General features: G+C 58.5%; 104 protein-coding genes and 1 pseudogene (2 of these 105 cut by a window edge). 40 read left to right on the plus strand and 65 right to left on the minus strand.

Annotation, left to right across the window (positions count from 1 at the left end; genetic code table 11):
- On the plus strand, nucleotides 1-726 hold the 3' portion of the coding sequence (locus CKW23_RS17835) for a LysR family transcriptional regulator (protein WP_095068073.1). 228 nt of this gene lie to the left of the window's left edge; the window shows 726 of its 954 coding nt (coding positions 229-954); its start codon lies off the left edge, out of view; it ends in the stop codon at nucleotides 724-726.
- Here the strand turns inward: CKW23_RS17835 and CKW23_RS17840 are convergent.
- The 3 genes from CKW23_RS17840 to CKW23_RS17850 form a co-directional block, all read right to left on the minus strand.
- Nucleotides 677-898, minus strand: coding sequence for a PA3496 family putative envelope integrity protein (locus CKW23_RS17840; protein WP_095068074.1), 222 nt, complete (start codon nucleotides 896-898; stop codon nucleotides 677-679). The two genes, CKW23_RS17835 and CKW23_RS17840, sit on opposite strands and share 50 nt — an antisense overlap.
- Nucleotides 899-992: 94 nt before the next feature.
- On the minus strand, nucleotides 993-1,859 hold the full coding sequence (hexR, locus tag CKW23_RS17845; RefSeq protein ID WP_025262576.1) for a transcriptional regulator HexR: 867 nt from the start codon (nucleotides 1,857-1,859) through the stop codon (nucleotides 993-995).
- 167 nt (nucleotides 1,860-2,026) lie between these two features.
- On the minus strand, nucleotides 2,027-4,522 hold the full coding sequence (locus CKW23_RS17850; RefSeq protein ID WP_025262577.1) for a bifunctional diguanylate cyclase/phosphodiesterase: 2,496 nt from the start codon (nucleotides 4,520-4,522) through the stop codon (nucleotides 2,027-2,029).
- 235 nt (nucleotides 4,523-4,757) lie between these two features.
- On the opposite strand from CKW23_RS17850, the gene uvrD reads away from it, so the two are divergent.
- The 3 genes from uvrD to CKW23_RS17865 all read left to right on the plus strand — a co-directional run bounded on the left by uvrD (nucleotide 4,758) and on the right by CKW23_RS17865 (nucleotide 8,625).
- Complete coding sequence (gene uvrD, locus CKW23_RS17855; protein ID WP_025262578.1) at nucleotides 4,758-6,941, plus strand: DNA helicase II; 2,184 nt, start codon at nucleotides 4,758-4,760, stop codon at nucleotides 6,939-6,941.
- 206 nt (nucleotides 6,942-7,147) lie between these two features.
- Entirely contained in the window at nucleotides 7,148-7,990 is an 843-nt protein-coding gene (locus CKW23_RS17860; RefSeq protein ID WP_095068075.1) for a Tim44 domain-containing protein, read from the plus strand.
- Between the two features lie 227 nt (nucleotides 7,991-8,217).
- A complete protein-coding gene (locus CKW23_RS17865) occupies nucleotides 8,218-8,625 on the plus strand; it encodes an SMI1/KNR4 family protein (protein ID WP_025262580.1) in 408 nt (135 codons plus the stop codon).
- A gap of 28 nt (nucleotides 8,626-8,653) precedes the next feature.
- Here the strand turns inward: CKW23_RS17865 and CKW23_RS17870 are convergent, their stop codons facing one another.
- On the minus strand, nucleotides 8,654-10,420 hold the full coding sequence (locus CKW23_RS17870) for a cation:proton antiporter (RefSeq protein WP_025262581.1): 1,767 nt from the start codon (nucleotides 10,418-10,420) through the stop codon (nucleotides 8,654-8,656).
- 309 nt (nucleotides 10,421-10,729) lie between these two features.
- Here CKW23_RS17870 and CKW23_RS17875 point away from each other — a divergent pair, with 309 nt between their 5' ends.
- Complete coding sequence (locus CKW23_RS17875; protein ID WP_025262582.1) at nucleotides 10,730-11,215, plus strand: acyl-CoA thioesterase; 486 nt, start codon at nucleotides 10,730-10,732, stop codon at nucleotides 11,213-11,215.
- A gap of 54 nt (nucleotides 11,216-11,269) precedes the next feature.
- Here the strand turns inward: CKW23_RS17875 and pdxY are convergent, their stop codons facing one another.
- Nucleotides 11,270-12,136, minus strand: coding sequence for a pyridoxal kinase PdxY (pdxY, locus tag CKW23_RS17880; RefSeq protein WP_025262583.1), 867 nt, complete (start codon nucleotides 12,134-12,136; stop codon nucleotides 11,270-11,272).
- A 114-nt stretch (nucleotides 12,137-12,250) separates the two neighbouring features.
- Between pdxY and CKW23_RS17885 the strand changes: the two genes are divergently transcribed.
- Nucleotides 12,251-12,643 carry a DUF3301 domain-containing protein gene (locus CKW23_RS17885; RefSeq protein ID WP_025262584.1) on the plus strand — a complete coding sequence of 131 codons (393 nt, stop codon included), beginning with the start codon at nucleotides 12,251-12,253 and terminating at the stop codon, nucleotides 12,641-12,643.
- On the opposite strand, the gene CKW23_RS17890 is transcribed toward CKW23_RS17885, so the two are convergent.
- Nucleotides 12,625-13,599: a GTP-binding protein gene (locus tag CKW23_RS17890; protein ID WP_095068076.1), complete on the minus strand. Its 975-nt coding sequence runs from the start codon at nucleotides 13,597-13,599 to the stop codon at nucleotides 12,625-12,627. The genes CKW23_RS17885 and CKW23_RS17890 overlap by 19 nt on opposite strands.
- Before the next feature lie 54 nt (nucleotides 13,600-13,653).
- Here CKW23_RS17890 and CKW23_RS17895 point away from each other — a divergent pair, with 54 nt between their 5' ends.
- The gene (locus tag CKW23_RS17895; RefSeq protein WP_095068077.1) at nucleotides 13,654-14,028 is read left to right on the plus strand and encodes an NADH:ubiquinone oxidoreductase; all 375 of its coding nucleotides are present in this window, start codon (nucleotides 13,654-13,656) and stop codon (nucleotides 14,026-14,028) included.
- Here the strand turns inward: CKW23_RS17895 and CKW23_RS17900 are convergent.
- Together CKW23_RS17900 and zigA are read right to left on the minus strand one after the other, a co-directional pair.
- Nucleotides 14,025-14,675 (minus strand): DUF1826 domain-containing protein, encoded by a 651-nt coding sequence (locus CKW23_RS17900; RefSeq protein WP_095068078.1) that lies wholly within the window; start codon nucleotides 14,673-14,675, stop codon nucleotides 14,025-14,027. The genes CKW23_RS17895 and CKW23_RS17900 overlap by 4 nt on opposite strands.
- The gene (zigA, locus tag CKW23_RS17905; protein ID WP_095068079.1) at nucleotides 14,675-15,883 is read right to left on the minus strand and encodes a zinc metallochaperone GTPase ZigA; all 1,209 of its coding nucleotides are present in this window, start codon (nucleotides 15,881-15,883) and stop codon (nucleotides 14,675-14,677) included. The genes CKW23_RS17900 and zigA overlap by 1 nt, the downstream gene beginning before the upstream one ends.
- Nucleotides 15,884-16,036: 153 nt before the next feature.
- Between zigA and CKW23_RS17910 the strand changes: the two genes are divergently transcribed.
- Nucleotides 16,037-16,429, plus strand: a complete 393-nt coding sequence (locus tag CKW23_RS17910) for a glutamine synthetase (RefSeq protein WP_095068080.1) — start codon at nucleotides 16,037-16,039, stop codon at nucleotides 16,427-16,429.
- 6 nt (nucleotides 16,430-16,435) lie between these two features.
- On the opposite strand, the gene CKW23_RS17915 is transcribed toward CKW23_RS17910, so the two are convergent.
- Both CKW23_RS17915 and CKW23_RS17920 read right to left on the minus strand, forming a co-directional pair.
- Entirely contained in the window at nucleotides 16,436-17,665 is a 1,230-nt protein-coding gene (locus CKW23_RS17915; RefSeq protein ID WP_025262590.1) for an N-acetylmuramoyl-L-alanine amidase, read from the minus strand.
- 186 nt (nucleotides 17,666-17,851) lie between these two features.
- Nucleotides 17,852-18,373 carry a DUF3617 domain-containing protein gene (locus CKW23_RS17920; protein WP_025262591.1) on the minus strand — a complete coding sequence of 174 codons (522 nt, stop codon included), beginning with the start codon at nucleotides 18,371-18,373 and terminating at the stop codon, nucleotides 17,852-17,854.
- A 158-nt stretch (nucleotides 18,374-18,531) separates the two neighbouring features.
- Here CKW23_RS17920 and cls point away from each other — a divergent pair, with 158 nt between their 5' ends.
- Nucleotides 18,532-19,971 (plus strand): cardiolipin synthase, encoded by a 1,440-nt coding sequence (gene cls / locus CKW23_RS17925; protein ID WP_095068081.1) that lies wholly within the window; start codon nucleotides 18,532-18,534, stop codon nucleotides 19,969-19,971.
- A gap of 2 nt (nucleotides 19,972-19,973) precedes the next feature.
- Here cls and cfaB read toward each other — a convergent pair whose 3' ends face one another.
- The 6 genes from cfaB to CKW23_RS17955 form a co-directional block, all read right to left on the minus strand.
- A complete protein-coding gene (gene cfaB, locus CKW23_RS17930; protein ID WP_025262593.1) occupies nucleotides 19,974-21,158 on the minus strand; it encodes a C17 cyclopropane fatty acid synthase CfaB in 1,185 nt (394 codons plus the stop codon).
- A 199-nt stretch (nucleotides 21,159-21,357) separates the two neighbouring features.
- Nucleotides 21,358-23,271 (minus strand): cation-translocating P-type ATPase, encoded by a 1,914-nt coding sequence (locus CKW23_RS17935; protein WP_025262594.1) that lies wholly within the window; start codon nucleotides 23,269-23,271, stop codon nucleotides 21,358-21,360.
- Nucleotides 23,268-24,305: a protease modulator HflK gene (gene hflK, locus CKW23_RS17940; protein WP_025262595.1), complete on the minus strand. Its 1,038-nt coding sequence runs from the start codon at nucleotides 24,303-24,305 to the stop codon at nucleotides 23,268-23,270. Before hflK (CKW23_RS17940) ends, CKW23_RS17935 begins: the two co-directional genes overlap by 4 nt.
- Nucleotides 24,302-25,327, minus strand: coding sequence for a protease modulator HflC (hflC, locus tag CKW23_RS17945; RefSeq protein ID WP_025262596.1), 1,026 nt, complete (start codon nucleotides 25,325-25,327; stop codon nucleotides 24,302-24,304). The genes hflK (CKW23_RS17940) and hflC overlap by 4 nt, the downstream gene beginning before the upstream one ends.
- Before the next feature lie 11 nt (nucleotides 25,328-25,338).
- A complete protein-coding gene (gene hflK, locus CKW23_RS17950) occupies nucleotides 25,339-27,288 on the minus strand; it encodes a protease modulator HflK (protein WP_095068082.1) in 1,950 nt (649 codons plus the stop codon).
- A gap of 95 nt (nucleotides 27,289-27,383) precedes the next feature.
- On the minus strand, nucleotides 27,384-28,001 hold the full coding sequence (locus CKW23_RS17955) for a TetR/AcrR family transcriptional regulator (RefSeq protein ID WP_038400113.1): 618 nt from the start codon (nucleotides 27,999-28,001) through the stop codon (nucleotides 27,384-27,386).
- A 267-nt stretch (nucleotides 28,002-28,268) separates the two neighbouring features.
- Between CKW23_RS17955 and CKW23_RS17960 the strand changes: the two genes are divergently transcribed.
- From CKW23_RS17960 to CKW23_RS17980, 5 genes are all read left to right on the plus strand, one after another.
- Complete coding sequence (locus CKW23_RS17960) at nucleotides 28,269-29,015, plus strand: YkgJ family cysteine cluster protein (RefSeq protein ID WP_025262599.1); 747 nt, start codon at nucleotides 28,269-28,271, stop codon at nucleotides 29,013-29,015.
- Between the two features lie 84 nt (nucleotides 29,016-29,099).
- A complete protein-coding gene (locus tag CKW23_RS26280) occupies nucleotides 29,100-29,348 on the plus strand; it encodes a hypothetical protein (protein WP_143498973.1) in 249 nt (82 codons plus the stop codon).
- A gap of 77 nt (nucleotides 29,349-29,425) precedes the next feature.
- Nucleotides 29,426-31,045: a glucan biosynthesis protein D gene (locus CKW23_RS17970; RefSeq protein WP_025262601.1), complete on the plus strand. Its 1,620-nt coding sequence runs from the start codon at nucleotides 29,426-29,428 to the stop codon at nucleotides 31,043-31,045.
- 277 nt (nucleotides 31,046-31,322) lie between these two features.
- Complete coding sequence (locus CKW23_RS17975) at nucleotides 31,323-32,630, plus strand: hypothetical protein (protein WP_095068084.1); 1,308 nt, start codon at nucleotides 31,323-31,325, stop codon at nucleotides 32,628-32,630.
- A gap of 9 nt (nucleotides 32,631-32,639) precedes the next feature.
- The gene (locus CKW23_RS17980; protein WP_095068085.1) at nucleotides 32,640-33,926 is read left to right on the plus strand and encodes a hypothetical protein; all 1,287 of its coding nucleotides are present in this window, start codon (nucleotides 32,640-32,642) and stop codon (nucleotides 33,924-33,926) included.
- On the opposite strand, the gene CKW23_RS17985 is transcribed toward CKW23_RS17980, so the two are convergent.
- The 27 genes from CKW23_RS17985 to rpmH form a co-directional block, all read right to left on the minus strand.
- Nucleotides 33,920-34,573: a response regulator transcription factor gene (locus tag CKW23_RS17985; RefSeq protein WP_025262604.1), complete on the minus strand. Its 654-nt coding sequence runs from the start codon at nucleotides 34,571-34,573 to the stop codon at nucleotides 33,920-33,922. The two genes, CKW23_RS17980 and CKW23_RS17985, sit on opposite strands and share 7 nt — an antisense overlap.
- Complete coding sequence (locus CKW23_RS17990; protein ID WP_095068086.1) at nucleotides 34,573-35,637, minus strand: sensor histidine kinase; 1,065 nt, start codon at nucleotides 35,635-35,637, stop codon at nucleotides 34,573-34,575. Before CKW23_RS17990 ends, CKW23_RS17985 begins: the two co-directional genes overlap by 1 nt.
- Before the next feature lie 54 nt (nucleotides 35,638-35,691).
- A complete protein-coding gene (locus CKW23_RS17995) occupies nucleotides 35,692-36,993 on the minus strand; it encodes an AAA-associated domain-containing protein (protein WP_025262606.1) in 1,302 nt (433 codons plus the stop codon).
- Nucleotides 36,994-37,005: 12 nt separating this feature from the next.
- Nucleotides 37,006-38,760, minus strand: a complete 1,755-nt coding sequence (locus tag CKW23_RS18000; protein WP_095068087.1) for an ABC transporter permease subunit — start codon at nucleotides 38,758-38,760, stop codon at nucleotides 37,006-37,008.
- 265 nt (nucleotides 38,761-39,025) lie between these two features.
- Entirely contained in the window at nucleotides 39,026-40,948 is a 1,923-nt protein-coding gene (locus CKW23_RS18005; RefSeq protein WP_025262608.1) for a methyl-accepting chemotaxis protein, read from the minus strand.
- 277 nt (nucleotides 40,949-41,225) lie between these two features.
- A complete protein-coding gene (locus CKW23_RS18010; RefSeq protein ID WP_025262609.1) occupies nucleotides 41,226-42,902 on the minus strand; it encodes a sensor domain-containing diguanylate cyclase in 1,677 nt (558 codons plus the stop codon).
- A 589-nt stretch (nucleotides 42,903-43,491) separates the two neighbouring features.
- Nucleotides 43,492-45,327, minus strand: coding sequence for a glutamine--fructose-6-phosphate transaminase (isomerizing) (gene glmS, locus CKW23_RS18015; RefSeq protein WP_025262610.1), 1,836 nt, complete (start codon nucleotides 45,325-45,327; stop codon nucleotides 43,492-43,494).
- 9 nt (nucleotides 45,328-45,336) lie between these two features.
- Nucleotides 45,337-46,104 (minus strand): DeoR/GlpR family DNA-binding transcription regulator, encoded by a 768-nt coding sequence (locus tag CKW23_RS18020; protein WP_095068088.1) that lies wholly within the window; start codon nucleotides 46,102-46,104, stop codon nucleotides 45,337-45,339.
- 133 nt (nucleotides 46,105-46,237) lie between these two features.
- A complete protein-coding gene (gene glmU, locus CKW23_RS18025; protein ID WP_025262612.1) occupies nucleotides 46,238-47,605 on the minus strand; it encodes a bifunctional UDP-N-acetylglucosamine diphosphorylase/glucosamine-1-phosphate N-acetyltransferase GlmU in 1,368 nt (455 codons plus the stop codon).
- A 109-nt stretch (nucleotides 47,606-47,714) separates the two neighbouring features.
- A complete protein-coding gene (locus CKW23_RS18030; protein ID WP_025262613.1) occupies nucleotides 47,715-48,140 on the minus strand; it encodes a F0F1 ATP synthase subunit epsilon in 426 nt (141 codons plus the stop codon).
- A 44-nt stretch (nucleotides 48,141-48,184) separates the two neighbouring features.
- Nucleotides 48,185-49,561, minus strand: coding sequence for a F0F1 ATP synthase subunit beta (gene atpD, locus CKW23_RS18035; protein ID WP_025262614.1), 1,377 nt, complete (start codon nucleotides 49,559-49,561; stop codon nucleotides 48,185-48,187).
- 27 nt (nucleotides 49,562-49,588) lie between these two features.
- The gene (gene atpG / locus CKW23_RS18040) at nucleotides 49,589-50,449 is read right to left on the minus strand and encodes a F0F1 ATP synthase subunit gamma (RefSeq protein ID WP_025262615.1); all 861 of its coding nucleotides are present in this window, start codon (nucleotides 50,447-50,449) and stop codon (nucleotides 49,589-49,591) included.
- A 50-nt stretch (nucleotides 50,450-50,499) separates the two neighbouring features.
- The gene (gene atpA / locus CKW23_RS18045) at nucleotides 50,500-52,044 is read right to left on the minus strand and encodes a F0F1 ATP synthase subunit alpha (protein WP_025262616.1); all 1,545 of its coding nucleotides are present in this window, start codon (nucleotides 52,042-52,044) and stop codon (nucleotides 50,500-50,502) included.
- A gap of 21 nt (nucleotides 52,045-52,065) precedes the next feature.
- Entirely contained in the window at nucleotides 52,066-52,602 is a 537-nt protein-coding gene (locus CKW23_RS18050; protein WP_025262617.1) for a F0F1 ATP synthase subunit delta, read from the minus strand.
- 12 nt (nucleotides 52,603-52,614) lie between these two features.
- On the minus strand, nucleotides 52,615-53,085 hold the full coding sequence (locus tag CKW23_RS18055; protein WP_025262618.1) for a F0F1 ATP synthase subunit B: 471 nt from the start codon (nucleotides 53,083-53,085) through the stop codon (nucleotides 52,615-52,617).
- A 57-nt stretch (nucleotides 53,086-53,142) separates the two neighbouring features.
- Entirely contained in the window at nucleotides 53,143-53,400 is a 258-nt protein-coding gene (atpE, locus tag CKW23_RS18060) for a F0F1 ATP synthase subunit C (RefSeq protein ID WP_002555987.1), read from the minus strand.
- Between the two features lie 153 nt (nucleotides 53,401-53,553).
- Nucleotides 53,554-54,423, minus strand: a complete 870-nt coding sequence (atpB, locus tag CKW23_RS18065; protein ID WP_025262619.1) for a F0F1 ATP synthase subunit A — start codon at nucleotides 54,421-54,423, stop codon at nucleotides 53,554-53,556.
- Nucleotides 54,424-54,439: 16 nt separating this feature from the next.
- Nucleotides 54,440-54,847 (minus strand): F0F1 ATP synthase subunit I, encoded by a 408-nt coding sequence (locus tag CKW23_RS18070; RefSeq protein WP_025262620.1) that lies wholly within the window; start codon nucleotides 54,845-54,847, stop codon nucleotides 54,440-54,442.
- A 146-nt stretch (nucleotides 54,848-54,993) separates the two neighbouring features.
- Nucleotides 54,994-55,866 carry a ParB/RepB/Spo0J family partition protein gene (locus tag CKW23_RS18075; protein ID WP_025262621.1) on the minus strand — a complete coding sequence of 291 codons (873 nt, stop codon included), beginning with the start codon at nucleotides 55,864-55,866 and terminating at the stop codon, nucleotides 54,994-54,996.
- A gap of 9 nt (nucleotides 55,867-55,875) precedes the next feature.
- Complete coding sequence (locus CKW23_RS18080; RefSeq protein WP_025262622.1) at nucleotides 55,876-56,667, minus strand: ParA family protein; 792 nt, start codon at nucleotides 56,665-56,667, stop codon at nucleotides 55,876-55,878.
- 18 nt (nucleotides 56,668-56,685) lie between these two features.
- Entirely contained in the window at nucleotides 56,686-57,330 is a 645-nt protein-coding gene (gene rsmG, locus CKW23_RS18085) for a 16S rRNA (guanine(527)-N(7))-methyltransferase RsmG (RefSeq protein ID WP_025262623.1), read from the minus strand.
- Nucleotides 57,327-59,219 (minus strand): tRNA uridine-5-carboxymethylaminomethyl(34) synthesis enzyme MnmG, encoded by a 1,893-nt coding sequence (gene mnmG, locus CKW23_RS18090; protein ID WP_025262624.1) that lies wholly within the window; start codon nucleotides 59,217-59,219, stop codon nucleotides 57,327-57,329. The genes rsmG and mnmG overlap by 4 nt, the downstream gene beginning before the upstream one ends.
- A gap of 583 nt (nucleotides 59,220-59,802) precedes the next feature.
- Nucleotides 59,803-61,173 (minus strand): tRNA uridine-5-carboxymethylaminomethyl(34) synthesis GTPase MnmE, encoded by a 1,371-nt coding sequence (gene mnmE / locus CKW23_RS18095; RefSeq protein ID WP_095068089.1) that lies wholly within the window; start codon nucleotides 61,171-61,173, stop codon nucleotides 59,803-59,805.
- Nucleotides 61,174-61,251: 78 nt separating this feature from the next.
- Nucleotides 61,252-62,937: a membrane protein insertase YidC gene (gene yidC / locus CKW23_RS18100; protein WP_025257770.1), complete on the minus strand. Its 1,686-nt coding sequence runs from the start codon at nucleotides 62,935-62,937 to the stop codon at nucleotides 61,252-61,254.
- A gap of 2 nt (nucleotides 62,938-62,939) precedes the next feature.
- Nucleotides 62,940-63,185: a membrane protein insertion efficiency factor YidD gene (gene yidD / locus CKW23_RS18105; protein WP_038399718.1), complete on the minus strand. Its 246-nt coding sequence runs from the start codon at nucleotides 63,183-63,185 to the stop codon at nucleotides 62,940-62,942.
- Nucleotides 63,178-63,579, minus strand: coding sequence for a ribonuclease P protein component (gene rnpA / locus CKW23_RS18110; protein ID WP_025257771.1), 402 nt, complete (start codon nucleotides 63,577-63,579; stop codon nucleotides 63,178-63,180). Before rnpA ends, yidD begins: the two co-directional genes overlap by 8 nt.
- Before the next feature lie 16 nt (nucleotides 63,580-63,595).
- Nucleotides 63,596-63,730, minus strand: a complete 135-nt coding sequence (gene rpmH, locus CKW23_RS18115) for a 50S ribosomal protein L34 (RefSeq protein ID WP_002551315.1) — start codon at nucleotides 63,728-63,730, stop codon at nucleotides 63,596-63,598.
- A gap of 585 nt (nucleotides 63,731-64,315) precedes the next feature.
- On the opposite strand from rpmH, the gene dnaA reads away from it, so the two are divergent.
- The 7 genes and pseudogenes from dnaA to CKW23_RS18150 all read left to right on the plus strand — a co-directional run bounded on the left by dnaA (nucleotide 64,316) and on the right by CKW23_RS18150 (nucleotide 72,043).
- Entirely contained in the window at nucleotides 64,316-65,845 is a 1,530-nt protein-coding gene (dnaA, locus tag CKW23_RS18120) for a chromosomal replication initiator protein DnaA (protein WP_025257772.1), read from the plus strand.
- A 38-nt stretch (nucleotides 65,846-65,883) separates the two neighbouring features.
- Nucleotides 65,884-66,987, plus strand: a complete 1,104-nt coding sequence (dnaN, locus tag CKW23_RS18125) for a DNA polymerase III subunit beta (protein ID WP_025257773.1) — start codon at nucleotides 65,884-65,886, stop codon at nucleotides 66,985-66,987.
- A 22-nt stretch (nucleotides 66,988-67,009) separates the two neighbouring features.
- Nucleotides 67,010-68,113 (plus strand): DNA replication/repair protein RecF, encoded by a 1,104-nt coding sequence (gene recF / locus CKW23_RS18130; RefSeq protein ID WP_025257774.1) that lies wholly within the window; start codon nucleotides 67,010-67,012, stop codon nucleotides 68,111-68,113.
- Nucleotides 68,114-68,117: 4 nt separating this feature from the next.
- Nucleotides 68,118-70,535, plus strand: a complete 2,418-nt coding sequence (gene gyrB, locus CKW23_RS18135) for a DNA topoisomerase (ATP-hydrolyzing) subunit B (protein WP_095068090.1) — start codon at nucleotides 68,118-68,120, stop codon at nucleotides 70,533-70,535.
- A gap of 542 nt (nucleotides 70,536-71,077) precedes the next feature.
- The gene (locus tag CKW23_RS18140; protein WP_371856575.1) at nucleotides 71,078-71,536 is read left to right on the plus strand and encodes a GNAT family N-acetyltransferase; all 459 of its coding nucleotides are present in this window, start codon (nucleotides 71,078-71,080) and stop codon (nucleotides 71,534-71,536) included.
- A pseudogene (locus CKW23_RS27000) lies at nucleotides 71,488-71,685 on the plus strand (hypothetical protein); the annotation flags it as partial. The gene CKW23_RS18140 and the pseudogene CKW23_RS27000, both read left to right, overlap by 49 nt.
- 73 nt (nucleotides 71,686-71,758) lie before the next feature.
- Nucleotides 71,759-72,043, plus strand: coding sequence for a hypothetical protein (locus tag CKW23_RS18150; protein WP_371856576.1), 285 nt, complete (start codon nucleotides 71,759-71,761; stop codon nucleotides 72,041-72,043).
- A gap of 212 nt (nucleotides 72,044-72,255) precedes the next feature.
- On the opposite strand, the gene CKW23_RS18155 is transcribed toward CKW23_RS18150, so the two are convergent.
- Genes CKW23_RS18155 through glyQ form a run of 4 tightly spaced genes read right to left on the minus strand, consistent with a single transcriptional unit; the run spans nucleotide 72,256 to nucleotide 76,641 of the window.
- Nucleotides 72,256-73,026 carry a 1-acyl-sn-glycerol-3-phosphate acyltransferase gene (locus CKW23_RS18155; protein WP_025257778.1) on the minus strand — a complete coding sequence of 257 codons (771 nt, stop codon included), beginning with the start codon at nucleotides 73,024-73,026 and terminating at the stop codon, nucleotides 72,256-72,258.
- 60 nt (nucleotides 73,027-73,086) lie between these two features.
- Nucleotides 73,087-73,632: a D-glycero-beta-D-manno-heptose 1,7-bisphosphate 7-phosphatase gene (gmhB, locus tag CKW23_RS18160; RefSeq protein WP_025257779.1), complete on the minus strand. Its 546-nt coding sequence runs from the start codon at nucleotides 73,630-73,632 to the stop codon at nucleotides 73,087-73,089.
- A 10-nt stretch (nucleotides 73,633-73,642) separates the two neighbouring features.
- Nucleotides 73,643-75,697: a glycine--tRNA ligase subunit beta gene (gene glyS / locus CKW23_RS18165; RefSeq protein WP_025257780.1), complete on the minus strand. Its 2,055-nt coding sequence runs from the start codon at nucleotides 75,695-75,697 to the stop codon at nucleotides 73,643-73,645.
- Nucleotides 75,694-76,641 (minus strand): glycine--tRNA ligase subunit alpha, encoded by a 948-nt coding sequence (gene glyQ / locus CKW23_RS18170; protein WP_025257781.1) that lies wholly within the window; start codon nucleotides 76,639-76,641, stop codon nucleotides 75,694-75,696. The genes glyS and glyQ overlap by 4 nt, the downstream gene beginning before the upstream one ends.
- Nucleotides 76,642-76,720: 79 nt before the next feature.
- Between glyQ and CKW23_RS18175 the strand changes: the two genes are divergently transcribed.
- Both CKW23_RS18175 and CKW23_RS18180 read left to right on the plus strand, forming a co-directional pair.
- Nucleotides 76,721-77,272 carry a DNA-3-methyladenine glycosylase I gene (locus tag CKW23_RS18175; RefSeq protein WP_025257782.1) on the plus strand — a complete coding sequence of 184 codons (552 nt, stop codon included), beginning with the start codon at nucleotides 76,721-76,723 and terminating at the stop codon, nucleotides 77,270-77,272.
- Nucleotides 77,273-77,310: 38 nt separating this feature from the next.
- Complete coding sequence (locus tag CKW23_RS18180) at nucleotides 77,311-78,198, plus strand: lysophospholipid acyltransferase (protein ID WP_025257783.1); 888 nt, start codon at nucleotides 77,311-77,313, stop codon at nucleotides 78,196-78,198.
- A gap of 35 nt (nucleotides 78,199-78,233) precedes the next feature.
- Here the strand turns inward: CKW23_RS18180 and trkA are convergent, their stop codons facing one another.
- The 4 genes from trkA to def are packed head-to-tail and all read right to left on the minus strand — an operon-like array spanning nucleotide 78,234 to nucleotide 82,447.
- On the minus strand, nucleotides 78,234-79,607 hold the full coding sequence (gene trkA / locus CKW23_RS18185; RefSeq protein ID WP_025257784.1) for a Trk system potassium transporter TrkA: 1,374 nt from the start codon (nucleotides 79,605-79,607) through the stop codon (nucleotides 78,234-78,236).
- Between the two features lie 14 nt (nucleotides 79,608-79,621).
- A complete protein-coding gene (rsmB, locus tag CKW23_RS18190; protein WP_025257785.1) occupies nucleotides 79,622-80,944 on the minus strand; it encodes a 16S rRNA (cytosine(967)-C(5))-methyltransferase RsmB in 1,323 nt (440 codons plus the stop codon).
- The gene (fmt, locus tag CKW23_RS18195) at nucleotides 80,941-81,885 is read right to left on the minus strand and encodes a methionyl-tRNA formyltransferase (RefSeq protein WP_025257786.1); all 945 of its coding nucleotides are present in this window, start codon (nucleotides 81,883-81,885) and stop codon (nucleotides 80,941-80,943) included. Before fmt ends, rsmB begins: the two co-directional genes overlap by 4 nt.
- A 55-nt stretch (nucleotides 81,886-81,940) precedes the next feature.
- The gene (gene def / locus CKW23_RS18200) at nucleotides 81,941-82,447 is read right to left on the minus strand and encodes a peptide deformylase (protein WP_025257787.1); all 507 of its coding nucleotides are present in this window, start codon (nucleotides 82,445-82,447) and stop codon (nucleotides 81,941-81,943) included.
- Between the two features lie 129 nt (nucleotides 82,448-82,576).
- Between def and CKW23_RS18205 the strand changes: the two genes are divergently transcribed.
- The 3 genes from CKW23_RS18205 (at nucleotide 82,577) to CKW23_RS18215 (ending at nucleotide 85,437) form a co-directional block, all read left to right on the plus strand.
- Nucleotides 82,577-83,602: a LysM peptidoglycan-binding domain-containing protein gene (locus tag CKW23_RS18205; RefSeq protein ID WP_025257788.1), complete on the plus strand. Its 1,026-nt coding sequence runs from the start codon at nucleotides 82,577-82,579 to the stop codon at nucleotides 83,600-83,602.
- A 123-nt stretch (nucleotides 83,603-83,725) separates the two neighbouring features.
- Complete coding sequence (gene dprA, locus CKW23_RS18210) at nucleotides 83,726-84,841, plus strand: DNA-processing protein DprA (RefSeq protein WP_025257789.1); 1,116 nt, start codon at nucleotides 83,726-83,728, stop codon at nucleotides 84,839-84,841.
- Nucleotides 84,842-84,879: 38 nt separating this feature from the next.
- Nucleotides 84,880-85,437, plus strand: coding sequence for an L-threonylcarbamoyladenylate synthase (locus tag CKW23_RS18215; RefSeq protein ID WP_025257790.1), 558 nt, complete (start codon nucleotides 84,880-84,882; stop codon nucleotides 85,435-85,437).
- On the opposite strand, the gene CKW23_RS18220 is transcribed toward CKW23_RS18215, so the two are convergent.
- The gene (locus CKW23_RS18220; RefSeq protein ID WP_025257791.1) at nucleotides 85,434-86,411 is read right to left on the minus strand and encodes an NADPH:quinone reductase; all 978 of its coding nucleotides are present in this window, start codon (nucleotides 86,409-86,411) and stop codon (nucleotides 85,434-85,436) included. The genes CKW23_RS18215 and CKW23_RS18220 overlap by 4 nt on opposite strands.
- A gap of 169 nt (nucleotides 86,412-86,580) precedes the next feature.
- Here CKW23_RS18220 and hemF point away from each other — a divergent pair, with 169 nt between their 5' ends.
- Both hemF and aroE read left to right on the plus strand, forming a co-directional pair.
- Nucleotides 86,581-87,492 (plus strand): oxygen-dependent coproporphyrinogen oxidase, encoded by a 912-nt coding sequence (hemF, locus tag CKW23_RS18225; RefSeq protein ID WP_025257792.1) that lies wholly within the window; start codon nucleotides 86,581-86,583, stop codon nucleotides 87,490-87,492.
- A 96-nt stretch (nucleotides 87,493-87,588) separates the two neighbouring features.
- Nucleotides 87,589-88,413, plus strand: a complete 825-nt coding sequence (gene aroE / locus CKW23_RS18230) for a shikimate dehydrogenase (protein ID WP_025257793.1) — start codon at nucleotides 87,589-87,591, stop codon at nucleotides 88,411-88,413.
- Here the strand turns inward: aroE and CKW23_RS18235 are convergent.
- The 4 genes from CKW23_RS18235 to CKW23_RS18250 form a co-directional block, all read right to left on the minus strand.
- Nucleotides 88,410-89,978, minus strand: a complete 1,569-nt coding sequence (locus CKW23_RS18235; protein WP_025257794.1) for a SulP family inorganic anion transporter — start codon at nucleotides 89,976-89,978, stop codon at nucleotides 88,410-88,412. The genes aroE and CKW23_RS18235 overlap by 4 nt on opposite strands.
- A gap of 162 nt (nucleotides 89,979-90,140) precedes the next feature.
- Nucleotides 90,141-90,605: an inhibitor of vertebrate lysozyme family protein gene (locus CKW23_RS18240; protein WP_095068091.1), complete on the minus strand. Its 465-nt coding sequence runs from the start codon at nucleotides 90,603-90,605 to the stop codon at nucleotides 90,141-90,143.
- 3 nt (nucleotides 90,606-90,608) lie between these two features.
- A complete protein-coding gene (locus tag CKW23_RS18245; protein ID WP_025257796.1) occupies nucleotides 90,609-90,773 on the minus strand; it encodes a DUF1328 domain-containing protein in 165 nt (54 codons plus the stop codon).
- Between the two features lie 58 nt (nucleotides 90,774-90,831).
- Nucleotides 90,832-91,116: a hypothetical protein gene (locus CKW23_RS18250; RefSeq protein WP_025257797.1), complete on the minus strand. Its 285-nt coding sequence runs from the start codon at nucleotides 91,114-91,116 to the stop codon at nucleotides 90,832-90,834.
- Between the two features lie 422 nt (nucleotides 91,117-91,538).
- Here CKW23_RS18250 and algB point away from each other — a divergent pair, with 422 nt between their 5' ends.
- On the plus strand, nucleotides 91,539-92,885 hold the full coding sequence (algB, locus tag CKW23_RS18255) for a sigma-54-dependent response regulator transcription factor AlgB (RefSeq protein ID WP_025257798.1): 1,347 nt from the start codon (nucleotides 91,539-91,541) through the stop codon (nucleotides 92,883-92,885).
- Between the two features lie 10 nt (nucleotides 92,886-92,895).
- Nucleotides 92,896-94,683: a KinB sensor domain-containing domain gene (locus CKW23_RS18260; protein WP_025257799.1), complete on the plus strand. Its 1,788-nt coding sequence runs from the start codon at nucleotides 92,896-92,898 to the stop codon at nucleotides 94,681-94,683.
- 56 nt (nucleotides 94,684-94,739) lie between these two features.
- Here the strand turns inward: CKW23_RS18260 and CKW23_RS18265 are convergent, their stop codons facing one another.
- The 6 genes from CKW23_RS18265 to CKW23_RS18290 form a co-directional block, all read right to left on the minus strand.
- Complete coding sequence (locus CKW23_RS18265; RefSeq protein WP_025257800.1) at nucleotides 94,740-96,359, minus strand: EAL domain-containing protein; 1,620 nt, start codon at nucleotides 96,357-96,359, stop codon at nucleotides 94,740-94,742.
- 85 nt (nucleotides 96,360-96,444) lie between these two features.
- Nucleotides 96,445-97,224 (minus strand): N-acetylmuramoyl-L-alanine amidase, encoded by a 780-nt coding sequence (locus tag CKW23_RS18270; protein ID WP_095068092.1) that lies wholly within the window; start codon nucleotides 97,222-97,224, stop codon nucleotides 96,445-96,447.
- Nucleotides 97,225-97,320: 96 nt separating this feature from the next.
- Entirely contained in the window at nucleotides 97,321-99,336 is a 2,016-nt protein-coding gene (locus CKW23_RS18275) for a GGDEF domain-containing protein (RefSeq protein ID WP_095068093.1), read from the minus strand.
- Nucleotides 99,333-100,208, minus strand: coding sequence for an endonuclease/exonuclease/phosphatase family protein (locus tag CKW23_RS18280; protein WP_025257803.1), 876 nt, complete (start codon nucleotides 100,206-100,208; stop codon nucleotides 99,333-99,335). The genes CKW23_RS18275 and CKW23_RS18280 overlap by 4 nt, the downstream gene beginning before the upstream one ends.
- A gap of 12 nt (nucleotides 100,209-100,220) precedes the next feature.
- Nucleotides 100,221-100,865, minus strand: a complete 645-nt coding sequence (locus tag CKW23_RS18285; protein WP_025257804.1) for a thiol:disulfide interchange protein DsbA/DsbL — start codon at nucleotides 100,863-100,865, stop codon at nucleotides 100,221-100,223.
- A gap of 185 nt (nucleotides 100,866-101,050) precedes the next feature.
- Nucleotides 101,051-101,665, minus strand: coding sequence for a cytochrome c (locus tag CKW23_RS18290; protein ID WP_025257805.1), 615 nt, complete (start codon nucleotides 101,663-101,665; stop codon nucleotides 101,051-101,053).
- A 346-nt stretch (nucleotides 101,666-102,011) separates the two neighbouring features.
- Between CKW23_RS18290 and yihA the strand changes: the two genes are divergently transcribed.
- Nucleotides 102,012-102,650 (plus strand): ribosome biogenesis GTP-binding protein YihA/YsxC, encoded by a 639-nt coding sequence (gene yihA, locus CKW23_RS18295; RefSeq protein ID WP_025257806.1) that lies wholly within the window; start codon nucleotides 102,012-102,014, stop codon nucleotides 102,648-102,650.
- A gap of 206 nt (nucleotides 102,651-102,856) precedes the next feature.
- Here the strand turns inward: yihA and polA are convergent, their stop codons facing one another.
- On the minus strand, nucleotides 102,857-105,619 hold the full coding sequence (polA, locus tag CKW23_RS18300; RefSeq protein ID WP_095068094.1) for a DNA polymerase I: 2,763 nt from the start codon (nucleotides 105,617-105,619) through the stop codon (nucleotides 102,857-102,859).
- Between the two features lie 74 nt (nucleotides 105,620-105,693).
- Between polA and CKW23_RS18305 the strand changes: the two genes are divergently transcribed.
- Together CKW23_RS18305 and CKW23_RS18310 are read left to right on the plus strand one after the other, a co-directional pair.
- On the plus strand, nucleotides 105,694-105,978 hold the full coding sequence (locus CKW23_RS18305) for a DUF2782 domain-containing protein (RefSeq protein WP_025257808.1): 285 nt from the start codon (nucleotides 105,694-105,696) through the stop codon (nucleotides 105,976-105,978).
- A gap of 37 nt (nucleotides 105,979-106,015) precedes the next feature.
- Nucleotides 106,016-106,966 (plus strand): homoserine kinase, encoded by a 951-nt coding sequence (locus CKW23_RS18310; protein WP_025257809.1) that lies wholly within the window; start codon nucleotides 106,016-106,018, stop codon nucleotides 106,964-106,966.
- A gap of 64 nt (nucleotides 106,967-107,030) precedes the next feature.
- Here CKW23_RS18310 and znuA read toward each other — a convergent pair whose 3' ends face one another.
- Nucleotides 107,031-107,966, minus strand: coding sequence for a zinc ABC transporter substrate-binding protein ZnuA (znuA, locus tag CKW23_RS18315; protein ID WP_025257810.1), 936 nt, complete (start codon nucleotides 107,964-107,966; stop codon nucleotides 107,031-107,033).
- A 67-nt stretch (nucleotides 107,967-108,033) separates the two neighbouring features.
- On the opposite strand from znuA, the gene CKW23_RS18320 reads away from it, so the two are divergent.
- Genes CKW23_RS18320 through CKW23_RS18335 form a run of 4 tightly spaced genes read left to right on the plus strand, consistent with a single transcriptional unit; the run spans nucleotide 108,034 to nucleotide 110,858 of the window.
- A complete protein-coding gene (locus tag CKW23_RS18320) occupies nucleotides 108,034-108,516 on the plus strand; it encodes a Fur family transcriptional regulator (RefSeq protein ID WP_025257811.1) in 483 nt (160 codons plus the stop codon).
- Nucleotides 108,516-109,313: a zinc ABC transporter ATP-binding protein ZnuC gene (gene znuC, locus CKW23_RS18325; RefSeq protein ID WP_025257812.1), complete on the plus strand. Its 798-nt coding sequence runs from the start codon at nucleotides 108,516-108,518 to the stop codon at nucleotides 109,311-109,313. The genes CKW23_RS18320 and znuC overlap by 1 nt, the downstream gene beginning before the upstream one ends.
- The gene (gene znuB, locus CKW23_RS18330) at nucleotides 109,306-110,094 is read left to right on the plus strand and encodes a zinc ABC transporter permease subunit ZnuB (protein ID WP_025257813.1); all 789 of its coding nucleotides are present in this window, start codon (nucleotides 109,306-109,308) and stop codon (nucleotides 110,092-110,094) included. The genes znuC and znuB overlap by 8 nt, the downstream gene beginning before the upstream one ends.
- Before the next feature lie 38 nt (nucleotides 110,095-110,132).
- Nucleotides 110,133-110,858, plus strand: coding sequence for a PA5502 family lipoprotein (locus tag CKW23_RS18335; RefSeq protein WP_095068095.1), 726 nt, complete (start codon nucleotides 110,133-110,135; stop codon nucleotides 110,856-110,858).
- Between the two features lie 46 nt (nucleotides 110,859-110,904).
- Here CKW23_RS18335 and katE read toward each other — a convergent pair whose 3' ends face one another.
- On the minus strand, nucleotides 110,905-113,088 hold the full coding sequence (gene katE / locus CKW23_RS18340) for a catalase HPII (protein WP_074569065.1): 2,184 nt from the start codon (nucleotides 113,086-113,088) through the stop codon (nucleotides 110,905-110,907).
- Nucleotides 113,089-113,363: 275 nt separating this feature from the next.
- Between katE and CKW23_RS18345 the strand changes: the two genes are divergently transcribed.
- The 3 genes in view from CKW23_RS18345 to CKW23_RS18355 are tightly spaced (at most 54 nt apart) and all read left to right on the plus strand, a layout consistent with a single transcriptional unit that may run on beyond the window.
- Nucleotides 113,364-114,371, plus strand: coding sequence for a methionine ABC transporter ATP-binding protein (locus tag CKW23_RS18345; RefSeq protein WP_025257816.1), 1,008 nt, complete (start codon nucleotides 113,364-113,366; stop codon nucleotides 114,369-114,371).
- Entirely contained in the window at nucleotides 114,371-115,045 is a 675-nt protein-coding gene (locus CKW23_RS18350) for a methionine ABC transporter permease (protein WP_025257817.1), read from the plus strand. The genes CKW23_RS18345 and CKW23_RS18350 overlap by 1 nt, the downstream gene beginning before the upstream one ends.
- A 54-nt stretch (nucleotides 115,046-115,099) precedes the next feature.
- Nucleotides 115,100-115,343: the start of a MetQ/NlpA family ABC transporter substrate-binding protein gene (locus CKW23_RS18355; protein ID WP_025257818.1), read on the plus strand. It continues 530 nt past the right edge of the window; only the first 244 of its 774 coding nucleotides appear in the window; its start codon is at nucleotides 115,100-115,102; its stop codon lies beyond the right edge, outside the window.

Genomic DNA, 115,343 nt, shown 5'->3' on the forward strand with positions numbered 1-115,343 from the left:
GACATCTTCGGCCGCCTGGAAAGCCTGGATATGCAGCTTTCCGACATGCAGGGCTCATTGCAGGGCCAGTTGAAACTGGCCATCGAGTCGAGCTGCAAATATTTCATCCCGCACGTGTTCGCAGCCTTCAAGCGCCAGCACCCGGAAGTCATCCTCAACCTGACCGTGGTCAACCGCGCCATGGTCATCCGGCGCCTGTCGGACAACCGCGACGATCTGGTGGTGATGTCCATGGTGCCTCAGGACATGGGCCTGGAGTTCCTGCCTTTTCTCAACAACCCGATTGTCGCCGTCGCACCGGCGAACCATCCGCTGTGTGATCGGGAACAACTGAGCCTGAAAGACCTGGAGCCCTGGCCGCTGCTGATTCGCGAATCAGGGTCAGGGACACGAAGAGCCTGTGAGGAGTACTTCAAGGAAAAGCGCGTGCATTTCACCCAGACACAGGAAGTGTCATCCAGCGAAGCACAACGCGAATGCGTGGTCGCCGGGCTCGGGCTGGCGCTGCTGACCCGTCACGCCGTCAGCATGGAACTCGCCACCGGCGCCCTCAAGGAACTGCCAGTGGCCGAGTTACCGCTTTACCGAAGCTGGTGCGTGGTACAAGCCAGGGATAAACGCCTGTCTCCCGTCGCTCACGCCTTCCTTGCGTTCATCCGCACCGAACGTGCGCAGATCAGCCAGCTTGTCGAACGCTTCGACGGGCGTCCTCGGACGGCTGGTTAGCATGCCAGTGGTTGCCGGTCATGCTGTCCATGTAATCGCAGAGGTCCTGATTGAGCTGCCGCGCTTCGCAGTAGCTTTCAATCGCGCGACGAAACTCCATTCGGCGCTGGTCTTCCTGTTGACGACGAGTCTTGACGGTGCTGTTGGGTAAGTCATCGTAATGCCGAGCCATGTCCTGTCTCCCAATACGTTGCGGGAGTACAGAGTGGCGCGAGGGCATGACGATCAGGCGGCGAATGCGTGACAAGTTGATGAAGGTTCGACCCTCAATCCTCGTGGGCCTTCACCGACTTGGGCGAGAGTCGCAGGCTGCGCAGACTGCGTTTGACGCTCTTGAGGTGGTTGACCAGGCTCGGACCGCGAGCCATGGCGACGCCCATTGCCAGCACATCGATCACCACCAGATGCGCGATGCGCGAAGTCAGCGGGGTGTAGATTTCGGTGTCTTCGTGTACATCGATGGCCAGATTGACCGACGACAGCTCGGCCAGAGGTGTCTGGCTCGGGCATAGCGTGATGAGTGTGGCGCCGCTTTCGCGAACCAGGTTCGCCGAAATCAGCAGATCCTTGGAGCGACCGGACTGGGAAATGCACACCGCGACGTCGGTTGGCTTCAAGGTCACTGCCGACATTGCCTGCATGTGCGGGTCCGAGTAGGCCGCAGCGCTCAGCAACAGGCGAAAGAACTTGTGCTGGGCATCGGCCGCCACCGCACCCGACGCACCGAAACCATAGAACTCCACACGATTGGCGCCCGCCATGGCGGTCACGGCCAGTTGCAAGGCATGGGGATCGAGGTTTTCACGCACTTCCATCAAGGTGTGCAGCGTGGTGTCGAAAATCTTCAGGCTGTAATCGGCAACCGAATCGTCTTCGTGAATCGCGAACTGGCCGAAACTCGCTCCGGCGGCAAGGCTCTGCGCCAGCTTGAGCTTGAGGTCCTGAAAGCCCGTGCAACCGATGGCGCGACAGAAGCGCACGATGGTCGGCTCACTGATCCCGACGCTATGGGCCAGGTCAGCCATGGAACTGTGCATCACGGCCGCAGGGTCAAGCAGCACATGGTCGGCTACCTTGAGCTCCGACTTGCGCAGCAGATTACGTGACTGGGCGATGTGTTGCAGCAGATTCAAGAGGCAGACTCGTTAATGATGCGGTGGGCGGGTTGTAGCTTTCTTGTAGTTATACTACATGACCTGCGAGCCGCCCAGTTAAACGAGCCCTGAACGTCATACACAAGCCATTGAATGATAAATCTTCCTTTTTTGTGGGAATAATCCTACATTTTGGAACGCTGCCACTATTGCCGGGCCAGGCTCAACATGCCCTCCATCATTGACGCTTCGAGCGGTCGACTGATCAGATAGCCCTGAACTTCATCGCAACCCTGCGCCTTCAGAAACTCCAGTTGTTTCTCGTTTTCCACACCCTCGGCCACGACCTTGAGCCCCAGGCTGTGAGCCATGGCTATGATCGCCTGGGTGATTGCCGCATCTTCCGTGCCGTCATCGAGGCCACGAATAAACGCCTGATCAATCTTTACGTAGTCCACCGGGAAGCGTTTGAGATAACTCAATGAAGAGTAGCCGGTGCCAAAGTCGTCGATGGCCAGTTTGACGCCCAGCTCACGCAACTGCTGAAAGGTCGCGATGATGTGTTCGACACTGTCGAGCAACTGGCTTTCGGTCAGCTCCAACTCCAGCAAATGCGGCGCCAGCCCCGTCTCGTCCAGGACCTGCCGCACCAGACTGACCAGCTTGCCCTGGCGCAACTGGTGCACTGACAGATTGACCGAAACCCGGATCGGCTCAAAGCCCTGACGCTGCCACTCACAAGCCTGCCAGCAGGCCTGGCGCAGCACGAACTCGCCGATATCGGCAATCAGGCCGGTTTCTTCGGCCAGACCAATGAACTCGCCCGGCGGCACCATGCCCCGTGTCGGATGACGCCAGCGCACCAGTGCTTCGGCCGCATCCAGACGACCATTTTCCAACAGCATCTTGGGTTGATAGAACACTTGTAGCTGGTGATCTTCAATGGCTTTGCGCAGCTGGATTTCCAGTTGCAGGCGCTCCAGGGTGCTGGCCCGCAGGCTTTCGGTGAAGAACTGGAAATTGTTGCCGCCCAGATGCTTGGCATGCCGCATCGCCATATTGGCCTGACTCACCAGTGCCGAGACTTCACGGGCAGAGTCCGGCAGCAGGCTGATACCCACCGAAGCACTGATCACCAGTTCGTTACCCGCCACCGACAGAGGCGTACGCAGCTTGCTCAGCAAGCGGCTGGTGACACGCGCCAGACTGGAAAGGTTGGCATAGGCATCGAACAGCACGGCAAATTCATCGCCGGACAGACGCGCAATGGTGTCCGCCTCCGGCATGGCGCTGATCAGGCGGCGGGCAACATGCTTGAGCAACTGATCGGCGACTTCATGGCCCAGGCTCTCGTTGAGCAGCTTGAAACGATCCAGATTGATATGCAGCAGCGCCAGGCTTCTTCCGCCCTGACGCACCCGCTGATTCGCTTCGCGCAGGCGCTCCTTGAATTGCGAGCGATTGGCCAGACCGGTCAACTCATCGAAATGCGTGAGGTAGCGCATACGCTCTTCAGATTCGCGGTTGGCCGAAAGATCCGTAAAGAAGCCGACAATATGGCTGACATTGCCGGCAATATCGCGCACGACAGTCATTTGCAGCCATTGCGGATACAACTCGCCGTTCTTGCGCGCCTCAACCAGCTCGCCCTGCCAGCTTCCGGTCTGCTCCAGGGCATGGTGAATGGCCTGGAAGTGACGACGCGCATCGCGACTGCTGGCGATATCCATGACCTGACGCCCCACTACATCCTCAGGCGTGTAACCCGTGAGCCGGGAAAAAGCCTGATTGATGGTGAGAATCCGGTACTGCGGGTCGAAAATCATGATGCTTTCGCTGACCGCATCGAAAACCTTCTCGGCCAGACGCGGCGGGCTTTTGCTCAAGGCCAGATTGGCGGCCTCAAGCTCCAGGGTACGCTGCGCAACACGCTCCTCAAGACCGGCCTGAGCCTCGCGCAGACTGTGCTCGGCCTGACGACGCTGCTCGACCTCCCGGCCCAGAATTTCATTGAGTTCATCGCCCTTGGCCCGGGCCTGCTGCAAATGCTCGATCAGGGCCTGGTTCTGAAAACGCTGCAACAGGCTGCGCAGTATCAGGCGATTGATCTGCCAGGCCACCACAATCAGGGCAAACAACAGAATCAGACCCAGCCAGCCCCAGCCACGCAAAGGCACGTCGCCCCCCATAAACAGATAGACGATGGGAGGTAACAGACACGACAGGCTGAAGGTGAGAAACGCCGTGAGGCTGACGGCATAGGCCACGCTGGCGCACAGCGTTGCGCCGCCAATCATGCCGAACACCCAGGCCTGCTGCTCGAAACTGGTCACGGGCACCAGGGCCATGGCCGCACAGGCCAGAGTCAGACCGCTGACCACCGCGCCGAGCAGAAACATTCGCCGCCAGACCGGTTGCGCCTGACGTTCGGGAGATGCCGCCCGGAACGCTGCAACCTGAATGACACGCAAGCCCACAAGCACCGCCAGCCAGACCAGCCAGATACTGACCAGCACGTAGCGTTCAGGACTCCAGAGCAGCCATGCGCAGACCAGACCACTGATGAACATGAACAGGGTCGGCAGCAATGAACCCTGATAAAGCATGCGCGTGCGCTCAACCCTCAACCGGGTCGCGAACTTCTTGCGAATGGCCCGCCGGCTGGTGTCAGAAGCATCGTGGGCACTGAAGCTGAAAGGCATGGCGGGGTTCTTGTATTTGATAAGACCTTGGCATGTGCCGAGCATACACAAGCGCTGGGCTAGACCAAACTGCCGCCATCATAAAACGGTGACTTTCAGCGCTGTTCTGCACAACTTCGACACAGGGGACGCCATTCGCCGTCGCACATGACCGATCGTCAGCATCGACGACTTTTTTATTACCCATGACAAAGCATGGTTTGCCCGCCATGGCGCAGCACCCTAGAATGCGGCGATGCGCGATGATCTCTCTCTCCTTTTGAATTCCCTCAACGATGCCCAGCGTCAGGCCGTAGCTGCCTCTCTGGGTCGTCAGTTGGTCCTGGCCGGCGCTGGTTCCGGTAAAACCCGTGTGCTGGTGCATCGCATCGCATGGCTGATGCAGGTCGAGCAAGCCTCCCCGCATTCGGTCCTGTCGGTGACGTTCACCAACAAGGCCGCCGCCGAGATGCGTCATCGCATCGAGCAACTGATGGGCATCAGCCCGGCAGGCATGTGGGTCGGCACCTTCCACGGGCTGGCGCATCGCCTGCTGCGTGCACACTGGCAGGAAGCGGGGCTGGTACAGACGTTCCAGATTCTGGACAGCGACGACCAGCAACGTCTGGTCAAGCGCGTGATCCGCGAACTGGGGCTGGACGAACAGCGCTGGCCTGCACGTCAGGCCCAGTGGTTCATCAACGGCCAGAAAGACGAAGGCCTGCGCCCCAAACATATCCAGGCCGGCGGCGATCTGTTCCTGGCCACCATGAAGTCGATCTACGAAGCCTATGAAATCGCCTGCCAGCGCGCCGGCGTCATCGACTTCTCCGAACTGCTGCTGCGTGCGCTGGACCTGTGGCGCGATCATCCCGGCCTGCTGGCGCACTACCAGCGGCGCTTCCGCCATGTGCTGGTGGACGAATTCCAGGACACCAACGCCGTGCAGTACGCCTGGTTGCGACTGCTGGCCCAGGGCGGCGACAGCCTGATGGTGGTGGGCGATGACGACCAGTCCATTTATGGCTGGCGTGGCGCGAAGATCGAGAACATTCATCAGTACTCGTCGGACTTCCCGGATACCGAAGTCATCCGTCTGGAGCAGAACTACCGCTCGACGGCAAGCATTCTCAAGGCTGCCAACGGCCTGATCGTCAATAACAGCGGTCGCCTGGGCAAAGAGCTGTGGACCGACGTGGGCGATGGCGATCTGATCAACCTGTATGCCGCCTTCAACGAACACGACGAAGCGCGCTACGTGGTCGAAACCATCGAAAGCGCCTTGAAGACCGGCCTGTCGCGTAACGACATTGCCATTCTGTATCGCTCCAACGCCCAGTCGCGGGTGCTGGAAGAAGCCTTGCTGCGCGAGCGCATTCCTTACCGCATCTACGGCGGCCAGCGATTCTTCGAGCGCGCCGAGATCAAGAACGCCATGGCGTATCTGCGCCTGCTGGAAGGCCGTGGCAACGATGCCGCGCTGGAGCGGGTCATCAACGTTCCCGCACGGGGCATTGGCGAGAAGACGGTCGAGGCGATTCGCGAGCATGCCCGCCATACCGACATCTCCATGTGGGAAGCGATGCGTCAGTTGGTGGCCAACAAGGGCCTGACCGGCCGCGCTGCCGGTGCCTTGAACGTGTTCATGGAACTTATCGAAAACCTCTCGGCCAAGGTCATGGAAATGCCCTTGCACCTGATGACCCAGACCGTCATCGAGCAATCGGGGCTGATCACTTATCACCAGCAGGAAAAAGGTGAAAAAGGTCAGGCACGGGTGGAAAACCTTGAGGAACTGGTCAGCGCTGCGCGCAACTTCGAGAACAATGAAGACGATGAAGAACTGACCCCGCTGGCAGCTTTCCTCGGCCATGCGTCGCTGGAAGCTGGCGACACGCAGGCTCAGGAGCACGAAGACAGCATTCAGCTCATGACCCTGCACAGCGCCAAGGGCCTGGAATTCCCTTACGTGTTTCTGGTGGGCATGGAAGAAGGGCTGTTCCCGCACAAGATGAGCCTGGAAGAGCCCGGCCGTCTGGAAGAAGAACGCCGTCTGGCTTACGTCGGTATCACCCGCGCCATGCAGCAACTGGTGATGACTTACGCCGAAACCCGTCGCCTGTATGGCAGCGAAACCTACAACAAGGTGTCGCGCTTCGTTCGCGAGATTCCGCCGACGCTGATCCAGGAAGTGCGCCTGTCCAATAGCGTCAGTCGTCCTTTCGGTGGCACCCAGAAAGTCAGCAACAGCAGCCTGTTCACGGGCACCGGCATCCCCGAAACCCAGTTCACGCTGGGCCAGCACGTACAGCACGCCGTATTCGGTGAAGGCGTGATCCTGAATTTCGAGGGCTCCGGCGCCCAGGCCAGGGTGCAGGTCAACTTCTCCGAAGGCAGCAAGTGGCTGATGATGGGCTATGCGAAGCTGGTCCCGATCTGATCCCACCCAGTAGCGAATTCATTCGCGAATGAATTCGCTACTGGGGCGTGGAAGAAAATTCCTACAGCACTTTATTTCACCGCCTACCGCCCAAATAGACAGGTCTTACGGACCTCATGCAAAAGTCCGAAACATTAACGCACTAGCCATCGACTGCCCTCCTGTGCAACATGGCGCGCATGCATTCATACAACGGGAATACCCTTATGCAACGTTTTCTAAGCATGGCTCTGGCGCTGTGCATCGGGCTCACCATGAGTCTGGATGTGAACGCCGCACGTTTTGGTGGTGGCAAGAGCATGGGCTCGGCACCGTCGCACCAGGCACGCCAGGCCGCTCCAGCCACTCCGGCTGCTGCTCCTAACGCTGCCGGTCGTCCGGCTGCCGCTGCCAGTGGCGCTTCACGCTGGTTGGGCCCATTGGCCGGTATCGCTGCCGGTGGCCTGCTGGCTGCAATGTTCATGGGTGACGGCTTCAACGGCCTGCAGATCTTCGACATCCTGATCATGGGCCTTATCGCCTTCCTGATCTTCCGCTTCATTGCGCGTCGTCGTCAGCAGCAACAGCCGAAAATGGCCGGTGCCGGTGCTCCTTACCAGCGTGAAACCAGCCAGCCCGCGCAAAACTCGATCTTCGGTGGCGCGTCGTCAGCTCCTGCGGCTCCGGTCATCAACGCTCCGGCCTGGTTCAACGAAGAGCGCTTCCTGGAAGCCGCCCGCAGCCACTTCCAGTCGCTGCAGCAGCACTGGGATGCGAACGAAATGGACAAGATCGCCGAGTTCGTGACGCCACAGATGCTGCAATTCCTGAAAAAGGAACGTGCCGATCTGGGCGACGGTTTCCAGTCGACCTACATCGACAACCTGAGCGTCCAGCTGGAAGGTGTGGATGATCGCGCTGACAAAACCATCGCGACCCTGACCTTCTCCGGCGTCTCCAAGACTTCGCGCTTTGACCAGGGCGAAGTGTTCAGCGAAAGCTGGAACATGGAACGCGCCCAGGGCGACAACCAACCCTGGCTGGTTGCCGGTATTCGCCAGAACGGCTGATCCCCAGGCACATCCAGCAGCACATAACCCCGGACTTGTTCCGGGGTTTTTTATTTTTGTTCGCCTGCAGCTAACAAATGCAAGTCTGAAAGGTCCGACGCTTGATGCGAATTGAAAGCAGGCAGACCAGGATTTTTCGTACAGAGCCTATCCGATCGGGTAGTTATTTTGAGAAAAGCTTTAGGCTACTGTATAACCCGCGCCATCAAGCTTAGAGGACCCATGTCGTGGAAGAAGTCATCGAACAATTGCGTGAACAAAACGAGCCGGTTCCGGTTCCCCTCGAACTGCCTGACGAGGACCAACTCGTCGAGATCGAGGAACAGCTGTTTATCAATATCCCTTACGTCTTCAAAGAATTTCTTCTGACCGTCAGCGACGTCGTGTATGGCAGCCTTGAGCCAGTCACCGTTACCGATCCTCAGTCACACACCTATCTGCCGGATGTCGCCGCAACTGCGTGGGACTTGGGTGTGCCTCGTGAACTGATCCCTATCTGTCAGGACGGCGATGACTATTACTGCGTCGAAGAAGATGGCACCGTCGTGCTGTGGTCCGGCGAAGAAGAGTTGGTGACCGAAGAGAACTGGGAATCTGTCTGGCACTGGGCACGGGACGTCTGGCTGGAAAGCTGAGACACCCCACACACAGGTATCGCCGGGCTCAATGCCCGGACGACTCCTGATTGTTGTTGCCCAGGGTTTCCAGCAGGGCAATCTGCATCCGCGTATGCACGCGGATGAACCAGCGCCACAGCAATGCTGCAACCACCGCCGCAATCAGCACGATCACCAGTAACAACTCGCTTGTCGGCAGAATGCTCGCCGACAGAGCGGCCAGCAGAATGAAGATCACCACCAGCGACAGCAGCGGAATCACCTCAGCCACCACCTTGCGGACCCGCACGGTATGCCTCCCGGCCATTTCAGGCTTCACGCCCATCTCCGCCAACAGCATCGACAGCGCCTTGAGCTTGCGGTACGCCGCAATCAGGAAAGGTAGCGACAGCAGTAATGCTGCCCCGCAGATCCAGGCCTTCTGCTGACCCACATCGCTGACCCACTCACTCATGTAAGCGCCGATACGCCCGGCGAAATAGCCACCGCTGAAGAAGATCGCTATCACCAGCGCCAGGTTGACCCCGACTTGCAGCAGTATCCGCCGGATCATCGACGCCAGCACAGCGCCCTGCCCTTGAGGCTGGATGCTGCGCAGCCATTCGCCGTACATGTTGAACACCCGCGCCACGCGACGGGGCACGATGGACGCCAGTTGCAGCGACAGCGGGTCGGCAGCGCGAATCAGGTAGGGAGTCAGCAGCGTGGTAATGGCCGAAACCGCCACCGCCACGGGGTAGAGAAAATCGCTGGTGACCTGCAAGGTCATGCCCAGCGCCGCGATGATGAAGGAAAACTCGCCAATCTGTGAAAGCCCCATGCCGACGCGCAGCGAGGTACGCCCATCGTTACCGGCAATGAATGCCCCGAGCCCGCAGGACAGCATCTTGCCCAGTACAACGGCGACGGTAATCAGCGCGATGGGCCAGGCATATTCCAGAAGGACTTTCGGGTCGATCATCAAGCCAATGGCGACGAAGAAGATGGCGCTGAACATGTCACGAATGGGCTCGATAAGCCGCTCAATCTTCACCAACTGGCGAGATTCGGCCATGATCGCGCCAATCAGGAATGCACCCAGCACCATGCTGTATTCCAGCTTCACCACCAGCAGGCAGAAACCGAAACACAGGCCCAGCACAGTCACCAGCAGCATTTCGTTGCTTTCAAACTTCGCGACGTAAGACAGCAGTCGCGGCACCAGCAGAATGCCGATTACCAGAGCCACGATCATGAACAAGGACAGTTTACCGACCGTGGAAAAGACCTCACCGGAACTCACCGAGCCACTGACCGCGATCCCCGACAGCAGGGCTATGATGCCGATACCCAGAATGTCTTCGACGATCAGCACCCCGAAAATCAGCTGGGCAAAGTGCTGGTTCTTCATCTTCAGGTCATTGAGCGCCTTGACGATGATGGTGGTCGAGGAAATCGCCAGGATTGCGCCCAGGAACAGCGAGTCCATGGTTTTCCAGCCAAAGAACTGGCCGATTTCGTAGCCGATCCAGATCATCAGGGCAATTTCGAGAAAGGCCGCGATGAACGCCGTGGCTCCGACCTTGAACAGCTTGCGCAGGCTGAACTCCAGCCCCAGGCAGAACATCAGGAAGATCACCCCAAGCTCTGCGAGGGTCTTGATGGTGTCTTCGTCATGGATCAGCCCGACTGGCGGCGTATGCGGACCAATGATGAAGCCTGCAACGATATAGCCCAGCACCACCGGCTGCTTGAGGCGATGGAAGAGAATGGTCACCACACCCGCCACCAGCATGATCACTGCCAAATCCTGGATAAAATTGACGGCATGCATGGGTGTGGCTCCTTATTGATAAATGATGCCTGAAGCTCCCGAATAGCCAGCGAAGCTGAAAAGTCGGAAGTTGCATCAATAAAACGCTACTAAAAGCGTAAGAAAAAACCCGATCCACGGGTTTTGGGAGAGTAACACTGCACCCGTCGAGAGAAAGCCGGTGCAATATATGGAAACAGATAGACCTCAAGCGTGACGGCATTCACTCCGCCAGCGTCCCGATAACTGTCTGTTGCAGGTAGTTGAACCACCCTCGTGAGCGCCAGCATAAGGCGCCACTCATGATGACCTTGACCGTGTGAGTACGCTATGGAACCCGGAAACGCCCAGCTGTCGATGACTGTATTGATGACCCCGGACATGGCCAACTTCTCTGGCAATGTGCATGGCGGTACGTTGCTCAAGTACCTGGATGAAGTCGCTTACGCCTGCGCCAGCCGGTATGCCGGTCGCTATGTGGTGACGCTGTCCGTGGACCAGGTGATTTTCCGCGAGCCGGTTCACGTCGGTGAGCTGGTGACCTTCCTGGCCTCGGTGAACTACACCGGCAATACTTCGATGGAGGTCGGGATCAAGGTCGTGACCGAGAACATCCGCGAGCGCTCGGTGCGCCACAGCAACAGTTGCTTCTTCACCATGGTCGCGGTGGACGACAACCGCAAGCCAGCCAGCGTCCCGCCGCTGGAGCCTGAAACGGCTGAAGGCAAACGCCGCTTCATCCAGGCCCAGCAACGCCGCCAGATTCGCCAGGAGCTGGAAAAGCGTTATCAGGAAATCAAGGAAGAATCCCTGTAATACGTTGTTCGCGAATGAATTCGATCGGTAGGAGCGAATTCATTCGCGAAAACATTACAACCGTACCGCCTCAAACCGCACCCGCGGATGGGCAATCCGGTCCTGCGCCCGTACCAGCTCCAGCTCATAGCTGCCACAGGCCTGGGTTTCCAGCAGCACTTCATGCACCGCCGCAGCCGTGAACTCGAAAGCAGCGACCAGATCGTCCCCCAACAATACACGCGCCAGGAACAACCCGGACGTCAGATCACCCACGCCCACCGGCTGACGCGGAAAGGCCAGCAGCGGACGGCGCAAGTGCCAACTGGCATCGGCGGTCACCAGCAGCATTTCAAAACCGTCGGCCGCCTTGCCGGGGTAATCCAGGTGTTTGACCACCACAGCCTTGGGACCTCGTGCCAGCAACGCTCGGGCCATGGCCAGGCAATCGAGCAGGGATTCAGGCTTGCGACCGGAAAAGCTGTCCAGTTCCAGCTGGTTCGGGCACATGAAGTCCGCCACTGCCGCCGCTTCTTCCAGCAGGAAATCGCTGACCTCAGCCGGGACGATGCAACCTTTCTCGGGATGCCCCATCACCGGGTCGCACAAGTACAGCGCCTTGGGGTTGGCCGACTTGATACGCGCCACACCCGTCAGAATCGCCCGCCCCTGCGCCGCGCTGCCCAAGTAACCGGAAAGCACGGCATCGCAGTTACCCAACTCACCAATCGCCGCAATACCTTCGATCAGTGCCGGGATCTGCTGCGGAGCCAGCACTTCGCCGGCCCATTGCTTGTATTGGGTGTGGTTGGAGAACTGGACCGTGTTGAGCGGCCAGACATTGACCCCGATACGCTGCATGGGGAACACCGCTGCGCCATTGCCTGCGTGGCCGAATACCACGTGAGACTGAATGGCGAGCAAGTGGGGTGTACGTTTCATGGGAAGATCCTGAACACGATGCAAATGCAGTAATAAGAAATTTAAGTCGCGCAGTATGGCTGTAAATCACTTTGGGCAGTTAAGCTGAAGACTCCTGCGTAGGAGCACTCTGCCATGCTGACCCTGGGAAACATTTTCGTGCTGATGCTGTTCGCAAGTGCGGCAGCCTGGTTGTGGCATGCCCACGGTCTGCGCGAGCGGGCGCTGGAGCGCGTCAAACAGCATTGCGCCCGACTCGATCTGGAACTGCTGGACGGCAATGTCGCCCTGCGCCGCCTGGCCTTTGTCCGCGATGCGCAAGGCCACAGGCGTCTGGCACGCATCTATGGCTTCGAGTTCACGGTTACCGGCGAACAGCGTCATCCGGGCACTATCACCATGTTCGGTGCCCATTCGGCGCAGATCGAACTCGCACCCTACCCGTTTGAAATTAAAACGCCACCACCTAGCGCCGAAATCATCGAAATGAACAAGTGGCGCGAGACTCATCAGCAACGCAAGCAGTGAGCCAATTGCGCCTTTAGCGTTGCGCTGTCCTGTGGTGTCTGGAAGATCAGTTCCAGACGCGAATCCTGACGCCACTCGCTGCCTTGCCATTCAAGGCGCGAGCCCTCCAGCCCATTGGCTGAAAACCAGCCTTCGGGGCTGTGGATAACCATCTTCGCACGCCGCCAGGCGAGGCTTTCCAGCCACTGGGTCAGCTTCTCCAGGTCAAATTGCCGGGAAGGATGCCAGCGCCAACCGATACTCCAGCCCTCCGCACTCTCCTGACTCAGGCAGATCGGCTCCTTCGGATCAGTCCACACGGCAGGCAGTGGCCCGAGACTTCGGGGCAGAACGAGGTTATCCACAGCGCGGTTATCCACAGCACTTAGCTGCGCAAAGCCCGGCAAGTGAGCCAATTCGAGCTGCCCTTGCTCGACCCAGACCAGCGAATGTTCCGGCAATGCCTCGACCAGCCGCTGACGAGACGCTTGGTCGACAGTCTGTGCCTTGTTCATCACCACCAGCCCCGCCTCCGCCAGCGCGTTCTGCTGAGTGGCCGGTAGCGACTGGCCTGCCGCCATGCCGATGGCGTCCAGCACCATCACGCCAGGCTGAACACTGAGCACGCCCAGCCAGGGTGCCTGTCGCAACTGGGCCATGAGTTGCAGCGGGTGACCAAGGCCTGAAGGCTCGATGAACAATCGGTCGGGCCGCGCCTTGCGCAGCAGTCGCCCAAGACCGATCTGAAACGGCACGCCGTTGACGCAACACAGGCAGCCGCCAGCCACTTCGCCAAGTGCGATACCATCGGCGTCCACGCTCAGGAGCGCAGCATCCAGACCGATCTGGCCGAACTCGTTGATCAGCACCGCCCAGCGCTCATCGGCCGGTTTCTGGCTCAGCAGGTGCTTGATCAGGCTGGTCTTGCCGGCGCCCAGCGGGCCACCGATCACATGGGTCGGGATGTTCTGCAGCATCTGGAGTCGCTTCTGAGAGTGTCGTTTGCAAACAATGATGAAGGAAAGCTGACAATGCGAGCCCTGGGGCTGCCCGTTCGATTGGCGTTGATGCTGCTGGCAATGACATCCGGCAAGGTATGGGCCCAGGCGTGTCTGGTGCACAGCCAGGCTGAGAGGTTAGACGTCAAAGTCTGTCAGGAAAACCTGAATATCCCGAAAGACCTCTTTCGCGACGGCTTCTGCAAACCGCAGCTGGCAGGCCAGAAAACAGAAGTGACCTTCTCGGAAAGCTGCCCGGCCGGCGCCTTTGGCATCTGCAGCAACGCACAGGTCGCCAATATGCCCTATCACGAGAATATCCACTATTACGGCATCGCCAGCGACGCGCTTTACCTCAAGCCGTTTTGCGAGGGGCAAAGCAAAGGTAAATGGCTGACGCCTGATTAAGCCAGCCAGTCCAGCGTCAGAATCAGGCGACGCTCGTTGCGCTCCAGTTGCGGCGAACGATGCACCAGTCCCAGCCCTTCGTTACCGCTCCAGCGCTCGCCCTTGAGCAAGGCCACTGCGCCGCAATCGATCTGCTGGATTCGATCAGGGTCCTGCGGTTCCGCTTCAGGGCTGCCAAGTTGCTTGCGGTCAATGGCGTTTTCCTTGAGCCACTGGCTGCCGATCCCGGCATAAGTAGTGACCAGCCGCACCGGCACATGATCGACGTGAAAGCGCGGGCACATGGCCTTGTCCAGCGCACGCAGGCGCAGACCGACGCACTCGGCGCCCAGCAGGCACGCATAGGCGCTGACCAGCCACGCCACGTCCGCGATGAATCCGTCATAACCCTGCAGGTCGGCATAGCCCGAGGCCAGACCTTGCAGATTGGGTTCGACATCGCCGCCCTGCACGTCCAGGGTCATGGACTCCGCCAACGGCTCGTTCAAGGACAACAGCAAGGCGCCGAAGTCCTCGATATGCGCAGGCAACTGACGCTGCCAGACCGACAGGTTGACGCCGTCCTCCAGCACCTGCCCCAGCACTTCGGGGGTATTGCCCTGCACCTGACGGGCGCGGGGCTGGAACTTCAAGACCGGAGCAAGCATCAGGCGGCCTCCTCGGCGTGCCAGTCGCCGAACGGGTCGGGCAGCAAGCGCCAGCTTTCCGCACCCATGGCCAGTTCGTCATCGGTGAGCAGGCAGGCATCCAGCTCAGCCGTGAGCTGGGCGAAATCGAGGTTTTGCCCGATGAAAACCAGTTCCTGGCGGCAATCACCGGTTTCAGGCGACCAGTTGTCCATGATCGACGTAATGTTCTCCTGATCCTGAGGCCAGTGTGCGCGACTCACGAAGCGCCACCAGCGGCCCGCAAAGCCGTGGCGCATCAGGCCGCCAGCCTGGGACCAACTGCCGGCATCCTTGTATTTGCTCGCCAGCCAGAAGAAGCCCTTGGAGCGCAGCAACTTGCCGTTGGTCCATGGCCGGTCGATGAAGCTGAAGAAGCGCTCCGGATGGAAAGGCCGACGCGCCCGGTAGGCCGTGGAAGCGATGCCGTATTCCTCGGTTTCAGGAACATGCTCGCCGCGCATTTCCTTGAGCCAGCCAGGCGCCTGGGAGGCACGCTCGAAGTCGAAACGGCCCGTGTTGAGGATGGTCGACAGCGGCACCTGGCCCATGACCATCGGCACGATCTCGGCATGGGCATTGAGGCGCTTGAGGATGGCCATCAGTTCTTCGCGTTCGCTGGAGCTGATCAGGTCGATCTTGCTGAGCAGGATCACATCCGCAAACTCGATCTGCTCGATCAGCAGGTCGGTAATCGAGCGGTCATCGTCTTCGCCCAGGGTTTCACCCCGGGTCGCCAGGCTTTCGGAAGCCTGATAATCGAGCATGAAGTTGACGCCATCGACCACAGTCACCATGGTGTCCAGGCGCGCCATGTCCGCCAGGCTATTGCCCGCTTCATCGCGGAAGGTAAAGGTTTCGGCCACCGGCAGGGGTTCGGAAATGCCCGTGGATTCGATCAGCAGGTAATCGAAGCGCCCATCCTGAGCCAGACGGCTGACTTCTTCGAGCAGGTCTTCGCGCAAGGTGCAGCAGATGCAGCCGTTGCTCATCTCGATCAGCTTCTCTTCAGCCCGGTTCAGGCTGACATCGCGCTGGACTTCGCCGCCATCGATGTTGATCTCGCTCATATCGTTGACGATAACGGCGACCCGCAGATTCTCGCGATTGCGCAGCACATGATTGAGAAGGGTACTTTTCCCGGCTCCAAGAAAACCGGACAGAACGGTAACAGGCAAACGATTCGACATCAGGATTCTCGGGCCAGGTTGCAAGGCTTGCACCTTGTTGATGTAGGCTGCACCGGGTCTGTTATCGACACCTTGGCAGCCAGCTCTAATCACCCGACAATGTTATAGTATAACGATGCAAAATTGCCAACCCGTTCGACAAAGGGCGTCTGCGTGAAACACATTTCAAAAGGCTTGTTCACGTTACTGATATTGATCAGCGCGCAAACCCTGGCGGCAGGCCCGCGGCCACCCAGCGTGGATATGGCGACCTGCACCCGCAGCGCGACCCTGCTGGCGTGCAGCGATGCGCAAGGCAATGGCTACAGCGTTGCCACAGCGGGTTCGACCACGTATTTGCGGGGCTATGAAGTCATAGGCAAGAAGCGCTGGGCGCAGACCAACAGCCGGTTCGATCAGTTGACCTTCTTCACCGGCCTGGCCTCCAACGGCGATGCCTGGATCGGCACCATCCAGCGCGTCGGCTGGACCACCATCACCCGGGTGTCCAGTTCCGACGGCACACGCAGCAAGATCACGTGCAGCCGCCTGAGTGGCTGCCACTGAGCCGCATCAGGCCTGGGCCTGTTTCTTCTGTTCCTGAACCCAGGCCATGTGGGAATCCAGCGGCGGGTTGCGCTGGAAGTAACGCTGCAAGCCTTCGAACAAACCGTCGGCCACGGCCTGCTGATGGCGCGCCGTGACCAACCGCTGACTGTCGCGACTGTTGGAGATGAAACCGGTTTCCACCAGGATCGACGGCACATCCGGTGACTTGAGCACCGCGAACCCGGCCTGTTCCACGCGCTTCTGATGCAGCGTGGTAATGCCTTCCAGACTGCCCAGTACGGTATGGCCCAGTTGTAGGCTGGCGGCGATGGTGGCGTTCATCGACATGTCGAGAATGACGCCAGCCAGCATCGGGTCCTTGTCCTTGAGGTTAAGCAGCGAAGTAGCGCCCAGCAGGTCGGCACCGTTTTCACGCTGGGCCATGAAGCGCGCCGTCGCCGATGTCGCGCCGCCTTCGGACAGAGCGAACACCGAAGCGCCGGAAGCCGTGAGACGCGGCGCAGCATCGGCATGCACCGAGATAAACATGTCGGCCTTGGATTTGTGGGCAAACTCCACGCGCTTGCGCAGAGGCACAAAGAAGTCATCGTTGCGCACCAGCCGCACATCGAAGCCTTTTTCACGCTTCAGACGCTTGGCCAGCAATTGGGCGATGGACAGTACAACGTCTTTCTCCCGCTCGCCTCGGGAACCGACAGCGCCAGGGTCCTTGCCGCCATGCCCGGCATCGACCACCACCATGATGTCACGCTTCGGGTGAGCCTTATCCGTGGCCTGGGCCTGAACCGGAGGCGGCGGCGCGACAGCAGCCATCTGCACCGGCGCGCTGGCGGTGGAACTCAGGTCCAGCACCAGGCGATGGCCCTGCCCGCCTTCCGGCCCGAGCAGAAAGCTGTTGAGCTGCACAGGAGCAGTGAGGTCCAGCACGATGCGCGTGTCGTCGCAATGGCCGTAATGTCCGGAACGGATCGACTTGATCACCGTACGATCCAGCGCCAGTTGACTGAAATCACCGGTCAGCCGAGAGCCACTGACATCGATGATCAAACGGTCAGGCGCAACCAGGGTGAATGTCTTGTATTGCACTGGCCCGCTCAGGTCGAGCACCAGCCTCAGCTTGTCATCGCTACGCCATAGCCGTGCATTGCGGATCTGCGTGGCACTGGCCCCAAAAGGCAAGGCCAGCGCAGCGCTGGCCAGAAGCATGTTGAGCAGGATTTGACGTCGGTGCATGGCAGGTCTCACGAAACAAGGCGAGCATCCCGGCTCATGAAGTATCACCGCAACAATAGTAATAACATAACACCATGTTACAAGTGAAACTTGAAGCCTTACATGAAGATTGGCACCGACGAGAATCCTCTAATTACGGGCAGTAAGTACATGACCGAAAAGAAAAATGTTCCACGTGGAACGTCATCAGCTCCGTGGAGCGACTGCACCGCACTGCGGCCCTAGCCAGACGGCACGAGTATCCATGCTGCCGTTCTGTTGCTGGCCGGTAGCATTGAAGGTGCCGACCACCTTGGTGGTGAACTCGCGATTACTGAGAAACTGTGCCTGCCCGGTGCCTTGAGCCTTGGGACAACTGAACTGGAAGTTCCAGGTCTGGCCGTTGCGAGCAGTGATCTTCTGCGAACAGCCGGATTTAGGATCGGTCAGGGGAATATCGTCCGACTTGACCTGTGCTTCGGTCAGGCAGAACCGTACGCCTTGCCCACCCAGCGTGACGCCTTGCTTCTGCATCATCTGTTCCATCATGGCGCGCTGCTCAGGCGGCAGGTTCTTCAATTGGCCCAGCATCAGTTGCAGATCCGGCAGCGCCTGACCATCGACTTGCATGTTGCTGGAGGTCAGCTCCCACAAGCCCGGTTGCAGCATCTGTGCATGAGCCACGGGGGCTGCCAGACAAAACATCAACGCCAACGCGCGTTTGTTCATTTAAAAATCCTCGTAAGAACATTGCCCAGACAAGCCTGAGCGGGCCGACGCATCTTAGACGACAGAAGCGTTGACCAGTTGCACCGCGATTAAAATAGCGACAATCCCGAGCGGCTGTGGTCTGTTATAGGCGCAAAAGTGAGGAGCATTGTTTACGTATGGATTTCCATAGCCCGTACTTCTTCGGCTACGTCCTGGCGTTCATTCATCTGGTGGGCGCAGTTGCCGCCATCCATGCATTGCTGACCGTGCGCACCGCGCAAGGCGCGATTGCCTGGGCGATGCCGCTGTTCTTCATTCCTTACTTCACCCTGATCCCTTATCTGGTCTTCGGACGCAGTTCGTTCGATGCCTATATCAAGGCCCGCCGTGACGCCAACAGCGAAATGCGCAACGCTATCACCAACCTGAATTGGCGGCCCTGGATCGAGGAGGCCGTGGCCGCACGGCGTTCGGACGCTTATGCCTCGCTGCGCGCTATGCCCAAACTTGGGCGCATGCCGGCTCTGGCCAATAACGAAGTCAAATTGCTGATCAATGGCCAGGCCAGTTTCGATGCCATGTTCGCCGCCATCGAGCAGGCCCGGCAGACGATCCTCGTACAGTTTTTCATCATTCATGACGACGAACTCGGCCGCCGTCTGCAAACCCTGCTGCTGAAAAAGGCCGCCGAGGGTGTGGCGATTTTCGTGCTCTATGATCGGATAGGCAGCCATGCCCTGCCCGCTTCCTACAGCGAAAAGCTGCGCGCAGGCAGTGTGCAGATCAAGGCCTTTGCCACCCATGGCGGCTGGCTCAATCGCTTCCAGATCAACTTCCGCAACCACCGCAAGATAGTCGTGGTCGATGGGCTGAAAGGCTATCTGGGCGGGCACAACGTCGGTGATGAATACCTGGGCCTCAAGCCGCCACTCTCACCCTGGCGCGATACTCATGTGCAGGTGATCGGCCCGGTGGTGGCCTGCCTGCAAGAGTCATTCGCCGAAGACTGGTTCTGGGCCACCCGTGAATTACCCCCCATGAACCTCCCTGAATCCTTTCCCGAACAGGGCGTGCTGTGCCAATTGCTGGCCAGCGGCCCGGCTGATGCGCAGGAAACCTGTTCGCTGTTCTTTGTCGAAGCCATCCACGCGGCAACCGAGCGTGTATGGATCACCAGCCCTTATTTCATCCCCGACGAAGCCGTGACGGCAGCCTTGCATCTGGCGGTGTTGCGCGGTGTCGATGTCAGGCTGCTGCTGCCGTCGCGTCCCGATCATTACGTGGTGTACGCCGCCTCCACCCTCTTCGCCTTCGATGCCGTGCGGGCTGGCGTGCGGGTGTTCCGCTACAAGCCGGGCTTCCTGCATCAGAAAGTGGTGTTGGTGGATAACGAAATCACCGCCATCGGCAGCGCCAACCTCGACAACCGTTCGTTCCGGCTGAATTTCGAGCTGATGCTGCTGACGGTCGATACGAATTTCGCTCGTGAGGTTGAAGCCATGCTGACGGACGACTTCAACCTGAGCCACGAGATCTCCCTTGAGGAAAGCCGCGAAACACGCCACCTGCACCAGTTGGGCATGCGCGTGGCCAGGTTGATCTCGCCAATCCTTTAGCCTCAGCGATAAATGTCTTCACGGGTCAGCGGCAAGCTATGCCCCCCATGGGCAAAGGGTTTGACCGCCAGAATCTGGTGCAGATTGATCCATCCTCTGGCGAAGGCATAGGAACAACCAGCCAGATACAGCCGCCAGATACGCAAGGTGTGTTCGGGCACCAGCGCAGCGGCTTCGCTCAGGCGCGCCTCAAGGCGAGCGCTCCAGTGCTCCAGGGTGCGGGCGTAATGCAGGCGCAGGCTTTCGACATCGACGATTTCCAGCCCCGCGTCACTGATATGCGCGCTGATCATCGCCAAATGAGGCAGCTCGCCATTGGGGAACACGTAACGGTCGATGAACTCCCCGGCACCACGCCCCACCGGACGGCCATCGGTATGCAGGGCGGTAATACCGTGGTTCATCACCAGCCCGCCCTCCTTCACTGCACCCGAAAGACACTGGGTATAGAGCGGCAGGTTGCCGTGACCCACATGCTCGAACATGCCCACACTGACCACCTTGTCGAAGCGCTGGTCCTGAGGCAGATCGCGGTAATCGAGTAATTGCAGCTCGACCCTGTCCTGCAGACCCTCGGCGTTGACTCGCTCACGGGAGAGCGCCAACTGTTCCTGGCTCAAGGTGATACCGAACACCTTGACCCCATACTCCCGGGCCGCAAAACGCGACAGACCGCCCCAACCACAGCCCACATCCAGCAGGTACTCGCCGGGCTTGAGACGCAGCTTGCGGCACAGATGCTGGAATTTGTCCTGCTGCGCCTGCTCCAGCGTCTCCCTGCCGGTCTTGAAGTAGGCGCAGGAATAGACCATCTCCTGATCGAGCCAGAGCTGGTAAAAGCTGTTGGACAGGTCATAGTGATAGGCAATCGATGCCGCATCGGTGGCCTTGTCGTGCCGGGTTCGCACGGGAGAGCTGGCGTCTTCATTTTCCAGCAAGGCGCGGGTCAGCTCGTCGCAGACCCTGATGACTTCACTGATGGAGCCTTCCAGCTCCAGCCGCCCCTCTACAAAGGCGCTGCCCAGCAGGCCGAGACTTGGGTGGCTGAAATCGGACACCAGTTGCGGGTCCTTGACGACAATCGTGACACTGGGCGCAGGCCCCAGATCCAGCTCATGGCCGTCCCAGAGCTTGAGGCGCAATGGCAGGTGGAGATTCTGCAAGGCCGATGGAAGTTGCACGTTCATATCAATTGCCCCCCTATCCAGAAGCTGGAAAAGGGCAGTCCAGGCGGTTCAACCGCAACCGAGGCTATTGGCAGGGAAAAAATTACAGGGAACGGCCTTGTGCCCAATGATTCGAGCCAAACGTGCAGCCTTTCATGGATCACCCTAGTCTTGAATGACCATCAATTTGTAACGGAGTTCTTCAAGCTTGAGCGCCGTCTTACAATTTTAGTAAGGGCTCCTGAAAACGCAGCAACCGCCCGGCATTGCCCAGTACCAGCAAGGTGCTGAGGTTATGCAGCACCGCGGCCAGCATGGCGCCCGCTACACCCAGCAAACCGAAGGCTGCCAGTGCAACGATAGCCAATGTCCAGCCCAGGCCAATGACCACGTTCACTTGCAAGGTCTGACGACATAGACGGCTCAGGCGCACGCAAGTGCCAAGGCGACGCAAGTCGCTGCCGATCAGCACGATATCCGCCGAAGCCAGGGCGATATCGGCGCCACCTGCGCCCATGGCGACGCCGACGACACCGGCCTTCAAGGCCAGCGAATCGTTGATTCCGTCACCCACCACCATGGGCCTGAAGCCCTGGGCAATTTCACCTTTGACCCGGTTGAGCTTGTCTTCTGGCAGGGCCTGAGCCTGGACATCGACGATCCCCACTTCCCGCGCCAGCGTGTCAGCCACGGTCTGGCGATCACCAGTCAGCAACAATTGCCGTCCCAGGCCCAGCTCACGCAATTCGCCCAGCGCTTTATTTGCCTCGGGCTTGAGCGTGTCGGACAACAGCAACCAGGCCTGAAAGACGCCGTCCAGCGCCAGCCCGGCCAGCGGGCCGTCATGCTCGGGCACCGCTGGCGTGGCAATGCCCAGTTGCTCGAACAACTCGGGACGCCCCAATGCCGCTTCGCCATGGGCAGTCGAAGCCACCACTCCCAGCCCCTGGCGCTCGCGAATATCGCTGAGCGGCAGCAGTTGATCTTTATCCACAAGCCCGGCCAGTGCGCGACTGACCGGATGGCTGCTGGCCGACCCGAGGCTCGCGGCCAGTGGCAACAGGTCTGCATGCCCTGCGCTGTCCTGTATCGATTGCAGGCGCAAGGTGCCAAACGTCAGGGTGCCGGTTTTATCCACAACCAGAGAAGTCAGGTCCGCCAGCTCTTCGAGAAATGCCGAACTGCGGATCAGAATCCCGTGACGGGCAGCCACGGCAATCCCGGCAATCGCCGTGGCCGGAGCCGAAAGCACCAGCGCACACGGACAGGCAGCGACCAGCACGGCCAGCATCGCCTGTGCATCCTGAGTGATGAACCAGGTCAGCGCAGCAATCAACAGAACCAGCACCATGTAACTGCCGGCATAGCGCTCCAGCAGACGAGTGATGGGCGGCTTGGAACGCTCGGCGTTCTGCATCAACGCGATGACCTTACCCAGCGTGGACTGGTCGCCGGTGCGCGTCACTTCAATGCGCAGCAGGCCATCCAGGTTGATCGCCCCGCCGTAGACTTCCATGCCCGCCTGAGCCTCCAGCGGTACGGACTCACCGGTAATGGAGGAAGTATCGAGGCTGGCCTGACCGGAAAGCACCCGGCCATCGGCTGGAACCCGATCACCAGCCCGTACCTCGACCTGATCGCCCGCCTGCAGCGTCGAGTTATCCACTTCATGCACGCAGCCATCGGCCTTGATCAGTCGCGCGTGGCTGCGGGTCAACTGGCCAAGCGCCTGAATGGCTTCCTGGGAACCGATGACGCTACGCTCTTCCAGCACATGCCCGAAAATCATGATGATCGGCAGCAACGCCGCCGTCATGAGGTCGCCTGTAGCCCATGCGCCCAGCATCGCCAGAGCAATCAACTGGTCGGTAATCCCGTGCAGGCTCGGGTGCCGCAAACTGTGCCAGCCAGCACTGATCACCGGGATCGCCACCAGCAGCGAGGCCGCACCCAGCAGCAACTGGCTGACGCCGGTCTGCTCAGGCGCAATCAAACGCCAGATCAGGCCCAGCCCCAATAAGCCCAAAGCCAGCATGGCCAGGGTCAACTGACGGGCCGCGCTACGTTGCTCCGCCCCGCTCAGCAGGCTGGTCGCTTCGGGTCTGGCGTGGGTGTGAACGGCTTCGCCACTCATTGTTCGGCTCCCTGAATGATCAGGCGGGAATCGTCTTTGGGATTGACCGTCGTGACCGATCCGGCCTGTCCGAGAATTTTCGGCACGCGCTCGCGATAAAGGCGCTGCAACAGACCCGGATCATTACGATTCTGGACTGACTGCGAGAGGCTGGCCACGGTCGCGGTATCTGTCTGGGCCTTGGCCAGTCGCTCCGACGCCTGGGCGTGGGCGACCTGCAAGGTTCGGTCGGACTGCTGATTGGCAGCCTGGGTGAGTTTTTCTGCCTCGTTACGGGCATTGGCCACGGCCTGATCCGCCTGCTGGCTGGCGGTCAGCACAGCGTTGAACGCATTGACGGCGGCCTTGGGCAGACTGGACTGTACATCCACCCGCGCCACTTCTATGCCCACGCCCGAACCTGTCGCAGCCAGTTCGGCCAGACGCTGGTTGATACCGCGCACCAGATCGCCACGCAGACGCTCGCGCCGCTCAGCTGCCTGGCTGTCGACCCCGATCAGTTCGGGACGGGCAACCAGAATGGTGTCCAGGTCACGCCCCGCCGTCAGCGTCACGGCACTGCGATTGACCAGCCGGTCCAGGGCAGGCAGCACATGTTCGCCCTGCAGGACGAAGGCGTACGGGTCGATCACCTTGTAGAACACCGTCACGTCCAGTTGCACGACACCCGCATCGCCGGTCAGCAGAAAGCCCGAGCCCGCCAGGGCATCACTCATGGGCACAGCAAAGGTGGCAACCTCATCGGCCTTCTGGGCCTGAGGCGAACGCAGCAGGGTTTCCACCCGGCGCTCGATCACCCGATCCGCCGAAGGCAGCAGAACCACACGCTCCAGCGGCTGCGGCCAGGCAATCAGCAAACCGGCGTTTTGTATCCGTTCCAGTTCACCGAAACGCATGACCACGGCGCGGTTCTGGGGATCGATCTGCCGCACGTTGGAGGTCACCCAGCCCAATGCCGCCAGCAGCGTCACCCCATACAACCCCAGAAACGCCAGGCGGCTGGCCTGCAACCATGGGCTTGAAGGCTCGCTCATGGTTGCGATCCGCTCTTGGCGTCCAGCGTGGGCGGCCCGTCCACCAAGACCCGGAACGGCGCAGCGTCAGTGCGCAGGATCAGCCTGGAGCCCGGCGTCACCACCGTGCCCAGGGTGTCGAGGGAACGCAGCAGGTTGTAGAGCTGCGGCGAACCCGCATAGGCGCGGCCATAGATCTCGGCGGCTTCGACCCGCGACTGTGCTTCGATATCCGCGGCCTTGACCGTGGCATCGGCTTCGACAATCCGCGCATCACGCTCGGCGGCCGAACGGATCTGTGCGGCTTCGCGCTTGCCGGCAGCCGTGCGTTCGGTGGCGATGGTTTCACGCTCGGCGCGCATCCGGTCGACCGTGGCATTGAGCGTCACCGATGGCAAGGTCAGGCGCTCGACACCTACCTGCAGGACTTTCACGCCATAGGTGGAAAGCAACTGCTGCTCGATCTGCTGGCGCAACTGGTTCTCGAAGCCGGTGATGTTCACCTTGCTGGCATCGGTATTGACCAGACTCGACAGGTCGAAACTGCTGGCCGTGGTTTCCAGCGCAGAACCCACGAAAGTACGGATCTGCCGGGCGGCCTCATCGGGCTGGTTCTGTACGGCGCGCATGAAACGCTGCACGTTGTCCCCGTCGCCCTGCACCTGCCACGCCACATAGGCCTGAACGATGATCCGCAGGCCATCACGAGTCCCCACGTCCTGCAAACCGCTGGAGGTGGTACGCAAGCGAAGGTCCACAGGAATCGTCGTCTCGAACGGCGCAGGCCAGCGCCAGCTCAGGCCCGGCTCCAGCAAGACGCGGGACGGATTGCCGAAACGGGTAATCACCGTCGCCTCACCGGAGCGAACCTGCACCAGACTCGCCGCCGCCAGAGCAAAGACGATCAGCAGACCCGCCAGGCCCATGCGCAGCCAGGCGCGCTTCCCCGGCACCGCAGCTTCGTCGTGGTGATGGTGATGATGCCCGGCATGGGCATGGTCGCTGTGGTCGTGATGATCATGGTGATGATGGAACAGACTCAAGGGACGACTCCTTACTGAACGGCTTTACGCGGCGCCGTTGGGTCTGCCGGTGGGGTGAAGGTGCGAAGGTCGATGGTCGGCGCACTGTTGCCGCCCAGACGGTGATCGAGAACCAGCAATCTGGCGTTGCTCAGGCCATGACTGAGCTGGGTCAGGTATTGCTCCAGCAGAAAAGCTTGCCCGGCCTTGGCGTAGGCCTGGCGCTCGGCACTGAAACGCAGGTCTGCGCCTTGTGCCGTGGCCAGCACTTCACGGGCATTGGCGCTGGCCTGGTCATGGGCGACGCTGGCATTGAGTTGCGCCTGACTGGCTTGCGCACTGGCCGCGCCGCGCTCTCGGGCGATCAAGGCCTGGGCACCGATCTGCGCAGCCTGCACGGCATGGTAGGCATTGGCGGCACCGGCTGGCGGATGGATGGCCTCCACCACCGTGGCGAGGATTTCCACACCGCTGTCCAGACGCTGCAGATCCGCCTGCACCGCCTTGCCAATGTCTTCGGCCAGCCCTGTGCGTTGTTCACCGAGCAATTCATCCAGCGTGCGGGAAGCAAAATCATGAACCAGCACACGGCTGGCGGTGCTGCGAATCAGGGTCGGTACATCGGCGCTATTGTAGGTCGCGGCCAGCGCGGCGGCATCGCTCAGGCCGATGCGATAGACAAAGCGCACATCCATGTTCACCACCTGGAAGCTCTGCTTGTCCCCTGCACTGCTGGCGATGACCTGAGATTTTTCATTGATGTGGCTGGCGTCCCACAGGCGATTGGCGCTGGCAGGCGGCGGACCTTCGGCGGGGTCCAGAAGCTGCTCCACGGCACTGGCTTCGGAAACGCTGGTGGCCATCTCGTGAACCACACCGTTTTCCACCGCAAGCACCTTGCCGAACGGCCAGGGCAACCCGACATGCAGGCCCGGCCCGAACACCTCGGCAGGCTTGCCGAAACGCTCATAGATCCCGCGCCCCTGCATCGGGATTTCATGCACACCGGTCAGCGCCCAGCCCAGAGCGGCAACCACCGCCAATACCGGCAGAAAAGCGCGTCGTATGTAACTCAGCGCCCAGATCTGACGCAGGTCGATACCGAAGCGGTTATGCAGTTCATGCTGCAACACCAGCAACGGGCGCGGCGGCCAGCGCAGCAGGTCTGCCATGAGACTGCTGGCCATCAGGCGAGGCTCAAGACGCTCATTGCGTGGGGTGAAGAACGACAGCGCAGCGCGCAACAGGAATTCGATGGCCACCAAGGTCGGCAGAATGCCGATCAGTACCGCCAGCCGTGGCGGCCAGATACGATCGACACTGGCGAAGAACAGACACAGCGCACCCAGCAGCAAGACCCCGATCACCATGCGGGTCAGTTGCGCCAGTTGCCCGGCTTCGGGCCATTGGGCACGTTGTTCGTGACTGAACTGCCGCTCCAGCACCAGCAAACCGAAAGCCATCAGCAGCATGAGGCTGCCTGCCAGATTGGCGACAGAAGACAGTTCGGTGCCGGGCAAGCTCAGGTTCCAGACCAGACGAATGCAGATCAGCGCCAGCAGCGACCAGCCCGCGAGCCACAAGGCCGACGCGCCCAGTTGGGCAAGCAAGGATTGGCCTGCATCGCTGAAGCGGGTCAGCAGGCGCTCATACCAGCCGCTTTCGTCGATCTGCGGCAACATCTGGCTCTGTTCCAGCGGCGCGACTGTGCCCATGACGCCAGCACGCCAGCGGGCCACCGACAGAGCCGATTGCAGACCCGCCGCCAGCAGCAAAAAGGCCGCCGCGCTGTTGACCAGCACCGCCATCCACAAGGAGCTTGGGGAAAAAAGATCGATGAACAGCGCCAGCACCAGCCCGGTAATGCCCGCACCGACAACCAGATACCTGAGCCGACTCAGGCGCCGGGCCTGCTGTGCAGCCAGTTGAAAGCGCGGCAGCCCTTCGAGGTCAGCGTGCCCTACATCCAGATCAACCCGCATCGCTACCCCGGAATCTGACTAATGCCGTGAATGATAGCGTTACGATATAACGCTTATCGTGAAACTTTCGTCAGGTGATTCCGCGTCTCTGGCCGCTATCTCTCTGAAGGAGATGGCCAGACAGACATGGCCACATCCACGATCTCAAACAGCCTCTGCCGATCCGCTCCGTCGCGTGCCAGTGCCGCCAATCCCTGAAGGGTTGCCATGAAAAACCCGGCCAGAACCGAAGCGTCAGTGCCAGGAGGAAGTTCACCTTTCTGGATACCGTCCCTGATCGTTGAGACGAGGTCATCTTCCATGCCACGGCGAATTGCAGCCAGATGTTCGCGAACATCAGCAGCCGACTCCGAACAACTGACCGCAGCCGTGGCGAGCAGGCACCCGGAAGAGTCGGCATTGGTCGTAAACATCTCTATCGCATGCCGCAATGAACTCAGCACGCTTTCACGCACGGTTGCGTTCGCAGCCAGCGCCTTCCTGGAAGCCATTCCCTTTTTTAGATACAGATCCACAGCCTCCAGGAAAAGCTGTTTCTTGTCTCCGAAGGCGGCATAGATGCTTGGAGCCGTAACCCCCATTGCTTTCGTCAGCGTGGCCATGGACGTGGACTCATAGCCATGTTCCCAGAAAGCAAACATCGCCTTTTCAAGTACGACATCGCGGTCAAAAGAAAGCGGACGTCCCGATTTTTTAGATTCGACTGTTTTCATAATGATCGCTACGAAATGTTTGACAGCGTCTGCGCGGCCGGGATAAAAGCTTTTCGTAATGAACGTTACGAAATATAGGCTTGAAAAAGTATGTCACATAAATGGTTACAAGTTGGCCCGTAAACAGGCAACCCGTCCTGACGTCGAGCGTGGAATCCGATCAGGTCTATAGCTCACACCCCAAAACAAAATGACGGTCTGGCTCAAGCTTCCAGCCTGAGCACAGGCTCGTCCGTGCCAATGCATCTGTAGCTCCAGGTATGGAACATGCAAAGCAATGTAATCCGATATAACTGCGTGGGTTGCGGGATCTGCTGTAAAGGTCGTCTTGTGCCCTTGACGCTGAACGAAGCCGAGCAATGGCTGGCTCGCGGACACGATGTAGCGGTGATACTGGAGGCTTTCAACGAGCTGACCTGGCCAGCCGACTCAAGACAATACGCCCACAGCGCTGGCCGGTCGGTCGCGGTCAACGATGCCCAGAGCAGCATTCGCGTTATTGCTGTGTTCGCTGGCAATGCCCTTGAGCAATGCCCGAATCTGCGGGCGGACAACCTGTGCGGCATCTATGAAGAACGCCCGCTGGTCTGCCGGATTTACCCGATGGAAATCAATCCATTCATCGAGGTCAGCAAGGACAACAAGATCTGTCCGCCCGAGTCTTGGGAAAGCGGCGACATTCTGTGCACCGATGGCGTAGCCAATCCCGAACTTCAGGCGCTGGTCAACCGGTCCAGACAGGCCGACATCGTTGATGCAGCAACCAAGATAGCCGTCTGCGCGCAACTGGGCATCAAGGTGGCCAGTTGGAAGGAGGATGCATTCGCCGTCTATTTCCCGGAGCGTTTGCAACTGATGGATGCGATACGCAGCAGCAAGGAGGCCGCCGTGGAGGACTGGAGCGAAAACTGGAAAGTACGGGCCGACGATCCGCAACTGCGTGAGCGCCTGCTTGCACACCATGTCCCGCTGGCCGCCCCCGATGATTGTGACTATATCTTTCACAAACTGTAGCAGGGCAACGACAAAAGCATCTGGCATTCAAGCCTGTGAACACCCCCCGATTAACGGGTTGGAGTGCCCGACAGGCATGGCAAAATGATTGCTGAATATTGCATGGCAAATGGCTTCCCGACGTCCCGCACACTCACCTTCCTGAACGCTCATCCGCACCCGACTCGTCTGAAAGCCTTGTGCCAAGCGGTCACCAGCCATCCCGGTGTTGCCGAAGCGTCCCTGAAATCCCTCGCCACTCGCCCCTCTCAGTCCCTGTTCATTGACGATGAGCGGCATTTTTTTGCACCTATTTTGGAACAGCATCTCGTCTTTGTTATCTGTTGTGGGTAGTTTGCGTTCGGCAAGGAGTCGTTGGCGCGCCATTTTCTTGTGCAGGACGCACAGAATTACTCAGAGGCTTCACTTTTATGAATCGCAGGAATCTCCTTAAAGCTTCCATGGCGTTGGCCGCCTACAGCAGCTTGCCGGCCTCGGGGCTTTTTGCTGCGCGAGCACTTGCCGCTGCTGCGGACGGCGAGATAGAGCATTTCGATTTCCCGACATTGCAGGCTCACGCAAAACAACTGGCCGGCAAGGCCTATGTCAGCACCAAGCAGGTGCTGCCGCCGGTACTGGCGGACATGACGCCGTTGCAGTTCAACGCCATCCGCTACGACGCCGCGCACTCCTTGTGGAACGACGTCAAAGGCCAACTGGACGTGCAGTTCTTCCACGTCGGCATGGGCTTCAAGACCCCCGTGCGTATGTACAGCCTCGACGCCAAGACCAAACAGGCGCGGGAAGTGCATTTCCGTCACGAGCTGTTCAACTACGAGAACAGCGGCATCGACAAGAACCTGGTCAAGGGTGACCTGGGCTTTGCCGGGTTCAAGCTGTTCAAGGCCCCGCAAATTGCCGTCAACGATATCGTGTCGTTCCTGGGTGCCAGCTACTTCCGCGCAGTGGACGGCAACAATCAGTACGGCCTGTCGGCACGCGGTCTGGCCATCGACACCTACGCCAAGCGTCAGGAAGAGTTTCCAGACTTCACCAAGTTCTGGTTCGAGACGCCGGACAAGAACGCTACCCGTTTCGTGGTCTACGCCCTGCTGGACTCGCCGAGCGCCACCGGTGCGTATCGCTTCGACATCGATTGCCAATCCGGTCAGGTGGTGATGGAAGTCGACGCACACATCAATGCGCGGGCCGACATCGAGCAACTGGGCATCACGCCGATGACCAGCATGTTCAGTTGTGGCACCCACGAGCGCCGCATGTGCGACTCGATTCACCCACAACTGCACGACTCCGACCGGCTGGCCATGTGGCGCGGTAACGGCGAGTGGATCTGCCGTCCGCTGAACAACCCGGCCAAACTGCAGTTCAACGCCTTCTCTGATAAAGATCCGAAGGGCTTCGGCCTTGTGCAGTACGACCACAACTTTGCCAGCTATCAGGACACCGTGGTCTGGTACCACCGTCGCCCGAGCCTGTGGGTCGAGCCGACCACGGCATGGGGTGAGGGCGAAATCAGTCTGCTGGAGATCCCGACCACCGGCGAAACGATGGATAACATCGTGGTGTTCTGGACCCCCAAGGCCAAGGTCAAGGCGGGCGAGTCACTCAACTACGGTTACAAGCTGTTCTGGAGCCCTCTGCCACCGGTCAGCACTCCGCTGGCTCAGGTCAATGCGACCCGTTCGGGCATGGGCGGCTTCACCGAAGGCTGGGCTCCCGGCGAGCACTACCCGAAATACTGGGCACGCCGTTTTGCTGTGGACTTCCACGGCGGCGGTCTGGACCGCCTGCCAGAAGGCACAGGCATCGAGCCGGTGCTGAAGGTTTCCCACGGCAAGGTTCAGGACTTCAACATCCTGGTACTGCCTGACATCAAGGGTTACCGCATCACCTTCGACTGGCTGCCTGACAGCGACTCGGTAGAGCCGGTGGAAATGCGCATGTTCATCCGCACCGGGGATCGCACCCTGAGCGAGACCTGGCTGTACCAGTACTTCCCGCCTGCTCCGGACAGACGCAAGTACCCATAACCCTGCAGGACCGGATTCATCCGCAAACGTGATTGCTGATGGTAAAGAGGCTGTGAATGTAACGGCCTCCTCCTGGATAAATCCGGTCCTGCAACACCTTTAAAGTTGACAGCTCCGTGAACTGCGTCTGATATATCCCTTGTCACGCCGTTGCGAGCATTCGCTCCAGACCTGCTCTTCCCTCCTTCAGTTCTTCCCTTATCGACCCGCCTGTCGCGGTCGAGGGCGGTAGCTTTGCCCATCCGAAATTCCTGACGCTCTTCAGAAGGCCGACATCATGGAGTTGAACCCTGCGGACAAGACGGCCGAGAAGCCGTCGATCCTGTCATTCGATAAATCGACCGTCGTCGTGTGGGTGGTCATCGGCCTGATCCTGGTCGAAACCTTTTCCGGCGTGCTGCGCTTCTACTTCGACAAGGCAGGCATCAGCCCGCTGCTCTATGTGCCCAAGATGGCATGCGTCCTGTTGTTTGCCCTGGAGTTGCGCACTTTCAGGGCCGGAAGGCTGTTCTGGGCGTGCATGTTGCTGTGGGTGTTTTTCGCGATGCTGGCGATGCTGCATGGCGCCAGCCTGTTCAATATTGCCTTCAGCCTGTTCGCCTTGAGCCCGCTGTTTTTCGGGCTGGTGTGCAGCGAATACCTGTTCCGGCGCAGAAAACTGCTCGCCTGGGCTGTCGGCTTTTGCCTGCTGGCGTCACTGGCGGGCCTGGCGCTGGACAAGTACACCTTCGTACCCTGGAAAGGCTACACCTACAGCGTGGGTGAAACGCAGCTCAGCGCCAACATGTCATGGAGTGCGGACGATGAAGACCGGATTGCCGGTTTCGCCCGGATGTCGAGCCTGCTGTCGATCCTCATCGCCCTCTACAGCCTGTACCTGCTGATGTTCATCCGTTCGCGGCCGCTCATCATGCTGCTGAGCGCAGTGGCGCTCTACGGAATCGTGCTGACCACCAGCAAGGCGCCCGCCGTCGCCTTCGTGCTGACCCTCGGCCTGCTGCTGATCCAGCGGATGACCTGGCCCTCCAGGCTGGCCTGCATCCTGGCGGTCATGGCCGGCCTGTTGCTGCCGACGCTTGGGCTTTTGCATGACTTCGATGCCCGGACAGTCAGCAGCGGCGGCAGCTCGCTGGCGTCGCTGTATGACCGACTGAACAACACCTGGCCCAACATCGTCGACGCCATGACTCTGGCCGGCTGGGGCATGACCGGAGCGGGGTTCGGAATGGTCGGCAGTACGCTGACGATGTTTCCGGTTCCGGGCGCCGACATCTTCATGACCATCGACAGCAGCGTCGTCTACCTGTGGGTGATGCTGGGGATTAGCGGGCTGTTGCTGTATGCGCTGCAGATTCCCCTGTTCTTCGCCCTGATCAACGAGCAAAGCCCGTTGAGCCGCATGTTGCTGGCGATCGGTTTCTGTTGCTGCCTGATCAGCTGGACCACGGATATCTTCGAGGTGACGGTAGCCAATCTGTTCATCGGTCTGGCCGTGGGCCATGTGCTATTCGCCCGGCGTGAAGAGGATATGCAGGCGAACGGCCCGGCGCACATGCAGATCAACACCCTGCCCGCTCCGCAATGAGGCCACGACATGAGAACCCTTGCATGGCTGCTGCTTGGCTGCCTGGCCGGTCACGCATCGGCCCAGGAAGAGCCGGTCTTTCTGACGGGGATCGGCACCCATCTGATGAATTTCGATCACCCGTTGAGGCAACCGCTCAATCTCGCCGGGCAGGCAGGCTTCAATGCGGTCAGGGACGATATCTTCTGGTCCACCGCCGAGCCCAGCCCCAATCAGTGGCGCATCATTCCGCAATGGCGTAATTACCTGAACATGGCCAGTGATCTGAACCTCAACAGAACGGCCATTCTGGGTTACAGCACCTCGTTTCATGGCAACGCCAAACCCCGCACGCCCGAGGTGACAGCGGCGTTCCTGAAGTATGTCGATTACGTCAGCCGGCAACTGGGCAACAAGGTGAGTTTCTACGAGGTGTGGAACGAGTGGGATCTGGACGGGCCGAAGGACCGCAAACTCAGCCTGGACTATGCCGATCTGGTCACCAGCACCGTCCCGGTGATTCGCAAGAACACCCGCGACGTCAACGGCCCACCCGCGAAGATCCTGGCGGGTGCAATTACCCGCGATGGCATGAATGGCGGCTTCGCGAACGGCCTGATCGAAAGCGGCGTGCTGGATCTGGTGGACGGCCTGTCCCTGCATCCTTACGCCCATTGTTCCGCCACCAACGGCAACACACCGGAAGCCTGGGTGCGATGGATGACCCGCTACGAGCAGGACATCCGCACCCGCGTGGGCCGTGCCGTGCCGCTCTATCTCACGGAAATGGGCTGGCCCAGCCATCAGGGTCCTTGCGGCAAGAGTGAGGTCACCCAGGCCGTCTACATGGCGCGGATCTTTTTCCTGGCGCGCACGATCCCCAATGTCAAAGGCCTGTGGTGGTACGACCTGTTCAATGACGGGCCAAACCGCTACGACCAGGAGCATAACTTCGGGGTGCTGAATGAAGACCTGTCGCCCAAGCCCGCCTACGCCATGATGCAGGCCATTGCGCCGATCATCAGCAGTTACACCTACGATGCCCAGGCCAGCACCCTGAGCGACAGCACTTACCTGCTGTACTTCGACAAGGGCGATGAGCGGGTTGTGGTGGCCTGGGCCATCGGCCAGCCAACGGATAAGCAGATCATCAGCGAACGGCCCATGAGCGGACCGGTGAGGCTGACCGATACCATCAACCCCGAACAGGGCCGCATCGACAGCAAGCAGTCATGGCAGTGTCAGGCCGGCCGCTGCTCGACCTCGGTCAGGCTGACCAACTTCCCCAAGATCATCAGCCTGAGCAGCAGTCACTGATCCAGCGGCGCGCCTGATGACTGAAGGCGCTCGGCAAACTTGACCAGATCCGCCAGAGAGTCGGCCTGCATCTTGCGCATGACCGAGCCACGCCGGACCTTGACCGTTATTTCGCTCACGTTGAGCCGGTCCGCAATCTGCTTGTTCAACAGGCCGCTGACCACAAGCTCCATCACCTGCTGCTCCCCCGCATTCAGGCTTGCATGACGCCGCTGCAACTCGGTTTCCACGGCACGGACCTGACGTCTTGCCCGATCCCGCACCAGACCCTGCTGGATCGCATCCAGCAAATCCTGCTCACGAAAAGGTTTGGTCAGAAACTCCAGAGCACCCGCCTTCATCGCCCGCACCGACATCGGGATATCGCCATGCCCGGTGATGAAAATCACCGGCAGCCCGAGCCCCCACTTCACCATCTCGCTCTGAAAATCCAGGCCGCTCATGCCCGGCATCCGCACGTCCAGAATCAGGCAACCGGGTGCATCGGGTCGCGGGCTGTCGAGGAACTCCCGGGTTGAGCCGAACAGCATGGCGCGCAGCCCGACCGAGGCCAGCAAGTCCTCCAGAGACGAACGCACCGACTGATCGTCGTCGACCACGTAAATGATCGGCTCTTCGTCCTGCGGGGCCGGAACGATTGTTTTCATCAACTCTCCATCTTTGCGGTAGGCAGGGTGAAATGAAACGTCGCGCCGCCCTGCTCGCCGGGTGTCACCCAGATGCGGCCGCCATGGGCTTCGATAATGGAACGGCTGATCGCCAGGCCAATCCCCATCCCCTGCTCCTTGGTCGTGTAGAAGGCATCGAAAATCCGTTCGAGATGTTCCGCCGGGACGCCGATGCCGTTATCGGATACCGAAAACCGGACATCCGAGCCTGCGCGCCAGTCCACCACCACCTGCAATTGCCCCTGACCCGGCTCATGGCCGCTCATGGCGTCCATCGCATTGAGCATCATGTTCAGCAGCACCTGCTGGATCTGCACACGATCAGCCAGCAACGGCGGCAAGCCATCGGGAATTTCCACCGTCAGGGTAACGCCCTGCTGGTTCATTTCACTATGGGCGAGGGAAACGATTTCGGCGACGGCATCGGCCACGCTCACCCATTCCTTGTGGGTCGAGGCCGGTTTTGCCAGTGCCCGCACATGCACGATCACATCGCTGGCCCGGTTGGCGTCGCCGATCATGCGCTCGATGGCCTGCCGGGCCTTGGGCAGGTTCGCCGGCTCATTCGCCAGCCAGCGCAAACCGGCATTGCCACTGGTGACAATCGCCGCCAGCGGCTGGTTGACCTCATGAGCGATGGACGCCGTCAGTTCGCCCAGCATGTTGACCCGCGCAATCTGCGCCAACTGGGTACGCGCCTCGTGAGCCGTGCGAATCGCCGCTGCCAGGCGCAACGCCAGATAGGTGGTCATGGCAATGGCCAGAAGGCTGATGCCGCAGTTGATCAGCCCCGATTCACTGGAGCGGGAGGTGGTCAATTCGTAGCTGATGACGGTGAGTCCCATGCAACCCAGCGCGACGGCGATCACGCCACCTACCGGCATGAAACGCGCCGCCAGCAGCACCACGGCAATCTGGAAAACCCCGACCGCAATTTCCAGATCCGTCAGCGTATCGGCAATCGCAATGGCCACCGCCAGCGCGAGCAATGCGGCCAGTCGAACGGCCATTGCCGCCTTGCCAAAGGTTTTCGACTCACGCATTGCCTGGGTCTCGCTGGTTGATGAAGGCTGAATATGCCAGTTTTCGTGGAGCGCTTATGAGGGATTGTCGAGGCTGAACTGATCCAGCACTTCATCATAGGCAAAAAGCTCGGCATAGCGGCCCCACTGGGTAACGCTGCGCAAGGTCTGCATTGCATCGCTTTCAGACATGAAGTCTTCCAGCTGGTCCCGGAAGCGCCGCGCCGGTGCCGTATGGGTGGCGCGATCATCCAGCACGCGACGGATATGCGCCACCAGCGGTACGAAACTCAGCAGATGGTGGGCGAACAGCTGTTTGCGCTCATCGATATCGGCCAGGGCATAGCGACGCGCCGACGGCAGCAGGCGGATATCGCCACCCTTGAGTTCGGCAAAGCGCAGCAATTGCAGGACTTCGGCAATCGGGAACAGCTCGTCGGCGTTGTAGTGCAGCGCGCTGGCCAGCTCCGGCAAGTCCGCCGTGGCGCCATAAGGCGGCGCATGAATTGCCTCGATCAACCCGGTCAGCGCGTTGATGGAAACCTGCGGCAGCACCATGCCCAGTCCGGTCCCCGGAAAGACGCCCTGACGCAGTTCGCCAGCGTCACTGTCCTGAGTCATGAGCACGTAGATCTCTTCCACCAGAGCCCTGAACAGTGGGTCCTGACGGTTGCGCGGCTGCGGCAGATCGACCTTGATCTCGCTGACCACCCGACCGGGGTTGGAGGAGAACAGCAGGATGCGATCACACATCAGCACCGCTTCGGCGATGTTGTGGGTCACCATCAGGATCGACTTGATGGGCATCCGGCCTTCGGACCACATGTCCAGCAGATCGGTGCGCAGGGTTTCGGCGGTCAGCACGTCGAGGGCAGAAAACGGCTCGTCCATCAACAGCACGTCAGGGTCGATCACCAGGGCGCGAGCCATGCCCACACGCTGGCGCATGCCGCCCGACAACTCCTTGGGATAAGCACTCTCGAAACCGTCCAGGCCAATCAGGTCAATGGCCGCCAGAGCGCGCTTGCGGCGCAGCTCTGCAGGCACTCGCTGCGCTTCCAGGCCGACTTCCACATTCTCCAGCACCGTCAGCCACGGGAACAGCGCAAAGCTCTGGAAAACCATGCTCACGGTGGGTGCCCGCCCTTGCGGCCCGGCGGGGAAACTCACTTCGCCAGCGGTGGGCACCACCAGGCCAGCAATGGAGCGCAGCAGCGTGGACTTGCCCGAACCCGAGCGGCCCAGCAGGCCGATGATCTCGTTTTCGTTGAGCTTGAGCGTCACGTTATCCAGCACCAGCCTTTCTTTGCTGGCTTTGCCGTAGACATGCCGAACATCGCGGACATCCACCAGGCAGCGCTTTTCGATAGTCATCATGCTTTCCACTCCTCAGACCAGACTCAAACGGCGCTCGGCAAACCCGTAAAGCGGGCGCCAGAGCAGACGGTTGAAGGCAATTACGAACACCGACATCACGACGATGCCCAAGGCAACCCGGGCGAAATCACCCGCCTGAGTGGCACTGGCGATATACGAGCCCAGCCCGGTTGCCTGCAGGGACTTGTCACCCCAGGACACCGCCTCGGCCACGATGCTGGCGTTCCACGAACCGCCTGAAGCGGTGAGCGCGCCGGTAATGTAGTAAGGGAAAATCCCCGGCAAAGCCACGCGCCGCCACCATTGCCAGCCGCGCATGTTGAAGATCCCGGCCACTTCCCGCAGGTCGGTCGGCAAGGCGCTGGCCCCGGCGATCACGTTGAACAGGATGTACCACTGGGTCCCCAGCACCATCAGCGGCGAGAGCCAGATATCCGGGTTCAGCTTCAGCCCGACAATGGCGATGACCGCGAACGGGAACAGCACGTTGGCCGGAAACGCCGCGAGAAACTGCGCAACCGGTTGCAGCCGTTCAGCCCACACAGGACGCAAGCCGATCCACACACCGATCGGCACCCAGATCAGGCTGGCAATGACAATCAGCAGAATCACACGCAACATGGTCACCAACCCGAGGCCAAAAGCGTTCGCCACATCGTCCAGCCCCAGTGTCTGGCTGATGAAATGCATCAGCCAGACACTCGCGGCCACACAACCGGCCAGCACCAGGACCAGCCAGAGGCTGTCAGCCAGGCGGTTCACTCTGGGCGTGACCGCGGTCTTGCGCGAACGCCCCAAAACCGACCAGTTCACGGCCATCAATACACGCCAGGGCGCTGTAAACGCTGCACAGACAGCAGGCACCAGGCGCGAACGCCCCAACAGGCTGTACATCCATGAGCGCGGACGTTTTTGCGAGGCGGTCTGCTCGAAACGAAACTTGTCGGCCCAGGCCACCACCGGCCGAAACAGCAACTGGTCGTAGCACAGGATCACCAACGCCATGGCCCCCACCGCCCAGGCCACAGCAGCGGGGTCCTTATGGGCAATAGCCAGTGCCAGCCAGGAACCGATGCCTGGCAGGTTAATCTGGGTATCACCCACAGAAATCGCTTCGCAGGCCACCACGAAAAACCAGCCGCCAGACATCGACATCATCATGTTCCACACCAGCCCCGGCATGGCGAATGGCAACTCCAGCCGGAAAAACCTGAGCAACGGCGAAAAACCGAACTGGCGACTGACTTCATTCAAATCGCTCGGCACCGTGCGCAGCGACTGATAGAAACTGAACGCCATGTTCCAGGCCTGACTGGTAAAAATGGCAAAGATGGCCGCAAACTCTGCACCCAATTGCCGACCGGGAAACATGCCCATGAAGAAGGTCACGGTAAATGCCATAAACCCCAGAACCGGAACGGACTGTAATATGTCCAGCGCCGGAATAATGATCATCTCGGCCTTGCGACTCTTGGCCGCCAGAGTGGCCACGACAAACGTGAAGATCAACGAAGCCGCCAGCGCCGCAAACATGCGCAGTGTGGTGCGCAAGGCATACTCCGGCAACTGCGCCGTATCGAGCACCATGGGCGAACTGTCCAGTACCATCAGGGGTTGCGCCATCTGATGGACGCCGTGAAACACCAGCATTGCGATCACTGCCAGAAGCAGCACACAGATAAAGTCGGCCAGACCGGACACATGATTGCGCGTCGATCCGTACTTGAGAGGTGGCCGTTTTTTACCGGATTCAAAGACAGAGTTCATGGCTCACCTCGAACAATTGCGTACAAACAAGGGCGGCAAAGTTCAAAGAACTGGCCGTGAGCATTGAGCGGAGAGTTATAAGTTAAACCACCGTGCTCTCTTGATGAGCAAGGTTATAGAAGTGCGGGAAATACGTGAAACCTGCAAAAGTAGCCAATTAACAGACTTATATATAAGTTGCGTATACCAACGTATATGAGAGGGGGTTCTTCGCGAATACATTCGCTCCTACCGTAGGAGCGAATGTATTCGCGAAGGGTTTAAATTAAACGCGGAAATGGCTCACCATCATCTGCAACTGGTTGCCCAGTCGCGCCAGTTCGACGCTGGAGGCAGCAGTTTCTTCGCTGGCTTCGGCCGTCTGTTCGGACACATCGCGAACGTTCAGGATGCTGCGGCTGATTTCGTCGGCCACCGAACTCTGTTGTTCGGCTGCGGCGGCGATCTGCTGGTTCATGGCCTGGATGTTGGAAACCGTACGCGTGATGCTTTCCAGAGAAGTACCCGCCTTGCGGGTCAGGGCGACACTGCTGTCGGTCAGGCTGCGGCTGCCGAGCATGATATCGGAGACCTGACGAGTACCGTTCTGCAATGCGGCAACCAGGCTTTCGATTTCCTCGGTCGATTGCTGGGTACGCTGGGCCAGCCCCCGCACTTCATCGGCCACCACCGCAAAGCCACGCCCAGCCTCACCGGCACGAGCCGCTTCGATTGCGGCGTTGAGCGCCAGCAGGTTGGTCTGTTCGGCCACGGCCTTGATCACGTCCATGACCTTGCCGATCTTGTTGCTTTCCTGCTCCAGTACCGTCATGGCATCGCTGGAACGCAAGACTTCGTTGGCCAGCTTTTCGATCTGGTGAATGGCTTCGCCCACCACCTTGTCGCCTTCGCGAGCTTCCTTGTCCGCTGTGGAAGCTGCCACCGAAGCCTGCTCGGCATTGCGCGCCACTTCATGCACAGTGGCAGACATCTCATGCATGGCAGTGGCCACCTGATCGGTCTCGACTTTCTGGCTGTTGACCCCGGCACTGGTCTGTTCGGTCACCGCTGAAAGCTCTTCGGCAGCGCTGGCAATCTGGGTAACGCCATCACGAATCCCGGTAATCAGCTCACGCAACGTGGCGCCCATGCGCTGGATACCTTGTTGCAGCACGCCCAGCTCGTCGCGACGTGTGATCACCACGGTGTGGCTCAGATCACCCGAAGCAATACGGTTCACGACTTCCAGGGTTTCCTGCAATGGGCGGGTGATCTGGCGAGTGATGATGATGGCCGCAAACACGCCCAGCAGCAGAGCAATCAGCGTACCGATGAGCTGGAGGTTACGCGCCTGGGAAGTATCCTGTTCAGCCAGGGTTTTCTGCAGGGCAGTGAGTTCAGAGCCCACCTTGAAGATCGCATCCCCAAGACCCGTCATTTCCTTGCGCGTGGCATTGATGGAACTGTCCGCATCCTTGAAGCCCTGTACAGAGGCCTTGTAAGCACGCAGAGCCGTTTCCAACTGGACAATCTTGTCGGCCTGGGTCGTATTGAATGCGGCCTTGAGCCTGTCGAGGCCCTGGATGGAGGCGTCTATTTGCTGGAGTGCCGTCTGCTCGGTCTTTTCCGTAGTATTGCCGGTATAGCCACGCACTTCGTAACGCGCCAGTTGCACGTCCATGCGGGCACTGGCAATCAGTTGCAACTGATCGGAACGCGCGGGATCGGAAGAGTCCAGCTTCATGACCGACTCATTGATCGCCGAAAGAAGCTCATTCGCCCGCGTAGCATTGGCGCCCATTTCAGCACGCACAGTGACACTGTTGCGATAGGCCGTGCGCATCTGGGTCAGCAGCTTTTCGTATGCATTGAGCTGATCGCCCAAGCGTTCCAGAAGCTGTGCATTCGCCGGAGAATCGAAGTTATTGCGTATGGATTGTCGGGTGCTCTTGAAGCTTTCCAACTGAGTCTGGACATTCTGGGCAGCAGTATCGTCGCCATCGGCAAGCATGTACTGCAACCGTGCCACACGCAGTACTGTCAGCTTGTTACCCAGTTCAGTGATATCGCCGATTCTGTCGGTGCGGTAAATCAGTCTGTCCAGACTGTTCCAGCCGACAAGGGCCAGTAACGCGGTAAAAACCAGAACCAGGCCAAATCCCAGGGCCAGTTTCATGTTGACGCTGATATTCGCAAAACTGCTGTTCATAAACTCTCCGTGATGTTCTTCGATGCGGCCATGCAAAAGCTGAAGATTTTATTTTTTTAGGCAGCAGACTCGCGCACACGCATATCGGCCCAACGGGCCTGAAACTTGATCAAAAAGTCAAAATCAGGACTAAAAATTTTCTGGAATGCAGACGTGGCAAGGCCTGCTTCAGGAAAGCCGAGGATTTCAGGAGGTAAAAAAATGGCTAGCGCCTAGGCGCTGAGGATAAAGTTATCCACAGCGCTCGGTCGGATGATCAACACATTGCGTGCCGACGTCATGTGGATAACTGCAGATCACTCATGCTGACATTGCAGACAACCCGGTTCCTGCCCGACAGCTTCGCCTGATAGAGCTGCTGATCGGCACGTTTGATAAGCGCTGTCGAATTGGCATCGCTTGACTCGGCCAGACCGATGCCGATGCTGACGGTCACCTGCCCGACCAGAGAAAAGTCGGCATCGGCAATGGTGGCGCGGATCTTCTCGGCCACGATTTCCGGGCTGCGCAGGTTGTCGAACTCCGGCAACAACACTGCGAATTCCTCACCGCCGTAACGGGCAACGAAATCGGTGGAACGGGTGTTCTGCTCGATGAGTTGAGCCAGTTGGTAGAGCACCTCATCGCCAATGGCATGACCATAGGTGTCATTGATGCGCTTGAAGTGGTCGGCATCGATGAACAGCAAGGCGAACGGGCGTCCGGTGCGTTCAAAGCGCTGACTGCATTCGATCAGTTTTTCATCGAACATGCGCCGGTTATACACACCCGTCAGCGCATCGTGAGTGGCCAGCTTCAACAGTTCGGCATTGGCCTCGGTGAGTGCCGCTGTTCGTTGTGCAACCGTGACTTCCAGTGAGCTGTTGGCATCATGCAGTTCGCGTTCCTTGCCCAGCAGCGATTGCGTCATGTTCTGTATCGACTGGCCGAGCTGAGCGATTTCCAATACAGGGTGGCTCAGCGGGAAGCTCACGCCGGGCTGCTGGTCCTGCACCAGCCTGGCGGACTTGGCCAATTGCTCGATTGGACGGCTGAGGTACAACGCCAGATAGTAGGCCGCCAGACCAAATGCGAGGGCGGCAATGACGCCCAGCCCCAGCAAACGGTAAAAAAGGCTATGCGCAGGTTGCAGCGCCTGATCAAGTGGCTGGCGAACCGCGACGTACCAGGCCAGCCCTGAAATCGTAGGGGTCGGCACTTTCACAACGCTGCTCAGAAAACCATCACCCACGAACCATCCCGGCGGTGGTGACTGAAGCAACTCTGGATGTTTTTCACCCACACGTTGCTGTGGATAAAGAACATCGCCCGCCTGATCGACGATCAGCACTTCGGTATTGGCCAGCATGCCTTCGCGCAGAACGGCCGCTTCAACAATCCTGGCCATCCAGCTCCAGTGAGCATGCGCACTCAGCACGCCAATGACAGTGCCCTCGGCATTGCGGATGGGCGTTGCGAAATCAATGAAGCGCACAGGTTCGCCACTGGGATTGGGCAACAACTTGGCTAGCAGGACAGCCTCATGAGGATCGCCGGTGTAGGAGCCTTGCAAACCCGCCTTGAACCACGGACGTTCCTTGACCGACTGATTGACCAGCACACCATTCACCGCCTGCCGCACACGTCCGTCCGTATCGGCAACCCCCATCCAGGCATATTCGGAATGGGACTGGCTGCGCAGCTCCATCGACCGAAGGATGGCCGGATCGTCCAGATTGCCGCTCATCACATGGCTTTCCTGACTGAGCAGGTGCATTTCCAGTTGCCGCTCATAGAGCTGCGCACCCAGCAATGCGGCGGCCGACTTGGCGGTACTTAATGACGTATTGGCACTCGCCTGCTTCATCTGTTCGGTAGCAATATGCCCAACATAGAAGCCGACACTCAAGAGCGTAAACAACGACAAGCCCGCACACCATAAGGTCAGGTGGCTACGGAGACTGGCTTTGATCATGAGCGGGCATCTGATTGTGAGGGTAGTGGCACTTTATGCCGAATATGACGGGCCAAGAGCAAGGAAAAAATGCGGTCTGAGGGATGGATGCAACTATGACCCAGGGGCTTGTAGGGGAGGATAAGGCACAACCATGAAATCATTGACGACGTCAGCGACCTGACGGGCAGCCAGGCCAACACTACGAGGAAAGATGATCAGTCGATGCGTCGACCTTGCCCGGGCTTCAGCAGGCAGGTTCCTGACAACGAGCAGCGGCACTGGTAGTTGAACCGCACTGCCAGTACGCTTTCACCATGCCCTCTATTGGTGGGTCAATTTCGTTCATGAATCTACGTACATATACTCATGGGATGATGCGCAAATACGCCAAAAACAAAAAAGGTAACAGTACCGGCTGAGGTTGCGGAGATTGCACCATTAACAACGGCTGCGGAAAACTCAGAACTTGCTTCGAGGAAAATCGGTTGGTGGGACCGTATTGCGAGTTTTTTCAAAAGAAGTAGCAGGAGCCGGGAGTGACTGACCCCACCGGCTCCGGGACATTTTTAATTCTCTAAAAACACCACCAAACTCCCCTGTGGATAACTCACTCCACAGTAACGGATTTGGCCAGATTCCGAGGCTGATCCACGTCCGTACCCTTCAACACCGCCACGTAGTAAGAGAGCAACTGCAACGGGATGGTGTAGAGAATCGGGGCCAGGGCGTCGATGATGTGTGGCATGGCGATGACGTGGGTACCTTCGCCGTTTTTCATGCCGGCTTGTTCATCAGCGAATACCACCAGTTCACCGCCGCGTGCGCGGACTTCCTGGAGGTTGGATTTGAGTTTTTCCAGCAGTTCGTTGTTGGGTGCAACGGTGACCACCGGCATGTCGTTATCCACAAGCGCCAGCGGGCCGTGCTTGAGTTCGCCGGCCGGGTAGGCTTCGGCGTGGATGTACGAGATTTCCTTGAGCTTGAGTGCTCCCTCCATCGCTACCGGGAATTGCGCGCCACGGCCCAGGAACAGGGTGTGGTGTTTCTCGGCGAACAGCTCGGCGACTTTCTCGACGGTGCTGTCCATGGCCAGCGCTTCACCCAGACGGGTCGGCAGACGGCGCAGTTCTTCGACCAGTTCGGCTTCGACACCTTCATCCAGTGTGCCTTTGACCTGCCCAAGGGACAGGGTCAGCAACAGCAGGGCAACCAGTTGGGTGGTGAAGGCCTTGGTGGACGCAACACCGATTTCAGGACCGGCCTGGGTCAGCAGGGTCAGGTCCGACTCGCGCACCAGGGAGCTGATGCCGACGTTGCAGATGGCCAGGCTTGCCAGGAAGCCAAGTTCCTTGGCATTGCGCAGTGCAGCCAGGGTGTCGGCGGTTTCGCCGGACTGGGAGATGGAGACGAACAGGGTGTCCGGCTGGACCACGACCTTGCGATAGCGGAACTCACTGGCCACTTCGACCTGGCAAGGGATACCGGCCAGACCTTCGAGCCAGTAACGCGCAACCATGCCAGCGTGATAGCTGGTGCCACAGGCTACGATCTGCACATTGCGAACCTTGGCGAAGAGTTCAGCAGCTTGCGGGCCAAAAGCGTGGACCAGCACTTGTTGCTGACCCAGGCGACCTTCAAGCGTGCGCTGCACAACCTTGGGTTGCTCGTGGATTTCCTTGAGCATGAAGTGACGGTATTCGCCTTTGTCGGCTGCTTCGGCACCTTCGTGGTATTGCACGGTTTCGCGAACCACCGGCAGACCATCCACAGACCAGATCTGCACGCTGTCGCGACGGATCTCTGCGATATCGCCTTCTTCCAGGTACACGAAGCGGTCGGTCACCTGACGCAGTGCCAACTGGTCCGATGCCAGGAAGTTTTCACCAAGACCCAGGCCAATCACCAACGGGCTGCCACTGCGTGCGGCCAGCAGGCGATCCGGTTGTTTGGCGCTGATGACTGCCAGGCCGTAGGCACCGTGCAATTCCTTGACCGCTGCTTTCAGGGCATTGGCCAGATCCGGAGTGTCCTTGAGTTTGTGGTGCAGCAGGTGGACGATGACTTCGGTGTCGGTATCGGAAGCGAATACGTAACCCAGGCCTTTGAGACGCTCGCGCAGGGCTTCGTGGTTTTCGATGATGCCGTTGTGGACAACTGCCAGTTCATCAGCCGAAAAGTGCGGATGTGCATTGCGCTCGCATGGTGCGCCGTGGGTGGCCCAACGGGTGTGAGCGATACCCAGACGACCGGCCAGAGGCTCGCCTGCCAACGCCTGCTCCAGTTCGCTGACCTTGCCCGAACGACGACGACGCTCAAGGCTGCCTTCATTGCTGAAAACCGCTACACCGGCGCTGTCATAGCCACGGTATTCAAGACGTTTGAGCCCTTCCAGCAGAATGGCTGTGATACTACGTTCAGCAACGGCGCCGACAATTCCACACATGGTTCTCTCCTAGCTGACAGCGGCACAAATCAGGGTAATGCCGCGGGCTTTTATCTGTTCGCGTGCCTCATCGGGCAGGCGCTCATCTGTGATAAGGGTATGGATACTGCTCCAGGGCAGTTCCAGGTTGGGAATCTTGCGACCGACTTTGTCGGCTTCGACCATGACCACCACTTCCCGGGCGACTTCAGCCATGACCCGGCTCAGTCCCAGCAACTCATTGAAGGTGGTGGTACCGCGAATCAGATCGATGCCGTCGGCACCAATGAACAACTGATCGAAGTCGTAGGAGCGCAGAACCTGCTCGGCTACCTGTCCCTGGAAGGATTCGGAGTGCGGGTCCCAGGTTCCACCGGTCATCAACAGCACCGGCTCATGCTCAAGCTCGGCCAGGGCGCGAGCTACATGCAGGGAGTTGGTCATCACCACCAGGCCCGGTTGGGCACCGAGTTCGGGGATCAGCGCAGCGGTGGTGCTGCCACTGTCCACAATGATGCGGGCATGTTCGCGAATTCGCGTCACTGCCGCCCGGGCAATGGCCTGCTTGTATCGAGAAACAGGCTGGCTGCTTTCGGCAATCAATTCATGGGGCAAGGTGACTGCGCCACCGTAACGGCGTAGCAGCAAGCCATTGCTTTCGAGAGCGGCCAGATCCTTTCGAATCGTAACTTCCGAAGTTTCAAAGCGCTGGGCCAGATCATCGACACTGACTTCGCCCTGCTCATTGAGCAAGGCGAGAATATTATGGCGACGTTGAGGCGTATTACGTTTCGACATTTTGGCTTTAAGTTTCGATTCAAAAGATAACGAAAGCAATAAAACCTTATTATCGGAACCGGGTCAAGCCGTAGGAGCGAATTCATTCGCGAATGAAGAGGTTTCGCGAGTAAATGCGCTCCTGTGGATAACCTTATGGCTTCTTGACCTTCACCGGGCGCTTCCAGCCTTCGATGTTGCGCTGGCGTGCACGAGCAACGCCCAACTGTTCGGCAGGAATGTTCTGGTTGATGGTGGAACCCGCTGCAGTGGTGGCTCCTGAAGAGATATCCACAGGTGCAACCAGCGAGTTGTTGGAGCCGATGAAGACGTCCTCACCCAGGATGGTCTTGTGCTTGTTGGCACCATCGTAGTTGCAGGTGATGGTCCCGGCACCGATGTTGGTGCGCGCACCGATCTCGGCATCGCCCAGATAAGTCAGGTGGCCGGCTTTTGCGCCATCGCCAAGGTGAGCATTCTTGAGTTCGACAAAGTTACCCACATGGGCCTTGGCCCCCAGAACACTGCCAGGACGCAGGCGAGCGAATGGACCCGCGTCACTGCCCTCGCCCAGAATCGCGCCTTCGATGTGGCTGTTGGCCTTGAGCACGACACCTTTGCGCAGGGTGCTGTCCTTGATGACGCAGTTCGGGCCAATAACCACGTCATCTTCAATAATTACGCGACCTTCAAGAATCACGTTGATATCGATCAGCACATCGCGGCCAACCGTCACCTCGCCACGCACGTCGAAACGTGCCGGGTCACGCAGGGTCACACCGGCAGCCATCACACGACGGGCTTCACGCAACTGATAGTGACGCTCCAGTTCCGCCAATTGCTTGCGGTCATTGGCGCCCTGCACTTCCATTGCGTCGTGAGGCTGTTCGGTGGCAACCACCAGGCCGTCACTGACTGCCATGGCGATGACGTCCGTCAGGTAATACTCGCCCTGGGCGTTGTTATTGGACAGACGCCCGAGCCAGTCGGCCAGACGCTTGCCAGGCACTGCAAGAATGCCGGTATTGCCTTCGTTGATCGCCTTCTGGGCTTCGCTGGCATCCTTGTGCTCGACAATGGCACAGACCCGGTTCTCGGCGTCGCGAACGATGCGGCCATAGCCTGTCGGATCGTCCAGCGTCACAGTCAGCAGGCCCAACTGCTGCGGGGTGACCAGTGCCAGCAGACGCTGCAGGGTCTGAACCTCGATCAGCGGTACATCACCGTAAAGAATCAGCACGGTATCAGCGCTCAGGTGCGGTACTGCCTGGGCAACTGCGTGGCCTGTCCCCAGTTGCTTGTCCTGCATGACGAAATTCAAGTCATCCGCTGCCAGGCGTTCGCGTACGGCATCGGCGCCATGACCGATCACCACATGAATGCCATTTGGGGATAACTGTCGTGCGCTGTGGATAACATGACCAAGCATGGAGTTACCTGCAACAGGGTGCAGGACTTTAGGCAAGGCCGAACGCATCCGGGTACCTTGGCCAGCGGCAAGAATAACGATATCGAGAGACATGAGGACTACCAACTGAGCGGCAACCAGCCCGGAACGGACTGATTCGGAAAAAAGAAAAAGGGTAGCCGAGGCTACCCTTTTACTCAATCGCGCATTAAAGCCAGCAGGGTTAGCCGCCGAACTTCTTGCGAATTTGCTGAACGGTGCGCAGCTGAGCTGCAGCCTCGGCCAGACGAGCAGTTGCAGATCCGTAATCGAAGTCCGCGCCTTTTTCGTTCAGGGCCTTCTCGGCAGCCTTGACGGCGGCCTGAGCAGAAGCTTCGTCCAGGTCGGCAGCACGTTGCACAGTATCGGCAAGCACCTTGACCATGTTCGGCTGAACCTCGAGGAAACCACCAGAGATGTAGAACACCTCGGCTTCCCCACCCTGCTTGATCAAGCGGATCGGGCCCGGGACCAGATTGGTGATCAGAGGCGCGTGGCCTGGAGCGATACCGAGATCACCCAGGTTACCGTGCGCAATCACCATCTCGACCAGACCGGAGAAGATTTCCCCTTCCGCGCTGACGATGTCGCAATGGACTGTCATAGCCATTTGCTTGCCTCAACCTGATTAGCGCCCGTTGCCGGGCGCCGGGATTACAGTTTCTTGGCTTTCTCGATCGCTTCTTCGATGCCGCCGACCATGTAGAACGCTTGTTCTGGCAGGTGGTCGTAGTCACCGTTGAGGATGCCTTTGAAGCCAGCAATGGTGTCTTTCAGGGAAACGTATTTACCCGATGCACCCGTGAAGACTTCAGCCACGAAGAACGGCTGCGACAGGAAGCGCTGGATCTTACGAGCACGGTTTACCAACTGCTTGTCGGTTTCCGACAGCTCGTCCATACCCAGGATCGCGATGATGTCTTTCAGCTCTTTGTAACGCTGCAACACGTACTGAACGCCGCGAGCGGTGTCGTAGTGTTCCTGGCCGATGACGTTCGGGTCCAGCTGGCGCGAAGTCGAATCCAGTGGATCTACCGCTGGGTAGATACCCAGGGAGGCGATGTCACGGGACAGTACGACCGTTGCGTCCAAGTGGGCGAACGTGGTCGCTGGCGACGGGTCGGTCAAGTCGTCCGCTGGTACGTATACCGCCTGGATCGAGGTGATCGAACCGTTTTTGGTGGAAGTGATGCGCTCTTGCAGAGTACCCATCTCTTCAGCCAGGGTCGGTTGGTAACCTACTGCGGAAGGCATACGGCCCAGCAGTGCGGATACTTCGGTACCGGCCAGGGTGTAACGATAGATGTTGTCGACGAACAGCAGAACGTCGTTACCTTCGTCACGGAACTTCTCGGCCATGGTCAGGCCGGTCAGAGCAACGCGCAGACGGTTTCCCGGTGGCTCGTTCATCTGACCGTAAACCAGTGCCACTTTGTCCAGAACGTTGGAGTCCTTCATCTCGTGGTAGAAGTCGTTACCCTCACGAGTACGCTCACCCACACCGGCGAACACGGAATAACCGCTGTGCTCGATGGCGATGTTACGGATCAGTTCCATCATGTTTACGGTTTTGCCTACACCGGCACCACCGAACAGACCGACTTTACCGCCCTTGGCGAACGGGCAAACCAGGTCGATAACCTTGATGCCTGTTTCCAGCAGATCGTTGCCACCCGCCTGTTCAGCGAAGGACGGCGCAGGACGGTGAATGCCCCAACGCTCTTCTTCACCGATAGGACCGGCTTCGTCGATCGGGTTGCCCAGGACGTCCATGATCCGGCCCAGAGTCGCTTTACCGACCGGTACGGAAATGGCTGCGCCGCTGTCATTGACGTTCAGACCGCGCTTCAAGCCTTCGGTCGAACCCATTGCAATGGTACGAACCACGCCGTCGCCCAGCTGCTGCTGAACTTCAAGAGTGGTTTCCGCGCCTTGTACACTCAGCGCGTTGTAGATACTCGGTACGCTATCGCGTGGGAATTCCACGTCGATCACGGCGCCGATGATTTGAACGATACGTCCGCTACTCATTAGCTGGTTCCTCTAATATTTGAACCGTTAAACCGCGGCAGCGCCGCCGACGATTTCCGAGATCTCTTGGGTGATCGCTGCCTGACGCGCCTTGTTGTAGATCAGCTGCAAATCGCTGATCAAATCACCGGCGTTGTCTGTGGCGTTCTTCATCGCGATCATCCGCGCAGCTTGTTCAGCAGCGTTGTTCTCGACCACCGCCTGGTACACCTGCGACTCAACGTAGCGAACCATCAAGCCGTCAAGCAGCTCTTTGGCATCGGGTTCGTAGAGATAGTCCCAGTGGTGCTTGAGTTTCTGATCCGGGGTTGCCACCAGCGGAATCAATTGCTCCACCGTTGGCTGCTGGGTCATGGTGTTGATGAACTTGTTGGATACCACGGACAGGCGATCAATTCGACCATCCAGGTAGGCATCCAGCATCACCTTGACGCTGCCGATCAGGTCATTGATCGACGGCTCTTCGCCCAGGTGGCTGATCGCAGCGACGACGTTACCGCCGAAGTTGCGGAAAAATGCCGCACCTTTGCTGCCGACCACGCACAGATCGATCTCTACGCCGTTTTCACGGTTTACCGCCATGTCCTTGACCAAAGCCTTGAACAGGTTGGTGTTCAGGCCACCGCACAAACCACGGTCACTGCTCACTACGACATAACCGACACGCTTTACTTCGCGCTCGATCATGAACGGGTGGCGATACTCCGGGTTGGCGTTGGCAAGATGACCAATCACCTGACGGATGCGCTCCGCGTAAGGACGGCTAGCAGCCATGCGCGACTGAGCCTTGCGCATTTTGCTGACCGCCACTTTTTCCATGGCGCTGGTGATCTTTTGCGTGCTTTTGATGCTCGCAATCTTGCTGCGAATCTCTTTTGCGCCTGCCATGTAACACCTATCAGGTTAGCAAGCGGGAACCTCTCGGCTCCCGCTGCGGCTTACCAGGTTTGGGTGGCCTTGAACTTCTCGATACCGGCTTTGAGGCCAGAGTCGATTTCGTCATTGAAGTCACCCTTCACGTTGATCTTCGCCATCAAGTCGGCGTGATCGCGGTTGAAGTAAGCAATCAGAGCCTGCTCGAAGCTGCCGATTTTTGGAATCTCGATGTCCACCAGGAAGCCACGTTCAGCGGCATACAGGGACAACGACATATCAGCGATGGACATCGGCGCGTATTGCTTCTGCTTCATCAGCTCGGTAACGCGCTGACCATGCTCAAGCTGCTTGCGGGTCGCTTCGTCCAGGTCAGAAGCGAACTGGGCGAATGCCGCCAGTTCACGGTACTGAGCCAGAGCGGTACGGATACCACCGGAAAGCTTCTTGATGATCTTGGTCTGTGCGGCACCACCTACACGGGATACCGAAACACCGGCGTTCACTGCCGGACGGATGCCGGAGTTGAACATGGCCGATTCCAGGAAGATCTGACCGTCGGTGATGGAAATCACGTTGGTCGGAACGAACGCGGAAACGTCGCCAGCCTGGGTTTCGATGATCGGCAGTGCAGTCAGGGAACCGGTTTTGCCGGTCACTGCGCCGTTGGTGAACTTCTCTACGTACTCTTCGGAAACACGCGATGCGCGCTCCAGCAGACGGGAGTGGAGATAGAACACGTCACCTGGGTAGGCTTCACGGCCTGGTGGACGGCGCAGCAGCAGGGAAATCTGGCGGTAAGCCACTGCTTGCTTGGACAGATCGTCATAAACGATCAGCGCGTCTTCACCGCGGTCACGGAAGTACTCGCCCATGGTGCAACCCGAGTACGGTGCAAGGAATTGCAGCGCAGCGGATTCGGAAGCACTTGCAGCAACGATGATGGTGTTAGCCAGTGCACCGTTTTCTTCGAGCTTGCGAACAACGTTGGCGATGGTCGATTGCTTCTGACCAACTGCAACGTAGACGCAGAAGATGCCGCTGTTTTTCTGGTTGATGATCGCGTCGATTGCCATGGCGGTTTTACCGATCTGGCGGTCACCGATGATCAGCTCACGCTGGCCACGGCCGACTGGAATCATTGCGTCGACGGCCTTGTAGCCAGTTTGCACTGGCTGGTCGACCGACTTACGCCAGATCACGCCTGGAGCAACTTTCTCGACCGCATCGGTCTCGGTGTTGTTCAGCGGACCTTTACCGTCAACAGGGTTGCCCAGTGCGTCGACAACGCGACCCAGCAGTTCCTTACCAACCGGAACTTCGAGGATGCGGCCGGTGCACTTGGCGCTCATGCCTTCAGCCAGAGTCGTGTAGGCGCCCAGTACAACGGCACCGACAGAGTCTTGCTCAAGGTTCAGCGCCATACCGAAGACGCCGCCCGGAAACTCGATCATTTCGCCGTACATTACGTCGGCAAGACCGTGAATCCGCACGATACCGTCAGACACGCTGACGACGGTGCCTTCGTTGCGGGCTTGGGAGGTTACATCGAGCTTCTCGATGCGACCCTTGATGATTTCACTTATTTCGGAAGGATTGAGTTGCTGCATTGCTCTGCTGCCCCTTCAAACTCAAGATTTCAATGCTTCGGCTAGTTGCGCGATCTTGCCGCGAACTGAGCCATCGATAACCAGGTCGCCGGCGCGGATAACGACACCACCGATAAGGGTGGCATCCTCCGCAGCATGCAGGCGCACTTCCCGGCCGAGCCGTGCACTGAGAACCTTGGCGAGTTTGTCTTGCTGTTCTTGGTTCAATGCAAAAGCACTGGTGACATCCACATCGACCGATTTTTCCTGCTCGGCCTTGTACAGGTCGAACAGTTCGGCGATCTCCGGCAGAAGCGGGAGACGGTCGTTTTCAGCAACGACGTGGATGAAATTCTGTGCCTTGGCATCGAACTTGTCGCCACACACTTCAATAAAAGTGGTGGCCTTTTGTGCGCTCGTCAGTCGCGGGGCCTTGAGCAGGCTCTGCATGGTGTCGTCTTGCGACACCGCAGCAGCCAGGCCGAGCATGGCTGACCAATTGGCCAGTTGCTGGTGGGCCTGCGCGTGCTCGAAGGCCGCCTTAGCGTAAGGTCGGGCCAACGTGGTCAGTTCTGCCATGATCGCCCTCGCTTAAATTTCAGCTGCCAGTTTGTTAACCAGCTCCGCGTGCGCGTTTTGATCGATTGTGGCACCCAGGATCTTCTCGGCGCCATTGACTGCCAGGCTACCCAACTGGGCGCGCAGAGCGTCTTTGACACTGTTCAGTTCCTGCTCGATCTCGGCCTGAGCCTGAGCCTTCACACGGTCAGCTTCAACGCGAGCCTGTTCACGGGCTTCGTCGACAATCTGTGTACCGCGTTTCTTGGCTTGCTCAATGATCTCGGCTGCTTGAGCTTTAGCTTCGCGCAGTTGTTGACCCACTTTGTCTTGGGCCAGCTCCAGGTCGCGAGCTGCTCGTGTAGCAGCGTCCAGTCCATCCGCGATCTTCTTCTGACGTTCGTGCAAAGCCGCGATGACCGGAGGCCACACGAACTTCATGCAGAACAGCACAAAGATGAAGAACGCAACGGACTGGCCAATCAGGGTTGCATTAATATTCACGCCAACACCTCGCTCGTTCGTTGTCCATCACACCAATCAACTCGAAAATTCGAGCGATTAGCCAGCGAGCTGACCAACGAAGGGGTTCGCGAAGGTGAAGAACAGAGCGATACCAACACCGATCATGGTAACGGCGTCGAGCAGACCCGCAACGATGAACATTTTAACTTGCAGCATTGGAACCATTTCTGGCTGACGCGCTGCGCCTTCCAGGAACTTACCGCCCAACAGGCCGAAACCGATTGCAGTACCCAGTGCGCCCAGGCCGATCAACAGTGCAACAGCGATAGCGGTTAGACCAACTACAGTTTCCATCTTTCCTCCCGACTTTTACGTCGTATTGGTTAGGTTTTCTTAGATTAAAGCGGTAAAGCAAAATCGTTTGTTACATCAGCCCTTGCGGTTTCCCGCTTGCGGCTCCCTCTCACCAATGGCAAGAGGGTCATCAGATGCGCCGGATGGCGAATCTTAATGGTTATCTTCGTGAGCCATCGACAGGTAAACGATGGTCAGCATCATGAAGATGAACGCTTGCAGGGTGATGATCAGGATGTGGAAGACAGCCCACGCCCATTGCAGAACCACACCCAGGCCACTGAGCCAGAGCAGGCCGCTGCCGAACATGACCGCGATCAGGATGAATACCAGCTCGCCAGCGTACATGTTGCCGAACAGACGCAGTGCCAGCGAAATCGGCTTGGCTACCAGTGTCACGAATTCAAGCAGGAAGTTCACCGGAATCAGCAGAGCCTGAACGAAGATGTTCTTGCTGCCGAACGGGTGAAGGGTCAGTTCGCCGATGAAACCACCGATGCCCTTGACCTTGATGCTGTAGAAAATGATCAGTGCGAAGACCGACAGAGCCATGCCCAGGGTGGCATTCGGGTCAGTGGTCGGAACAGCACGGAAAGGAATGTGCTCGTCGCCCGAGATCAGCATCGCCAACTGAGGAATCCAGTCAACCGGAACCAGGTCGACGGCGTTCATCAGAAATACCCAGACGAAAATGGTCAGGGCCAGGGGAGCGATCACCGCGCTACGGCCGTGAAAGCTGTCCCGCACGCTGCCATCGACGAACTCGATCAGAACTTCGACGAAGTTCTGCAGAGCGCCAGGCTGGCCGGAAGTTACCTTCTTGGCCGCCATACGGAAGATAAGAACGAAAATCAGGCCCAGTGCGACCGACCAGCCGAGAGTATCGACGTGGAAAGCCCAAAAGCCCATTTCCTTTGCTTCTGCTGCGGTATGGGCAAAGCCCCAGCTGCCGTTGGGTAGCTGACCGAATGTCAGGTTCTGCAAGTGGTGCTGGATATAGCCCGAAGCTGTTTGCTCTGCCATTTTTGCCTCAAACGCCCTAAGGTCTCGAAAGTCTTGTTCTCATTAGCAGGGGAGCGAACCAGTTGACCACCTGGATCAACATGAACACGCCGAATACAGCCAGCGGCGCCAATGGCTTCACACCTGCGAACGTCAATGCAAAAAGCACTGCCGTCAAAATCAGTTTGCCTGCCTCGCCGGCATAAAATGACCGGACGATTGCTTGCGCTGCTCTGGCCCCGGAAAACCGGAAAGCCTTGTGAGCAAAGTACAAATTGGGCAGCCACGCTATCAGGCCACCGCACAGCCCTGAATATCCCGCTACGACTCCATTCCACTGCATGAGCGCCAGAGCGGCCAGCAGCAGGACAATCAATTGAGCCAGCAATACCGGAAAAACCGCCAGCCGATGGAACGGCAAGCGGTCTGGCATGCGTGATTCCATCGCAACTGCTCCTTGAATGTCGGTCGCCACAAGCAATAACTTGGCATAATTTGTGCCGACAAAATGCGCGCAGAGTATAGGGGCGGTTAAGCCCCTATTCAACCGTAAGGTAGTGATTTCCGACTATACGCTACAGAGCAATTGTTTCAGCGAATGTGGGCGAGCACACCTTGCAACTCATCCAGCGAGTTGTAACGGATGACTAATTGCCCTTTTCCCTTCTGCCCATGACGAATCTGGACTGCAGAGCCCAGCCGCTCGGCGAGACGCTGTTCCAGCCGACTGATATCGGGGTCAGTCTTTACTGCCTCGACAGGAGCCGGCTTGCCACTGAGCCACTGCCTGACAAGGGCTTCGGTCTGACGCACAGTAAGGCCACGTGCGACAACATGTCGCGCACCTTCGACCTGCCTTTCTTCAGGCAAACCGAGCAATGCACGGGCATGACCCATTTCCAGGTCACCGTGGGACAGCATGGTCTTGATGACCTCAGGCAACGCAATCAGACGCAACAGGTTGGCCACGCTGACGCGCGACTTGCCCACCGCATCGGCGACCTGCTGCTGAGTCAGCTGGAACTCCTGCTGCAAGCGCTGCAACGCCATCGCTTCTTCAATGGGGTTCAGATCTTCGCGCTGGATGTTCTCGATCAGCGCCATGGCGATGGCGTTTTCATCCGAGACTTCGCGGACCATGGCCGGAATTGTCTCTACGCCCGCCTGCTGGCTGGCACGCCAGCGACGCTCACCGGCGATGATTTCATAGCGGTTGTCGCCAATCGGACGGATCACGATCGGCTGCATGACGCCCTGGGACTTGATCGACAGGGCAAGTTCTTCCAGCGCCTGGGGATCCATATCGCGGCGCGGCTGGTACTTGCCACGCTGGATGAGATCCAGAGGGACATGCTGCAGCTCACGCTGATCGATCTTGACGGCCTGTTCTTCCAGCGAACTGACGGTTGGACTGCTCAGAAGTGCGTCCAACCCACGTCCGAGACCTCGTTTCTTGACGGCCATGGGAATTCCTTAGGTTGGCTGCGCGGCTTTCGAGCTGCGACGTTGACGACGTACCAGTTCACCCGCCAGGGCCAGGTAAGCCAGCGCACCGCGAGAAGCCTTGTCATAGGCCAGCACCGGCATGCCGAAGCTCGGCGCCTCGGCGAGCCTGATGTTGCGCGGGATGACCGTGTCGTAGAGCTGATCGCCGAAATGTTCCTTGAGCTGCGCGGAAACATCGTTGATCAGGCTCAGGCGCGGGTCGTACATCGTGCGCAGCAACCCTTCGATTTTCAGTTGAGGGTTGAGCAGTTCTGCGATGCGCTTGATGTTATCCACAAGGTCGCTGAGACCTTCCAGCGCAAAGTACTCGCACTGCATGGGGATAATGACCCCATCGGAGGCCACCAGGGCATTGAGGGTCAGCATCGACAGCGACGGCGGGCAGTCGATGAGAATGTAATCGTAGTTTTCCCGGATCGGCGCCAGCGCATTGCGCAAGCGGCTTTCCTTCATCTGCATTTCCAGCAACACCACTTCGGCAGCCGTAAGGTCACGGTTGGCCGGCAGCAGTTGATAACCGCCATGTTCGGAAAACTGTATCGCCTCGGCCAGATCGCATTCACCGATCAGCAAGTCGTAAACCGAGTTTTCCAGGGTGTGTTTATCCACACCGCTGCCCATGGTCGCGTTGCCCTGAGGGTCGAGATCGATCAACAGCACGCGGCGCTTGGTTGCAACCAGTGACGCTGCGAGGTTGATACAGGTGGTGGTTTTACCCACACCACCTTTCTGGTTCGCTATCGCGAATACCTTAGCCATTCTTGCTTGTGTTCCCAGTCATGCCGTGCGGCGCAGTATCAGCAGATGGCGTTGGCCTTGGCAACCTGGAACGGTCAAGGCTTGTGCGCTATCGAGATGAAAGTCTGCCGGCAATGCTACCAGTTCATCGGTCGGATGCAGCCCTTTCATTGCCAGCCAACGTGTATCGGTGTCGCCCATGTGGCGAGTCCACCCGGTAAAGTCTTCCAGACTGCTGAACGCCCGGGAAACAATCCCCGTGAACGGTGCATCTGGCTGATAAGCTTCTGCACGGCTGTGGATAACTTCGAGGTTGTCGAGTTTCAGCTCAAGTTTGACCTGAGTCTGGAACCGGGTTTTCTTGCCATTGCTGTCCAGAAGCGAAACCTTCATCTCTGGAAACATGATAGCCAAGGGAATGCCGGGCATTCCGCCACCGCTACCAACGTCCAGCCAGCGTGGTCCTTCGATGAAGGGTACGACGCTCAGGCTGTCGAGCAAATGCCGCGAAACCATCTCGTCCGGATTGCGTACAGCCGTCAGGTTGTAGGCTTTGTTCCACTTTATCAACAGCTCGAGGTAAGCCAGCAACTGGCCATGCTGTTTTTCACTCAGATCCACACCCAGTTCCCGGGCTCCTGTGGATAATTCCTGAGCATGCTGCGCAGTCACCATAGAACTCAAGCGCTTTGCTCCAACTGACGGCCCGCGCCGCGTTTTTTCAAGTGAATCATCAACAGGGAAATCGCCGCCGGCGTTACACCAGGAATACGCGATGCCTGTCCCAGGGTCTCGGGACGAGTTATCCCCAGCTTGCCTTGAATCTCTTTCGACAGACCGGAAATCGTCGTGTAATCGATGTCTTCCGGCAGTTTTGTATCTTCGCTGGCCCGCAGACGGGCAATTTCATCCTGCTGACGCTCGATGTAACCGGCGTATTTGGTCTTGATCTCGACCTGCTCGGTGACTTGAGGGTCGCTGCAACCCTGACCGGTAAGGGAAATCAGGCTCGCATAATCGACTTCCGGACGAGTCAGCAGGTTGAGCAGATTGTATTCGTGGGTCAGCGGCGTGCCGAAATGGGCAGCAATCGCATCGCCCTGCTCTGTGCCAGGACGGACCCAGGTACTTTTCAGGCGCTGTTCTTCCAGCGCGATATTTTCACGCTTGGTGCAGAACGCTGCCCAGCGGGCATCGTCGATCAGACCCAGTTCGCGACCTTTTTCCGTCAGACGCAAATCGGCGTTGTCTTCACGCAGGATCAGACGGTATTCGGCACGGGATGTGAACATCCGGTACGGCTCTTGTGTGCCGAGGGTAATCAGGTCGTCAACCAGCACGCCGATGTACGCTTCATCACGGCGTGGGCACCAGCTTTCCTTGCCCTGTGCACGAAGCGCAGCGTTGGTTCCGGCCAGCAGACCTTGTGCACCGGCCTCTTCGTAGCCAGTGGTGCCGTTGATCTGGCCTGCGAAAAACAAACCGCCGATGACTTTGGTTTCCAGGCTGTACTTCAGGTCGCGAGGATCGAAGTAATCGTATTCGATGGCGTAGCCAGGGCGAACGATGTGCGCGTTCTCCATGCCACGAATCGAGCGAACGATCTGCAGTTGCACGTCGAATGGCAGCGAAGTCGAAATACCGTTCGGATAAAGCTCGTGGGTAGTCAGACCTTCAGGCTCGATGAAGACCTGGTGGCTTTCCTTGTCGGCAAAACGGTGGATCTTGTCTTCGATCGAAGGACAGTAGCGCGGGCCGATACCTTCGATGACACCGGAATACATCGGTGAACGATCAAGGTTGGAGGCAATGATTTCGTGGGTCCGGGCGTTGGTATGCGTAATCCAGCAACTGACTTGCTCTGGATGCTGCTCCTTTGAACCCAGGAACGACATGACCGGGATAGGCGTATCGCCCGGTTGTTCTGTCATCACTGAGAAATCCACAGAACGGCCATCGATGCGTGGCGGTGTTCCGGTTTTCAGTCGACCGACGCGCAGCGGCAGTTCACGTAACCGTTTTGCCAGGGCAATCGAAGGCGGATCTCCAGCGCGACCACCGGAATAGTTCTGCATACCGATGTGGATAAGTCCGCCCAGGAAGGTACCTGTGGTCAAAACCACGGAGTCGGCCATGAAACGCAAGCCCATTTGCGTGACGACACCGCGAACCTGGTCCTGTTCGACGATCAGGTCGTCACAGGATTGTTGAAATATCCACAGGTTCGGCTGGTTTTCGAGAATTTCGCGAATGGCTGCCTTGTACAGAACACGGTCTGCCTGGGCACGTGTCGCTCGTACTGCTGGCCCTTTGCGGCTGTTCAATACACGGAACTGGATGCCGCCTTTATCGGTAGCCATTGCCATCGCACCGCCAAGGGCGTCGATTTCCTTGACCAGATGACTTTTGCCAATACCGCCAATAGCAGGGTTACAGCTCATCTGACCGAGCGTTTCCACGTTGTGCGTCAGCAATAGGGTTTTGACACCCATGCGTGCCGACGCAAGTGCGGCCTCGGTACCGGCATGACCGCCACCGATGACGATCACTTCAAAACGGGAAGGGAAATCCACCACGCACCTCGTGCCTGTTGTCGATGGGAAATTGGGATAGCTGACAAGTATAGGGAATACACCCACCTGAAAGAAACCCGTTGCACAAAATTTAACCAGCTGTGGAAAACTGGCGAATAAAGAAATTAAAAAGGAAAGAAATCTTATAAAACCTTGTTTTTATGTTTATTCTTACTGAGCAACCTTTCTGTGGATAAGGTTCTACAGGCTATATAAATCAATATGTACAGCGATTCAAAAGTCTGTGTTCATGTGCCATTGAGGCCTTTGGATAACCGTCTTGAGCCTGTGGATTAAATGACCACTTGTCCACAGACGGGTTTATCTTCAGCTTTCGACCCCAGTTATCAACTGAGCTCAGAAGCAGTTATTCACAGGGCTTAATTCAGATAAATTGCTTCCGGAAGGGACAATTCACAGGCTGAGGGCACACAGGATTGTGTTGTCTGAGCGACTGGCGGTAGCGAGGGAGGCACAGCAAGGCTTCCCTTTGTGGGTAAGAGAGGCTGATCGAGGGCTTTGTTGTGAGGTCTGAGATGCAAGCCCGGCATTGCACCGGGCTGTTCGAGCCGTGTGTGCGGAATTATTTACCGATGCAGAAGCTTGAGAAGATCCTGCCAAGCAGATCGTCCGAGCTGAAGGCTCCGGTAATTTCACCCAGCGCCTGCTGAGCTTGACGCAGGTCTTCGGCCAATAGCTCGCCTGCGCCCGCCAGTGTCAGTTGTGCGCGGCCATGTTCCAGGAAGTCACTGGCATGGCGCAGCGCTTCAAGATGGCGTCGACGTGCGCTGAAGCTGCTTTCAGAGGTCTGTTCATAACCCATGCAGGCTTTGAGGTGTTCACGCAGCAGTTCCAGGCCTTCTCCACCGGCCTTGGCGCTCAGGCTGATCGTGACATGGCCATCGGCACTGGTTTCCAGGCCAATCAGGTCGCCGCTGAGATCGGCTTTGTTACGGATCAGCGTAACCTTGGCTGGATCAGGACGTTGTTCCAGGAATTCAGGCCACAGGGCGAAAGGATCGGATGCCTCCGGCGCAGTCGCGTCGACGACCAGCAAGATGCGGTCTGCCTCGCCAATGGCCTTGAGAGCACGTTGTACACCGATGATCTCTACCTGATCGTCGGTATCGCGCAGGCCTGCTGTATCCACGACATGCAGCGGCATGCCGTCTATGTGGATATGTTCGCGCAGCACATCCCGTGTGGTGCCGGCAATCTCGGTGACGATCGCGGCCTCTCGACCTGCCAAGGCGTTGAGCAGGCTGGATTTACCGGCATTGGGGCGGCCGGCAATCACCACGGTCATGCCGTCACGCAGCAATGCACCCTGCCCTGCTTCGCGCAGCACTGTGGATAACTCGTCACGCACGTCATCGAGCATGCTCAGCACGTGGCCATCGGCAAGGAAGTCGATTTCTTCCTCGGGAAAGTCGATGGCCGCCTCCACATAGATCCGCAGGCTGATCAGCTTTTCGGTCAAGTTATCCACACGATGGGAAAAAACACCCTGCAAGGAGCGCAGCGCATTACGTGCAGCCTGTGCAGAACTGGCTTCGATCAGGTCCGCAATGGCTTCGGCCTGGGCCAGATCCAGCTTGTCGTTAAGGAAAGCACGCTCGCTGAATTCTCCCGGCCGCGCCAGACGACTGCCCAGCTGCAGGCAGCGCTGCAGCAACATATCCAGAACAATGGGACCGCCGTGGCCCTGAAGCTCCAGGACATCTTCACCGGTAAAGGAATTGGGCCCTGGAAAATAAAGCGCGATTCCTTCGTCGATGACCTGCCCTGTTTCATCCTCGAAAGGACCGTAATGGGCAAATCGTGGTTTTGGCGTGCGTCCAATGATTGCCTGGGCAGACTTGCTCGCCAAAGGCCCGGATATACGCACGATGCCAACACCACCGCGACCTTGAGCGGTGGCGATGGCGGCGATGGTTTCACGAGGGACGTTCATGGTCCGGCTCCTGGGCAACTGACAGATAGCAAAACGCCCCACGAGGGGGCGCTTTGTAAAACGTGTTCACAGGTTAGATCAGGCAGCAGCTTTGTTGGTAGCCGCTTCGATCTTGCGAGTGATGTAGGCCTGCTGTGCAATCGACAGGGTGTTGTTCACAACCCAGTACAGAACCAGACCGGCAGGGAACCACAGGAAGAAGAACGTGAAGATGATTGGCATCATTTTCATGACCTTGGCCTGCATCGGATCCGGCGGAGTCGGGTTCAGACGCTGCTGGATGAACATGGTCGCGCCCATGATGATCGGCAGGATAAAGAACGGGTCTTTGATCGACAGGTCGGTTATCCACAGCATCCATGGAGCCTGACGCATTTCCACGCTTTCCAGGAGTACCCAGTACAGCGCAAGGAAAACCGGCATCTGGACAAGAATTGGCAAGCATCCACCCAGCGGGTTGATCTTTTCTTTCTTGTACAGCTCCATCATTGCCTGGGACATCTTCTGACGATCATCGCCAAACTGTTCTTTCAGCGCGGTCAGCTTCGGACCTACGGCACGCATGCGCGCCATGGATTTGTAGCTGGCAGCCGACAGAGGGAAGAACAGGCCTTTGATCAGCATGGTCAGGAAGATGATCGACCAGCCCCAGTTACCCACAATGGCGTGGATATGTTGCAGCAGCCAGAAGATCGGCTGGGCAATGAACCACAGGATGCCGTAATCGACAGTCAGTTCCAGGCCTGGGGATAACTCTTTGAGTACCGCCTGGCTTTTCGGACCTGCATACAACGTAGCGCTGGTTTCACCTTTGCCACCGGCAGCAACCGACAGGGTCGGGCCAGTGAAGCCGATGATGTAGTTGCCCTGGCTGTCTTTACGTGTCTGAACAGCGTTGCTGTCGCCATGGCTTGGAATCCAGGCCGTCACGAAGTAATGCTGGAGCCATGCAACCCAGCCACCCTGGACTGTTTCTTTCAGCGGAGCCTTGTCGATATCTTTCATCGACACTTTTTTGTACGGCTCTGCAGCTGTCCACAAGGCAGCACCCAGGTAGGTGGCAGTGCCAGTGGCAGTGGTCGAAGACGGATCGGAACTGGCATCGCGCTTCAGTTGTGCAAACAGATTGCCCGCCCATGGCTGAGCACTCTGGTTATCCACAACGTAGGTGACAACAACATCGTACAGGCCACGTTTGAAGGTGAAACGCTTGATGTAATTGACGCCGTTATCAGCGAATTTCAGCTCGACGACCAGATCGTTCTGGCCATCGTTCAGTTGATAAGTCTTCTGTGGAGACGAATAAACCGGACGACCGGCAGCACGTGCATCAGGTCCGTTGGTACCGGTCAGGCCACTTTGTGCCAGAAAAGTACGCTCGCCACCATTGTCGAACAGCTGGAATGGAACATCCGGGCGGTCCTGACGACGTGGATACAGGGGAAGACGAAGTTGAACCACGTCACCACCTACCGGATCGATCGCCAGATCGAGCACGTCGGTCTTGACCTGAATCAGGTCCTTGCTCGGTGCGACTGGCGTTTCCAGAGGCGCTGCGACATTGGTCGCTGTAGCACTTGGAACATCGGCATTTGCAGAACCATTAGTACCAGCAGCCGTATCCGGTATAGCCGGTGCGGTTGTGCTGGCTGCAACATTCTGGGTCGGCATGGCAGCCTGGCCGTAGTCTTGGTTCCATTTCAGAACCCCGACGTAGGTCACGATTGCCAGGGCGACGATCAGGATCGTGCGTTTAATATCCATGATTACTCGGCCATCGAAGAAGAACGGGAGGTGGGGACAGGTGGAACCGGGTCATAACCACCGGGATTCCACGGATGACAGCGGCCCAAACGACGAAGTGTCAGCCAGCCGCCGCGTAAAAGGCCATGATTATCGATGGCTTCATACGCATAGCAGGAGCAACTGGGGTAGAAACGACAGTGACTGGCCATCAGCGGGCTAATGGCATAGCGGTAAAACTGGATCGGAACGAGTGCCAGTTTACGCATCTGGACTGTCTACCCCTGCAGTTTCGGGTTTTGCTTCTGGAGTGGGTCGGCTACGCGCCAGACGTTTCCAGAGCTTGCCGAAATGCTGAATCAATTCCGGGTTTTCTATGTCACCCAGACCCTTACGCGCGACGATCACGATATCCCAACCGACCAGATTATCCTGGTGTTGGCGAAATGATTCGCGCATGAGGCGTTTCAAGCGGTTTCGCTCAACGGAGAGTTTTACGCTCTTTTTACCTATTACCAGCCCTAGACGGGGATGATCAAGGTCGTTGTTGCGAGCAAGGAGCAGGAGATTTTTCCCCGGAACCTTGCCGGTAGGGGAGTCAAAGACTGCCTTGAAATGCCGGGGAGTCAGCAAACGCTTTTCCCGACTGAAGTCTCGACTCACCACCAGTGCCGATTTATCAAACTGCCAGACGCTTACGGCCTTTGGCGCGACGACGCGACAGGACTGCACGGCCGTTCTTGGTGGCCATACGGGCACGGAAACCGTGGGTGCGGGCGCGCTTGATTGTGCTGGGTTGGAAAGTACGTTTCATGGCGTGTTACCTGGTTCGTCCACTACGGGCCGGAATGGCCCCCGTTTTAAGAGACCGGGGATTCTAGAGAAAGCAAGCGTGCAGGTCAATTTCCAACCAGCTTTTCCTTTATCTACTTCCTTACAGCTCATTACGTATTCCTCACCCGGTTCGAGGGTTGCCTGAGAGAAATCAGTTATAGAAATAAAAAGAAGGAATATTTAAAGCTTTTCTGTAGAGCTTATAAAGACTAGGGGCGACGCTATCTGTGGATAACTACTCCAAAGCCTCTAAAATCAATGTGTACAGAAGATCAAAAGACTGTCGAGAAACGGTGTCCTGCCTGTGCGGTGACCTCGGAAAAGCTGTGTATGGAATGCCTTGTTATCCACAGGCTGGTTATCCACAGAGTTTCACCGTGACTTATGCAATGAGCTGAAGCCGGTTTATCCACAGGGCTTATCCCGCTACCGTCTGTCGCCTTTTCAACGAATAAAAGCCGGGTTTCTCCTTGTTTGTGAGCAACCTACATGTGGATAAGTCGGCGTCTGATCGTTACAATGGCGTATGTTTTTGCCTCACCGGCTTTCGACTTAGGGGATATCCGTGTCAGTGGAACTTTGGCAGCAGTGCGTGGAGCTTTTGCGCGATGAGCTGCCTGCCCAGCAATTCAACACCTGGATCCGTCCGCTACAGGTCGAAGCCGAAGGCGACGAGTTGCGTGTATATGCGCCGAACCGTTTCGTTCTCGATTGGGTTAACGAAAAGTATCTGAGCCGTCTGCTTGAGCTTCTGGGCGAGCACGGCCAGGGAATGGCGCCTGCCCTTTCCTTATTAATAGGCAGCAAGCGCAGCTCGGCTCCGCGTGCGGCACCCAATGCCCCATTGGCTGCTGCCGCTTCGCAAGCGTTGTCAGCCAATAACGTCAGCAGCGTTTCAACACCTGTTGCCGCTCCAGTGGTGGCTGCTCCTGCGCCGGCTCCTGCAGTTCAGAACGCCGAGACTCATGACGAGCCTTCGCGTGACAGTTTCGATCCGATGGCGGGCGCCAGTTCGCAGCAGGCTCCGGCGCGGGCCGAGCAGCGTACTGTCCAGGTTGAAGGTGCGCTCAAGCACACCAGTTACCTGAACCGTACGTTCACCTTTGAAAACTTCGTCGAAGGTAAATCCAACCAGCTGGCCCGTGCTGCGGCCTGGCAGGTTGCGGATAATCCCAAGCATGGCTACAACCCGCTCTTCCTTTATGGTGGCGTCGGTCTGGGTAAGACTCACTTGATGCATGCCGTGGGCAACCACCTGCTCAAGAAGAACCCGAATGCGAAGGTTGTCTATCTGCACTCGGAGCGTTTCGTGGCCGACATGGTCAAGGCGCTGCAACTGAACGCGATCAACGAATTCAAGCGTTTCTATCGCTCGGTCGATGCCTTACTGATCGATGACATTCAGTTCTTCGCCCGTAAGGAGCGTTCCCAGGAAGAGTTTTTCCACACCTTCAACGCACTGCTCGAAGGCGGACAGCAGGTCATTCTCACCAGTGACCGCTACCCCAAAGAGATCGAAGGCCTGGAAGAGCGTCTGAAATCCAGGTTTGGCTGGGGGCTTACTGTGGCCGTCGAGCCGCCGGAGCTGGAAACCCGCGTTGCGATCCTGATGAAGAAAGCCGATCAGGCCAAGGTCGAATTACCTCATGACGCTGCATTCTTCATTGCGCAGCGCATTCGCTCCAACGTCCGTGAACTCGAAGGCGCACTCAAGCGTGTCATCGCTCACTCGCACTTCATGGGCCGGGATATCACGATCGAACTGATTCGTGAGTCTCTGAAAGATTTGTTGGCGTTGCAGGACAAACTCGTGAGTGTGGATAACATTCAGCGTACTGTCGCCGAGTATTACAAGATCAAAATCTCCGACCTGTTGTCCAAGCGTCGCTCCCGTTCTGTTGCCCGTCCACGTCAGGTGGCGATGGCGCTTTCCAAAGAGCTGACGAACCACAGTCTTCCGGAAATTGGCGATGTATTCGGCGGTCGTGACCATACGACCGTTTTGCATGCATGCCGCAAGATCAACGAACTCAAGGAATCCGACGCGGATATCCGCGAGGACTACAAGAACCTGCTGCGGACTCTGACTACATGATGACGCCAGTGCAGCTTATCAAGGCAAGGGACTAGACCATGCATTTCACCATTCAACGCGAAGCCCTGTTGAAACCTCTGCAATTGGTCGCCGGCGTTGTTGAACGCCGTCAGACCCTGCCGGTGCTATCCAATGTGCTGATGGTCGTCGAAGGCCAGCAACTTTCCCTGACAGGTACCGACCTGGAAGTGGAGCTGGTCGGTCGTGTCCAACTCGAAGAGCCAGCCGAGCCCGGGGAAATCACTGTTCCTGCGCGCAAGCTGATGGATATCTGCAAAAGCCTGCCGAACGACGTGCTGATCGACATCAAGGTCGATGACTCCAAAGTGGTGGTCAAGGCCGGTCGTAGCCGCTTCACTTTGTCCACATTGCCTGCCAACGACTTCCCTACTGTAGAAGAAGGTCCTGGCTCGCTGACGTTCGACCTGGTGCAGAGCAAGCTTCGCCGCCTGATCGAGCGCACCAGTTTTGCGATGGCCCAACAGGATGTCCGTTACTACCTTAATGGCATGCTGCTTGAAGTCAGCGCTGGCATTTTGCGTGCTGTCGCCACCGACGGTCACCGTCTTGCCATGTGCTCCATGTCTGCACAGATCGAACAAGCCGACCGCCACCAAGTGATCGTGCCTCGTAAAGGTATTCTGGAAATGGCGCGTCTGCTCACCGAGCAGGACGGCATTGTCAGCATCGTATTGGGTCAGCACCACATTCGTGCCACGACCGGCGAGTTCACCTTTACCTCCAAACTGGTAGACGGCAAATTCCCGGACTACGAGCGCGTCCTGCCAAAAGGTGGTGACAAGCTGGTATTGGGCGATCGCCAGGCATTGCGTGAGGCGTTCAGCCGTACTGCAATTCTGTCGAACGAAAAATACCGTGGCATCCGTCTGCAACTGGCCAACGGTCAATTGAAGATTCAGGCCAACAACCCTGAGCAGGAAGAAGCGGAAGAAGAGATCAGCGTAGAGTACAGCGGTGACTCCCTGGAAATCGGTTTCAACGTGAGCTACTTGCTCGACGTGCTGGGCGTGATGACTACAGAACAAGTGCGCTTGATTCTGTCCGACTCCAACAGCAGCGCCCTGGTACAAGAATCGGATAACGATGATTCCGCCTACGTTGTCATGCCGATGCGTCTGTAACCTCATGTTCAGCGCTATCTAGATGTCTCTTAGCCGCATCTCGGTCACTGGGGTGCGCAATCTGCACCCGGTGACCTTTTCCCCCTCCCCGCGTATCAACATTCTTTACGGTGCCAACGGAAGTGGCAAAACCAGCGTGCTGGAAGCCATTCACTTGCTGGGCATTGCACGCTCGTTTCGCAGCAGTCGCCTTCTTCCAGTCATTCAATATGAACAGCCAGCCTGCACTGTCTTTGGTCAGGTTCAACTGGCTGAGAGTGGCCAAAGCAATCTGGGAATTTCCCGGGACAGACAAGGCGAGTTTCAGATTCGCATTGATGGGCAAAATGCACGCAGTGCTGCTCAACTGGCCGAGATACTTCCACTGCAACTGATCAACCCCGACAGTTTTCGCTTGCTGGAAGGCGCACCGAAAATACGCCGACAGTTTCTGGACTGGGGAGTGTTCCACGTGGAACCTCGTTTCATGTCCACCTGGCAGCGGCTCCAGAAGGCCCTGCGGCAGCGGAACTCATGGCTGCGGCATGGTACACTTGACGCCGCTTCGCAAGCGGCATGGGATCGGGAACTGTGCCTGGCCAGTGATGAAATCGATGAGTTTCGTCGCACTTATATCAAGGCCCTGAAACCCGTCTTTGAACAAACTTTGAGCGAACTTGTTGAGCTTGAAGGTTTGACCCTGAGCTACTACCGAGGCTGGGATAAGGAAAAAGAGCTGAGCACTGTGCTCGCTTCATCCTTGCATCGTGATCAGCAAATGGGCCATACACAGGCCGGACCACAACGAGCTGATTTGCGTCTTAGATTGGGCGCACACAATGCTGCGGATATATTGTCCCGCGGTCAGCAGAAATTAGTGGTCTGTGCATTGCGCATCGCTCAAGGGCATCTGGTTAGCCAGGCTCGCCGCGGCCAATGTATTTACCTGGTGGACGACTTGCCTTCCGAACTGGACGACAACCACCGCCGCGCACTTTGTCGCTTGCTGGAAGAATTACGCTGCCAGGTATTTATTACCTGTGTAGATCAAGAATTTTTGAGGGAAGGCTGGCAGACGGAAACGCCAGTTGCTTTGTTCCACGTGGAACAAGGCCGTATCACCCAGACCCACGACCATCGGGAGTGATTGCATGAGCGAAAATCAAACGTACGACTCGTCCAGCATTAAAGTGCTGAAAGGACTTGATGCCGTACGCAAGCGTCCCGGAATGTACATCGGTGATACAGACGATGGCAGCGGTCTGCACCATATGGTGTTCGAGGTGGTTGATAACTCGATCGACGAAGCTTTGGCTGGCCACTGCGACGACATCAGCATCACCATCCATCCAGACGAATCCATTACCGTACGCGACAACGGCCGCGGTATTCCGGTAGACGTCCACAAAGAAGAAGGCGTTTCGGCTGCAGAGGTCATCATGACCGTGCTCCACGCCGGCGGTAAGTTCGATGACAACTCCTACAAGGTTTCCGGCGGTCTGCACGGTGTAGGTGTTTCTGTAGTTAACGCCCTCTCGGAAGTCCTGCAACTGACTGTACGTCGCAGCGGCAAGATCTGGGAGCAAACCTACGTTCACGGTGTTCCACAGGAACCCATGAAAATCGTGGGTGAGAGCGATAGCACCGGTACGCAGATCCACTTCAAACCCTCCGCCGAAACCTTCAAGAACATCCATTTCAGTTGGGACATCCTGGCCAAGCGGATTCGTGAACTGTCATTCCTGAACTCCGGCGTTGGTATCTTCCTGAAGGACGAACGCAGCGGTAAGGAAGAACTCTTCAAGTACGAAGGTGGCCTGCGCGCTTTTGTTGAGTACCTGAACACCAACAAGACTGCGGTCAACCAGGTGTTCCACTTCAACGTCCAGCGTGACGATGGTGTGGGTGTAGAGATCGCCTTGCAGTGGAACGACAGCTTCAACGAGAACCTGTTGTGCTTCACCAACAACATTCCGCAGCGTGACGGCGGTACGCACCTTGTTGGTTTCCGTTCTGCGCTGACCCGTAACCTGAACAACTACATCGAACAGGAAGGTCTGGCCAAGAAGCACAAAGTTGCCACGACCGGTGACGATGCGCGTGAAGGTCTGACTGCGATCATTTCGGTCAAGGTGCCGGATCCGAAGTTCAGCTCCCAGACCAAAGACAAGCTGGTTTCGTCTGAAGTCAAAACCGCAGTCGAACAAGAGATGGGTAAATACTTCTCTGACTTCCTGCTGGAAAACCCGAACGAAGCCAAGGCCGTCGTGGGCAAGATGCTCGATGCTGCACGCGCTCGTGAAGCTGCGCGCAAGGCACGTGAAATGACTCGCCGTAAAGGCGCGCTGGATATCGCGGGTCTGCCGGGCAAGCTCGCTGACTGCCAGGAAAAAGACCCTGCCCTTTCCGAACTCTACCTCGTGGAAGGGGACTCTGCTGGCGGTTCAGCCAAGCAGGGGCGTAATCGTAAAACCCAGGCAATCCTGCCGCTCAAGGGCAAGATCCTCAACGTCGAAAAAGCTCGTTTCGACAAGATGATCTCCTCCCAGGAAGTGGGCACTTTGATCACCGCCCTGGGCTGTGGCATCGGCCGCGAAGAGTACAACATCGACAAACTGCGTTATCACAACATCATCATCATGACCGATGCTGACGTCGACGGTTCGCACATCCGTACCCTGCTGCTGACGTTCTTCTTCCGTCAGTTGCCGGAGCTGGTCGAGCGTGGCTACATCTATATCGCTCAGCCACCGCTGTACAAGGTCAAGAAAGGCAAGCAAGAGCAGTACATCAAAGACGACGAGGCCATGGAAGAATACATGACCCAGTCGGCTCTGGAAGACGCCAGCCTGCACCTGAACGACTCGGCTCCTGGTATCTCCGGCGAATCTCTGGAGCGCCTGGTCAACGACTTCCGCATGGTCATGAAGACCCTCAAGCGCCTGTCGCGTCTGTATCCTCAGGAACTGACCGAGCACTTCGTTTACCTGCCACCTGTCACGCTCGAACAACTGTCTGACCATGCCGGCATGCAAGCCTGGCTGGCCAAGTTCGATGAGCGTCTGCGTGCGGGTGAGAAGTCGGGTCTGGTGTACAAGGCCAGCCTGCGTGAAGACCGTGAACGTAACGTATGGCTGCCAGAGGTTGAACTGATCTCTCACGGCCTGTCGAACTACGTCACCTTCAACCGCGACTTCTTCGGCAGCAACGACTACAAGACCGTCACTGCCCTGGGCGCACAAATCAGCTCCCTGTTGGAAGAAGGCGCCTACGTGCAACGTGGCGAGCGCAAGAAGCCAGTCACCGAGTTCAAGGACGCCCTTGCCTGGCTGATGGCCGAAAGCACCAAGCGCCACACCATCCAGCGCTATAAAGGTCTGGGCGAAATGAACCCGGATCAGCTCTGGGAAACCACCATGGACCCAAGCGTGCGCCGCATGCTGAAAGTCACGATCGAAGACGCAATCGCAGCCGACCAGATCTTCAACACCCTCATGGGTGATGCGGTTGAGCCTCGTCGCGACTTCATCGAGAGCAATGCGTTGGCGGTTTCCAACCTGGATTTCTAAGGTTGTTGTAGCTGCAAGTGGACGTGTTTTTATCGTCCTGTAAAAAACCCAGCCGAGTGCTGGGTTTTTTTATGACCTACATTTGATTGTGCGCTTGCTCATCGAGCATACCTGGCAGTGTGATCTTTATCTTACGGCCTCAAACTGTTCCAATGCCGCCATCATCACAATTAGCGAAATGGCAATTCCGATACCCATTGTCCAGTCGGATTCCGGGCGTGTGGAAAATCAGGTGTTTTTGGACGGGTACTTTCCAGGCGTGATAAGTTTTACCACAGGCCAGCCGATGGGTTAAAAAAGGCACGGAAAACGATCTCAAACAGTGCTTCCATCATGCCAGACGATCTTTGAGACTCTAAAAATTAGCGTTGTTATTACGCTATCGGTTTCCTGCAGAATACCGCCAACTCCATATCCGTAGTGGCTGATTAAGCCCTGGTAAGTTGACGAATTAACCGTGACTATCTGCACAGCGTGAGCCGTTGCTGCTGCCGTATCCGTGAATGCCTACCTTAGAAACCCATTTGCCCTAGGTGATTCGATTGACCACTTATTCATGCCTGCTGAAGACGCCCTCTGTTCAGACTTACCAAGCGCTTCGTATTGGCTCTGGCCTCAGTGCAAAGACCGAAGAGGCATCGGTACGGGGCTTACCCAATACTCTCTTTGCTGTGCAGATACTTCATGGGGCACTCCCGGTTGGGATGGGACGAGTCATTGGTGACGGGGGATGTTTCTTTCAAGTGGTGGACATTGCCGTCCTTAGGGAACACCAAGGCAAGGGTTTAGGGAAACGAATCATGGCCGAAATTATGAAATACATCGAGGCCACTGTTCCTGAAAGTGGTTATGTCAGTCTCATTGCGGATGGTCAAGCACAAGACCTCTATGCGCAGTTCGGTTTCGTACACACCGCACCTCGTTCTGTTGGGATGGCATACAAAAGACCCCTGCCGAACGTTTACATCGGGAGCACTCAGATAAAGCAGACGTTCGAGTGATCGATTTGGTCGACACAGGAAACTCCGCTTTCTTGAGGATGTGGAACAAGCGACAGGCTGGGTATAAAGCGATGGGCTATCAACTGATAGATAAGCAGCCACCAAGAAATTGCTTTAGCGGATTTTATGGAAAACGGGGCTGTGGCTGAGCTACTGATCAGTAGCAAGCTCATACTGGCGAGTTAAAAAAATAGGCATAATCGGCTTTTCTTAAAACTTTCTGTGCTCAGTAAAGAAAAACGAGCCCTGGAAGTTGAGCTTCGTGAAGAGACTGTCTTCCTTGAGAATTACGACAAGATTGTCAGAGCTGTTGATGAGCGCTATGACGTACGTGGCAGTGATTTATCCAACCTGGTAATGATGTACCTGACGCAAAAAGGCACAGTTTCAAACCATCGTCGCAAGCAGTACAGGCATATGGTTCAGGAGGAGGTTTTTGATTATATCGAGCAGGTGACGCAGAACCTGCTTGGGGAGCAGCGGCAGGAGAATCAATCGTCTCATTAAGACGACAGCCTTTTTCGTCCTTGTCGATTCAGAGGTGAGTCAGAACCTGCGCCCACTAAAAAGCCGACCCTCAAGGTCGGCTTTCTATCTACCCGCAAAACTTATGCACGTTTTCAGCTCACTAATGAGCTTCAGAAATAAGCAGCTAAATTAATGACTTAGGCGCTTTTTTCGATGATTTCGCAAAAATGGTGCACAGGTTATCCACAAAATCAGACTTCGACTTTCTCGCTGCTCGAGACAGGTGCAACGTCTGAACCCAGGGACTTCTGAGTCGCTTCGTTCCAGGCCTGTACGCGGTCGTTGAGGGCTGCAATAGCGCGGGGGCCGGAGCCTTCGGCGTACATGGGTTCACCAATGACGACCTGGATAGTGCCTGGCTTTTTCGCCCAGCCTTCCTTCGGCCAGTACTTGCCGGCGTTGTGTGCCACAGGCAGTACAGGCAGTTCAGCGTTGACGGCCAGGGCGGTGCCGCCACGGGAGAACTTGCCGACCTGACCGAACGGGACGCGGGTGCCTTCCGGGAAGATCAGTACCCAGATACCGTCCTTTAGCAATTCGTCGCCCTTCTTGGCGATTTGCTTGAGAGCAGCCTTGGGGTTGTCGCGGTCAATCGCGATAGGACGCAGCATGGCCATTGCCCAACCGAAGAACGGTACATAGAGCAGCTCACGCTTGAGGACCTGGCTCAGGGGCTCGAAGTAGGCCGAGAGGAAGAAGGTTTCCCAGGTGCTCTGGTGGTTGGAAATGATCACGCAAGGTGTCTTTGGAACGTTGTGCGCGCCGGTCACTTCCACGTGGATATTCAGGAATACGCGGGTCAGCCAGATAGCACAGCGGCACCAGTAGACATTGATAAACCGGTAGCGGGCTTTGAAGGGCAGAAAAGGCGCGATGAAGAAACTCAATGTGCACCACAGCAGTGAGCTGGTGCCTAGCAACAGGTAAAAGAAAAAGGTCCTGATTGCCTGGATGATCGACATAGTTGCTTTTACCGTACGGGCAGGTGCCCGCTCATTCAGCGTACCGTTGAACCTGAGGGCTTACAGCGAGACGCTATTGTGGATAAGTTCTGCGGCAACTGCCGCCAGATCGTCAAAAATCAAAGTGCCGGCCGGCACTGTACCGTCCATTGTCCTGCGGCCTTTACCGGTCATTACCAGAACAGGTTGTGCATCGACGGCCAAAGCGGCTTGCAGGTCACCCTTGCTGTCGCCCACGAACCATAAACCTTTCAGGTCTGTTGCGTAATGATTGGCGATGGTCTGCAGCATGCCAGGCTTTGGCTTGCGGCAGTCACAACCTTGATCCGGCCCATGTGGGCAATAAACGATCAAGCCAACCTCGCCACCCTGCCCTGCTACCAGCTCGCGCAAGCGCGCATGCATGGCATCCAGAGTAGCCAAGTCGTAATAACCTCGGGCAATGCCCGACTGGTTGGTGGCAATCGCCACCGTCCAGCCGACCTTGCTCAATGCTGCGATGGCCTCGATCGAGCCAGGAATGGGAATCCACTCCTCCACCGACTTTATATAAGCGTCGGAGTCATGGTTGACGACTCCGTCCCGATCGAGAATCAGCAGCTTCACTCTCTATTCCTCAACCCAGCAGCGAGATATCGGCAACGCCCAGGAACAGGCCGCGCAGACGTGCCAGCAATGCATAACGGTTGGCGCGCACGTTGGCGTCGTCAGCGTTGACCATCACTGCCTCGAAGAACGCATCCACAGGCTCGCGCAGAGTTGCCAGGCGTGCCAGGGATTCGCTGTACTGACGCTCGGCAGCCATTGGCTGGACCGCGTGGTCGGCCTGTTGAATGGCCGAGTACAGGGAGAACTCGTTGGCGTTGTCGAAGTACTTGGGCTCGACGGTCTGGGCGATGTTGCCCTCGGCCTTGCTCAGCAGGTTCGATACGCGTTTGTTCACCGCGGCCAGCGCAGCAGCCTGTGGCAGCTTGCGGAATGCCTGTACGGCCTGGACCCGCTGATCGAAGTCCAGCGCAGAACCTGGCTGCAAGGCACGAACCGACAGGTAAACCGCAACCTCGACGCCTTCGTCTTCATAACGCGCACGCAGGCGGTCGAAGATGAATTCCAGCACCTGGTCGGACAGGCCGGCAGCCTTGACCTTGGCACCGAACTGGCTGACCGCGAACTTGACGGTCTCGATCAGGTCCAGATCCAGCTTCTTGTCGATCAGGATGCGCAGGATACCCAGCGCAGCACGACGCAGTGCATACGGGTCTTTGCTGCCGGTTGGCAGCATGCCGATGCCGAAGATGCCGACCAGTGTGTCGAGCTTGTCGGCAATGGCCACGGCCGCGCCGGTCAAGGTGGTAGGCAGTTCTGCACCCGCACCGCGAGGCATGTACTGCTCGTTGAGCGCCAGAGCAACGTCTTGCGCCTCACCGTCAGCCTTGGCGTAGTAGAAACCGGCAATGCCCTGCATTTCCGGGAACTCGCCAACCATCTCGGTCGCCAGGTCGCACTTGGACAGAATGCCGGCACGTGCCGCACGCTGGGCGTCGCCGCCAATGCGTGGGGCGATGAACGCTGCCAGCTTGGAAACGCGCTCAGCCTTGTCGAAGACGCTGCCCAACTGAGCCTGGAACACGACGTTCTTCAGGCGATCGTTGAAGGTTTCCAGCTTCTGCTTCTTGTCCTGCTTGAAGAAGAACTCGGCATCGGTCAGACGCGGGCGAACCACCTTCTCGTTACCGGCGATGATCTGTGCCGGATCCTTGCTCTCGATGTTGGCAACCGTGATGAAGCGCGGCAGCAACTTGCCTTCGCTGTCCAGAAGGCAGAAATACTTCTGGTTGTCCTGCATGGTGGTGATCAAAGCTTCCTGAGGCACTTCGAGGAAGCGCTCTTCAAACGAGCAGACCAGTGGCACCGGCCACTCGACCAGACCCGCCACTTCGTCCAGCAGGCTTGGCGGCACGATGGCTGTGCCTTCCTGCTGGGCAGCCAGTTCATCAACGCGCTTGCTGATGATCTGGCGACGTTCGTTGAAGTCGGCCAGTACATGAGCGGCTCGCAGGTCGCTGAGGTAGCTGGCTGGCGAGGAAATACGCACGTCTTGCGGATGATGGAAGCGGTGACCGCGAGAATGACGGCCTGCGCTCTGGGCCAGGATCGTGCAGTCGATCACCTGGTCGCCTAGCAGCATGACCAGCCATTGGGTCGGACGCACGAATTCTTCCTTGCGGGCACCCCAACGCATGCGTTTGGCGATTGGCAGGTCGTTCAGCGAGTCTTCGACAATGGTCGGCAGCAGTGAGGCTGTCGGTTTGCCTATGATGCTCTGGCTGTAACGCAGCTTGGGACCACTCTGATCGATTTCGCTCAGATCGACGCCGCATTTCTTGGCGAAGCCCAGTGCTGCCTGAGTCGGGTTGCCGTCAGCATCGAAAGCGGCCTGACGAGGCGGACCGTCCAGATTGACGCTGCGATCCGGTTGTTGCGTGGCCAGGCCGGTCACCAGTACCGCCAGACGGCGTGGCGCGGCGTAAACCTGCTTGGCGCTGTAGGTCAGGCCAGCGCTCTGCAGGCCTTTTTCGATACCGGCCAGAAATGCATCGCCCAAGGCACTGAGGGTCTTGGGTGGCAGTTCTTCGGTGCCCAGTTCGACCAGAAAATCTTGAGCACTCATTGTGCAGCCTCCAGCTTAGCCAACACTTCATCGCGTAGATCGGGCGGCGCCATCGGGAAGCCAAGCTTGGCCCGGGCTTGCAGGTAGCTCTGGGCGACAGAGCGGGCCAGCGTGCGCACGCGCAGGATGTACTGCTGACGCGCAGTCACGGAAATAGCCCGGCGCGCATCCAGAAGGTTGAAGGTGTGCGAAGCCTTGAGGACCATTTCATAGCTTGGCAATGGCAGCTCAAGCTCGATCAGGCGTGCAGCTTCGCTTTCATAGAAGTCGAACAGCTCGAACAGTTTTTCGACGTTGGCGTGTTCAAAGTTGTAGGTCGATTGCTCCACTTCGTTCTGGTGGAACACATCGCCGTAAGTCACCTTGCCGAACGGACCGTCAGCCCAGACCAGGTCGTAGACCGAGTCCACGCCCTGCTGGTACATGGCCAGACGCTCCAGGCCGTAGGTGATTTCGCCGGTCACCGGGTAGCACTCGATGCCACCGACCTGCTGGAAGTAGGTGAACTGCGAGACTTCCATGCCGTTGAGCCAGATTTCCCAGCCCAGACCCCAGGCGCCCAGGGTTGGCGATTCCCAGTTGTCTTCGACGAAACGGACGTCATGCACCAGCGGGTCGAGGCCGATGTGCTTGAGCGAGCCCAGGTACAGTTCCTGGAAGTTGTCCGGGTTAGGCTTCAGGATCACCTGAAACTGATAGTAATGCTGCAGGCGGTTGGGGTTTTCGCCGTAACGGCCGTCAGTCGGGCGACGGCTTGGCTGTACGTAAGCGGCGTTCCAGGTTTCCGGGCCTACGGCGCGCAGAAATGTGGCGGTGTGGAAAGTGCCGGCGCCTACTTCCATATCGTAGGGCTGAAGTACCACGCAACCTTGTTCTGCCCAGTATTGCTGGAGGGCGAGGATCAAGTCTTGGAAGGTACGCACGGCTGGCGTAGGCTGGCTCACAAAATTCACCTGTGCTGGGCTGCGATTTAAAGAGCGGGAGTATACCCGATTCGGCTGCACGTCCACCCTTGGAAGGCCTATGACTCGCTGCTTTTGGTGCAATGAAGACCCGATTTACATCGCTTATCACGATCAGGAATGGGGAGTGCCGCTGCGCGATGCGCAGAAGCTCTTCGAGTTGCTTTTGCTCGAAGGGTTCCAGGCCGGTCTGTCATGGATCACGGTTTTGAAAAAACGCCCGCGATATCGCGAAGTCATGTTCGGTTTTGATGTTCATCGCATCGCCGCCATGACCGACGACGAGATTGAAGTCCTGATGCAGGAACCAGGCATCATCCGTAACCGCCTCAAACTCAACGCTGCCCGCCGCAATGCACAGGCCTGGTTGAAACTGGACGACCCGGTCGGGTTTCTCTGGTCGTTTGTCGGTGGAGAACAGAAGGTCAACCATTTCAAGGACCGCAGCGAGGTCCCGGCCATCACGCCAGAGGCCGAAGCCATGAGCAAGGCCTTGAAGAAAGCAGGGTTCACCTTTGTCGGCCCGACCATTTGCTACGCCTACATGCAATCGAGCGGCATGGTCATGGATCACACCGTCGATTGTGATCGATACGCGACTCTGGTCCGCTGAAGGTTACAATGCGCACCTCGAGAATTTGGGAGTGATCTGTGGATAAGTTCAAAGGTGCCATGATTGTCGGGGCGTTGCGGTTGTTTGCCCTGCTGCCCTGGCGTGCCGTGCAATGGGTCGGCACTTCGATTGGCTGGTTGATGTGGAAACTGCCCAACCGTTCCCGTGAAGTGGCGCGGATCAATCTGTCCAAATGCTTTCCGGAGCTGAACAAGGCTGAGCTGGACCGACTGGTGGGCCGCAGCCTGATGGATATCGGCAAGACCCTGACCGAAAGTGCCTGCGCCTGGATCTGGCCTGCCCAGAAGTCCATCGACCTGGTGCGTGAAGTCGAAGGCCTCGATGTGCTCAAGGATGCTCTCGCTTCCGGCAAGGGCGTGGTCGGCATCACCAGCCACCTGGGCAACTGGGAAGTGCTCAACCACTTCTATTGCAGTCAGTGTAAACCGATCATTTTCTATCGTCCGCCCAAGTTGAAAGCGGTGGACGAACTGCTGCGCAAGCAGCGGGTGCAGTTGGGCAACCGAGTGGCAGCTTCCACCAAAGAGGGCATTCTCAGTGTCATCAAGGAAGTGCGTAAAGGGGGCTCGGTGGGTATTCCAGCCGATCCGGAGCCGGCAGAGTCGGCCGGTATCTTCGTACCCTTCTGCGGTACCCAGGCACTGACCAGCAAATTCGTGCCCAACATGCTGGCTGGCGGCAAAGCCGTTGGCGTCTTCCTGCACGCCATGCGCCTGCCGGACGGTTCAGGCTATAAGGTGGTTCTGGAAGCTGCACCGGAAGACATGTACAGCACCGACACTGAAACCTCGGTGGCAGCCATGAGCAAGGTGGTCGAGAAATATGTGCGGGCTTATCCGAGCCAGTACATGTGGACCATGAAGCGCTTCAAGAAGCGCCCGGAAGGCGAAGCGCGCTGGTATTGAAAAACGTGCAGGAGCGAATAAATTCGCTCCTGCAATCAGAAGAAGCTCAACCCCACCTGAAACAGCCGCTCCACATCGCGGATGTATTTTTTATCCACAAGGAACATGATCACGTGGTCGCCGGATTCGATCACCGTGATGTCGTGGGCTATCAGGACTTCTTCGTCGCGGATGATGGCGCCGATGGTGGTGCCTTGCGGGAGGATAATGTCCCTGATGGCCTTGCCGATGACCTTGCTGGATTTGGCATCGCCGTGGGCTACGACCTCGATGGCTTCGGCCGCTCCCCGGCGCAGTGAGTGCACGCTGACGATATCGCCGCGCCGCACGTGGGTCAGCAAGGTGCCGATGGTCGCCAGTTGCGGGCTGACGGCGATATCGATCTCCCCGCCTTGCACCAGGTCCACATAGGCCGGGTTATTGATCAGGGTGACCACTTTGCGCGCCCCCATCCGCTTGGCCAGCAGCGACGACATGATGTTGGCTTCGTCATCGTTGGTCAGGGCCAGGAACAGGTCGGTATTGCCGATGTTCTCTTCCATCAACAGGTCGCGGTCCGAAGAGCTGCCTTGCAGGACCACCGTGCTGTTGAGGGTTTCTGACAGATGACGGCAACGGGCCGGGTTCATCTCGATGATCTTCACCTGATAACGGCTTTCGATGGCTTCGGCCAGGCGTTCGCCAATGTTGCCGCCACCGGCGATGACGATGCGTTTGTAGCTTTCGTCCAGGCGGCGCATCTCGCCCATCACGGCGCGAATATGCGCCTTGGCCGCAATGAAGAACACTTCGTCATCGGCTTCGATAACGGTGTCGCCATGGGGCGTGATGGGTCGGTCGCGACGGAAGATTGCGGCCACGCGAGTGTCGACATTGGGCATGTGGGCCCGCAACTGGCGCAGTTTCTGACCCACCAGCGGCCCGCCGTAATAAGCCCTGACGGCCACCAGTTGTGCCTTGCCTTCGGCAAAGTCGATCACCTGAAGGGCGCCGGGGTATTCGACCAGACGCTTGATGTAGTTGGTCACAACCTGTTCCGGGCTGATCAATACATCCACCGGAATTGCATCGTTGTCGAACAGGCCGGCGCGGGTCAGGTAAGCCGCTTCACGGACCCGGGCAATCTTGGTCGGCGTGTGGAACAGCGTGTAGGCCACCTGACAGGCGACCATGTTGGTTTCATCGCTGTTGGTGACGGCCACCAGCATGTCGGCATCATCGGCACCCGCCTGGCGCAGCACTGTGGGAAACGAGCCTTTGCCCTGTACCGTGCGGATATCCAGGCGGTCGCCCAGGTCACGCAGGCGGTCGCCATCGGTGTCCACTACGGTGATGTCGTTGGCTTCACTGGCCAGATGTTCGGCCAGCGTGCCGCCAACCTGCCCTGCACCCAGGATGATGATTTTCAACTGCTATCTCCCTGTCAGACCGACGCTGCGATCTTGATCAGTTTGGCGTAATAGAAGCCATCATGCCCACCTTCCTGCGCCAGCAACTGGCGGCCGTGGGGCTGCTTGATGCCTGCAGGTTGCTGGCCGAGCTGTCCGGCGATGTCCAGCTCACGGGCGCCGGAGGTACGGGCCAGGAAGGCCTCGATCACTTCGGTGTTTTCCGTGGGCAGCGTCGAGCAGGTGGCGTACAACAGAATGCCGCCGACTTGCAGCGTCGGCCAGAGCGCATCCAGCAGTTCGCCTTGTAGCGTGGCCAGGGCCGCAATGTCATCGGTCTGACGGGTCAGCTTGATATCCGGGTGGCGGCGTATCACGCCGGTTGCCGAGCAAGGTGCATCAAGCAGAATGCGCTGGAAGGGCTTGCCGTCCCACCATTGGGCGGTTTCCCGGGCGTCGGCTGCGATCAGTTCGGCATCCAGGCCCAGGCGGTCGAGGTTTTCCCGTACGCGCACCATACGCTTGGCTTCCAGATCCACAGCCACCACGCCGTCGAGTTGCGGCTGCACTTCCAGCAGGTGGCAGGTCTTGCCGCCCGGCGCGCAGCAGGCATCCAGCACACGTTGGCCGGGAGCCAGTTCCAGCAGGTCGGCAGCCAGTTGCGCGGCTTCATCCTGCACGCTGATCCAGCCTTCGGCAAAACCTGGCAGCGAACGCACATCACCCGGCTCGGCCAGCAGGATGCCGTCCTGGCTGAAGGTACAGGCAACGGCTTCGATCCCGGCTGCTTTCAACAGCTCAAGGTATTGAGCGCGGCTGTTGTGCCGACGGTTGACCCGCAGGATCATGGGCGGATGCGCGTTGTTGGCGGCGCAGATGGCTTCCCAATGCTCGGGCCACGCGGCTTTCAGGGCTTTTTGCAGCCAGCGCGGGTGAGCGGTACGCACCACTGGGTCGTGTTCCAGTTCAGTCAGCAGCGCTTCGCTTTCACGTTGGGCGCGGCGCAGGACCGCATTGAGCAGCGCCTTGGCCCAAGGCTTTTTCAGCTTGTCGGCGCAACCGACGGTTTCACCGATGGCGGCGTGGGCGGGAATGCGGCTGTAGAGCAATTGATAAAGCCCGACCAGCAACAGCGCCTCGACATCGGCATCAGCCGCCTTGAAAGGCTTTTGCAGCAATTTGGCCGCCAGCGCGGACAGGCGTGGCTGCCAGCGTGCGGTGCCGAAGGCCAGGTCCTGGGTCAGGCCCCGATCACGGACGTCGACCTTGTCCAGTTGGGTCGGCAACGAACTGTTCAGCGAAGCCTTGCCGCTCAGGACGGCGGCCAAGGCTCTGGCGGCAGCCAGACGCGGGTTCATTGGCCCAATACCGTGCCGATGGCGAACTTCTCGCGACGGCTGTTGAACAGGTCAGTGAAGTTCAGCGGCTTGCCGCCCGGCAATTGCAGGCGGGTCAGGCGCAGGGCGCCTTGGCCACAGGCGACGATCAGGCCGTCCTTGCTGGCACCGAGTATCGTGCCCGGTGCGCCCTGCCCTTCGGCAAGGCTGGCGGCCAGTACCTTGATGGCTTCTTCATTCAAGGTGCTGTGGCAGATAGGCCACGGATTGAAGGCGCGGATCAGGCGTTCCAGCTCGTCTGCCGGTCGGCTCCAGTCGATGCGTGCCTCGTCCTTGTTCAATTTGTGAGCATATGTGGCGAGCGTATCGTCCTGCACTTCGCCAACCAGCGAACCCTCGGCCAGACCGGCCACGGCTTGCAATACGGCAGGCGGGCCGAGTTCGGCAAGGCGATCATGCAAGGTGCCGCCGGTGTCTTCTGCCGTGATCGGCGTGGTGACCTTGAGCAGCATCGGGCCGGTATCCAGGCCGGCTTCCATGCGCATGACGGTCACGCCGCTTTCGGCATCGCCAGCCTGCACGGCCCGCTGGATCGGCGCTGCACCGCGCCAGCGTGGCAGCAAGGATGCATGGCTGTTGATGCAGCCCAGACGAGGAATATCCAGCACCACTTGCGGCAGGATCAGGCCATAAGCGACCACCACCATAAGGTCGGGCTTGAGCTCGGCCAGCTCCTGCTGAGCGGCTGCGTCACGCAGGGTTGGCGGTTGCAGCACCTGCAGGCCATGCTGTAGCGCCAGTTGCTTGACCGGGCTTGGCATCAGCTTCTGTCCACGACCGGCCGGGCGATCAGGCTGGGTATAGACCGCGATGATCTGATGAGGGCTGTCCAGCAGGGCCTTCAAGTGTTCGGCGGCAAATTCCGGAGTACCGGCGAAGACGATGCGCAGTGGCTCGGTCATGGGCTTCTCGTTGTGTAAAAAAGAAAAGGCCCTCACAGGCCTTTTGGGTGATGGATCAAGCGTTCTGTCTGTGCTGTTTTTCCAGCTTTTTCTTGATCCGGTCACGCTTCAGATTGGAGAGGTAGTCGACGAACAGCTTGCCGTTCAGGTGATCGCATTCATGCTGGATGCAGACGGCGAGCAAACCTTCGGCAACCAGTTCGTAAGGCTTGCCGTCACGGTCCAGAGCCTTGATACGAACCTTTACGGGGCGGTCGACGTTTTCATAGAACCCGGGCACCGAGAGGCAGCCTTCCTGATACTGATCCATGTCTTCGGTCAGCATTTCGATTTCGGGGTTGATGAAGACGCGAGGCTCGGAGCGATCTTCGCTCAGGTCCATCACGACCACGCGCTTGTGGACGTTGACCTGGGTCGCTGCCAGACCGATGCCTGGGGCCTCGTACATGGTTTCAAACATGTCGTCGACCAACTGGCGTATGCCGTCGTCTACTATCGCCACAGGTTTGGCGATGGTGCGCAGGCGCGAATCGGGAAATTCGAGAATGTTTAGAATGGCCATATACGTAAGGGCTGCACTGTAGGGTAAAGTCAAAATCGGCTGCCAGGCTTGAAACGTCAAAGCAGACAGCTATATGAGACTGATGGGACTTATGTTTACGCGAGACAACATGATAAAGGGATTCACCGCATGAGGAAATCACTACTCGCCCTGCTGCTTTTGACTGCCAGCGGTCTTGCTCAGGCGCAAGTGCAACTCAAGGAAGGCCACCCGCAGAGTTATACCGTCGTTGCCGGTGACACACTTTGGGATATTTCCGGCAAATTCTTGCGCGAACCATGGAAATGGCGCGAGCTATGGCGAGCCAATCCCCAGGTGCGCGATCCCGACCTCATCTATCCCGGCGACTCGCTTTCGCTGATCTACATCGATGGTCAGCCTCGTGTGGTGCTCAACCGCGCCGAATCCCGCGGCACCATCAAATTGTCACCGCGTGTGCGCAGCACGCCGACGATCGAAGCGATCCCGAGCATTCCGCTGGGCGCCATCAATGCGTTCCTGATCAGTAACCGTATCGTCGACGACACCGACCAGTTCAACAAAGCCCCTTACATCGTTGCAGGCAATGCCGAACGCGTACTCAGCGGCGGAGGCGACCGCATTTATGTGCGCGGCAATCTGGACCCTGATCAGATGAGCTACGGGATCTTCCGCCAAGGCAAGGTCTATACCGATCCGGCTACCAAGGAAGTGCTGGGCATCAATGCCGACGATATCGGCGGCGGTGAGGTCGTTGCCACCGAAGGTGATGTTTCTACCCTGTTGTTGCAGCGCTCTACCCAGGAAGTGCGTCTGGGCGACCGCCTGTTCACCAGTGAAGAGCGGGCAATCAATTCGACGTTCCTGCCCAGCTCGCCACAGAACGCCATCGAAGGTCTGATTCTCGATGTGCCCCGAGGCGTGACCCAGGTCGGCGTCTACGACGTGGTGACGCTCAACAAAGGCCGACGTGACGGTCTGGTCGAAGGCAATGTGCTGGCGATTTTCAAGACCGGCGAAACGGTCCGCGACCGGGTGACCGGCGAGCAGGTGAAAATTCCCGACGAGCGCTCCGGGCTGCTGATGGTTTTCCGCACTTATGAAAAGCTCAGTTACGCCTTGGTCCTGCACGCGAACCGATCTTTGGCCATTATGGACAAGGTCCGTAACCCCTGAGGCTCTGTCTCAGGCCTGATACAGGTTTTTCCACCGGACTTTTCACTTATCAAATTGTTGTCAACAGAGTTATCCACAGGTTTGCCCACCTTCTGAAGTGGGTTATGGATCAAGGACGATCTTATGCCGCTGTTTGAAAAAGCTGTTCCTTCGCCTGCCGAACTGGAAGCGCGTCTGCGTTTGCATCGCTTGCCGGAGGTAGGGCCCAAGCGCTTTTCCAGACTCATCGATGCCTTCGGTTCCGCTTCGGCTGCCCTCTCTGCACCTGCCAGTGCATGGCGCGCATTGGGGCTGCCGACGGCCTGTGCCGAAGCCCGGCGCGACCCGCTGGTGCGTGACGGAGCCAGTGCCGCAATGGCTTGGCTTGAGCATGAGGACCAGCATTTATTGATGTGGGACGACCCTGGCTACCCGGCACTGCTTGCTGAAATCGCCGACCCACCGCCTCTGTTATTCATCGCTGGCAACCCTTCGATTCTTGAGCGACCTCAGTTGGGAATGGTTGGCAGTCGTCGTGCCTCGAAGCCGGGAATGGACATCGCCGCAGCTTTTGCCCGAAGCCTGGCGGGTGCCGGTTTTGTCATCACCAGCGGTCTGGCGTTGGGAATCGACGGTGCTGCGCATCAGGGTGCCCTTGACGTTGGCGGAGCCACAATCGGCGTGCTGGGCACGGGGCTCGAAAAACTTTATCCACAGCGCCATCGACACCTGGCCGCGCAGATGATTGCCCAGGGCAGCGCGGTGATTTCCGAGTTTCCGCTGGATGCCGGACCACAGGCCAGCAACTTCCCGCGCCGCAACCGGATCATCAGCGGGCTGTCTCTGGGTGTGCTGGTGGTGGAGGCCAGTGTGGGCAGTGGTTCGTTGATTACGGCGCGACTGGCGGCCGAGTATGGTCGAGAGGTCTATGCCATTCCCGGCTCCATCCATCATCCCGGTGCCCGTGGTTGTCATCAGCTGATCCGCGATGGCGCGGTGCTGGTGGAAACCGTTGACCATATTCTCGAAGCGCTGCAGCACTGGCATCGCCTGGCACCCGAGGCTTCCAAACCAGAGCAACCGGCCTCTTCTTCAAAACACCCCTTGCTGAAGATCCTGCATGCTGCGCCGCATACCAGCGAGGCACTTGCAGCGGCCAGTGAATGGCCGTTGCCTCGGGTGCTTGCAGCCCTGACCGAACTGGAACTGAACGGAATGATCAGCAATGAAGCCGGACGATGGTTCGCACGGGCACCCTGAGGTTAAACTGCCCGGCAAGATTTAGCGGAGATACATCAATGGTCAGCAGTTGGCGTGTGCAGCAAGCCGCTCGAGATATTCGTGCCGGAGCGGTGATTGCCTATCCAACCGAGGCAGTCTGGGGACTTGGTTGCGATCCGTGGGATGAAGAAGCGGTTTATCGTCTGCTGGCGATCAAATCGCGGCCTGTGGATAAAGGGCTGATTCTCATCGCCGACAACATCCGTCAGTTCGACTTTCTGTTCGAGGACTTCCCCGAGCAGTGGATCGACCGCATGGCCAGCACCTGGCCGGGTCCCAACACCTGGCTGGTGCCGCATCAGAACCTGCTGCCCGAGTGGATCACCGGTGTGCATGAAACCGTGGCCCTGCGCGTGACCGATCACCCGACCGTGCGTGAGCTGTGTGCTCTGGTCGGCCCCCTGATTTCCACCTCTGCCAACCCTGCCGGTCGCCCCGCTGCCCGCACGCGTCTTCGCGTGGAGCAATATTTCCGTGGGCAGATCGATCTGGTGCTCGGCGGCAGCCTGGGCGGTCGCCGAAACCCCAGTGTCATTCGAGATATCGAGACCGGCCAGGTGGTGCGACCCGGTTAAGGAATCAGAATCGTCGATCCCGTGGTGCGCCGTGCCGACAGTTCGATCTGCGCCTGGGCGGCGTCCTTCAGGGCGTATTGCTGGATATCGTTGAGCTTGATCTTGCCGCTGGCGAGCATGTTGAACAGGTCATCGGCCATCGCTTGCAGGTTCTGCGCGTTGTTGGCGTAGCTGCCCAGGGTCGGGCGGGTCACGTAAAGCGAACCCTTCTGCGCCAGAATCCCCAGATTCACGCCTGAAACCGGACCGGAGGCATTGCCGAAGCTGACCAGCAGACCGCGAGGTGCCACGCAGTCGAGGGAGGTCAGCCACGTGTCCTGGCCGACGCCGTCGTAGACCACCGGGCACTTCTTGCCTTCGGTCAGTTCCAGTACCCGGCTGGCCACGTTTTCATGGCTATAGTCGATGGTTTCCCACGCACCCAGGGCTTTGGCGTGCTCGGCCTTTTCCGGTGAGCTGACGGTGCCGATCAGGTTTGCTCCCAGAGCTTTCGCCCATTGGCAGGCCAGCGAACCTACGCCACCGGCAGCAGCGTGGAACAGAAAGGTTTCGCCGGGTTTGACCAGATAAGTCTGGCGCAGCAGGTATTGCACTGTCAGGCCTTTGAGCATGACGGCTGCCGCCTGCTCGAAGCTGATGGAATCGGGCAGCTTCACCAGATTGGCCTCGGGCAGTACATGCAACTCGCTGTAGCCGCCCAGCGGGCCTGTGCCATAAGCCACACGGTCGCCCACCTGAAAGCGCGTCACTTCGTTGCCGATGGCCTCGACAATGCCCGCGCCTTCCGTGCCAAGCCCCGAAGGAAGCGAGGGTGCCGGATAAAGGCCGCTGCGGTAATAGGTATCGATAAAATTCAGGCCAATGGCCTTGTTGCGAACCACGACCTCTTGCGGGCCGGGTTGGGCCGGCTCGAAGTCGACATATTCAAGAACTTCGGGTCCTCCGACAGTGCTGAACTGGATACGCTTTGCCATTTGCTATCTCCATGCTGAAACGAATCGTCAGATAGGCTATCGGACTCCTTCAAGTGATTCTCGTCAACTGCGAAGGCAGGTCGGCCAGTGGTATGCTACGCGCCAATTTGCCTGTACCCCTTGGCATTCGGGGGGCTCAGCCGTTTGAAGTCAGCATCAGGGATCAACTATGACTACCCGTACCGAGGCCGTAAAAGCCTACCTGCTGGATCTGCAAGACCGAATCTGCACGGCCCTGGAGCTCGAAGACGGCAGCGCACACTTTGTCGAAGATGCCTGGACACGTCCTGCAGGTGGCGGTGGTCGAACGCGGGTCATCGAAAACGGCTCTGTCATTGAAAAGGGCGGCGTCAACTTTTCCCACGTCTTTGGCAGCAACCTGCCGCCGTCGGCCAGTGCTCACCGGCCCGAACTGGCCGGGCGCGGCTTCGAGGCCCTGGGTGTTTCACTGGTGATTCATCCGCACAACCCCCATGTGCCGACTTCCCACGCCAACGTGCGGTTCTTCATCGCAGAAAAAGAAGGCGAAGAGCCGGTCTGGTGGTTCGGTGGCGGTTTCGACCTGACGCCTTACTATGGCGTCGAAGAGGATTGCGTTCACTGGCACCGGGTTGCCGAGCGCGCCTGCGCGCCGTTTGGCGATGACGTCTATCCCCGTTACAAAGCCTGGTGTGACAGCTATTTCCACATCAAGCATCGCAACGAGCCACGCGGGGTTGGAGGCCTGTTTTTCGACGATGTGAATCACTGGGATTTCGACACCAGCTTCGCTTTCATGCGCGCCATCGGTGATGCCTACATCAACGCCTACCTGCCGATTGTGCGTCGTCGCAAGGCCACGGCTTATACCGTGCAACAGCGCGAGTTTCAGGAATTCAGACGTGGCCGTTATGTCGAGTTCAACCTCGTCTATGACCGCGGCACGCTGTTTGGCCTGCAATCGGGTGGCCGTACCGAATCGATCCTGATGTCCCTGCCCCCGCAAGTGCGTTGGGGTTATGACTGGAAGGCTGCGCCGGGCAGCGAAGAAGCTCGCCTGACCGAGTACTTCCTGCAGGATCGGGACTGGCTGGCTGAATGACATAGCCCTGATTTTTGTGGGAGCGGATTTATCCGCGAATGAATGCGTTCCTACACAGACCTGCACCGGGCGATAAACACATCAACAGGAACACAAATGGACCAGTACGTCGTATTCGGTAATCCCATCGGCCACAGCAAGTCGCCATTGATCCACAGCCTGTTCGCCAGGCAGACAGAGCAGCAACTGGATTACCAAACCGCGCTGGCGCCACTGGATGACTTCACGGCCTTCGCCCGGAATTTTTTCCAGACTGGTCGCGGAGCCAATGTGACGGTGCCGTTCAAGGAAGAAGCTTATCGCCTGGCTGACAGCCTGACCCAACGTGCCCGGCGCGCAGGTGCCGTGAATACCTTGAGCAAGCAGGCCGATGGCACGTTATTGGGGGATAACACCGATGGCGCCGGGCTGGTGCGTGATCTGACGGTCAATTACGGTGTCAGCCTGCAAGGCCAGCGTATCCTGCTGCTCGGTGCCGGTGGCGCTGTTCGGGGGGCTCTGGAACCGTTGCTCGCGCAGAAACCTGCTGCACTGGTGATTGCCAATCGGACAGTGGAAAAAGCCGAAAACCTGGCTCAGCTCTTTACCGACCTCGGTCCGGTATTCGCCAGCGGTTACGACTGGCTGGAAGAATCGGTCGACCTGATTATCAACGCCACCTCCGCCAGCCTCTCGGGCGAGTTGCCGCCGATTGCCCCCAGCCTGATCCAGTCGGGTCATACCTTCTGCTACGACATGATGTACGGCAAGGAGCCGACCGCCTTCTGTCGCTGGGCGAGCGAACACGGCGCAGCCCAGGCTGTGGATGGCCTGGGTATGCTTGTGGAACAGGCTGCCGAAGCCTTCCTGCTATGGCGCGGCGTGCGGCCGGATTCCACGCAGGTCCTGGCCGAAATGCGGCGGCAGTTGGCGAGCGCCTAATCCTCGAACAGGATCGGGCACTTGTCCGCGCCTTCCAGCTTCTGCAATTCTTCGACGACCTGCTGCCGGGCGCGGCGTAAAGTCAGCGTTCGGTCCTGTTTGAGCAGGCGTCGTGCCTCCTGGTGCAGCATTTCCACGCCCGAATAGTCGATGAAGTTGATGTGCTGGGCGTCGATCACCACGTGCTTGCCTTCCGTGCGTTGCAGGCGGGTTTGCAGGTAGTGACTGGCGCCGAAGAAAATCGACCCGCCGACGCGCATGATGTCTTCGTCACCTTCGCGCCACTGCTGCACCTTGGGCTGCGACGTGCGCTTGAGGTAGAAGAACAGTGAAGCCAGCACGCCCGCGTAGATTGCGGTCTGCAACTCCAGCAGCAGGGTTGCGACACAAGTCAGCGCCATCACGAAGAACTCTGAACGGCTGACCCTGAACAACGCCGCGATACCGCGATGATCCACCAGCCCCCAGCAGATCAGCAGAATCGAGGCCGCCATGCCCGGAATCGGAATGTGGGCAATCAATGACGCGCCCACAATGGCGAACAGCATGACCCACAGCGCCGAAAATACACCCGCCAAAGGCGAGCGTGCACCGGCTTCATAACTCAAGGCGGCGCGGGTAAAGGAACCTGCAGACATGTAGCCGGAAAACAGTGAGCCAACCATGTTCGACAGGCCCTGGGCGCGGACTTCCTGGTTGGCATTGATCAACTGTTGAGAGCGCGCCGACAGCGAACGGGCAATTGACAGGCTGTTTACCAGCCCGAGCATGCCTATGGCTACTGCGGTGGGCAGCAGTTTGAGGATCAACTCCAGGTCCAGCGGCAGCGGGCTGAAAGGCGGTAACTGTCCCACGAAAGCCTTGACCACCTTCACATGGCCAAACATCGCAGGCCACAGCCAGGCCAGCAGGCTGCTCGACACCAGCGCGATCAATAGCGTCGGCCAGCGCGGCACGAGATATTTCAGGGTAATGCCCAGCGCCAGAGTCAGCAGACCGAGAATCAGCGAGGGCTTGTCTATTTCCTGGCTGTGTTCGAGGACCGCCGTCAGGCTGTTGAGGGCGGTGTTCTGGCTGGGCAGGTCGATCCCGGTCAGATTCGGTATCTGCCCCAAGGCAATCACGATGGCCGCACCCAGCGTGAAACCCAGCACCACGGAATGCGAGACGAAATTCACCAGCGCGCCGAAGCGCATCATGCCCAGCAGCAACTGAAATGCTCCGGCAATGAACGTCAGTAACAGGATGAGGGTGATGTAATCCTGACTGGCCGGAACCGCCAAAGGGCTGATGCTGGCATACAGCACGATGGAAATGGCGGCTGTCGGCCCGCAGATCAAATGCCACGAAGAACCCCACAGACAGGCGATCAGTACCGGCACGATGGCGGCGTACAAGCCATATTCCGGGGGAAGACCGGCGATCAGCGCGTAAGCGATGGATTGTGGCAGTGCCAGAACGGCACCACTCAACCCGACCAATGCATCACGGCCAACGCTGGCGCGGGTCTGTCCGGGCAGCCAGGCGAGAAAAGGCAGGAATTTATGACGGTTGAACCAACCCATGAAACCCTCGTCGATTGGTTGCGGCAGCCAAGGTTACACGGCAAGACGGCGCTTATGCACTCGCAGCGCAGCCAGTATCATCTGAAGAAGTCGAGGGATACGGGAGATCAGGCATGCGCGAGTGTGTCCGCATGCCTGATCCTGAAGAGATGTCAGGGGGAATCAGTACCAGTTCGGGTCTTTGCTCAATTGCTCTTTCAGCAATTGCTGCATGCCTTCATCCGGTTTGCCCAGGAAACGGTAGGTCGCATGCCGGGTAGGCGATTTGTCGGCCGGGAGTCCGGCAGGCACTTCGACCAGCATGGCGTAGGCATCTTCCTTATCGAGGCTGAACGACACGATGAGGCGTTTGCTGCGACAGGTTTCTGCGGTTTCGCACAGAGGGCCGACGAGGTAAGGGTCCCCGTCTTCGGTGACGGCTGTCATCTGTTCGGAAGTACCGGACAGGTTGATGACCCATTCGGGCAACCGTTCCTCTTTCTGTACAACCTTGGTCCACGTCTGGCGGTACTCGGGCGCAGAACTCAACAGCTCATTGACACGAGCCTGACCGTCATTGGCGGCTACTGCCATGGCACTGCCGCCCATCAACAGGGCGGCGGCCAGTGATTGCAAGGATTTGCCCATTACTCAGCCTCGTCCACGGCGTCCGAAGAAGAAAGATACGACGAACATGACCAGGAACACGATGAACAGAATCTTGGCGATACCTGTTGCAGTGCCTGCGATACCACCGAAGCCCAGGACGGCAGCGACAATGGCGATGATCAAGAACGTGATAGCCCAACTCAGCATGGTGATACTCCTTTTTACAGCTATTTGAATTTGGAACGTTTCGTTCGGTTTTTCCGGATCAGAAGATCCATTTTTGCGGCGTTACTACTTCTTCGTTTGCAGACACCAGACCCTCTACCGGCTGGGTTCCGAGTCCATTGATCTGTGCAGTGCGCGTCAGGCTCTGATGCGACATGCTGATCTTGATGATTTTCTGTTGGGTCTGGGCCGCTTCACGCGACTGATCCCAGCTCTGGAATTGCTGGACCGCAATCAGGGTAACGAGCAAGGCCAGCAGCAGAAAAAGGCCTTGTTGGATGTGCAAGGATGAAATACGCAAATGAGCAATATGCTGGCTGTTCATCCTTAAACTCCCTTTACCTGAACGGTGTGGTGAATGTGGTTGGCCATAAGGTCAGGCCTTGGATGAAAGGGATATTGCAGGCTGCATGCCATTTTTTGATTTTTTAATAATCTCAATAAAATCAAAGGCTTGAGATATTCTCGAAAAAGTTCCGGCCAGCAAGCTGCACGATCGACCCCCTGCGGTCGTGCGTTCTGCACGAATGCCTGAAAGCCTGTTCAAACCTATAAATCCGTGGCATCGGGAGGTCATGGTTGCGAACCATGACAGGCGGAATAAATATCGTCAGGAAAATCAGGTGGTTAGCCAAGGCTCGAACAGATAGCTAACATGCATGTCACAGAATCAATCAGAATCAACCATGCAACTTGCCCGATGATTCCGACACTAACCAAGATCATTTACTTAGGAGCGTAGGAAAAATGGAGACAGCCACTGAGAATCAGGGCCGTATTCTGCTAGTGGACGACGAGTCCGCCATCCTTCGCACGTTCCGGTATTGTCTGGAAGATGAGGGTTACAGTGTCGCCACTGCCAACAGCGCAGCCCAGGCCGACACCTTGATGCAGCGCCAGGTGTTCGACCTGTGCTTTCTGGACTTGCGTCTGGGCGAGGACAACGGGCTGGATGTCCTGGCGCAGATGCGTATTCAGGCGCCATGGATGCGCGTAGTGATCGTCACGGCCCATTCGGCGGTCGATACCGCGGTCGATGCCATTCAGGCCGGTGCCGCCGATTATCTGGTCAAGCCTTGCAGCCCGGACCAACTGCGTCTTGCCACTGCCAAACAGCTGGAAGTCCGGCAGTTGTCTGCCCGTCTGGAAGCGTTGGAGGGTGAGATACGCAAACCCAAGGACGGCCTGGACTCACACAGCCCGTCGATGATGGCCATTCTGGAAACGGCTCGGCAGGTTGCCGTGACCGACGCCAACATCCTGATCCTGGGCGAATCCGGTACCGGTAAAGGTGAACTGGCTCGCGCCATTCATGGCTGGAGCAAGCGGGCCAAGAAGTCCTGCGTCACCATCAACTGCCCTTCCCTGACTGCCGAACTGATGGAAAGCGAACTGTTCGGTCACAGTCGTGGAGCCTTTACCGGCGCCAGCGAAAGTACCTTGGGTCGTGTCAATCAGGCGGATGGCGGCACGCTGTTTCTTGATGAAATCGGCGATTTTCCACTCACGTTACAACCCAAGTTGCTTCGCTTTATTCAGGACAAGGAATACGAGCGCGTCGGCGACCCGGTCACGCGGCGTGCCGATGTACGGATTCTGGCGGCCACCAACCTGAACCTGGAAGACATGGTGCGCAGCGGGCGCTTCCGTGAGGATCTGCTGTATCGCCTGAACGTGATCACCCTTCACCTTCCGGCGCTGCGTGAGCGAAGCGAAGACATTCTGACGCTGGCTGACCGCTTCCTGGCGCGCTTCGTCAAGGATTACGCCCGACCGGCTCGCGGGTTCAGCGACGAAGCCCGTGCGGCACTGCTCAACTACCGCTGGCCCGGCAATATCCGTGAACTGCGTAACGTCATCGAGCGCGCCAGCATCATCTGCCCGCAGGAGCGTGTCGAAGTCAGCCATTTGGGCATGGCCGAAGTCCCGACCAACAACGCGCCTCGCGTGGGCGCTGCCTTGAGCCTGGATGAGCTGGAAAAGGCTCATATCGGTGCGGTCCTGGCTACCAGCGACACGCTCGATCAGGCCGCGAAGACTCTGGGCATCGACTCTTCGACGCTTTATCGCAAGCGTAAGCAGTACAACTTATGAGTTGTTCTGTATGAAACTGGCAATGAAGTTACGTACCCGCCTGTTCCTTAGCATTTCGGCGTTGATGACGGTTGCGTTGCTGGGGCTGCTGCTGGGTCTGGTCAGTGTCATGCAAATGGCCAAGAGTCAGGAAGCGCTGATCCAGGGCAATATCAGCAACCTCGAGCTGGGCCTGAAGCTGCGGCAGAACCTTGGTGATCAACTGGTGATAATGATCAGCCCGTCGCCTGACAAGCGCGTGCTGAAGACCTATCAGGATGAGTTTCACACGTTGCTGGCCGAAGGCATCGAGCGTGATGCGCAAAACATGGTGCAGGGTCGCTTCGAGAATACGAGCCGGTACTATCAGCGTTTCATCGAGGCCTCTCAGCGCTTCGCGGACGACACGCGTGCAATGCATGAAAATCCGGAGCTGCGGGACAGCTTCGACGCCTTGCGCAACGACTTGCTGGATACCCATGGCGAGGCCCTGCAGAACATCAGCACTGCCGAAGCCTATTCCCGGGAGCGTGCGCTGTGGATTGCCGGGTTGCTTGGGTTGGTAGGCATCGCGGTGCTGTGCGTCGGATTCATCACTGCCCATGGCATTGCCCATCGCTTTGGCGCTCCCATCGAGGCCTTGGCCAAGGCGGCCGATAATATCGGCCAGGGCAACTATGAAGTGACGCTGCCGATCTCTTCGGCAGCCGAAATGAACCTGCTGACCCGACGTTTCGGCCTCATGGCCGAGGCTTTGCGTCAGCATCAGGCCACCAATGTCGATGAGTTGCTTGCTGGCCAGCAGCGTCTGCAAGCGGTGCTCGACAGCATCGACGACGGCCTGCTGATGATCGATCGCCAAGGCCGTCTGGAGCATTTGAACCCTGTAGCTCAGCGCCAGCTCGGCTGGGACGAGAGTCGTCTCGGGCGTGGTCTGGGTGAAGCGCTGGAGCATCCAGAACTGGATGAACAGTTATTCCTGATCCTGCGTGGCGGGACTCTGGAGCATGCGCCGGAAGACCTGGGTATCGATATCGATGGCGAATCCAGGCTGCTGACCTACAGCCTGACACCCGTCAGCCATACCAAAGGCCACATTCTCGGTGCCGTGATGGTGCTGCGTGATGTGACCGAGCAACGGGCGTTCGAGCGGGTGCGCAGCGAGTTCGTCCTGCGCGCTTCTCATGAACTGCGCACACCGGTGACCGGTATCCACATGGCCTTCGGGTTGTTGCAGGAGCGTCTGCATTTTGCGGCAGAGTCCCGCGAAGCGGACTTGCTCAATACCATCACCGAAGAAATGCAGCGCCTGATGCAACTGATCAACGACCTGCTGAATTTCTCGCGTTACCAGAACGGATTGCAGAAACTCAAGCTGGCTCCTTGCTCAATCAAAAACCTGCTCGAAGAAGCCAGAGGCCGCTTCGAGGAACAGGCCAGGTTGCGCGACATCACTCTGATGCTGGACATTCAGGAGCCCGTCTCCCATTTGCATGCCGATCAGGCGCAGCTGGAGCGGGTGCTGGATAACCTGCTGGACAACGCACTGCGTCACACCCCTGAAAGCGGCTTGATCCGCCTGCAGGCCCGCCGTCATGGCGAGCGTGCAATCATCAGCATTGAAGACAACGGCGAAGGTATTCCTTACGGGCAACAAGGAAGAATCTTTGAACCGTTCGTGCAGGTAGGCCGCAAGAAAGGAGGCGCCGGTCTCGGCCTGGCGCTGTGCAAGGAAATCGTGCAACTGCACGGTGGGCGAATGGGCGTCTACTCACGACCTGGGCAGGGGACGCAGTTTTACATGGCGTTGCCTCTGTGACGGGTAACTGTTCTCCTACTCCGGGATCGGAAACGCAAAAACCTGGCTTGCTGCCCTCACGCCACATCATCTTTGCGCCGCCCCGTCCCTCTTCGACCGCCGGTGACCAGTTCGCAGAATCGGGTGGCGGTCAGAGGGCGGGCGAATAGCCAGCCCTGGCCGTAGACGACGCCTTCGCTCCTGAGCAGGTGGGCCTGGGATTCAAACTCTATGCCTTCGGCGATCACCCGCAATTGCAGGGCGTGGGCCATGCGGATGATATGGGGCGCCACACCGCTGCTGGCGGCGTCGTGGCCTAATGCATCAATGAAGGCCTTGTCGATTTTCAGGCAGTCCACCGGCAAGGTTTGCAGGTAGGCCAGGCTGCAATAGCCGGTGCCGAAGTCATCGATCAGGATCTGATGGCCGCGGTCGCGCAGCATTTGCAGGTGGTTGCGCGCCACGACCACATCGATCAGGCCGCGCTCGGTCACCTCGAACGCGATCTGTCGGGCAGCCACCTTGTGCTGGGCCAGCAATCTGGCCGTTACGCGACCAATACGCGGGGCGATGACATCGCAGGCTGCCAGGTTCACCGAAACGTACAGATGCGGGTTGGCGCGCAATAGCGGTCCGAGTTTTTCCAGCGACTGCTGCAAGACAAAGTCGGTGATTTGGCGGATCTGCCCGGTGTTTTCAGCCAGCGGGATGAACAGGTCCGGGCTGGTCAGTGTGCCGTCCGGCCTGCGCCAGCGCACCAGCGCTTCGGCACCCACACACAAGCCGGTTTCAAGGTTGAAGATGGGTTGATAGAGGACTTTCAATTCCTCGCGCCGCAACGCCCCCGATAACTCGGCCCCCAGGGATTTGCGCTGCTGCATCAATTGCAGGACCAGCGCCGCGATGCATAAAGACATTAACAGGCTGGCGGGCACCAGCAACCTCCAGGCTCCGGTGATCTTTACCTGCAAGTCGGTGCGCGGGGTTATCAGCACCAGTTGATATTCCGGGCTCTGGGTGGGCATGCGGTAGATCAGTTGGTTCGCTGTCGTGATCAGCGTGGTGTTGCTGTCCGGCAACCAGTCTTTCACGGGCGGCCAGGCTTGCGCCGGTCCCAGCACCGGTATCGCCCGGGTGCCGTTATCGAGTACCACCAGCAGACTGCCGCCCGCCGGAAGATCCACCACATCCGTCAGATGTCCCCGTGAAGTCGATATCCGAAAATCGCCACGGCCTAATACCAGTGCCGCCAGATTATCGTCCGGCTGGGTCGAGGTGTTGAGCCAGTAATCGTAGGTCGGGCCGCGAATGTCGGGCTCCCGTGGTTCGCTGAGCACCTTGGGCCGTGGCCAACTGGAGCAGGTGCGTGCGTCTCCCACATACGCGGCTTCATAAATGAAGCGGTGGCTGGAAATGACCTCGCGCAAGCGCCCGACCATCTCCGGGCTGCATCGCCTCAGCGGTTGCTGCTCCAGTTGATCCAGCCCGGCTCTCAGTTGACCGAAAAGCTGCTCCAGTCGCACCAGGAAGCGCTCGCCCTGAGCGTTCATCTGCAGGCTTTCGTTTTGTCGCGCCTGATGCATGGCCAGCCCGAAACTGCCGAATAAAAAGACAGCCGCGCTCAACAAGGCCGCCAGCAACGCCAGCAGCCAAGGGTGGGAAAGGTGAATGCGAAAGCGCGTTTGCGCGATGAGCATCGGTGGATATCCGCATGGAATATCCATCAGGTATAGCAACAAGCGCGCAAATAGCTTGGTAAAGAATGCAGCCCTGAAGCCAGATTTAGTCGACCCGGTTGAGCACCTTCAGGATGGCTGCGCTCTGGATATCGGGTTGCCCGTCGAAACGCGCCGGACGGTAATGCATCTGGAAAGCAGCCAGAACGTTGCGTGTAGCGGTGTCCAGCTCGCCGGTCTGCGGCGTGGTGTAACCCAGGCGTGCCAATTGTTCCTGGAACCAGATGATGCTGGGCAGGTTATCCATCATCTGCGCCTGACGCTGAGCGACCTGCCGTTCGTCTGGCCAGATGCCGATACCTTCATGAGCCAGTCGTTTCCAGGGGAACAGCGGGCCCGGGTCCAGCTTGCGCATCGGGGCGATATCGCTGTGTCCGATGATGTGCCGGGGGTCGATATTGTTGCGCTTGATGATGTCCTTGAGCAGCACGATGATCGACTGGACCTGGCTTTCGGTGTACGGATACCAGAGGCGTCCCGTGGGCGTATCGGTGTAGCCGGGGTTGACGATCTCGATGCCGATCGAGCTGGAGTTGAGCCAGGTACGGCCTTCCCATTCACTCTCGCCGGCATGCCAGGCGCGGGCACTTTCATCGACCAGCTTGTAGATCGTTGCCGGGTTGTCATCGCCGATCAGGTAATGGCTGCTGACTTCGCCATGGGTCAACAACTCCAGCGAGCGCTCAAGCGAGGCGGAGGTGTAGTGCATGATGACGTACTGAACACGGCCGTCATGATTGACCGAAGGATGGCTGGTATCGAGTTTTGGCCCGCTGGAACAGGCAGTCAGGACCAGAAGGAGGAATGCAGGGAAGAACAGCTTCATGGCAGTCAGGATACGTCGGCAGCAAATGCAACATCATAACAAAATGCGACCGAATTGCTTCATCTGTGAAACGTCGATGGATTCCAGATGTTTCAGTCAGCCCTGTTCGACGCAATTCCTGCCGTTTTCCTTGGCCCGATACAGCGCCTGATCGGCCCGTTTGAGCGCGATATCGCTGCGCTCGCCGGTGCGCAAGGCGGTTACGCCCATGGATACTGTGATCGTTACCCGTTCGCCCTTGAAGTGAAACGGGCACAGTTCGACCGCAGCCCGCAGTTCATCGAGCAGCGTCAGGGCTGTCGAGACGTGGGTGGCAGGCATGAGCATGACGAACTCTTCGCCGCCGAAGCGGGCCAGGAAGTCTGTAGGGCGGATGCGTTTTTTCAGGACGCTGGCTACGATCTTCAGCACCTTGTCACCGGCCAGATGCCCGTAGCCGTCGTTGATCCGCTTGAAGTGATCCAGATCCAGCATGCACACCAACAGGCTGTTCTTGTCCTGTTGCCATTGTGCGATTTCCTGCTCCAGACGCTCGCCCCATGCCGCACGGTTGGGCAGGCTGGTCAACGGGTCGATCAGGGCTTTCTGGCGTTGCTCTTCAAGGTGACTTCGGAAACCCAGGGCTTCCTGCTCCATGCTGGCGACACGGGCGGCGAGGCCTTGCAGTCGCGAGGCGACCTCCTGCTCGCGGTCATCACGTTTGCGCTGATAGTGATCCATCGTGCTGAGCAGGCCTTCCAGTCGCTTATCCAGTACCTGCTTGAGGCTGGGCAGGTCGGAGGCGTCCTGGACGCTGCTCTGCAAGCCACCCACCTGTTCGCGCAACTGCTCGTTGAGATCGCGAGCGGTGGACTGGTTTTCTGCATGATCTTCGCTGGCGGCCTGCAGATGGCTCTGGAACGACTCCAGCCGCTCGTTGAGTTGCTTGAGATACGTCCCGAATTCCTGCTGGCCACCGTTATTGATCGCCAGCATCAGAACGGCCAGATCGTCGAGGATCGGCAGCAGTTCATACCAGTTGAGCCCGTGTTTGAGGCGTAACTGCATGTCTTCGACTTGCGGGCGATGGTGCTCTGACAAGGTCAGGTCCTTGAGCAGCCCCAGCAAGGTTTCTTCGATATGGGTCGCCACCGAGCTGTAGCTCGGCTCCGGGGAGTAAGGCAGGGAATAGTTGGGATCACCCTCGCTGGTTTCTTCCTCATCAAGCGCTGGCTCATCTTCGCTGTCGCTCTCGACGGAGGCTTGTTCGATGGGAACATACTCGTAAGGCACGGTGGGCGTTGGCGTCAGCAAGTCTTGCGGCGGAGCCGGCACCGGTGCGGGAACCGTTTTTTCGACTGGGGCGGGAGCGGCGGCTACCACCTCAACCGGCTTTGGCGCTTCAGCGACGGGCTCAACCACAGGTGCGGGAGCGGGAGTCTCTGTCTTTGCCTCGGCTTTGGGGGGGGCAATCTCGATTTTTGGTACTGGCGCGGGGGCGGGCTCAGGGACCTCGTTAACGTCTTCATGCTCCGGCTCGGCAGAGGCAGGTACAGACGGATGAACGAGCTGAGCGCTTTCGGGGCCATGGGCCGCCTCGCCATGTTCTTCGCGGGTGCCGAACAGGCGTTGCAGGATTCCGGGGCGAGGGCCTTCTTCGTGCTTTTCAAGCAAGGTCAGCGCCTTGCCTTGCAAACCGCTGAGTTCGCTCAGCAGCAACGGCAATTCCCGAGCCTGGGCGGCGCGGTCCTCAAGATCCTTGGCAAAACGCTTGAGGGGTTTGCGTACCTCGCGGGGCAGCGGCAAGGATTGCAGTTGGGTTACCAGCGCATTCAAGGCGCTGCTGATCTGCCCGACCCGCACTTCACGACGTTGCTCAGAGTCCAGCACTGCCTTTTCAAGGCGCGGTATCAGAGCGGCCAAGCCCGCATCCATGTCGTCCTTGCGCACGATTTCGCGCATTTCCTTCATGCATTCGTCGACAGAGCGGTCGGTACCTTCCGCCGCGAGACTACTGCGGACCAGACCTCGGCGCAGCAAGTCGAGCCGGGCGTTCCAGCGTTCCGCCAGTCTGTCCTGCTGCTCGATACCCTTGAGATACTTCTCTTTCCAGCGCTCGGCTTCTTCGCTCATTCAAGGGGTCCACCAGAAAGCACGGGTAGCGAGTCCCCACACAGCGAAGCAGGCAGGCGAATCTCTACAGCAACGGGCAGGTGATCGGAAATGGGTTGGGCCAGTACCTGAACACGTTCGAGCGTCAGTGTCGGGCTGAGCAGAATATGATCGAGGCAGCGCTGTGGCCGCCAGCTGGGAAAGGTTGCCTCGACTTGCGGGGCCAGAAGACCAAGATCGCGCAGCGGCGAATGTTCCAGCAAGTCGTTGGCATGGGTGTTCATGTCGCCCATGAGGATCTGGTGGCGATAACCGCCAATCAGTTCCCGGATATAGGCCAGTTGCCGTACACGAGTGCGTGGCCCAAGGGCCAGATGCATCATGACCACCACCAGCGCGTCCTCGCCTTCCCCGAAACGGACAAGAATGGCACCGCGTCCGGCAGGTCCGGGCAATGGGTGATCTTCGATCTTGCCGGGACGCAGGCGGCTGAGCACGCCATTGCTGTGCTGGCCCAGACGACCCAGGTTGCGATTGAGCTGCTGATACCAGTAGGGAAAGGAACCGAGGTGGGCCAGATGTTCGACCTGATTGATGAAGCCGGAACGCAGGCTGCCGCCATCGGCTTCCTGCAACGCCACCAGATCGAAATCGTTGAGAAGATCGCCGATCTTCTGCAGATTGCCCGCACGTCCACCGTGGGGCAGCAGATGTTGCCAGCCGCGTGTCAGGTAGTGCCGGTAACGCTCGGTGCTGATACCGACCTGGATGTTGAAGCTGAGCAACCGAAGCCGGCCATCGGCTGGCAGTCCGCTTTGCAGCAGATGGTGTTCGTTGACCTGCGGATCATGCAGGCCAACGACTCGCTCCGTGCCCTTGCCCCAGCGGCGCATGGCGAACGGCTCTTACTTGCTTGCCTTGGCGGCCGCTCGCTCTTTGGCGATCAGCTGGTCAGCAACTTCCAGGGTCGCTTCCGGGCCACCGGAGCTGCCCAGGTCGAAACGGTATTTACCGTTAACGATCATGGTCGGTACGCCGGTCACTTCGTACTTCTTGGCCAGCTCCTTGTACTGGGCAATCTTGCCTTTCACTGCGAAGGAGTTGAAGGTTTCGAGGAACTTGGCTCTGTCGATACCCTGTGTGGCGACGAAATCAGCCATGTCTTCCGGCTTGGTCAGCGGCTTGCGGTCTTTCTGGATTGCGTTGAATACAGCCGCGTGAACCTTGTGCTCTACGCCCATGGTGTCCAGGGTGATGAACAGTTGACCGTGGGCATCCCAGGCGCCGCCGAACATTGCCGGGATACGGACGAAATTGACGTCCTCAGGCAGTTTTTCAGCCCATGGGTTGATGGTCGGCTCGAATGCATAGCAATGCGGGCAGCCATACCAGAACAACTCTACTACTTCGATCTTGCCTGGCTCGGAAACAGGCACAGCGCTGTTCAATACAACATATTGCTTACCAGCTTCGATGGGTGCGGCAGCCTGGGCGGACATACCGAACAGGCTGGCGGCAACCAGAGCGGCGCTGATGATCAGATTACGCATGCTTTACTCCTGAGCAGATTGAGTCGCCTTGACGCGACGGTTTTTCGACCAGCCACCAAGGCGTGAGTTCTTAGTGTAACGCTGGCGATCAAAAAAAAGGGCAGCCCGGGCCACCCTTTTTGCATGTGTCATGAAGCACGTCACGTCTGAACCGCAGATTGCTTGCACGAATGCCTGTGAATCGATCAGTGCAGGCCCTGGATATATTGCGCCAGAGCCTCGATATCCTTGTTGCTCAGCTTGGCCGCGATAGAGCGCATGACCATGGTGTCACCATCATTGACCCGATCGCCTTCGCGGAATGCAGTCAATTGTTTCTTGATGTAATCGGCGTGCTGGCCACCCAGATGTGGATAACCGGCCGGAGCATTGCCGGTGCCGTCAGGTGAGTGGCAGCCGGTGCAGGCTGGCATGCCCTGATCCAGCTTGCCGCCGCGGAACAGTGCTTCGCCGCGGGCCACCAGACTGGCGTCGGCTGCACCGATGCTGCCTTTCTGGCTGGCGTAATAGGCGGAGATGTCCGCAAGGTCCTGATCGTTGAACGGAGTCAGCAATCCGGTCATTTCCAGTACCGGTCGCTTGCCATCCTTGATCTCGTGCAACTGCTTGAGCAGGTAGCGCTGGCCCTGGCCTGCCAGTTTCGGGAAGTTGGGAGCCAGACTGTTGCCATCAGTTCCATGACAGGCGCCACACACGGCTGCCTTTGCCTGACCGGCAGCCGCATCGCCGGTAACGTCGGCTGCCTGGGTCGCCCCACTGATGCCCAGCGTCAACAGCAGACTCACGAATAATTTGTTCATCAGGTAATCCAGATCGGCTAATGGTGAAAAGTTAGGTAGCAGGTGATTTGCTCATCTCCAGGATGATGGTTCGCAAATGCTGACTACTGCGGTCCTTGCACATTTCACGCGCGGCATTGTTACGATCCTGGCAAAAGGAGCTCCAAAACCCTCTTGCGCAGTAAAAACCTTTCAGGTTGAAAGCGGACTGCGTTCTAATGCGCATATTAGTTCTCGCTTCGGTGTTCTTCCCCCGCTGCCGGGGAATTCACACACAAAATTTGCGGCATTATATACTCGCGCTATCCAAACGGAAACGACACCTCTTGCCGCACCCCTTGCAGGCAAGGCCTTCACCGGAAATCACATGCAACTCAAGAACCCCATCCTCGGCCTGTGCCAACAGTCCACTTTCATGCTCAGCGCCGCCAAGGTCGATCAGTGCCCTGATGACGAAGGCTATGAAGTCGCGTTTGCCGGGCGTTCCAACGCGGGCAAGTCCAGCGCGCTCAATACGCTGACCCACGCCAGCCTGGCGCGCACCTCGAAAACGCCGGGGCGTACGCAACTGCTGAACTTCTTCAAGCTTGATGACGACCGCCGTCTGGTGGACCTGCCCGGCTACGGCTACGCCAAAGTGCCGATCCCGCTCAAGCAACACTGGCAGCGTCACCTGGAAGCCTATCTGGGCAGCCGCGAAAGCCTGAAGGGCCTGATTCTGATGATGGACATCCGTCATCCAATGACCGACTTCGACATCCTCATGCTGGACTGGGCAATCGCCAGCCAGATGCCGATGCATGTCCTGCTGACCAAGGCTGACAAACTGACCTACGGCGCAGCCAAAAACACGCTGCTCAAGGTTCAGTCGCAGATCCGCAAGGGCTGGGGCGAAGCGGTCACCATCCAGCTGTTCTCGGCACCAAAGCGCATGGGCCTGGAAGAAGCCTATACCGTTCTGGCCGACTGGATGGAGCTGGAAGACAAAGCGCCTGCCGAAGGGTAAATCGCAGGCAAAAAAAACCCCGGACTTCATATGGGGAGGGGGGAAGTTCGGGGTTCAAGGTCCAGACCCTTAGGGCGGGATCCGGATATCTGCCAACACTTAACACAACTAGGAGCATGACGGGTTTCTCAACCCGTCGAAATCTCTGACTCGCAGCTGGCCGGTTAAGTTCCCGGCCAGCCGAAAAGTTCATGCAGGCAGGGCGATCAGTGCGCCTCGTCCCAGTTGTTGCCCACGCCCACTTCAACCAGCAACGGCACGGCCAGTTGCGCAGCGCCGCTCATATGCGGGCGAATCTGCTCGCTGATCTGCTCGACCAGATCCTCGCGCACTTCCAGTACCAGTTCGTCGTGAACCTGCAGGATGACGCGGGCATCGAGGCCCGACTCTTCCAGCCAGCTGTTCACTGCAACCATGGCTTTCTTGATGATATCGGCGGCTGTGCCTTGCATCGGTGCGTTGATCGCTGTGCGCTCGGCCCCGGCGCGTTTCATGCCGTTGTCGGAGTTGATGTCCGGAAGGTAGAGGCGACGCCCGAAGAATGTTTCGACATAGCCCTGCTCTTTGGCTTTCTCGCGAGTGCGCTCCATGTACTCTCGCACGCCAGGGTAGCGAGCGAAGTAACGCTCGATATACGCCTTGGCCTGCTTGCCATCGACGCCGATCTGACGAGCCAGGCCCGATGCGCCCATGCCGTAGATCAGCCCGAAATTGATCGCTTTGGCGCTGCGGCGCTGATCGTTGGTGACCTCATCCAGCTCGACCCCGAAAACCTCGGCCGCCGTCGCACGGTGCACGTCCAGGCCATTGCGGAAAGCATCCAGCAACCCTTCGTCGCTGGCCAGGTGCGCCATGATCCGCAACTCGATCTGCGAATAGTCCGCTGCCAGCAGTTTGTAACCCGGCTGGGCAACGAATGCCTGACGAATCCTGCGCCCTTCTGCTGTGCGCACCGGGATGTTCTGCAGGTTGGGTTCGCTGGACGAGAACCGTCCCGTTGCGGCGCCCGCCTGGTTATAGGACGTGTGAACGCGACCGGTCCTCGGGTTGATCTGCCCTGGCAGGCTGTCGGTGTAGGTGCTTTTCAGCTTGCTGATCGAGCGGTACTGCAACAGCAAGGTGGGAAGCTCATGGCCTTGCTCGGCCAGCTTGACCAGCACATCTTCCGAGGTCGAAGGCTTGCCCGTGGGCGTTTTGCCAAGAATCGGCAGGTTCAGTTTTTCATAAAGGATTTTCCCGAGCTGGGTCGTGGAGCCCAGGTTGAACTCCTCGCCTACCAGAACAAAAGCCTGGCGCTCCAGTTCGACCATGGTGTTGCCCAACTCGACACTTTGAATGCCGAGCAGATTGGCATCCACTTTCGCGCCTTCGCGTTCGATCTTCGCCAGTACAGGCACCAGCGGCATTTCGATTTCGGTCAGAACGCGGGACAGCGCAGGCTCGGCTTCCAGCTTTGCAAAAAGAGTCTGGTGCAGACGCAAGGTCACGTCTGCATCTTCAGCCGCATAAGGGCCGGCCTGCTCCAGAGCTATCTGGTCGAACGTCAGTTGCTTCTTGCCTTTACCGGCGATGTCTTCAAAGCTGGTGGTCTGGTGACCAAGATACTTCAGCGCCAGGCTGTCCATGTTGTGGGCAGTGGCTACGGAATTCAGCACATAGGACTCAAGCATGGTGTCGAAGGCAACGCCTCGCACGGTAATGCCATTTTCCTGATCGCCACCAATGGCGCAGTTGGCCAGAATGTTCATGTCGAACTTGGCGTTCTGCCCGACCTTCAGGATGGCCGGGTCTTCCAGCAGCGGCTTGAGGGCCAGCAATACGGTGTCGCGGTCCAGTTGGTCCGGCACGCCCATGTAGGAGTGGGTCAGCGGAATATAGGCGGCTTCACCGGTCTTGACCGCAAAGGAAAGGCCCACCAGTTGCGCCTTTTGCGCATCCAGCCCGGTGGTTTCGGTATCGAAGGCGATCAGTTTGGCGGTGCGCAGTTTTTCCAGCCAGACGTCGAAGCGGGCCTGATCGAGGACGGTTTCGTAGTGCAGCTCGATTTCGGAGGCGACTTCTTCCTTGACGATTTCCACACCGGCGCGCTTGGCTTGCCGTTGCAGATCCTCAAGCCAGCTCTTGAATTCAAGCTCGGTATAAAGCTCGGTGAGCTTTTCCAGATCCGGCTCGCCGACCTGCAACTCGTCGAGAGTGATGTCCAGCGGCACATCGACCTTGATGGTCGCCAGCTCATAGGACAGAAACGCCATGTCGCGATGTTCTTCGAGCTTGGGTGCCAGGGTCTTGGCTCCCCGGAAGGCCATGCCCGCCACCGAGTCGAGGTTTTCATACAGCTCTTTCAAGCCACCGCCCACACCCACCAGCAGGCCCACGGCCGTTTTTTCGCCTACGCCTGGAACGCCGGGGATGTTGTCGACTTTATCGCCCATCAGGGCCAGATAATCGATGATGTGCTCAGGACCGACGCCGAATTTCTCTTTAACGCCAGGGACATCCAGCACGCTACCGGTCATAGTGTTGACCAGCGTAATGTGGCCGTCGACCAGTTGCGCCATGTCCTTGTCGCCAGTGGAGATGATCACCGGCCGATCCGCCGCCGCGCTACTGCGCGCCAGGGTGCCGATCACGTCGTCAGCCTCGACACCTTCCACGCACAGCAGCGGGTAACCCAGCCCTTTGACGCAGGCATGCAACAGGTCGACCTGGACGCGCAGATCGTCCGGCATGCTTGGGCGGTTGGCTTTGTACTCGGCGAACAGATCGTCCCGGAAAGTCCCGCCCTTGGCATCGAAAACCACCGCGAAGGGGCTTTTCGGGTATTGCCGGCGCAGGCTCTTGAGCATGTTCAGCACGCCCTTGACGGCCCCCGTCGGCAAACCTTTGGACGTGGTGAGAGGTGGCAGCGCATGAAAGGCGCGGTACAGGTAAGAAGAACCGTCCACCAGGACGAGGGGCGCTTGGCTCATGAGCAGAATCAACCTTTTCGGCGGGGTCGGCGCTAGAATGCGAGGACCATTGACGACAAAGGGACAAGGTTATCATGCGCACGGCAAATCGACTGTTGTTGGCTGGGCTGTTGGTATTTTGTCCCCTGGTGATTGCAGCCGAGGATTCTCCTGCGGACGCTCCAGACGTTACCATTCGCACCGACGGCGACAAGACCATTCAGGAGTACCGTCAGAACGGATTTCTTTATGCGGTGAAAATCACGCCCAAGAATGGAAAACCTTACTTTCTTGTGCGTGCCGATGGTACGAGTCCCAATTTCATCCGTTCGGACCAACCGGACATGCTGATCCCTCAATGGGAAATATTCAGCTGGTAACACCCTAAATTCACTTAATTTTGCTGGCAGTCCTGATATGTCCGTTTTTACCCCACTGGCTCGGCCCGAGCTGGAAACATTTCTTGCCCCGTACGGGCTCGGCCGTTTGCTCGACTTTCAAGGCATTGCCGCAGGTAGTGAAAACACCAATTACTTCATCAGTCTGGAACAGGGCGAGTTCGTCCTGACCCTCGTCGAGCGTGGCCCTATTCAGGATTTGCCGTTCTTCATCGAACTGCTGGACGTGCTGCACAACGCCGACTTGCCGGTGCCTTACGCCCTGCGCACCACCGATGGTCAGGCGCTGCGTGAACTTGCGGAAAAACCGGCGCTCCTGCAGCCGCGGCTGCCGGGCAAGCACATCAGTGAACCCAACACCCAGCATTGCGTGCAGATCGGCGAGCTGCTCGGCAATCTGCATCTGGCGACGCGCGGCAATGTTCTGGAGCGCAAGACCGATCGCGGCCTAGACTGGATGCTCAGCGAGGGCACGAACTTCCTTTCGCATCTGGGCGAGCCACAAAGAACACTGCTGGAAAAGGCCTTGCAGGAGATCGAAGCGCTCAAGCCGCAGATCATGGCGTTGCCTCGGGCCAACCTGCACGCCGACCTGTTCCGCGACAATGCCCTGTTTGAAGGTACGCACCTGACCGGGCTGATCGACTTCTACAACGCCTGCTCCGGCCCGATGCTGTATGACCTGGCCATTGCGTTGAACGACTGGTGCTCCCATGAATACGGCCAGATCGACCCGGTACGCGCCAGAGCCCTGCTGGGCGCCTATGCGGCCTTGCGACCGTTCACCGCTGCTGAAACAAAACTTTGGGCAACCATGCTGCGCGTGGGGTGTGTGCGTTTCTGGCTGTCACGCCTGATCGCGGCTGAGTCCTTTGCCGGGCAAGACGTGCTGATCCATGATCCGTCAGAGTTCGAGAAGCGCCTGGCACAGCGCCAGGATGTTCATCTGCCGTTGCCGTTTGCGCTGTAAAGAGGTTTTTCGCGCATGAATTCGCTCCTACGCCGAAGGAGCGAATTCATGCGCGAAGCAAGCGCTACAAACCTTCCAGGCACCCCGCCAGATCATCACCCAGCTTCTGCAACACCTGCTCATAACCTTGAGCCGTCGCCGGTGTGTAGCCGCCCAGTGCATCCAGTTCAGCCAGTTTCACCGGCAAGCCCGCCGTCAGGGTTTCGGCGAGGCGCGGACGCAATGGCGGCTCGCTGAACACACAGGTCTTGCCCACTTCCTTCAAGCGCTCGCGCATGGCTGCGACATGCTGGGCGCCGGGCTGGATCTCTGCTGCGACGCTGAACACGCCGGTGTGCTTGAGCCCATAGGCCTCCTCGAAGTAGTCGAAGGCTTCATGGAAGACGAAATAAGGTTTGCCCGACACAGCGCTGACGCGGCTTTTGATCCGGGTATCCAGCGCATCGAGACGCTTGGCGAAGGCTTCGGCATTGCTCTTGTAGCGAGCGGCGTTGTCCGGATCGGCGGCGCCGAGGTCGGTAGCCATCTTCGCGGCAATCACCCGGGCGTTGAACGAGGACAGCCACAAATGCGAGTCCAGGCTGCCCGGCCGGTGATCGTGGTCGTGCTCGTCTGCACCATGACTATGGTCGTGATCGTCATGTGAAGCATTGTCAGCCTCGAAATGACGCAAATGCATGCCGGGCAAACTTTGCACAGCAACCGCTGGCAGTTTGCGGCCCTGAATGACACGCGGCAGGAAGCTTTCCATGTCCGGGCCGATCCAGTAGAGCAGTTCGACCTCGTTCACACGCCGTACGTCGGATGGACGCAAGGCATAGTGATGCGGCGATGCGCCGGGCGGCAAAAGTACTTCAGGTGTACCCACGCCATCCTGTACGGCAGCCGCAATCAGTTGCAATGGCTTGATGCTGGTCAGGACCCGAACCTCGGCCTGGGCGGGGGCGGCAGCCAGCCAACTGGCCGACAAAACGACAAAAAGGTTAAAAAGACGGCGCACTTGAACCACTCATATAAGACAGGAACGGGTAACATAATAACGTCTCTAGCAAATATCGTCGCCGCTCATGCCTATTACACCGCTGGCCAGCCGTCCTCATGATCACTCACATTGCGTGCATTCCGCGCTCACAGAAGCCGATGCGCTGTGCGCCAGCAAAGGTCTGCGCCTGACCACGCTGCGTCGTCGCGTGCTGGAACTGGTCTGGCAAAGTCACAAGCCGTTGGGTGCATACGACATCCTTGCCGTGCTGAGCGATGAAGACGGTCGCCGCGCCGCGCCGCCTACCGTTTACCGGGCGCTGGATTTCCTTCTGGAAAACGGCCTGGTGCATCGCATTGCCTCGCTCAACGCCTTTACCGGCTGCAACCACCCGACCCACGCGCATCAGGGCCAGTTCCTGATCTGCCGCGAGTGTCACGCCGCCATTGAACTGCAGCATGCTTCCATCAGCGATGCCGTGATCAATGCTGCCAAAGAAGTCGGTTTTCAGGTTGAAGGCCAGACCGTCGAAATCGTCGGCATCTGTTCCGGTTGCAAGGCCGCATGATGAGTAATGCGTTGATTCGCCTGGAGCAGGTCGCTGTCACGCTCGCCGGGCAAAACGTGCTGCACAATATTCAGTTGAATGTCAGCCCTGGCGAAATCGTTACCCTGATCGGCCCCAACGGCGCTGGCAAGACGACGCTGGTGCGTGCCGTGTTGGGGCTGCTCAAGCCCGATGCCGGTACAGTCTGGCGCAAGCCTGGCCTGCGGGTCGGTTACATGCCGCAAAAGCTGCATGTGGACCAGACCCTGCCTCTCTCGGTGCTGCGCTTTCTGCGGCTGGTACCGGGCGTTGATCGTTCGGCGGCTCTGGCTGCGTTGCAGGAAGTGGGTGCCGAAAAGGTCATCGACAGCCCGCTTCAGGGGATTTCCGGCGGTGAGATGCAGCGCGTTCTGCTGGCCCGTGCCTTGTTGCGCGAACCTGAGCTGCTGGTCCTCGATGAGCCGGTGCAGGGTGTCGACGTGGCAGGTCAGGCCGAGCTCTACAGCCTGATTACCCGTTTGCGGGATCGTCACGGTTGCGGCGTGTTGATGGTTTCCCATGACCTGCATCTGGTGATGAGCACCACCGATCAGGTGGTGTGCCTGAACCGTCATGTCTGTTGCTCCGGCCACCCGGAACAGGTCAGCAACGATCCGGCGTTCGTCGAACTGTTCGGCAAGAATGCGCAAAGCCTGGCGATCTATCACCACCATCACGACCATGCCCATGACCTGCATGGCGAAGTCGTGAGTGGCGACGCGACGCCCGCGTCCCCTGTTCACACCCATGTCCATGGAGACAACTGCAAGCATGGCTGATTTTCTTCTTTACGCCTTGCTCGCAGGCCTGGCCCTGGCAGTGGTCGCGGGGCCTCTCGGGTCGTTCGTGGTCTGGCGGCGCATGGCGTATTTTGGCGACACCCTTTCTCACGCTGCCCTGCTGGGTGTGGCGCTGGGCTTTCTGCTGGATGTCAGCCCGACGATTGCCGTGACGGTGGGCTGTCTGCTGCTGGCGATCCTGCTGGTCACGCTGCAACAGCGTCAGCCCCTGGCTTCGGACACGCTGCTGGGGATTCTTGCCCCGAGTACCTTGTCCCTTGGGCTGGTGGTCTTGAGCTTCATGCATGAAGTGCGTATCGACCTGATGGCCTACCTGTTCGGTGACCTGCTGGCGATCAGCCCGACGGACCTGGCCTGGATTCTGGGCGGCAGCGCACTGGTTCTGGTGCTGATCGTCTGCCTGTGGCGACCGTTGCTGGCGGTGACGGTGCATGAGGAACTGGCCAAGGTCGAAGGCCTGCCGGTAGCCTCGCTACGCATGACGCTGATGCTGCTGATTGCTGTGGTGATTGCTGTTGCGATGAAAATCGTCGGGGTTCTGCTGATTACTTCGCTGTTGATCATTCCCGCAGCTGCGGCACAACGTCACGCCCGCTCTCCGGAACAAATGGCACTGGGCGCAAGCCTTATTGGCGTGACGGCTGTGTGTATTGGGCTATCGTTGTCATGGTTCAAGGACACCCCGGCCGGACCGTCTATTGTGGTATCCGCTGCGGCTCTGTTCTTGCTCAGCTTTGTTCTCCCCAAGCGAGCGGTGTAGACTTGCTCGTTTTTTGCGCAACTTAGAGAATCGCAGGAATGAAGCCGCTCGCCTCCCGTTATCTGCTGCTTTTCGCATTTTCCATCCTGTTGGGTGCCTGCCAGAGTGCCCCGACTGTTGAAACGCCTGTGGCTGAAGCTCAGCCAGACGGGTTCGCTCAGCTGGAGCAAAGCATTACCAGCAATGAATTGGCGACTGCTGAAGAGCAATTGGCGACCCTGCAGGCTGCAGCACCTACTGACATCCGCCTGGAACCCTTCCAGCGCAGGCTGGCTGAGGCCTATCTGAGCCGTAGCCAGATCGGCCTGCAGAAAGGCGACATGAACGCCGCGGCTGCCGCCTTGAGCCGCGCTCGTGCGCTGATGCCCAAGGCTCCGGCGCTGACCAGCGGGGTTAATGGCGCCATTGCTCATGCCCGCAAGGCCGAGCTGGAAAAAGCCGAAGCTGAATTGCGCGCTGCTGAAGCCAGGCGCATTGCGAAACTGATCGACCCGGACGCCGAAAGCACGACCATCGATTTGAAAATCGGTGACATGCCGCAATTGCGTCGCCAACTGGATGCGATTGCCTCAGACGCCGTAGCTTTCAATTGCGAAGTGCTGTTGCAGGTTCCTCGCACCGATGACTACCCATGGCTGGCAACATTGCTGACCAAGCGCGTGGTCAAGATCAATCCTGATTTCGAGCTGGAACTGCGCCGTCAGATCGAGCGTGATGAGTCAGCGCAGATTGTTTTGACGCCGGCCAAGCCTGTTCGCGAATGAATTCGCTCCTACGGAGCGAATTCATTTGCGAAAAACCCCTACGCAATCAGGCAGGTACAGCCTTGGCTTTCGGTTCTCTATCCCACACCCGATGCTGTGCGATCGCCTTGAAGAACGCATCGTATGAGCCGTCGGGCGTCACCAGCAGCCCGGCGTCCTGATCCAGATGCAGCAGATCCAGCAGCGCCTTGGCATCGCTGGCCAGCGCGATGGCCTTGAGGTGTTTGTAGGCTTCCAGCACGAAATGCAAGGCAACCCCGTCCGTGCTCAAGGCTTTTATCGAGTCCTTGCCGCCTGGGATGAATACGGCGTCGAACGCCACTGACGGCAGGCCTTCCATCGACGCATCCACCGGCAGACTCTTGCCGTTGGCGGTCACTACGGGGGCAGAAGTCGGCCCCAGCACTTTACCGTGGGCACCTTCGGCCTGCAGAGCCGCTTTCAAGGCCTCGACGGCTTTGCCGTCCACGCCATTGGCCACCAGGATTGCGACCTTGCGCGAAGCGATGTCGCCCGAGAGCAGGTTGGCCTGGCTCAATGCAGGCGACTGCTTGATCGACGAGTCTCTGACAGACACTGTTCCGGCTTTTGGCGCAGGCAGGCCCAGGTTCTGTGCAACGCGACCCGCCAGTTCCAGATCGATGTTGGCCAGAATCTCGTTCACTGTCCGTGCCCGGATATATTCACGTTCCACCTTGCCCAGCTCGAAACTGTAAGCCGAGATGATGTGTTCTTTCTCGTGCTTGCTCATGCTCCGGAAGAACAGCGTGGCCTGGGAGAAGTGATCGCCAAAGGACTCGCTGCGCTCGCGTATCTTGTGCGCATCGATGCGCTCCGGGTACGACTCGAAACCACCGTCCTCTGCTGCGACAGGGGTTTCCTTTGGCCAGCCACCATCAATGGAATTCGGCTCGTAGGACGTGCGGCCCTTGTGGATCGTCGTGCGATGTTGCGCATCGCGCTGCCCGTTATGGTTGGGCGCTACCGGCCGGTTGATCGGGATCTCGTGGAAGTTCGGCCCGCCCAGGCGACTGATCTGGGTGTCGGTGTAGGAGAACAGCCGGCCTTGCAGCAGCGGGTCATTGGAGAAGTCGATGCCTGGCACGATATGACCGGGGCAGAAGGCAACCTGCTCGGTTTCGGCAAAGAAGTTGTCCGGGTTGCGGTTGAGCACCATCTTGCCCAGTGGTGTTACCGGCACCAGCTCTTCGGGAATGATTTTGGTGGGGTCCAGCAGATCGAAGTCGAAGGCATGTTCATCTTCTTCGGCAACGATCTGTACGCCCAGCTCCCACTCGGGGTAGTCGCCCGTTTCAATGGATTCCCACAGGTCCCGGCGATGGAAGTCGGTGTCCTTGCCGGCCAGCTTCTGGGCTTCATCCCAGACCAGCGAGCAAACGCCGTATTTGGGTTTCCAGTGAAACTTCACGAAGGTCGATTTGCCTTCGGTATTGATCAGGCGAAAGGTGTGAACGCCGAAGCCCTGCATGGTGCGCAGGCTTTTCGGAATGGCGCGGTCGGACATGGTCCACAGCACCATGTGCGCCGACTCAGGAACCAGCGATACAAAATCCCAGAAGGTGTCGTGAGCAGAGCCTCCGGTGGGAATCTCGTTATGAGGTTCTGGCTTCACGGCATGCACGAAGTCCGGAAACTTGATGGCATCCTGAATGAAAAACACCGGCATGTTGTTGCCAACCAGGTCGAAATTGCCTTCATCGGTGTAGAATTTGACCGCAAAACCGCGGACATCCCGCACCGTATCGCCCGATCCCCGTGGCCCTTGCACGGTGGAGAAGCGTACGAATACCGGGGTTTTCTTGCCTGGATCGCGAAGAAAGCCGGCCTTGCTCAGGGTGGCGTGATCGTCATAGCTCTGGAAATAACCATGCGCCGCAGTACCCCGCGCATGAACGATCCGCTCCGGAATACGCTCATGGTCAAAGTGAGTGATTTTCTCGCGCATGATGAAGTCTTCGAGCAACGAAGGACCCCGGCTACCGGCCTTGAGCGTGTTCTGGTTGTCGGCGATTCTGACGCCCTGATTGGTGCGCAGCGCCTGTTTCGTGGCATCGGAGCGGAACGGTTCGAGGCTATCCAGTTTCTCGTTGGTGTTGCCACGATCAAGGGTGTCGGTTCCTGCCAGTTCGCTTTTGGGTGCATTGCTTACAGGCGGCTTTTTCGGGCTAGACATCGGGTGCGTCTCCTCATTCCCTGGCCCTGACTTCATGTCGGGCTCTTTGATCCAGTTCCCTTGGCAAGCCACGGGAATCACGGTGTTAAAGGAGTGACCTGTCTGGCAAAGTGCCGTTCAGTAAATTTTCCGGTAAGTGGCACCACCGGTCGCGTTATGCCAATTGAGCATGTTTGCTGGCAAATAAATGCTAAGCAGTGCTTTGCGGAAAGGCTAAAATGCGCGCCCGGCTTACCCCGCCGAGGTAACGAAGCAAGTGACTGTCTTGTCACTGCGCTGATTTTTTAACGCGCCCCCACAAGGTTCGCTCCGTGATCGAGTTTCATAACGTCCATAAAACCTATCGGGTTGCAGGCAAGGATATTCCGGCCCTGCATCCCACCAGCCTGCGTGTCGAAGATGGCCAGGTATACGGCCTGATCGGCCATTCCGGCGCTGGCAAAAGTACTTTGCTGCGCCTGATCAACCGCCTTGAAACCCCGAGTGGCGGGCAAATAGTGGTCGACGGCGAAGATGTCACGGCACTGGACGCCAACGGCCTTCGGCGTTTCCGTCAGCAGGTCGGGATGATTTTCCAGCACTTCAACCTGCTGTCCTCCAAGACCGTTGCCGACAACGTGGCCATGCCGCTGACACTGGCGGGCAATATGTCCCGCGACCAGATCGATCAGCGAGTGGCCGAGCTGCTGGAGCGTGTCGGTCTGTCCGACCATGCCCGCAAGTACCCGGCGCAACTGTCCGGCGGCCAGAAGCAGCGCGTCGGCATTGCCCGCGCCCTGGCGACCAAGCCCAAGATCCTGCTGTGCGATGAAGCCACCAGCGCTCTGGACCCGCAGACCACTGCATCGGTGCTGCAGTTGCTGGCCGAGATCAATCGCGAGTTGAAACTGACCATCGTGCTCATCACCCATGAAATGGACGTGATCCGCCGTGTCTGCGATCAGGTGGCCGTGATGGACGCCGGTGTGATTGTCGAGCAGGGCAATGTGGCCGATGTGTTTCTGCACCCGCAGCATCCGACCACCAAGCGCTTCGTCCAGGAAGATGAGCAGGTCGACGAGAACGAGCAGCGTGACGACTTTGCCCATGTGCAGGGCCGCATCGTGCGCCTGACCTTCCAGGGCGATGCCACTTACGCGCCGCTGCTGGGTACCGTCGCCCGGGAAACCGGTGTGGACTACAGCATCCTGGCGGGCCGTATCGACCGCATCAAGGACACACCATACGGGCAACTGACGCTGGCCATTACCGGCGGCGACATGGAAGCCGCCTTCGCCCGCTTCACCGCCGCTGACGTTCATATGGAGGTGCTGCGCTGATGGACGCTTTCCTGAATCTGTTTTCCAACGTCGACTGGTATGAAATCTGGGTCGCCACGGGCGATACCCTGATCATGCTCAGTGTCTCGCTGGGTTTCACCATCCTGCTGGGCCTGCCTCTGGGCGTGTTGATGTTCCTGACCTCGCCTCGCCAGTTGCTGGAACACAAGCAGCTGTATGCGACGGTCGGGTTGATCGTCAACATGCTGCGCGCCCTGCCCTTCATCATCCTGCTGATCGTGATGATGCCGCTGACCGAGATCATCACCGGCACGTCGCTGGGCATTCTCGGTACGTTGCCACCGCTGATTGCCGGTGCCACGCCATTCTTCGCCCGCCTGGTGGAAACCGCCTTGCGTGAAGTGGACAAAGGCATCATCGAAGCGACCCAGGCCATGGGCGCCACGACCCGGCAGATCATCCTCAAGGCGCTGTTGCCCGAGGCACGTCCCGGCATTCTGGCTGCCATTACCGTGACGGCCATTGCGCTGGTGTCCTTCACTGCCATGGCGGGTGCCGTGGGGGCTGGCGGGCTGGGTGATCTGGCAATCCGCTATGGTTATCAGCGTTTCCAGAACGACGTGATGTTCGTGACGGTCGTATTGTTGCTGGTGTTGGTGCAGATTCTGCAAACCGTCGGCGACAAGCTGGTCGCGCACTTCACCCACCGTTAACCGAATTTGTTGGTTGGGCCTGCTTGGTGCGGGCCTCATAAAAGGAGCTGTTGCATGAAAAAACTATTGGCCGTATTTGCCGCCGTTACAGCATTGTCTGCGCAGGCCAATGAAACCCTGAGCATCGCCGCGACTGCTGTGCCGCAGGCCGAGATTCTGGAGTTCATCAAGCCAACACTGGCCAAGGAAGGCGTGGACCTGAAAATCAAGGTCTTCACCGACTACATCCAGCCGAACGTACAGGTTGCCGAAAAGCGTCTGGACGCCAACTTCTTCCAGCACCAGCCGTACCTGGATG

This window comes from Pseudomonas sp. Irchel 3A18 (assembly GCF_900187465.1).
GTDB lineage: Bacteria > Pseudomonadota > Gammaproteobacteria > Pseudomonadales > Pseudomonadaceae > Aquipseudomonas > Aquipseudomonas cichorii.

Coding starts and splice junctions, on each gene's coding strand:
- polA (WP_095068094.1), bottom strand. CDS start 105,619: ATGAGCCAAGCGCCCCTCGTCCTGGTGGACGGTTCTTCTTACCTGTAC.
- CKW23_RS18320 (WP_025257811.1), top strand. CDS start 108,034: ATGCCTATTACACCGCTGGCCAGCCGTCCTCATGATCACTCACATTGC.
- CKW23_RS17915 (WP_025262590.1), bottom strand. CDS start 17,665: ATGCACCGACGTCAAATCCTGCTCAACATGCTTCTGGCCAGCGCTGCG.
- CKW23_RS18235 (WP_025257794.1), bottom strand. CDS start 89,978: ATGGGTTGGTTCAACCGTCATAAATTCCTGCCTTTTCTCGCCTGGCTG.
- dprA (WP_025257789.1), top strand. CDS start 83,726: ATGCCGCTGTTTGAAAAAGCTGTTCCTTCGCCTGCCGAACTGGAAGCG.
- CKW23_RS17955 (WP_038400113.1), bottom strand. CDS start 28,001: ATGAAAACAGTCGAATCTAAAAAATCGGGACGTCCGCTTTCTTTTGAC.
- cls (WP_095068081.1), top strand. CDS start 18,532: ATGGATTTCCATAGCCCGTACTTCTTCGGCTACGTCCTGGCGTTCATT.
- mnmE (WP_095068089.1), bottom strand. CDS start 61,173: ATGAACGTCCCTCGTGAAACCATCGCCGCCATCGCCACCGCTCAAGGT.
- CKW23_RS18275 (WP_095068093.1), bottom strand. CDS start 99,336: ATGAGCGAAGAAGCCGAGCGCTGGAAAGAGAAGTATCTCAAGGGTATC.
- CKW23_RS18285 (WP_025257804.1), bottom strand. CDS start 100,865: ATGCGTAATCTGATCATCAGCGCCGCTCTGGTTGCCGCCAGCCTGTTC.
- CKW23_RS17885 (WP_025262584.1), top strand. CDS start 12,251: ATGCTGACCCTGGGAAACATTTTCGTGCTGATGCTGTTCGCAAGTGCG.
- gyrB (WP_095068090.1), top strand. CDS start 68,118: ATGAGCGAAAATCAAACGTACGACTCGTCCAGCATTAAAGTGCTGAAA.
- CKW23_RS18350 (WP_025257817.1), top strand. CDS start 114,371: ATGGACGCTTTCCTGAATCTGTTTTCCAACGTCGACTGGTATGAAATC.
- CKW23_RS18245 (WP_025257796.1), bottom strand. CDS start 90,773: ATGCTGAGTTGGGCTATCACGTTCTTGATCATCGCCATTGTCGCTGCC.
- yidD (WP_038399718.1), bottom strand. CDS start 63,185: ATGCGTAAACTGGCACTCGTTCCGATCCAGTTTTACCGCTATGCCATT.
- CKW23_RS18070 (WP_025262620.1), bottom strand. CDS start 54,847: ATGGAATCACGCATGCCAGACCGCTTGCCGTTCCATCGGCTGGCGGTT.
- CKW23_RS17980 (WP_095068085.1), top strand. CDS start 32,640: ATGAGAACCCTTGCATGGCTGCTGCTTGGCTGCCTGGCCGGTCACGCA.
- CKW23_RS26280 (WP_143498973.1), top strand. CDS start 29,100: ATGATTGCTGAATATTGCATGGCAAATGGCTTCCCGACGTCCCGCACA.
- CKW23_RS17990 (WP_095068086.1), bottom strand. CDS start 35,637: ATGCGTGAGTCGAAAACCTTTGGCAAGGCGGCAATGGCCGTTCGACTG.
- atpG (WP_025262615.1), bottom strand. CDS start 50,449: ATGGCAGGCGCAAAAGAGATTCGCAGCAAGATTGCGAGCATCAAAAGC.
- CKW23_RS18215 (WP_025257790.1), top strand. CDS start 84,880: ATGGTCAGCAGTTGGCGTGTGCAGCAAGCCGCTCGAGATATTCGTGCC.
- CKW23_RS18010 (WP_025262609.1), bottom strand. CDS start 42,902: ATGATCAAAGCCAGTCTCCGTAGCCACCTGACCTTATGGTGTGCGGGC.
- CKW23_RS17895 (WP_095068077.1), top strand. CDS start 13,654: ATGCGAGCCCTGGGGCTGCCCGTTCGATTGGCGTTGATGCTGCTGGCA.
- CKW23_RS18290 (WP_025257805.1), bottom strand. CDS start 101,665: ATGAACAAATTATTCGTGAGTCTGCTGTTGACGCTGGGCATCAGTGGG.
- znuB (WP_025257813.1), top strand. CDS start 109,306: ATGGCTGATTTTCTTCTTTACGCCTTGCTCGCAGGCCTGGCCCTGGCA.
- pdxY (WP_025262583.1), bottom strand. CDS start 12,136: ATGAAACGTACACCCCACTTGCTCGCCATTCAGTCTCACGTGGTATTC.
- CKW23_RS17850 (WP_025262577.1), bottom strand. CDS start 4,522: ATGCCTTTCAGCTTCAGTGCCCACGATGCTTCTGACACCAGCCGGCGG.
- CKW23_RS18250 (WP_025257797.1), bottom strand. CDS start 91,116: ATGAACAGCCAGCATATTGCTCATTTGCGTATTTCATCCTTGCACATC.
- atpE (WP_002555987.1), bottom strand. CDS start 53,400: ATGGAAACTGTAGTTGGTCTAACCGCTATCGCTGTTGCACTGTTGATC.
- atpB (WP_025262619.1), bottom strand. CDS start 54,423: ATGGCAGAGCAAACAGCTTCGGGCTATATCCAGCACCACTTGCAGAAC.
- CKW23_RS18280 (WP_025257803.1), bottom strand. CDS start 100,208: ATGCGCCGCTGGGGCAAGGGCACGGAGCGAGTCGTTGGCCTGCATGAT.
- rpmH (WP_002551315.1), bottom strand. CDS start 63,730: ATGAAACGTACTTTCCAACCCAGCACAATCAAGCGCGCCCGCACCCAC.
- def (WP_025257787.1), bottom strand. CDS start 82,447: ATGGCCATTCTAAACATTCTCGAATTTCCCGATTCGCGCCTGCGCACC.
- CKW23_RS18265 (WP_025257800.1), bottom strand. CDS start 96,359: ATGCTCATCGCGCAAACGCGCTTTCGCATTCACCTTTCCCACCCTTGG.
- CKW23_RS17960 (WP_025262599.1), top strand. CDS start 28,269: ATGCAAAGCAATGTAATCCGATATAACTGCGTGGGTTGCGGGATCTGC.
- CKW23_RS17860 (WP_095068075.1), top strand. CDS start 7,148: ATGCAACGTTTTCTAAGCATGGCTCTGGCGCTGTGCATCGGGCTCACC.
- aroE (WP_025257793.1), top strand. CDS start 87,589: ATGGACCAGTACGTCGTATTCGGTAATCCCATCGGCCACAGCAAGTCG.
- CKW23_RS18075 (WP_025262621.1), bottom strand. CDS start 55,866: ATGGCCGTCAAGAAACGAGGTCTCGGACGTGGGTTGGACGCACTTCTG.
- CKW23_RS18080 (WP_025262622.1), bottom strand. CDS start 56,667: ATGGCTAAGGTATTCGCGATAGCGAACCAGAAAGGTGGTGTGGGTAAA.
- katE (WP_074569065.1), bottom strand. CDS start 113,088: ATGAAGTCAGGGCCAGGGAATGAGGAGACGCACCCGATGTCTAGCCCG.
- CKW23_RS17900 (WP_095068078.1), bottom strand. CDS start 14,675: ATGCTTGCTCCGGTCTTGAAGTTCCAGCCCCGCGCCCGTCAGGTGCAG.
- CKW23_RS18175 (WP_025257782.1), top strand. CDS start 76,721: ATGACTCGCTGCTTTTGGTGCAATGAAGACCCGATTTACATCGCTTAT.
- atpD (WP_025262614.1), bottom strand. CDS start 49,561: ATGAGTAGCGGACGTATCGTTCAAATCATCGGCGCCGTGATCGACGTG.
- dnaN (WP_025257773.1), top strand. CDS start 65,884: ATGCATTTCACCATTCAACGCGAAGCCCTGTTGAAACCTCTGCAATTG.
- znuC (WP_025257812.1), top strand. CDS start 108,516: ATGAGTAATGCGTTGATTCGCCTGGAGCAGGTCGCTGTCACGCTCGCC.
- CKW23_RS18050 (WP_025262617.1), bottom strand. CDS start 52,602: ATGGCAGAACTGACCACGTTGGCCCGACCTTACGCTAAGGCGGCCTTC.
- CKW23_RS18310 (WP_025257809.1), top strand. CDS start 106,016: ATGTCCGTTTTTACCCCACTGGCTCGGCCCGAGCTGGAAACATTTCTT.
- CKW23_RS17970 (WP_025262601.1), top strand. CDS start 29,426: ATGAATCGCAGGAATCTCCTTAAAGCTTCCATGGCGTTGGCCGCCTAC.
- CKW23_RS18020 (WP_095068088.1), bottom strand. CDS start 46,104: ATGTCGAAACGTAATACGCCTCAACGTCGCCATAATATTCTCGCCTTG.
- zigA (WP_095068079.1), bottom strand. CDS start 15,883: ATGTCGAATCGTTTGCCTGTTACCGTTCTGTCCGGTTTTCTTGGAGCC.
- CKW23_RS18155 (WP_025257778.1), bottom strand. CDS start 73,026: ATGTCGATCATCCAGGCAATCAGGACCTTTTTCTTTTACCTGTTGCTA.
- CKW23_RS17870 (WP_025262581.1), bottom strand. CDS start 10,420: ATGCATGCCGTCAATTTTATCCAGGATTTGGCAGTGATCATGCTGGTG.
- yihA (WP_025257806.1), top strand. CDS start 102,012: ATGCAACTCAAGAACCCCATCCTCGGCCTGTGCCAACAGTCCACTTTC.
- recF (WP_025257774.1), top strand. CDS start 67,010: ATGTCTCTTAGCCGCATCTCGGTCACTGGGGTGCGCAATCTGCACCCG.
- CKW23_RS17920 (WP_025262591.1), bottom strand. CDS start 18,373: ATGAACAAACGCGCGTTGGCGTTGATGTTTTGTCTGGCAGCCCCCGTG.
- CKW23_RS18260 (WP_025257799.1), top strand. CDS start 92,896: ATGAAACTGGCAATGAAGTTACGTACCCGCCTGTTCCTTAGCATTTCG.
- CKW23_RS17975 (WP_095068084.1), top strand. CDS start 31,323: ATGGAGTTGAACCCTGCGGACAAGACGGCCGAGAAGCCGTCGATCCTG.
- CKW23_RS17840 (WP_095068074.1), bottom strand. CDS start 898: ATGGCTCGGCATTACGATGACTTACCCAACAGCACCGTCAAGACTCGT.
- algB (WP_025257798.1), top strand. CDS start 91,539: ATGGAGACAGCCACTGAGAATCAGGGCCGTATTCTGCTAGTGGACGAC.
- CKW23_RS18220 (WP_025257791.1), bottom strand. CDS start 86,411: ATGGCAAAGCGTATCCAGTTCAGCACTGTCGGAGGACCCGAAGTTCTT.
- CKW23_RS18030 (WP_025262613.1), bottom strand. CDS start 48,140: ATGGCTATGACAGTCCATTGCGACATCGTCAGCGCGGAAGGGGAAATC.
- CKW23_RS18305 (WP_025257808.1), top strand. CDS start 105,694: ATGCGCACGGCAAATCGACTGTTGTTGGCTGGGCTGTTGGTATTTTGT.
- CKW23_RS18205 (WP_025257788.1), top strand. CDS start 82,577: ATGAGGAAATCACTACTCGCCCTGCTGCTTTTGACTGCCAGCGGTCTT.
- atpA (WP_025262616.1), bottom strand. CDS start 52,044: ATGCAGCAACTCAATCCTTCCGAAATAAGTGAAATCATCAAGGGTCGC.
- CKW23_RS17935 (WP_025262594.1), bottom strand. CDS start 23,271: ATGAGTGGCGAAGCCGTTCACACCCACGCCAGACCCGAAGCGACCAGC.
- CKW23_RS17985 (WP_025262604.1), bottom strand. CDS start 34,573: ATGAAAACAATCGTTCCGGCCCCGCAGGACGAAGAGCCGATCATTTAC.
- cfaB (WP_025262593.1), bottom strand. CDS start 21,158: ATGAACGTGCAACTTCCATCGGCCTTGCAGAATCTCCACCTGCCATTG.
- rsmB (WP_025257785.1), bottom strand. CDS start 80,944: ATGAACCCGCGTCTGGCTGCCGCCAGAGCCTTGGCCGCCGTCCTGAGC.
- CKW23_RS17890 (WP_095068076.1), bottom strand. CDS start 13,599: ATGCTGCAGAACATCCCGACCCATGTGATCGGTGGCCCGCTGGGCGCC.
- hflK (WP_025262595.1), bottom strand. CDS start 24,305: ATGAGCGAGCCTTCAAGCCCATGGTTGCAGGCCAGCCGCCTGGCGTTT.
- CKW23_RS17875 (WP_025262582.1), top strand. CDS start 10,730: ATGGAACCCGGAAACGCCCAGCTGTCGATGACTGTATTGATGACCCCG.
- CKW23_RS18000 (WP_095068087.1), bottom strand. CDS start 38,760: ATGAACTCTGTCTTTGAATCCGGTAAAAAACGGCCACCTCTCAAGTAC.
- CKW23_RS18005 (WP_025262608.1), bottom strand. CDS start 40,948: ATGAACAGCAGTTTTGCGAATATCAGCGTCAACATGAAACTGGCCCTG.
- hemF (WP_025257792.1), top strand. CDS start 86,581: ATGACTACCCGTACCGAGGCCGTAAAAGCCTACCTGCTGGATCTGCAA.
- uvrD (WP_025262578.1), top strand. CDS start 4,758: ATGCGCGATGATCTCTCTCTCCTTTTGAATTCCCTCAACGATGCCCAG.
- fmt (WP_025257786.1), bottom strand. CDS start 81,885: ATGACCGAGCCACTGCGCATCGTCTTCGCCGGTACTCCGGAATTTGCC.
- CKW23_RS18240 (WP_095068091.1), bottom strand. CDS start 90,605: ATGGGCAAATCCTTGCAATCACTGGCCGCCGCCCTGTTGATGGGCGGC.
- glmS (WP_025262610.1), bottom strand. CDS start 45,327: ATGTGTGGAATTGTCGGCGCCGTTGCTGAACGTAGTATCACAGCCATT.
- glyS (WP_025257780.1), bottom strand. CDS start 75,697: ATGAGTGCTCAAGATTTTCTGGTCGAACTGGGCACCGAAGAACTGCCA.
- glmU (WP_025262612.1), bottom strand. CDS start 47,605: ATGTCTCTCGATATCGTTATTCTTGCCGCTGGCCAAGGTACCCGGATG.
- CKW23_RS18270 (WP_095068092.1), bottom strand. CDS start 97,224: ATGAAGCTGTTCTTCCCTGCATTCCTCCTTCTGGTCCTGACTGCCTGT.
- hflK (WP_095068082.1), bottom strand. CDS start 27,288: ATGCGGGTTGATCTGGATGTAGGGCACGCTGACCTCGAAGGGCTGCCG.
- CKW23_RS17995 (WP_025262606.1), bottom strand. CDS start 36,993: ATGATGACTATCGAAAAGCGCTGCCTGGTGGATGTCCGCGATGTTCGG.
- yidC (WP_025257770.1), bottom strand. CDS start 62,937: ATGGATATTAAACGCACGATCCTGATCGTCGCCCTGGCAATCGTGACC.
- CKW23_RS18335 (WP_095068095.1), top strand. CDS start 110,133: ATGAAGCCGCTCGCCTCCCGTTATCTGCTGCTTTTCGCATTTTCCATC.